Consider the following 115,009-nt stretch of genomic DNA (forward strand, 5'->3'; position numbering starts at 1 on the left):
GCCCTTGAGGGGGAGAGAGTGGCTGGCCGCGACCTCGGCGCTTTTCCTGCGACGCTGGTGACTGGCGGAATCGTCGATGAGAGCGCCCCTCTCCCCGTCACTATACGGGGAGAGGATGCCGGCAGGCAGGTGAGGGGCGGCGCCAAGGGACGAGAATTATGAATAATGGCTATGACGCAGTGGAATCAGGTCAAATCTCGGCAAGATCACCCAGCGACTGTATCAGCGGCTGAATTTCGTTTTCATAATTCTTCCAGCGCTTGACGGACGATTTGTAGATCGGCTGACGGACCTGCCAGCGGCTGGGCGTGTTGACCGAACCATCCCTGTCGAAAAAGCGCAGGCAGGCATCATCCCAAGGCAGCCCAAGATAATCTATGAGGCGGCGCGACTGCGCTTCCTGGTCCTCAACCAGCGTCTCGTAGCGATTTTCGAAGATAAGGCCCGGAAAAACCTTGTTCCAATGCCGCATCAGGCGGTCGTATTCGCGGTAGTACAGACCCAGTGTTTTCAGATCGGTGTTGTAGCTGTGTCCCTCGCTGAAATTGAGGACAAAGCAGGAGACGCAATTGTCGATGGCATCACGGCGGCAATGAATGATGCGCGCGTTGGGGAAAAGAAGGCCGATAAGGCCGATCATTTCAAAATTGTGAGGCATCTTGTCCACCACACGTAGCGCGGCAGGCGCCCTCTCGCTCAGATAGGACAGATGCTCATCGGCCAGGGTTCTGGACAGGTCTTTCGTGATCGACATGACCGGCTGTTTCAAATTTCCAGCCGACGAGGTCTTGAGGCCGATCGCATTCGCGACCCGCCTTAGTTTGCTAAGCTCCCCCGCTCCATGAACATCGGGATGGCTGGCGCAGATCTGTTCGGTAAGCGTCGTTCCCGAGCGAGGCATGCCAACCACGAATACAGGCACTTCGGAAGGATTTCCATAGCCGGCCCTGGCCGCCAGAAAGTCCGGCGTGAAGGTTTCAATCAGCGAGTCGATCCAGCGACGATACAAGTCGATATCGAACTTGTAGCCGGAGGCCTGTTTCGCCTTGTTGAAATGGTCGAATGCCTCTTCATAGCGCTTGAGGTCGTTCAGCACCTTGCCGGCGGCGTAATGGAGTTGCTGCGCGCCTTCCGAATCAAGCTTGGGATTGCCGAGTTCATGAAGGATGGATTGGAGTTCCTCGGGCTCTTCTGTAAACTTTCGCGTCTGTACGAGGTCGTTGTAGGCGCTTGGCACATTGATGCGACGTTCGATTGCTTCCTTCAGATAGACGGCGGCTTCCTCCATGCGCCCCAGGCCGCTCAGGGCACCGGCCATTCCGGCCCGCACCTTGGGATGATCGCTGTTGATTTTCAACGCCTTCTCGAAGAGCGGCAAAGCCATGTCGGGTTTGTCAAACTCGGTGTATACGCGCCCCAATGCACAGAGTGCTTCGACAAGGCCGGGCTGCAGCTCCAAGGCATACTGCATATGCTTGATTGCCGGCGAATATTCGCTGACCTTCACATAGGCCTCGCCCAGGCTGAGGTGGTAGTAGGGGTTTTTAGGGTCCTCGCCGACCGCCCGTGCGAAATATCGCAATGCCATCTCGTCATCGTAACCCAGGCACACAGTCCCCAAGATGTACAGAGCGAGCGGATGGTTCGGCGTGCGCGCCAGAACCCGAAGGCACAGGTCCTGAGCCTCGTCGAGCCGCTTGGCCTGCTGATGGGTATATGCCTGTTTCAGCAGCGCGTCGTCGGCCTGCGCACGCGATTGAGCGTTTGCTTTCTGCAGGTTCAACATCGGCTTCAGTATCGGCCCCTTCGCTTTCGGCGCGGGCGCGGGTTTGATGTGCTTTGACCAAGCAGGCGGGAGTCGATTGTTCATGATCTCTCGCTAGCAAAAAGAGCTGCAGGAATCCAGCATGCCGGTTGCGGCCAAGCTTGCGTGGTCAACGGTGCCGCGCTAGCAAGAAGGCCCTTTTCGAACGAGCCCCTTTTTCGAACGAGCATTGCCATGCGTCAGCGCCCTCCCCTCACGCCACTCATCGGCGCGCTTCCCTCGACGGTGCCGTTTGTCGGCCCGGAGGCGCAGGAGCGTGACCGCGGCCGGCCGTTTCGCGCCCGCATCGGCGCCAATGAGAGCAGCTTCGGCCCCTCGCCGCGCGTCATCGCCCGCATGGAGGCTGTCGCCCGCGACATGTGGATGTATTGCGATCCCGACAATTTCGATTTGAAAGTGGCTGTAGCCGCCCATCTCGGCCTGTCGGCCGAGAATGTCGTGGTCGGCGAAGGCATAGACGGGCTGCTCAGCCTGGTGGCGCGCATGTATGTGGCGCCAGGCGACGCGGTGGTGACCTCGCTCGGCGCCTATCCGACCTTCAACTTCCATATTGCCGGCGTCGGCGGCCGGCTGGTTGCGGTCCCTTACGAGAACGACCGGGAAAACCTGGACGGGCTGCTGGCGGCGATCGCCAAGGACAAGGCGCCGCTGGTCTACCTGTCCAACCCCGACAACCCGATGGGAAGCTGGTGGGAGGCGGACGATCTCATCCGCTTCATCGAAGCGCTGCCCGACACCACCATGCTGGTGCTCGACGAGGCCTATGGCGAGTTGGGGCCGGCCTCGGCGCTGCCGCCAATCGATATTTCCAGGCCGAACGTCATCCGTATGCGCACCTTCTCGAAGGCATACGGGCTGGCCGGCATACGCTGCGGCTATGCGGTGGCCGAGGCCCAGGTGATCCGCGATTTCGAGAAGATCCGCAACCATTACGGCGTCAGCCGCATGGCGCAGATCGCCGGGGTCGAAGCGCTGGCCGATCAAACTTATCTGCAGAGCGTGGTGGAGCGGGTCGCCGCCGGCCGCCAGCGCATCGCCGAGATTGCCGAGGCGAACGGGCTGAAGCCGCTGCCCTCGGCGACCAATTTCGTCACCATCGACTGCTGCAGCGACGGCGCCTTCGCGCTGAAAGTGCTGCAGGCGCTTTTGTCGCGCGACGTGTTCATCCGCAAGCCGATGGCGCCACGTCTCGACCGCTGCATAAGAGTCAGCGTCGGCCTCGACCATGAGCTCGACATTTTCGCCGAAGAGCTGCCGGGGGCGCTGGCGGCAGCGCGAGGGAACTGAGGATCGCGACGCCGCGTTCCATCATTTCGGCAACGCCACCATTTCCTCCACCTTCCCGCCGAGCAGGCGCATGACCTTTCTCAGCGCGTGCGAAAGTTCGGCGGCTTCGTCACCGGCAAGACCGGCGGTCAAGCGGCCGAGGTCACGATCGGCCGCCGCCTGAAGTCCGGCCAGCGCAGCGTTTCCCCGTGCGGTCAGGGACAGGATGCGCTGATGCCGATCGCCCGGATCAGGGCGTATCTCAGTCAGGCCCGCGGCGGCGAATTTTCTGAGTATCCGCGAGAGGTAGGCGGGGGGAAGCTTAAGTTCGGCGGCCATCGCGGACGCCACCGGCCCGATATCGAGATGGAACGCCCGCGCAAGGAAGCCAGCTTCGCCACCGGGATCGGCGGTAATGATACCGGGTAGATTGCCAAGTTCGAACAGCACCCGCGCTTCGGTCAGCGTATAGGCGCTCTGCGTCAAGGTCTCGTCGAGCAGTCCGACCAGGCTGGTGTAAAACCTGTTGAAGCGGCGGATGTCCGCGATCATGGCATTCCGTTCATCTGGCATCCAGGCTTCCTCTCGCAGGAAATTTTTTGCGCCATCTGATTACCATCAACATTTTAATTGACTGAGTCAATTATCTACAGGGAGCCGCCAATACAGTGGAATAACACCTCCCTTGAATTAATTGAACGTTTGTTTTATTATGCACACTTGATGAGGGGAACTATGGCGCGCACGACCGGTTCCGATGGAGAAAAGACCGAGGCGGCTGTCCGCGAGGCGGCGGCCAGCCTGATCGCGCGCTACGGCTATGAAGCGATGTCGATGCGCCGGCTCGCAGCCGAGGTCGGCGTCCAGGCCGCGGCGCTCTATCGCTATTTTCCGACCAAGGAAGACCTGCTGTTCACGCTGATGCGCGAGCACATGGAAGGACTGACCGCAGCGTGGGAAACGGCACGTCCCACTACCGCCGACCCGGAGGCGCGGCTCGCCGCCTATGTCCGAAACCACATTGCCTTCCATATCGAGCGCCGCCATTCCACCCATGCCTCGAACATGGAATTGCGCAGCCTGTCGCACGACCGGCTGACGCGGATCCTGCGCATGCGCACAGCCTATGAGAAAGAATTGCGCGCCATCTTGCGCGACGGCGCAGAGGCGGGCGTCTTCAGCATCGAAGACACCGGGCTGACCGCCATGGCGCTGATCCAGATGATGACCGGCGTCATCGTCTGGTTCCGGCCGGGCGAGCGGCTGTCGGTCGCTGAAGTCACGGCGACATATCTTTCAATGACAATGCGGCTCGTCGGCGCGAAGATCGACGGCACGGAGGAACGTCATGTACACGCACACGCTCAACTTCGGGCTTGACGAAGACATCGAGGCGCTGCGCGACCTGGTGCGGCGCTTCGCACAGGACAGGATCGCGCCGATCGCCGCCGATATCGACCGCTCGAACGAATTCCCGTCGCATCTGTGGGCCGAGATGGGGGCGCTCGGCCTGCTCGGCATCACCGCCGATCCCGACTTCGGCGGCAGCGGCATGGGCTATCTCGCCCATGTCGTGGCGGTGGAGGAGATTTCCCGCGCCTCTGCCTCGGTCGGCCTCTCCTACGGCGCCCATTCCAACCTTTGCGTCAACCAGATCAACCGCTGGGCAAAGCCGGCGCAGAAGGAGAAATACCTGCCTGCGCTGTGCTCGGGCGAAAAAGTCGGGGCACTGGCGATGTCTGAATCCGGCGCCGGCTCCGACATCGTGTCGCTTCGGCTGCGCGCCGAAAAGCGCAACGACCGTTATGTGCTCAACGGCACCAAGATGTGGATCACCAACGGGCCGGACGCCGAGACGCTGGTCGTCTATGCCAAGACCGATCCGGAGCGCCACTCGCGCGGTATAACCGCCTTCATCGTCGAGAAGGCTTTTGCCGGCTTTTCGGTGGCGCAGAAGCTCGACAAGCTCGGCATGCGCGGCTCAAACACCGGCGAGCTGGTGTTCGAGAATGTCGAAGTGCCGTTCGACAATGTGCTGCATGAGGAAGGACGCGGCGTCGAAGTCTTGATGTCGGGCCTCGACTATGAGCGCACGGTGCTCGCCGGCGGGCCGATCGGGCTGATGGCGGCATGCCTCGACGTGGCGATCCCTTATGTGCACGAACGCAAACAGTTCGGCCAGCCAATCGGCGAGTTCCAGCTGGTGCAAGGCAAACTGGCCGACATGTATACGGTGATGAGTGCGGCGCGTGCCTATGTCTATGCCGTCGCGGCCGCTTGCGACCGCGGCCAGACCACACGCAAGGACGCCGCCGGCTGCGTGCTGTTTGCCGCCGAGAAGGCGACGCAGATGGCGCTCGACGCCATCCAACTGCTCGGCGGCAATGGCTATATCAACGACTATCCGACCGGCCGCCTTTTGCGCGACGCCAAGCTCTACGAGATCGGCGCCGGCACCAGCGAAATTCGCCGCTGGCTGATCGGGCGGGAAATCATGGCGGAGAACCTCTAGTGGCAATCGTGCAGAGATTGCCAGAATAGGCAATATCTGCCATATTTTGGAAGTATGTCATATTTTTTAGGCAAGGCAGATCATGGCGAGCGGGACGAGAAAGACTGGGTTTGGCGAAAACCCGCGGGCTCAGTTCGATGCCGGCGCTCGGAAGACCCCGCTTCGGGTTCCGGCAAAACGCGAGCGCGTCAAACTTGGCGAAGGCGGACGCTTCGTTATTCCCGCTGCGATGCGCGAGGAAATGGGCGTGAGGCCTGGCGAGGATTTGATCCTTCATGTCGAGAACGGCGAGTTGCGGGTCAGGTCGTGGCTTCAAAACCTGAGGCGCGTTCAGGCGGAATTGTCGGCGTTGAAAAAGCCAGGCGAAAGCGTCGTCGACGAATTTCTCAAGGAGCGGCGGGAGGAACAGCTCCGAAGCGACAAGCGCCTGGACCGACTTCACGCCGAAGGCACGACGACGAGAAAGCGGGCGAAATGAAACCCTACGTCATGGACAGTTCGGCGGCGCTTGCGATCCTGCTCAACGAGAAGGGCACCGACATCGCCCTGGAATTCGCACCGGATGCGCAATGCAGCTCGGTCAACGCGGCCGAAATCATCGCCAAGCTGATCGACAGGGGACGCAGCATGGAGGAGGCAGCCGATGATCTCGCGAGCCTCGGCATGCCGGTCGCCGTTTTCGACGAAGCGATGGGCATCGCCGCCGGGCAGCTTCGCGAACTGACGCGGCATCGCGGCCTGTCGCTGGGCGACCGGGCCTGCCTGGCGCTGGCAATTCGCGAAAATGCCGTTGCCGTCACCGCTGATCGCGATTGGGGCGACCTGGACGTCGGCTGCAAGATCGAACTGATCCGGTAACACCATGCCAATCCTCGCCTCTCAAATATCCCCCTCCTCCGACGCTTTCCGCGCCAATGCCGAGCGGATGCGAGTGCTGGTGGCCGACATTGCGGAGAAGGCTGCCACCGTCGAGCGCGGCGGCTCGGACGAAGCGCGCGAGCGGCATGTTTCGCGCGGCAAGCTGTTGCCGCGCGAGCGCCTGGCGCAATTACTTGACACCGGCTCGCCCTTTCTCGAGATCGGCCAGTTCGCGGCGTGGTCGATGTATGGCGAGGAGATTTCCTCGGCCGGTCTCATCGCCGGCATCGGTCGCGTCGAAGGCACCGAGGTCATGGTCGTCGTCAACGACGCCACGGTGAAGGGCGGCACCTACTATCCGCTGACCGTGAAGAAGCATCTGCGGGCGCAGGAGATTGCGCTGCAGAACAATCTGCCTTGCGTCTATCTGGTCGATAGCGGCGGCGCCAATCTGCCCAACCAGGACGAGGTGTTTCCCGATCGTGAGCATTTCGGCCGCATCTTCTATAACCAGGCCAACATGTCGGCTGCAGGCATTCCGCAGATCGCCTGCGTCATGGGTTCGTGCACGGCAGGCGGCGCCTATGTGCCGGCAATGTCGGACGAAACGATCATGGTGCGCAACCAGGCGACCATCTTCCTCGGCGGCCCGCCGCTGGTAAAGGCGGCCACCGGCGAAGATGTCAGCGCGGAGGAACTGGGTGGCGCCGACGTGCACACGCGGCTTTCCGGCGTCGCCGACCACTATGCGCTGGACGACGAGCATGCGCTGGCCATTTGCCGGCGCATCATCAGGAACCTGAATCGAAACAAGACGGCAAGCCTGAAGCTTCGGAAATCGATTCCGCCGCTTCATCCTGCGGACGATCTCTACGGCGTCGTGCCGACGGATCTGCGACAGCCCTATGACGTGCGCGAGGTGATTGCGCGTGTCGTCGACGGATCCGAGTTCGACGAGTTCAAGCAGAATTACGGCACCACGCTGGTCACCGGCTTTGCCCATCTCCACGGCATGCCGGTGGGCATCATCGCCAACAATGGCGTGCTGTTTTCGGAAAGCGCGCTGAAGGGCGCGCATTTCATAGAATTGTGCTGCCAGCGCCAGATCCCGCTGATTTTCCTGCAGAACATCACCGGCTTCATGGTCGGGCGCAAATATGAGGCAGGTGGTATCGCCAAGGATGGCGCCAAGCTGGTGATGGCGGTCGCGACGGCGCGCGTGCCGAAAGTGACCATGATCATCGGCGGCTCGTTCGGCGCCGGCAATTACGGCATGTGCGGACGCGCCTATTCGCCGCGCTTCCTGTGGATGTGGCCGAACGCCCGCATTTCGGTGATGGGCGGCGAGCAGGCGGCAACCGTGCTTGCCGTGGTCAAGCGCGAGGGCATTGAACGCAAGGGCGGCGAGTGGAGCGCGGAAGAAGAGGCGAAATTCAAAAAGCCGATCCTGATGAAATACGAGCACGAGGGCCACCCGCTCTATTCCTCCGCTCGCCTCTGGGATGACGGCATCATCGACCCGGCCAGGACGCGCGAGGTGCTGGCGCTTAGCCTCTCGGCGGCGCTCAACGCCGAGATCGAGGAGACAAAGTTCGGCGTGTTCAGGATGTGACGATGAGCGAAATCCACACCCTTCAGAGTCATTTTCAATCATCGAACTGGCCACTCGCAAGATTTGCGGCTATTGCTCTTTGCAAATACCAATGGGGATTGGGCAAAGATGAGACTGCAACTCTTTCAGAAAACAACTGCATCGATACTTGCAGTGTTACTTATATTAGCTGCCCCTGGCATCAGCGCCGCGGAATCTCTGGCGGGGAACAAAGGCGACATCCGCTTCCACCCGACTTTGCCAGGAAGCCCGAAGGATCCGTGTACCAAGGCGTACAACGCTTATGTAGCGGCCAGCGGCCATTCAGCCTATGCCACGACCTTCTACTCGCGGGTCGTCGACCTCTACATCATTTGTGGCGCGCGGATGAACGCACCGTCGCAAAAGGCGGCGGAAGAATTGGCGCTGCAGAACTGTCAGTCCGGATTGAGAAAGTGGAAGGTCAAGGTCGCAAGCGGCGGCTGTCAGATCGCGCTTTCCAAATAGGCCGCCTGGCTGGCTGGCGCCGCCCGCGGCAAATCCGGGAGGCTGCATGTTCGGCAAGATCCTGATCGCCAATCGCGGCGAAATCGCTTGCCGCGTCATCCGCACAGCGCGCAAGCTGGGAGTGCGCACGGTCGCCGTCTATTCGGATGCCGACGCGAAATCGCTGCATGTCGAGATGGCCGACGAGGCGGTGCATATCGGCGCCTCGCCGGTCGGCGAAAGTTATCTGCGCGGCGACAAGATCATCGCGGCAGCGAAAGCGACGGGCGCCGAAGCCATCCATCCCGGCTACGGCTTTCTGTCGGAGAACCCTGACTTCGTCGATCAGGTGACGGCGGCAGGCCTCGTCTTCATCGGGCCGTCGGCCGCCTCGATTCGCGCCATGGGGCTGAAGGACGCCGCCAAACGGCTGATGGAGAAGGCCGGCGTGCCGGTCGTGCCGGGCTACCATGGCGAAGCGCAGGAGATCGTGCTGCTCGCCTCAAAGGCGCGCGAGATCGGTTATCCCGTCCTGATCAAGGCGCGCGCCGGCGGTGGTGGCAAGGGCATGCGGCGGGTCGAACATCCCGACGATTTTTCGGAGGCGCTATCGGGCGCCCGACGCGAAGCAAAGGCCGCTTTCGGCGACGACCGCGTCCTGGTGGAAAAATATGTCGACAAGCCGCGCCACATCGAGGTGCAGGTGTTCGGCGATATCTTCGGCAATGTCGTGCATCTCTACGAGCGCGACTGCTCGGCGCAGCGCCGCCACCAGAAGGTAATCGAGGAAGCGCCAGCGCCCGGCATGACGCCGGCGTTGCGCAAGGCGATGACCGAGGCAGCGGTGAAGGCAGCCAAGGCGATCCACTATAGTGGCGCCGGCACCATCGAGTTCATCGTCGATGCATCGCAAGGGCTGAAGGCAGACCGCTTCTGGTTCATGGAAATGAACACCCGCCTGCAGGTCGAGCACCCGGTCACCGAAATGGTCACCGGCATCGATCTGGTCGAGTGGCAGCTTAAGGTGGCGTCCGGCGAAAAGCTGCCGAAGACGCAAAGCGAGATCCAGCTCTCCGGCCACGCCTTCGAGGCGCGCCTCTATGCCGAGGATCCGGCAAAGGGCTTCTTGCCGGCGACGGGCACGCTGCATCATCTGAAATTTCCAGTCTACGCCCTCGAGGGCGCCAGCATGCGCATCGAGACCGGCGTGCGGGCTGGCGATGCCATCTCACCCTTCTACGATCCGATGATCGCCAAGCTGGTCGTTCACGGCAAGGACCGGCAAGCGGCGCTCGAGGCGCTGGGAGCCGCACTTTCGCAAACCGAGATCGCCGGCTCGACCGTCAACACCGCCTTTCTCGCGGCTCTTGCGACTGATGCGGATTTTGCCGCCGGCGATGTCGATACCGGCCTGATCGGCCGACACCAGCAGAAGTTGACCGCGGTTCCGCCACCGAGCGCCGAGATCATTGCCGCGGCAGCCCTTGCGGCGTCCGGTGCAGGGGCTCTGGTGCCGTCCGACGACCCATGGTCGGTGCTTGCCGGCTATGCGCACTTCCATAGCGGCGCGCGGCGTACGCGGTTGCGTTATGGCGACGATGATATTCTCGCACGTGTTTGGGTGCGGCCGGACGGGCGGTTCCAGGTGGCGCTGGACCCACCTTATGACGGCGCCAATTCGCATGACCTGCCCGCCGCCCCTCGCCTCGCCCTCTGGCCCGGTCACGTCACGGTCTTTTCGGGCGCCATAGGCTACAGTTTCGTCGTGCCGGATCCGCTGGCAAGGGCTGAGGAAGCCGCGGCCGCTTCCGGCAGCCTGCGAGCGCCGATGCCCGGCCTGGTCAAGCTGGTGCGCGCGGCCAAGGGCGATGCCGTCATCAAGGGCCAGCCGCTGCTGATCCTGGAAGCGATGAAGATGGAGCACATGATTTCCGCGCCCCATGACGGCGTGATCGCCGAGATCACGGCAGAGGGCGCGCAGGTCACCGACGGGACCGTGCTCGTGCGTTTTGCCGAGCAAGTTCACGACTGAGTTGCAGGCCGCGATCTTCGGGCAAGGCGCAGGCCAACAACGCGTGCCCGAAATGAGAATGGCCGGGGCAAGTCCGGCCACTCTTAATTGCCACGTGGGCAACGTCAGGGATTACGGCTGGATCGGCGCGTATTTGCCGTCGTGCCACTGGTTGATGTCGTAGCTGGCGTTCTTCAGGTCGCCCTTCTCGTCGAAGGTGACCGAACCGACCACGGTGCTGATCGGCTGACCATTCTTCAGCGCCTCGGCGACCTTGGCAGGATCGTCGCTGCCGGCGCGCTTGATGCCCTCGGCGAAGGCCTGGATCACGGCGTAGGAGAACAGGGTGAAGCCCTCCGGCACGAAGCCGCCGGCCTTGATCTTCTCGATGGCCTCCTTGGCTTCGGGTTTTGCCTGCGGATCCGAGGGGAAGACGAACATGGTGCCTTCGCCGGCCGGACCGGCAACCTGCCAGAACTCCGGCGACGCGATCGAATCCGGCATGATCAGCTGGAACTTGAGGTTCTGTTCCGCCGACTGGCGCAGGATGAGGCCGGCCTCGGGATGATAGCCGCCGAAATAGACCACATCCGCCTTCAGGTCCTTCAGCTTGGTGACGAGGGCCGCATAGTCCTTCTCGCCGGCGTTGATGCCTTCATACATGACTTCCTTGAGGCCGCCGGCGTTCATCGTTGCCTTGACGGCATCGGCCACGCCCTGTCCGTAGGCGCTCTTGTCATGCAGGATGACGACGTTCTTTCCGGCATATTTCTTGGCGATCCACGGGCCGATGAAGGCGCCCTGGGCATCGTCGCGCGTATAGAGGCGCATAATCGTCGGCCAGCCTGCAGTTGCCGCCGCGTCGGTCAGCACAGGGTTCGACGAAGCCGGGCTCATCATCAGCGCACCGGCCTCGGCGTAGACCGCGGAGGCAGGGATGCTCGAACCGGAGCAGGCATGGCCGTCGATGAACTTGACGCCGTCGGCGATGATGCGGTTGGCGACCGAAACCGCCTGTTTCGGATCGCATTGGTCATCCTCGATGTCGAGCTTGATCTGGCGGCCATCGATGCCACCGGCCGCGTTGATTGCGTCGGCGGCGGCTTGCGCGCCCTGCTTGAACTGGTCACCGATGGTGGCAAGCTGACCGGTCATCGGTCCTACCACCGAAAAGGTGATGTCGTCGGCGAAGGCGACCGGCGCGCTCATCATCAGGCCGGCTATGGCCGCGCTCAAAATATTCAATTTTTTCATGGTAATACAACTCCTCCACTCTCGCGCGGCCATCCCGGCAGCGCCTCTTCCTGAGTGGCGGGAGAATTTCATCGTTCATTGGGCCTGTCTAGGCGCATCGACGGCACTCGATTGGGCCTGCAACGCTTATGTTTGACCTGAAACCGGTTTCCACTTTTGGGATCATGGTCTGAAACGCAAAAGCCGCGCCGGCCTTGTTCCGGCCGGTCGCGGCTTTGTCGATCGAGCCGAGCGCTCCCGCATCCGAAAACCCGCTCGCCTTCCCTGTATGTAGCGAAGCTGACCGCTTTCGGTCGCTGCGTTCTTGCTTTCGTTGTCCAGCCGTCTTGTGCGGCCTTTCTCTTGTCGGTCCGGCCGTCTAGCGCGGCCTTGACCTGGAGCATCCCTGTCGGTGTTCTCTGTGCCTGAAACTCAGTGCATCGTCATCCATTCGCGGGCTTCACGCAGGGCCCTGGCGATCTCGACCTTCGACATCGCCGCCGACAATTCCGATCGCAGTTCCGCGGCGCGGACCGAGCCCTTGATAGCAGCGATGTTGAACCATTTGTGGGCGGCAACGACGTCGGTCTCGCAATCGCGGCCGGTCGCATACATCATCCCCAGTTCGAAAAGAATGTCGGCCTGGGCAGTTGCCCCCATGGCGCCGAAGCCGGCTTCAAGCATTTCAAAACGTGCCATTTCAATCCCCTGTTCTGGCCCCTGTCAGGCTCCCGAGAGCTGCCTCCGTTCGTCCCTCGGTATCTCTGTCGATAACCCTTGGGGTGGCCGCTCTTTCGATGCTTTCGAGAATGAAGCGCAGCCTTGAATCCGTCGTTAAATGGCGTGCTTAATTTGAGGAAAACAAAGCTAAAACAAGAGGTAAACGCCGAAATTCGTTAAGGATACAAAGCCAGCAATCGCGGGGATTCCGGGCAAATTTGACGAAAATTTGCGAGGCGCGGATCAACACTCCGCTAACCACGGGAGACAAAGGCAACACGCCGATCGTTTCATATCTTCGCTGGCAAGACCGGTTTGGTGCATCGAGAAAAAGCTCGAGTCTTCCGCAGCGGCACCGCTTTTGTTTTGCCGGGAGGTGGATTAGCTTACGTTTGCGTAAGAGGCAGACCGGCGGGGCGGAACACCCGGCCGGGTGCGCAAAGGGAGGACAGATATGTTTCGAAAAGCAAGCCTGGCCCTCGCGGCCACATTAGTCATGGCCGGCGCGGCGTGGGCCGATCCGATCGAAGGCGACTGGAAAACGCAGGCCGGCGCGACCGCCGCCATCTCCGGCGGCGGAGGAGGATTCTCCATCAAGCTGAAGTCGGGCAAATTTGCCGGCAAGCACATCGGTTCGCTCAAGGCGTCCGGCGCCAACAAATATGCGGGCAGCATAACCGATCCGGAAACCGACAAGACCTACGCCGGCAAGGGCTCGCTTTCCGGCACCTCGCTCAAGATGAGCGGTTGCGTTCTCGGTGGACTGATCTGCAAGAGCCAGACCTGGCACAAGCTCTGATCCTTCGCATTTGAAAGACATGACGACGGGGCCTTTGCAGGCCCCGTTTTCGTTTCATCGGCGATCTGCATCGCCTGACGCATCGGAGCTCGAACCGATGCGCGCCCCACGTCAATCAATTTGAACCGCAGATGAACGCCGGCATCAGAGCCGGTTCAGTCACATCAGGGCATTTTCATGCGTGTTGAAGGAGACACCACGCAAATGCTCGCTCGCCGCTTCACCATCGTCTGCCTGTTGCTCAGCCTGTTCGGCATGTTGTTCGCCATCCTCGTTGCGGAGGCAGGCCGTTCGGCCCGCTCCTGGGACCAGGCCAATTCCTGCCGGTTCGGTTGCGTGAACCATTTTCGCCCCTGAACCGACAAAGACCTCGAGAGACAAAAAGCAAAAGCCATGAACCGCATCGTCGCCAACGCCCTGAAAACCCTTCGGCTCCTGCCGCGGGCGGCGCTTATCCTGACGGTGCTTTCGGCGCCGGTTCTGGCGGTGCCGACGATGCGTGCCGATGCCGGCTCGACGATCGAAGCGCCGGCAATGAAGAAGAACGGCGTCGGCTTTGTTTTGCTGGTCAGCCTGCGGCGCGGTTAGAATAACCGACTGTTGTCGAAACCATTCGGAAGAAAAACCACGCTTTGGCCGCGTTCTGGCCAACACCCCCTCCCAACCGCATGGCCAAGCCTCTATATTGGGTCATGGAAAAGCGAATCTATCCCCAAGCCATCGAATCGGTCGTCATGCCGGAACCTTTTGGCCGGCAGAGCTTCAACGATGCCAAAAAGGCCGTCGCCGCCTTGCAGGTGCTTTACGACCGCAACACCAGATTCCTGCGCGATTCATTCACGGCACTCGCCGCGGGCGGCGACAACAACAAGCGATACCGGGCCTTTTATCCAGAGATCGGCGTCACCACGAGTTCGTTCACCCAGATCGACTCGCGCCAGGCCTATGGCCACATGCCGACGCCGGGGCATTTCTCGACGACCATCACCCAGCCCGCGCTTTTCGAAAACTATCTCACCGAACAGCTTCGCCTGATCATGCGCAATCACGGCGTTCCGGTCACCGTTTCGGAATCGACGACGCCCATTCCGCTGCATTTCGCCTTCCTGGAAGGCACCCATGTCGACGGCGCGGCGGCCGAGCGCATCAGACGGCCGATCCGCGACCTGTTCGACGTGCCGGATCTCGACGGCACCGACGACCAGATCGCCAACGGCACGTTCGAAGTGGCGTTCGGTGAAACACGACCGCTGGCGCCGTTCACAGCGCAACGCATCGACTATTCGCTGCACCGGCTGTCCCACTACACCGCGACCACGCCGCAGCATTTCCAGAACTTCGTGCTGTTCACCAACTACCAGTTCTATATCGATGAATTCGTCGCCCGCGCCCGCGACCTGATGGCGAAGGGCGGCGACGGATATGTCGAATTCGTTGAACCGGGCAATGTCGTCACCAAGGCCGGACAAGGCGCGCCCAGCGAAGGTGTGGCGGCGCCGCGCCTGCCGCAGATGCCGGCCTATCATTTGAAGAAGCCGAACCATGGCGGCATCACCATGGTCAATATCGGCGTAGGCCCCTCCAACGCCAAGACCATCACCGACCATATCGCTGTGCTGAGGCCGCATGCCTGGCTGATGCTCGGCCATTGCGCCGGCCTGCGCAACACCCAGGCGCTGGGCGACTATGTGCTGGCGCATGCCTATGTCAGGGAAGACCATGTCCTCGACGACGATCTGCCGGTATGGGTGCCGATCCCGCCGCTGGCCGAAATCCAGGTGGCGCTGCAGGAGGCGGTCGCCGAGGTCACCGGGCTTTCCGGCTACGATCTCAAGCGCATCATGCGCACTGGCACGGTCGCTACCATCGACAACCGCAACTGGGAACTGCGCGACCAGCGCGGGCCGGTGCAGCGGCTGTCGCAGTCGCGGGCGATCGCACTCGACATGGAATCGGCGACGATCGCGGCCAACGGGTTCCGCTTCAGGGTGCCCTACGGCACGCTGCTTTGCGTTTCCGACAAGCCCCTGCATGGCGAACTGAAGCTGCCCGGCATGGCGACCGAATTCTACAAGCGGCAAGTGGCGCAGCACCTGACCATCGGCATCAGGGCGATGGAAAAGCTGGCGGAGATGCCGATGGAACGGCTGCATTCACGCAAGCTCAGAAGCTTTTCGGAGACGGCGTTCCAATAGGCGGTGGACATTTCGTCATCTTGATTGGGCCGCATTTCTACCGATAAGCAAAGCGGATGGCACGCGGTCGGAACATGATAATTTCGACGATATTCCTGGCAATGCTCGCCCTCTCGGCCGCGTTGGTGGCCGGGTTTTTCGGAACGCTGCATCCGGCTTTCGATTCCTTCGCGCATTTTCGCGTCCACCTTGCCGTGCTGATGGCGCTGTGCGCGTTGCCGCTGCTTGCCACTTCGTTTCGCTTGCAGGCGGCCGCAGCGCTGGTCTTTGCCGTGGCTGCCTACGCCACCACGTCGTTGCCCTTGCCGCGCCTGTGGCCGGTCCAGGCAGCCTACGAAGCCAAGCCTGGCGACCAGGCGGTCTACCCCGGTGATCAGGCCGTCTACCGCCTGCTGCAGATGAATTTGCGCTTCGACAATCCGACGCCGAAGAAGGTGCTGTCGCTGATCGGCCGGACCAATCCCGACGTGATCACTCTCGACGAAGTGTCGGAGATGTGGACGACCGAGCTTGGCTATATCACCAGCGCCTATCCCTACCGGATCCTGTGCCCCTACCCCAATGGCGTGTTCGGTGTGGCGCTGCTCTCCCGACGGCCGTTTGCCGCCGGCACCAAACCCTTTTGCGAGCGGCGGGGCGCCATGGCCATCGCCACCGTCGATTTCGGCGGCATCGGCGTCGATGTCGCCGCCATCCATCTCAGCTGGCCATGGCCGCGTGAGCAACCGTGGCAGATCGGCGAATTGGCCGAGCCGCTGGCTTCGCTTGGCGAAACCGCGATCATGGCGGGCGACTGCAACGCCGCTCCATGGAGCGCGGCCGTCAGGCGCGTCGCTTCGCTCGGTAAGCTGACTGTGATGCCGTCGGCCGGACCTAGCTGGATCTATCGGAAACTGCCGGATTTCCTGCGGCGCTACGCCGGGCTGCCGATCGACCAGGTGTTCAGCAAGGGCGGGGTGATGATCCATTCGGCATCGAGGCTGGAAGACAACGGCTCGGACCATCTTCCCGTCATGGTGGAATTCTCGCTGCGACCGGAAGAGAAGAAGCCGGTCGATGAGGATGAGACGGCACTCGCGGCAATCGGTCAGCCAGTCAGGCCGCGCGGCTAACGCCTGCGCATAAGAGCATCGACCAGGTGCTCGACATGGCCGCCGTCGCGATGTTCGCGGGCGTCGAAGTCGTTCTGCTTCGCCTCGTATTCGGCATAGATGGCCTTGATCCGGCGTCTCGCCTCATGATGTGTCCTGGTGCAAAACCAGTTGTCGGCGAATTCCAGGCCCGTGATCGACTTCTCGGTGGCCTGCATCATCTTTCTCGCGATGCGGCCATGCGTGTGCTCATGGGCAAGCACGCCGGCGAAAAACCGCTTCCAGCGCTTCTGCAGCGCCGGCGTGGCGGCCGAGACCATCCGGGGGAAGGTGTAGGTCAGATCGAGCGTTCCATCGGCCTGCCGCACACGGCAGACACCGCCGTCCCTGCTGACGTCGAGATCCCAGTCGACGGTATAGGCGGTCAGCGCGATGGCGTGCGTCGTCAAGCCATGCTTCGGCCCCTTGCGGTCCATGGCCACGACCAGGCTCGCGCCCGTGGCCCCCGCTATGTCGTAGGTCCGGGTCTCGACCAGCAGCTTGGTGCCGGCCGATGCCGCCGGCGCGAAGCCGCATAAGGCGCCGATCGCCGCAAGGCACGTCAGAACCGCCAGGCGCATGGTCATCTCTCCGTATCGAGAGGTTAGGGAAACACAGGCACGCCGCTGTTTCAACGGCTCCGGCGCCGACTACATGCCTTGATAGACCGGTCCCTCTCCGCCTTGTGGCGGCACCCAGTTGATATTCTGGTTCGGATCCTTGATGTCGCAGGTCTTGCAGTGGACGCAGTTCTGCGCGTTGATGACGAAGCGCACATCCTTGGCCGCGGGGTCGGCGGCAGCGTTGCCGTCCTTGTCGACCCATTCGTAGACGCCTGCCGGGCAGTAGCGTGTCGAAGGCCCGGCAAAGACGTCATGCTCGGAGCGCTTTTGCAGCTCCATGTCGGCGACCAGCAGGTGGACAGGCTCGTTTTCCTCGTGATTGGTGTTGGACAGGAACACGGAAGACAGGCGGTCGAAGGTCAGCACGCCGTCGGGCTTGGGATAGGCGATCTTCTTATGCTTGGCGGCCGGCTCAAGCGTCGCATAATCGGCCTTGCCGTGCTTCAGCGTGCCGAAGGGCGAGAAGCCGAACAGCGTGTTCAGCCACATGTCGAGGCCACCGATACCGACGCCGACGATGGTGCCGAAGCGCGACCACAGCGGCTTGACGTTGCGCACCTTCTTCAGATCCTTGCCGATGTCGGTCGCCCGCCATGCGGCCTCGTAAGATGCCAGTTCGTCATTGGCGCGGCCGGCGGCAATCGCGTCACTGACATGCTCGGCCGCCAGCATTCCGGACAGCACGGCATTGTGCGAGCCCTTGATGCGCGGCACGTTGACGAAGCCGGCAGCACAGCCCATCAGCGCACCGCCAGGGAAGGACAGTTTCGGCACCGACTGCCAGCCACCCTCGGTGATGGCGCGGGCGCCGTAGCCCAGCCGCTTGGCGCCCGCGAAGGTGCTAGCGATCGCCGGATGGGTCTTGAAGCGCTGGAATTCCTCGAAGGGCGACAGATAGGGGTTCTTGTAATTGAGGTGAAGGACAAAACCGACCGCCACCTGGTTGTCTTCCAGATGATAGAGGAAAGAGCCGCCGCCGGTCTTCATATCGAGCGGCCAGCCGAAGGAATGCTGCACCAGGCCTGGCCGGTGGTTCTCCGGCTTGACCTGCCACAATTCCTTGAGGCCGATGCCGTATTTGCCGGGCTCGCGGCCCTCGGCAAGGTTGTATCTGGCGATCAATTGCTTGGCCAGCGAGCCGCGCGCACCCTCGCCGATCAGCACATATTTTCCCATCAGCGCCATACCCGGGGCGAAGCCTGGACCGTGCGTGCCATCCTTCTCGACGCCCATGTCGCCGGTGACGACGCCGGTGACCGCGCCCTCGTCATTGTAGAGCAGGCCGGCGGCGGCAAAGCCCGGATAGATCTCGACACCCAGCGCCTCGGCCTTGGTCGCCAGCCAGCGGCAGACATTGCCGAGCGAGACGATGTAGTTGCCGTGATTGTTCATCAGTGGCGGCATCAGGATGTTGGGCAGGCGGAATGAACCGGCAGGCCCGAGGACCAGGAAATGATCCGCCGTCACCGGCGTCTTGAAGGGGTGGCCCTCTTCCTCGCGCCAGCCCGGCAACAGGCGATCGATGCCGATCGGATCGACGACGGCGCCGGACAGGATGTGGGCGCCGACTTCGCCGCCCTTTTCCAAGACGACGACGGAAAGCTCCGGATTGACCTGCTTGAGCCGGATCGCGGCCGCGAGGCCGGCTGGGCCGGCGCCGACGATGACCACGTCGAATTCCATGCTTTCGCGTTCGATATCGCTCATCAACCCCTCACTGGCTTGCCGCGCTTCCCGCATTCTGCTGGCTTAGTCGCTGCATAGCGCATCAATTAGCGACGGGAAACCGGCGCTGGCGTGACAAAGCCGATTTCGACAAAAAGTCGCGGCTGGCGGAGAAGAACCTTCTTTCTCAACTTTTTTCAATTGTTCGACGGCTTGCTTATCGGCAATACTTGCCGCCATGCGCATTCCTGAGCCATTCGGCTTCTCATCGACGCGCTTTCATTCTCCGCCCGGCCGGATTTGCCGGGCGCTCCTTTTGGCTCTTCCACTGGCCTTAGCCAATGCACATGCGGACGAGCAAAAGGTGTGGGCGGCCGGCGCCTATTCCTTTTCCGATGAGCTTGGCGGCTTCCGCATCACCGGGACTTCCGGCGTCGGAACCAAGGACGACCCGATTGTCATCACCGAGGAGATGAATTCAGCGACGCCGGTGACGCTGACCATCCGCACGACGAAGCCGATCCAACCGTTCGGCACCGCCGGCGAATTCGCCAATGGCCTCATGTATATGCGCATAGACGTGCTCAACAACAGCGGTCAGGCCTGGGTCGAATTCCAGTTCGAGCTGCAGGAGATCCTCGACCAGCCGAGCGTGTTCGGCGACGGTCTGTCATTCGACCAGCGCAACAAGACGCCCGATAACATTGTGTCGAGCAGCTTCGCCGATTTCGACCGCGATTTCGAACCTTATGACAGGCTGCTGTTCAAGAACGGCAAGATCGACCCGCTGAAGACAGGCCGCTTCGAATTCCTGATCACCGACTACACGCCGCGCTGGACGTTCTATCTGGTTCAGGATCCGCGCATACCGACGGGCTAAAGAACTTGGTCATCAGGAGCCGCGGCAATCGCCAATGTTGCAAATTGGCGCCGCGCGGACGATGGTGGCGCCATGACTGCCGCCTCCCCCAACAACCCAATCGATATCGCCGATCTCTTGGCTTTCTACGCTAGCGCCGGCGTCGACGACGCGCTCGAGGACGAGCCGGTGAATCGGTTGGCCGAGGCGGTCCAGAAGCCATCGGAGCGCGCGCCCGTGGCAGCCACGCCCGCCCGCGAAAGCGCGCCGCCGCCGCCAGAACCGTCGCGCCCCGACATGAGCCGATTGCCGGACGCGCCGCCAGCGCGCGCGCCGTCGGCCTCCGCAACGGTGCCCGACGAGGCGCAAGCCGCACTTGCACGGCAACTGGCGGCGACCGCGGCAAGCCTCGACGAGCTTCGCCAGCACATGGCGGCGTTCGACGGCTGCAACCTCAAATTCACCGCCAAGAACATGGTGTTCGCCGACGGCAATCCCAATGCCGCAGTGATGCTGGTGGGCGAAGCGCCCGGCCGCGACGAGGACATAGAAGGGCTGCCGTTCGTCGGCCGCTCCGGCCGGCTGCTCGACCGGATGTTGGCGGCGATCGGCCTCGACCGGACCTCGGCCTATATCGCCAATGTCATCCCCTGGCGGCCGCCGGGCAACCGAACGCCGACGCCGCATGAGACCGAGATCTGCCGGCCGTTCATCGAGAGGCAGATCGAGCTGGTCAATCCGAAAGTTCTGGTCAATCTCGGCGGCCCCTCGGCGAAAACCTTGCTCAACACGACCGAAGGCATATTGCGGCTGCGCGGCAATTGGCGCGTCCACATGACGGCTTCGGGGACGGCTATTCCCGCCATGCCGACCCTGCATCCGGCCTATCTCCTGAGAACCCCGGCGCACAAGAAACTGGCGTGGCGGGATTTTCTTGAGGTGAAGGCGAAATTGCGGGCGCTGGGTTGAGGGCTGCACCCATAACCTCGCAAGTAATTGAAATACACCTCCCACCGCCTTACTCATCCTATCATGACAACAGCCCAGATTTCTGCCGGCAGCCTCATCCGCGAATGGCGTACGCGCCGTCGCATGAGCCAGCTTGACCTCGCCATGGAGGCCGAGATCTCGCAGCGGCATCTGAGCTTCGTTGAAAGCGGCCGCGCGGCGCCGTCGCGCGACATGGTGCTGCATCTGGCCGAACAACTGTCGATCCCGCTCAGGCAGCGCAACCAGTTGCTGCTGGCCGCGGGCTTTGCCCCAAGCTTCAGCGAGCGGCCGCTGACCGACGCCACGCTGGCGCCGGCGATGGCAGCCGTCGAGATCGTGCTCAGGGGGCACGAGCCCTTCCCGGCGCTTGCTGTCGACCGGCACTGGAACCTGGTCTCGGCGAATGCCGCCATCGGCCCATTCCTTGCCGATGTAACCGAGGCTTCGCTGCTGACGCCGCCGGTCAATGTGCTTCGGCTCAGCCTGCATCCGGGTGGCGTCGCGCCGCGCATCGTCAATCTGGCGGAATGGCGCGCGCATCTTCTCGACCGGCTGAAACACCAGAACGACGCCAGCGGCGACCCGGTGCTGGTCGAGCTGGAGCGCGAGCTGCGGACCTACCCCTCCGGCCTGAAAAGCGGCCGGCCCGCGCCGGTCGAGCCGAACGCGATCGTGCATCCGCTGCGGCTTGCCCATGGGGGCGCCGTGCTGTCGTTGATCAGCACAATCACCGTCTTCGGCACGCCGCTCGACGTGACGCTGTCGGAACTGGCGATCGAATCCTTTTTCCCCGCCGACGAGCAGACACGTTCGGTGCTGGTGCGGTTGGCGAAAGAGCGGGCGCAGTCGTCCTGATCAGCCCGGAGGCGGAGCGGCCTTGCGGGTGCGGGTGCGCTCCAGCCCGAGCTGGCGCTCACGCCAGATGATGAAGATACCGGCGGCGACGACGATCACGCCGCCGACGAGCATGTGAACCGTGGGAACGTCACCGAAGACCAGATAGCCGACGATGACCCCCAGGATCATCGATGTGTATTCGAAGGGCGCGACAACCGAAGCCTCGGCATGGCGATAGGCCGCCGTCATCAGGATCTGGGCGAGCCCGCCACAAAAGCCCGATGCAATCAACAGGCCAGCCTGCATCGGCGTCAGCGCCTGCCAGCCGAAGGGCAGCGTCATCAGCGCCATGACGCTTGCCGTCGTCGAGAACCACAGCACGATGGTCGCGGTCCTTTCCGTCTGTACGAGGTTGCGCACCAGCAGGATGGCATTGGCCGAAATCGCCGCGGCAACAAGGGCGGCGATGACGCCAAGCACTTCCTGATCGCCGAGTGCGGCCCCGGAACGCAGCAGCGTCAGTTCCGGCCATGAGATGATCAGCACGCCAACCAGGCCGACGGCAACCGCGCTCCAGCGGTAGACACGGATGGTTTCGCCAAGGAAGATCGAACTGAACACCACGACCAGCAGCGGCTGCGCGTAGTTCAGCGTGATTGCCTCGGGCAGCGGCAGCCGCGTCAGCGCGAAAAAGCCAAGCCCCATGGCACAGACGCCGACGACGCCGCGCGCAATATGGTTGAGCGGACGCTTTGTCGAAAAGGCGGTGCCGAGTTTGCCTTTGAAGGCGAGGAAGGCGATGATCGGAAAGATGGCGAAGAAGGAGCGGAAGAAGGCGATCTGCCCGACCGGCAGCTCCCCCGCTGCCTTGATGCAGGACGACATACCGACGAAGACAGCCACCGACACGATCTTGAGCATGATGCCGGTGAGCGTGGAGTGCCCGCTGGGATGATCATCGGAGCGTGTGGCTTCCACACCCGGCCTGGGTGTCACTTCGCTTCTACTTCCTGGATCAAAGCGGCATCCTCGCGACGCAGCAAGAGGCGCCCATGCCGAACTTCGGTGTGACGACAGTCATGAATGCCTCGCGATATAGATGATTGGGAAATGAGTGCCTGAAATAGACACTGCCGCAGTTTTGTCGAGAGGCCGTTTCGTGTAAAGAGCGCCGACTTCAAATTTCTTGGACCAGCGGACCCATCCGCCGCTGCGGGAATGAACAGGAAACCCCAGGGAATGCGCACCGATACCGGCCAGGTCTTCAAGCTCGAAGACTATCGCCCCAACGACTATCTCATCCCGGAAACCAGCCTGACTTTCCGCCTTTCGCCAGAATCAACGCGCGTCACCGCCGTGCTGACGATCGAACGCCGCGACGGTGTAGCGGTGTCAGCGCCATTGGTGCTGGACGGCGACGGGCTGACGCTCCTGCGCATCGCCATCGACGGCCGCGAACTCGCGCCGGCGGATTTCCTAGCGACGCCGGATCTTTTGACGATCGTCAAGCCGCCGGCGACGGCGCGCTTCCAACTGTTGCTCGAAACCGAGCTGGCGCCGGCGCGCAACGAGGCGCTGATGGGGCTCTATCGCTCCAGCAACGTCTATTGCACGCAATGCGAGGCCGAGGGTTTCCGCCGCATCACCTATTTCCTCGACCGACCCGATATCCTGTCCATCTACACGGTGCGCATCGAGGCGCGGCACAATGAGGCGCCGCTGCTTCTGTCCAACGGCAATCCGGCGGGCAGCGGCGATCTTGCCGAGGGCTGGCACTATGCGGTCTGGCACGACCCCTTCCCCAAGCCGTCCTACCTCTTTGCGCTGGTGGCGGGCGCTCTCGGCAAACTCGCCGACAGTTTCACCACCATGTCCGGCCGCAAGGTCGAGCTCGGCATTTATGTCGAGCCAGGCAAGGAGCAGCTTGCCGGTTACGCCATGGATGCCCTGAAGAGGTCGATGCGATGGGACGAGGAGGCATTCGGCCGCGAATACGACCTCGACGTCTTCAACATCGTCGCCGTGTCCGATTTCAACATGGGAGCGATGGAAAACAAGGGCCTCAACATCTTCAACGACAAATATGTGCTGGCCGACCAGGAGACCGCGACGGACGCCGATTTCGCGAATATCGAGGCGATCATCGCGCATGAGTATTTCCACAATTGGACAGGCAACAGAATCACTTGCCGCGACTGGTTCCAGCTCTGTCTGAAGGAAGGGCTGACGGTTTTCCGCGACCATGAATTCTCCGCCGACCAGCGTTCACGGGCGGTGAAGCGCATCGCCGAGGTGCGCACGCTGCGCGCGCATCAGTTTCCCGAGGATCAGGGACCACTCGCGCATCCGGTGCGGCCGCGCCGCTACCGCGAGATCAATAATTTCTACACGGCGACCGTCTACGAAAAGGGCTCGGAAGTGGTGCGCATGATCCGCACCATCGTCGGCGCCGAGACGTTCCGAGCTGGCATGGACCTCTATTTTGAGCGCCATGACGGTCAGGCGGCGACGATCGAGGACTTCATCAAGGTGTTCGAGGACGTCTCCGGCCGCGACCTGTCGCAGTTTTCGCTCTGGTACCATCAGGCGGGCACGCCGAACCTGACCATCAGTTCAGCGCACAATCCGGCATCGGGCGAATTCACGCTCGAGATCGAGCAGTCGGTGCCGCCGACACCGTCGGAGAGCCGCAAGCGGCTGATGCATATTCCGCTCGCCTTCGGACTCGTTGGCGCCGACGGCAAGCCGGTTGCCTGGCGCGATGTCGAAGGCGCCAGTGTCGAGGACGGCGTCATCCATATCCGCAAGCGCCGGCATATGGTGCGCTTTTCCGGCGTTGCCGAACGCCCGGCGCTGTCGCTCAACCGCGGCTTCTCGGCGCCGGTGACGCTCTCGGTCGAACAGAAGGCCGACGACCAGTTCTTCCTGGCCGGCCACGACAGCGACGCATTCTCGCGTTGGCAGGCGTTCAACACGCTCTTGACCGATGCGCTGATTGCAGCCTTCCGGCAGATCCTTGGCGGCGAGCAGCCGGCTTTCACCGCGCGATTAACCGGGCTTGCCGGCAAGATCGCCGGCGACGAGACGCTGGAGCCAGCCTACCGTGCGCTGGCGCTGGCGCTGCCCGGCGAGGCCGACATTGCTCGCGACCTCGGCAGGAACATCGATCCCGACGCCATCTTCGAGGGCCGCCAGGCACTGGCTATCGCGATCGCCGCGGCCAACCGGGAAATGTTTGCCGGCCTTTACGATCGCCTGGCCGACAAGGATGCGTTCAGCCCGGATGCGGCGAGCGCCGGACGGCGGGCACTGCGCAACATCCTGCTCGACTATCTCTCGCTGCTGCCGGAGGGTGCTGCGCTTGCCGCCCGGCATTTCGAGTCGGCGACCAACATGACGGACCGTGCCGCCGCGCTGACCGTGCTTGCGCTCCGCCACAGCGGTTCGCCCGAGGCGGTCAAGGCGCTGGCCGACTTCGAAGCGAAATACGCGAGCGATGCGCTGGTGATGGACAAATGGTTCCAGATACAGGCCAGCGTGCCGGGTCCGCGAACCGTCGAGGCGGTGCGCGCGCTGACCAGCCATCCGGCTTTCTCGATAGCCAATCCGAACCGGGTGCGTTCGCTCATCGGCACGTTTTCCAGCGCCAACCAGACCGGCTTCCATAGTGCCGACGGCGAAGGCTACCGGTTTTTCGCCGAGACGGTCCTGCAGGTCGAAAAGCGCAACCCGCAGGTGGCCGCCAGACTGGCGACGGCGCTCAGATCATGGCGCTCGCTCGAACCTGGCCGCCAGGCCAAGGCAAGGGAAGCGCTGCTTTCGATCGCCAATGCCGAGAACCTGTCGGCTGATCTGCGCGATATCGTCGAGCGGACGCTGGCGTAAGGTATGTTGATATTCAGGTGATGCCGGACTGCGGACGGCGGTTTCCTGCGCTTCCGTACTTTAAGTACGCTCCGCTCCGGTCCTCGGAAGCCACCATTCTCGGCGCGGCCTGACCTGAATCTCAACACACCTTGGAAGGTTGCCGCCAGCGTTGGGCGGGAAAGTCCATTATTTTAGTCGATTTTTAATCTTTTTTCGCCGCGCCTCTGGACAAGGCGAATCACCTTTGATTCTTTACTGACGATTCGGAAGTGCGGCGTAGCCGGATCGTCAAGCGGCATAGGCAAAATCGGGGAGTGCCATTTATGGCGAAGGCGGACGCGTGGGGCGCGCCCGGAGGGACGGCTTTTGAGCGGCGTGAGGCGAGACGCGACGGTCTCGCCGGCAATGCGCGGCTCATCGCCGAACCCGCCTACCGGCGGCTGCTGGCGGCCGAGCCGTTTCTGCGCCGATCGATACCGGCCCTCATCATCATTTTCCTGATCGTCATCGCGGCGCTGCGCTTCCTGTCGCTGATGAACGAACGCGACGAAGTCGAGCGCGACGCCAGGGCGGTGCTGGCGCTCGCGGCTGGCCAGATGGCCAGCGCAATCTCGGCCGACCCCAATGCCGCGTCAGGAGCCGCCCAGGATCTGCTGGAGAACACCAGCCGGCAGGGCGCCATGGGCCGGAGCCACGTGCTTGCGATCACCGACGGCGCCTTCAAGATCATCGCCGTGTCGCCGCTCACGACGGGCTGGCAGGGGCGCTCGCTCGACAGCCTGGTGCTTGGCGGCCAGCCGCTGTTCATGTTCGGCGATCGCGCAGGCGTGATGGAGGTCAGCATCGGCGGACAGGACTGGTTCGCGGCGGTGAGCCTGGCAACCAACAGGAAGAATGCCGCGGCCGTGCTGGTGCCACAGGAGGCGGTCTTCGACACATGGCGCAAGACCGTCTCCCTCAACGTGACACTGTTCGTGCTCACCGCCGGCGTGCTGATCATCATCCTCTATGCGTATTTCGGCCAGGCGGCGCGGGCGCAAGCCGCCGACCGCATCTATCTCGAAGCGCATCAGCGCATCGACATGGCGCTGGTGCGCGGCCGCTGCGGCCTGTGGGACTGGGACATGGTGCGCGGCAAGATGTACTGGTCGCGCTCGATGTACGACATGCTGGGCTACGAGCCCTGCGACACAATGCTGTCGTTCGGCGAGGTCGACGAGATTATCCACCCCGAGGATGGCGACCTGTTCGAGCTCGCCAACCGCATCGTCGGGCGCGAGATCGATCATATCGACCAGGTGTTCCGTATGCGCCATGCCGACGGACAGTGGGTGTGGATGCGCGCAAGGGCGCAGGTCATCGATCCGGAGGCGCCGGAGATCCAGCTGATCGGCATCGCCGTCGACGTCACCGAGCAGCGGCATCTGGCGCTGCGCTCGGAGGCCGCCGACCTGCGCCTTCGGACCGCCATCGAGAATATCAACGAATCCTTCGTGCTCTGGGATTCGGCCCAGCGGCTGATCATGTGCAATTCCAAATACCAGCAGGACAACGGCCTGTCGGATCGCGATGTGATGCCGGGCGCCTCGCGCGCCATTCTCGAAGATCGCATGCTGGCCTACGCCTCGGAGCGGCGGCTAGCCAACACCAGCGGGGCGCAAGGCGGCGCGACCTTCGAGCGGCAACTCGCCGACGGCCGCTGGCTGCAGGTCAACGAACTCAGGACCAGGGACGGCGGTATCGTCTCGGTCGGCTCCGACATCACCCAGATCAAGCTGCATCAGGAGAAGCTGGTCGACAGCGAGCGCCGGCTGATGGCGACCATCCACGATCTCAGCCTCGCCCGCAGGGCCGAGGAAGAACGGTCGCGCGAACTGGTCGAGCTCAATCGCAAATACATGAAGGAAACCGAGCGCGCCGAGGCGGCGAACCGGGCCAAGTCCGAATTCCTGGCCAACATGTCACACGAATTGCGCACGCCGCTCAACGCCATCATCGGCTTTTCCGAGCTGATGGAACAGGGCCTGTTCGGGCCGCTCGGTTCGTCGCGCTACGAGGAATATGCCACCGACATCAACGGCAGCGGCAAGTATCTGCTGGGCGTCATCAACGACATACTCGACATGTCGAAGATCGAGGCCGGCCAGTTCTCGATGGACCGGGAGGAAATCGACCTCTGCCCGCTGATCCGGGAGACCGTACGCGTCGTCTCGCTGCAGGCGGCGGAAAAGTCGATTTCCGTCGAAACACGCATCCCCGATTCGCTGACGCTCTTCGCCGACCGCCGGGCGATCAAGCAGATCGTCATCAACCTTTTGTCGAATGCGGTGAAGTTCACCGGCCAGGGCGGCCGCATCGCGGTGAGAGCCCGCAACATGTCGGGCGCGCTGGTGCTGACGATCGAAGACAATGGCTGCGGTATCCCGAAGGAGGCCTTGAGCAAACTCGGGCGGCCGTTCGAACAGGTGCAGAACCAGTTTTCCAAGAGCCATACCGGCTCCGGTCTTGGCCTCGCCATCTCGCGCTCGCTGGCCGAGCTTCAGGGCGGCGCCTTGAAAATCCGCTCCACCGAGGGTGTCGGCACGATCGTATCGGTGCGCATTCCCGTCAAGAAGGCGACGCAGGCGGTCAAGGCTGCCGCATGAGATGAACCCGTGTCTCCGGCGGCGCGCGCCGCCGGAGTTCATGTGACTACATTTTACTGCATGCTGTCGTTGCCACCACCCCATTTGCGGTGACCGCCCTTCGGCAATTCGCTCTTCTCGATCTTGCCGTCATTGTTACGGTCGAGCATGGCAAAGACCTTCTTCTCGCGACCGGTGATATCAGCGGTCGTCAGCGTGCCGTCACCCTTAGTGTCGTAGCGGGCGATGATACGCTTGGCCATCCGCTCGAAGCGCGCCTTCTCGAGTGCGTCGGCGAGCTGGGCGACGGTCAGCTTGCCGCCATTGTCGGCGACCATCTTCTTCAGTCGTGCGTTCATGGCATCGGAAAACTGGTCGAAGGTGATGGTGCCGTCCTGATCCTTCATCGCCTTGTTGAGGCGCAGCACCATGCCCTCGCGCATTTTGGCACTGGCATTGTTTTCGGCATAGGCCGTGGTGCCGACGGCGCCGGCCAAGGCTACGAAGGCAAGGGCAAGTTTGGTTGACTTTCTCATGGTCTTCTCCTGTTGCATCGTCACCCCCGATGCGATCCGAACTACCTTCGGGCTTCTGCCGTCACGGTCGTTTGGCACGAAGCAAAAGGTCAAAGTCCTTTCTGACCTTTTGCGACGTCCCTTTGAGATGTGCTTCCAGCACACCGAAATCCGGCAGGTCGGTGACCGCCAGCAGCAGATCCGAAAGCCCCGGCGGCACGTCATCGCGTTCGAACACGCCGGTGAGGCAGAGCCTGATCATCTGGGTCAGCGCCAAATAGAGAGCATAGGCATCGCAGAGTTCCTGCCTGACCTGGGTCTCGGCGAAATCCGGTGCCAGGCGAGACAGGATTTCGGCTGTCCCGGTGGCCCTGCGGCCGGCTTCAACCTGCCCTGTGATCACCGCCACCTGCGCGATGAACTCGAGATCGATAAGCCCGCCCGGGACCAGCTTGATGTCCCAGAGATCGCGCGCCGGCTTCTCCTTTTCGATCATCGCGCGCATCTCGGACGCTTCGGCCATCACCTTGGCGGCATCGCGCGGCAGGGCCAGCACCGCCGTCACGTCCCGCTCGACCTCGGCGCAGAGCGCCTGATCGCCGCCGATGGCGCGGGCCCTGGCCAGCGCCATGTGCTCCCAGGTCCAGGCGTCCTGGCGCTGATACTTCTTGAAGGCGTCGACATGGGTGGCCACTGGCCCCTTGTTGCCGGAGGGGCGCAGGCGAAGGTCGAGCTCGTAGAGAACGCCCTCGGCTGTCGGCGCCGACACGGCCGATATCAGCCGCTGCGTCATCCTGGAGTAGTAGTGGGAAGGCGCCAGCGGCTTGTCGCCGTCGGACTCTTCGGCTTCAGCATCGTGATCGTAGAGCAGGATGAGGTCGACATCGGAGCCGGCCGTCAATTCGCGGCTGCCGAGCTTACCCATCCCGAGCAGCGCAACGGTGCCACCGGCGATGCGGCCGTGGCGCTGTGCGAACTCGGCGATCACCGCCTGCAAAGCCGCATCGATGGTGAGATCGGCGAGATCGGAAAAGGCGCGGCCAGCACGGGCCGGGTCGATCGAACCGGCCAGCAGCCGCACCCCGATCAGGAATTTCTGCTCCGACGCGAAGATGCGCAAGCGGTCGAGCACGTCCTCAAAGGCCCGGTCGCCTTCTATAAAAGCAGCGAGACGCGCCGACAGATAGGCGCGGTCCGGCAATTCGGTCAGCAGCGCCGGATCGAGCAGGCCGTCGAAGACATGCGGCCGGCGGGTGATGATCGCGGCTAGCCGGGGTGCCGCGCCCATGATCGTCGCCATCAATTTGAGCAGGGCGGGATTGGACTGGAGCAGCGAGAAGAGCTGGATGCCGGCAGGCAGGCCGGCGAGAAACTCGTCGAAGCGAATGACCGCCTCGTCGGCCCGGCGGGTCTGGCCGAATGCCTTGAGCAGGGCCGGAGTCAATTCTGTCAGCCGCTCGCGCGCCTCGGCCGACTGGGTGACGCGGTAGCGGCCGAAATGCCAGCCGCGAATGACGCGGCAAATGTCGCTCGGCCGCTGGAAGCCGAGGCCGCTCAAGGTCTGCAGCGTGTCGGGATCGTCGACATCGCCGGTAAAGACCAGATTGCCGACGCCGGCCGAAAGCTCGGGCGCGGTTTCGAAAAGCGCGGCGTAGTGGCGTTCGACCTGGTGCAGCGCGGCGCGGAACGCCACGGCAAAACCTGCCGCATCGGCAAAACCCAGCATATGGGCAATGCGATCCAGTCCCTCGTCGTCTTCCGGCAGCGTGTGGGTCTGCTCGTCGGCGACCATCTGGATGGCGTGCTCGACGCGGCGCAGGAACCAGTATTGGCTGGTGAGCGTGTCGCGGGCGTCGGCGGTGATCCAGCCGCGTGCCGCTAGCTGGCCGAGCATCGGCACGGTCTCGCGGCCGCGCAGATCGGGAAAGCGGCCGCCGGCGATGAGCTGCTGGGTCTGGACGAAGAACTCGATCTCGCGAATGCCGCCGCGGCCGAGCTTGACGTTGTGGCCTTTGACCGCGATCTCGCCATGGCCCTTATGGGCATGGATCTGCCGCTTGATCGAATGGACGTCGGCGATCGCCGCATAGTCCATGTATTTGCGCCAGACATAGGGCTGCAATTCCCTGAGGAACGCGTCGCCAGCCGCGATATCGCCGGCCAACGGACGCGCCTTGATCATGGCGGCGCGCTCCCAGTTCTGGCCGCGTGCCTCGTAGTAGCGAAGTGCCGCCTCAACCGGGATCGCCAGCGGCGTCGAGCCGGGGTCGGGGCGCAGCCTGAGATCGGTGCGGAAGACATAGCCGTGCTCGGTGCGGTCCTGCAGGATGCGGACGAGCCGGCGGGTCAGGCGCGAAAACAGCTCCGTCGCGTCGAGTGGATCGATGACGCCAGGCGCTTCCGGGTCGAAGAAGACGACGAGATCGATGTCGGACGAGAAGTTCAACTCATGCGCGCCGAGCTTGCCCATGCCGAGCAGGATCCAGCCCGATTGCCGCGAAGGGTCTTCCGGGTCGGCCAGCTTGAGCTTGCCTTGCCCATGCGCATCGCGAAGCAGGTAGTCGACCGCGGCACGGGTGCAGGCGTCGGCAAGGTCGCTGAGACGCCGCACCGTGACGGCTGTTTCAGCCTCGCCAGCGAGATCGGCCAGCGCGATCAGGACATGCGCTTGCGCTTTCCATAGCCGAAGCTGCATCATCAGGCTGCTTTCGGAAACGGCTTGCGCACGCGCGGCCTTGGCGATCGCGGCGCCGATCGATGCCAGCCGGACCTCGACCGTCTCATCGAAAAGCGTATCGAGAACCTCAGGACGCCGGCGCACCACATCGCGCAGGAACGGCGACAGGTCGAACACCGCAGCAAGGAAATCCTGGACAGCGCCCGTTCCGGCGAGGAATTTCGCCAGCCGGGCAAACCCCTCTTCCTGGGCGGCTGAAGCGATCTCCGACAACTCCCGCCTGGCGCGGCTTGGATCCAGCGGAACAAGCCTGGCCGCCGGCTGCAAAAGCCAGTTGGCCCCGGCCCGTTTCGCAACCGCCCTCGCCGCCATCAGTGCTCCTCCCGTCCGGGAAAACTCATGACAACCGACAATCCGGGATTTGCCGGCAGAAGATCAAGCCGTCCGTTGTGGAACGTCATGATCGCCTTGGCGAGGCTAAGGCCAAGACCAGACCCGGGCTGCGAGCGGCTTTTTTCCAACCGCACGAAACGCTCGGTCACCCGTGCGCGATCGGCGTCGTCGGGAATGCCCTGGCCATTGTCGGAGACAGTAAGCCGGATTTCGCCGCCAACCCGTTCCAGCGTCACGCGCACGCCGGGCTTGCCGGTCGAATCGGTCGAATATTTGATCGCGTTGTCGACGATGTTCGACAGCGCCTGGCCGATCAGCTCGCGATTGCCGTCGACGGCAAAACTGCCTTCGACCGAACTCTCCAGCGTCACGCCGGCCTCTTCCGCCACCGGTTCGTAGAGCTCGACGACGTCGCGCACGGCGGCCGCCAGATCGACCCGGCTGGTGCTTTCCGAGGAATAGCCTGCCTCCAGCCTTGAGATCATCAGGATGGCGTTGAAGGTCTTTATCAGCTGGTCGGACTCGATAATGGTCCCTTCCAGCGCCTGCCGGTAGTCGGTGGTCCTGTGCTTGCCGGAAAGCGTCGCCTCGGCACGGTTGCGTAGCCGGGTCAGCGGCGTCTTCAGATCGTGGGCGATGTTGTCGGAGACCTGCTTCAGACCCTCGTTGAGCGTGGCGATCCTGGCCAGCATGGAATTGAGGTTCTCGGAGAGCCGGTCGAACTCGTCGCCGGCGCCGGTAACCGGCAGCCGGCCGGAAAGATCGCCGCCCATGATGCGGCGGCTTGCCTCCGATACACTGTCGATGCGCTTCAGCGCCGCCCGGCCGACAAAGAACCAGATCAGCAGCCCGCCAAGCCCCATCATGCCCAGCGCTAGCATCAGGGCGCGGCGAATGACGGCGCGGAACCGTTCCGGCTCGCCGAGGTCGCGGCCGACAAGCATGATCATCTGGTTGGGCAGGCGCAGCACAAGCGCAATGGCGTTGTGGCCCTTTTCGCCCTGCGCCTGCACTTCATTCTCGCCGGACTGCTGGTCGGAGACCGGGCTGCGCTGCCGCTCGAGCTCGCCCTCGCCGAACCGCCGATAGGAGAACGGTTCCTTCGTCCAGCCTTCGGTCTCGATCACGCCCGGCTCCAGGCTCTGCACGTTGCCGGTCAGGATCTGGCCATTGGTGTCGGCGATCAGATAGAGGTTGGCGCCGGGCTGGCGTGAGCGAGCCTCGACTACGCGCACCAGCACCGGCAGACCACCGCGCTGATAGGCCCGCGCGAGGCCGAGCACCTCGTCGTTGATGGTGTCTTGCGTCTGCGCGGTCAGCATGCGCGCCGACAGCGAGGTCATATAGAAGACGAGCAGCACGGCGCAAAGCGCGAAAAGCAGGAGATAAAGCGCCGAAAGCCGCGCCGCCGTCGTCTTCATGATGGCCGGCAGGGACAATGCCATAAGGCCCTACCCGCTCTTCAGCATGTAGCCGGCGCCGCGAACCGTATGCAGGATCGGCTTGTCGAAGCCCTTCTCGATCTTGCCGCGCAACCGCGAGACATGAACGTCGATGACGTTGGTCTGCGGATCGAAATGATAGTCCCAGACATTTTCGAGCAGCATGGTGCGCGTCACTACCTGACCGGCATGGCGCATCAGATATTCGAGCAGGCGGAACTCGCGCGGCTGCAGGGTGATCTCACGCGACGCGCGCCGAACCGAATGGGAAAGCCTGTCGAGTTCGAGATCGCCGACCCGATAGACGGTTTCGGCTTCCCTGGAACTGGCGCGACGGTTCAGCACTTCGACGCGGGCGAGCAGTTCGGAGAAGGCGTAGGGCTTGGTCAGATAGTCGTCGCCGCCGGCGCGCAGGCCGGTGACGCGGTCGTCGACCTCGCCAAGCGCCGACAGGATCAGCACCGGCGTCGTGTTGCCCCTGGAACGTAATCCAGCGATGACCGAGAGGCCGTCGCGGCGCGGCATCATGCGATCGATGACCATCACGTCATAGTCGCCGGCATCGGCGAGAGCGAAGCCGGTTTCGCCGTCACCCGCCACATGCGCGGTATGCCCGGCCTCGGCAAAGGCCTTCTGGAGGTAATCCGCGGCCTCGCGGTCATCTTCTATGACAAGAATCTTCATAGAGCCGTTATACGCGATTTCGCTGGAAGATTGAGTGGCCGGCATATGCATCGTGGCCTTCACCTTGGCGTATCGCAAACAAAGTGATTCAAGGATACGCGATAAGTCTTTGTTTTAGTGCGTCGTTGCCCCAACCCGCTACCCAGCCTCGGGTCAAACTCGTTTGGGCGACATGTTTGGATTACGCGGCAGCGGGCGATAGGAGCCCGCTGCCGCTGGAGCAAAACACGACGACTGACTAACGTGTTCAGGCTCCATGCTTTCCCATGCGAAGGCTCGGGGGTGTTTGAAAACCACCGCATTGGAAAAGTCTGATACATCAGCCCTTGGCTACAGGCAGCGCGACGAAGCGATTGGTGTCGTCGCGGGTGATCTGCATCAGCACCGCCTTGCGGCCGGACTTCACCGCATCGGCCATCGCCTTGGCGACGTCGTCGGTGCCGTTCACCTCAGTCGAATTGACCGAGGTGATGACGTCGCCGGGCTGGATGCCGCGATCGGCGGCATCGCTGTCGGGGTCGACATCGGTCACAACGAGGCCCTTGCCATTGTCCGACTTGGTAACGGTGAGGCCGAGATCGGCCAGCGTGTCGGGCTTTGCCGGAGCGGCAGGCTGCTGCTGGTCGGCCGAGGCCTGCTTGTCGCTCGAGGGCAATTTGCCGAGGTCGACCTTGAGCGTCTCGCTCTTGCCATCACGCCAGACCGTTACGTCGACGGACTTGCCGGGCGAATAGGCCCCGATGAGACGAGCCAGTTCCTTCGGCGAAGCGACATCCTTGCCGTCGACCTGGGTGATGACATCGCCTGACGTGATGCCGGCCTTCTTGCCTGGACCATCGTCCTGGGCGCTGGAAACAAGCGCCCCCTTCTCGGACTTCAGCCCGAGCGATTCGGCGATGTCCGTCGTGACCGGCTGGATCTCGACGCCGAGCCAGCCGCGCTGGACGGAACCGTTCTTCATCAGATCCTCTACGACCGTTTTGGCGGTCGAGGCAGGAATGTCGAAGGCGATGCCGACGCTGCCGCCCGACGGCGAGAAGATCGCGGTGTTGATGCCGACGACCTGGCCATTGAGGTTGAAGGTCGGGCCGCCGGAATTGCCGCGGTTGACCGAGGCGTCGATCTGGAGGAAATCATCATAGGGACCGGCGCCGATATCGCGGCCACGGGCCGAGACAATGCCGGCGGTGACGGTGCCGCCGAGGCCGAAGGGATTGCCGACCGCCACGACCCAGTCGCCGACGCGAACCTTGGAATCATCGGCGAAGTCGACATAGGTGAACTTGCCGACGCCATCGACCTTGAGCACGGCGAGATCGGTACGTGGGTCGGTGCCGATCAGCTTGGCGTCAAGTTCCTTGCCGTCATTCATTACCACGGTAAAGGCCGAGCCTTCTTCGACGACATGGTTGTTGGTGACGAGATAGCCGTCATCGGAGATGAAGAAGCCGGAGCCTTGCGCAACCGGGCGCGGCTGGTCGTTGTTGTGGTCGCGACGCCCGAAACGGCGATGACCCTGGTCCTGGCCATTCTGATCGCCAAAGCCACGGAACTCCTTGAAGAAGCGGCGCAGTTGCGGATTGTCGGGGAGATTGTTGAAGCCGTCCGGATCGTCGGACTGGTCGGAGCCGTCATCGGCCGCCGGCTCGATCCTGGCCTTGACTTTGACGCTGACAACCGCGGGAGAAACACGCTCGACAATATCGGCGAAGCCAGGCACCTGCGGTGCCTCGACACGCACGGCGTCAGCCAGGACCGGCACCGTCCCGGTGGCGACGGCAGCAAAGCCGATCGCGCCGGCAATGGCGACAGAAGCGGCGGCGGCCATCAGACGTTTGCGAGTGCGGGGATATGAATTGGGGGCAATATTCATGGTTCTCGTATCCTCTTTGAAGGGATGCGCTCAGGTGAGCATCCTCAGGCAAGGAGAAATAGAGGGGCGCACATTACGGCGCCATTTCCAGTGCATGAAACTTTCGTAATGTTTGCGGAGAAGCCGGTTCCGCTTTCAGTCCCGCCGCAAGATCTTATCCAGCGCCGCCTGTTCCTCGGGAGTCAATGCAGCGGTTGCTGTCGAACGGCGCGATCGGGCGGTCAGCACGATGAAGAACCCGCCGGCCAGGAGCAGAAGGATCGGCGTACCCCAGAGCAAGCCATTGCGCAGGTTGAAGCGCGGCTTCAAAAGCACGAACTCGCCGTAGCGCGAAACGATATAGTCCATCACCTGCTGGTCGGTGTCGCCGGCGACCAGACGCTGGCGCACCAGGACACGCAGGTCTCGGGCAAGGTCGGCATCGGATTCGTCGATCGACTGGTTCTGGCAGACCATACAGCGCAGCCCCTCGGAAAGCGCGCGCGCCCTCGCCTCGAGCGCCGGATCTGGCAGTACCTCGTCGGGCTTCACTGCGAAGGCGCCGCCGGCAAACAACAGCGACAAGAGCAGCACCAGCGAGGCGAGCGAGAATCTGGTCATGGCAGGCCCGCGGAAGGCACGGCGCCTGTCGGCTTGCGACGCCGCGACGGCGCGCCGACGCGCAGGCGGCGGTCCATGAGCGACATCGCCGCGCCCGCCATCATCACCAGGCCGCCACCCCAGATCAGCGTCACCAGCGGCTTCCACCACAGACGCACCACGACGGAGCCGTCGGTCGCCTCGTCGCCAAGCGAGAGGTAAAGCTGGCTGAACCCGATCGTCTTGATGCCGGACTCGGTCGTCGTCATCTGGCGCACCGGATAGAAGCGCTTGGCCGAAGTGATTTCGCTGATGGTGCTGCCGTCGGCGCCAAGCAGGGCGAAGCGGCCGCGGTCCTCGCTGTAATTAGGCCCTTGAGCCGGATAGAGCCCTTCGAAACGCAGCGTATGGCCGGACAGTTCGATGGTCTCGCCGGCACGCATCGACAGGATCTTCTCGGCGCCGAAGCTGAGCGTGCCGACAATGCCGAGCAGCGTCAGGCCGAGGCCGAGATGGGCGAGCGCGGTGCCGAAGACGGAGCGCGGCAGGCCGGCGAAACGTCGCAGCATGATGGCGGGCGCTACGCTGCCCGCGCCGGATTTGACCGCAAGATCAGTGAGCGCGCCGCAGACCAGCCAGACGGCGAGGCCGACGCCAAGTGCTGCGAACACCGAGGCGCCATCGACGAACAGCGCCGTCACCAGCACAGCGGCAAGCGCCAGGGCAAAGGCCGCCATCAGGCGCTGTGCCGCGGCAAAAACGTCGCCGCGCTTCCAGGCCAGCAGCGGCCCGAACGGCACGATCGCCAGCAGCGGCAGCATCAGCGGACCGAAAGTCAGGTCGAAGAACGGCGCACCGACCGAGATCTTGTCGCCCGTAACGGCTTCGAGCGCCAGCGGGTAAAGCGTGCCGACCAGCACGGTGGCGGTGGCGGTGGTCAAGAACAGATTGTTGAGGACCAGCGCGCCTTCGCGCGAGATTGGGTGGAAAAGACCGCCGGCCGTCAGCCGCGAGGAGCGCAAGGCAAACAGCGCCAGCGAGCCGCCGATGAACAGCGTCAGGATGCAGAGGATGAAGACTCCGCGCGTCGGGTCGGTGGCGAAGGCGTGCACCGATGTCAGCACGCCGGATCGCACCAGGAAGGTGCCGAGCAGCGACAGCGAGAAGGTCAGGATCGCTAGCAGCAGCGTCCAGATCTTCAACGCCGAGCGCTTCTCCATGACGATCGCCGAATGCAAGAGCGCCGTGCCCGCCAGCCACGGCATGAAGGAGGCGTTCTCGACCGGATCCCAGAACCAGAAGCCACCCCAGCCGAGCTCGTAATAGGCCCAGTAGGAGCCCATGGCGATGCCGCCGGTGAGGAACATCCAGGCGACCAGCGTCCATGGCCGCACCCAGCGCGCCCAGGAGGCGTCGATGCGGCCCTCGATGAGGGCGGCGACCGAGAAGGAAAAGCAGATGGAGAAACCGACATAGCCGAGATAGAGCAGCGGCGGATGGACGGCGAGGCCGAGATCCTGCAGGATCGGGTTGAGATCGCGGCCTTCGATCGGCGCCGGATTGAGCCTGGCGAACGGATTGGACGTGGTCAGGATGAAGAGGAAGAAGGTGGCGCCGATCGCACCCTGCACGGCCAGCACATTGGCCCGCAGCGTCGCCGGAAGATTGCCGCCGAAGACGGCGACGAGCGCCCCGAAGAAGGTCAGGATGAGCACCCAGAGCAGCATCGAGCCTTCATGATTGCCCCAGGTTCCGGTGATCTTGTAGATCAGCGGCTGCAGCGAATGCGAGTTCTCCCAGACGCTCGCCACCGAAAAATCGGAGCTTGCATAGGCTGTCGCAAGTGCGGCGAAGGAGAATGCGGTCAAGGCAAAGCCGGTCACGGCGACAGGACCGCCGACGGCCATCATCCTGGGGTTGCCGGTACGCGCGCCAAACAGCGGCACCAGCGTCTGCACCAGGGCCAGCGCAAAGGACAGAACCAGGGCGAAATGTCCGGTTTCAACCATCGCGGCGCCTTTCTGGTTTTGTTGCAGGTTCTCGCCGGAAAACCGGAGGACACTTTTTCGGAACCTGCTTACTCACTCTTGCTCTCCTGCCACACGCCCTTGGCCTTGAGGCCGTCGGCTACCTCCTTGGGCATATAGCTCTCGTCGTGCTTGGCCAGCACGCTGTCGGCGACAAAGACGCCGTCCGGGCCGAAACTGCCTTCAGTGATGACGCCCTGCTGCTCGCGGAAAAGGTCAGGCAGGATACCGGTATACATGACCTTGACCGACTTCTGCGTATCGGTCACCGAAAAAGCGACCGTGGCGCCCTGCCCGCGCTGGATGGTGCCTTTCTCGACCAGCCCGCCCAGCCTGATGCGCTGGCCCGGCTGCACACTGGCGGCGGTCAGGTCGGCGGGCATGTAGAAATAGGAGGCCTTCTGGCCGAGCGCATAGAAGGTCAGCCCGGTGGCCGCGCCGAGAAAGGCCAGGCCAGCGACGATCACCGACAATCTCTTCTGCTTGCGCGTCATCGTCTACTCCGTCGCCGTCAGGCCGAGCGAGGTGGCAAAGGCGGTGAATTTCCTGGCTTCCTCACTATCGGGGCCAAAGACGGCGATACCGCGATTAAGCGCATCGCGCGCCTGGTCGGCCTTGCCCAGCACAACATAGGAACGAACGAGTTGCATCCACCCCTCCGCGTTGCGCGGATCTTGCCGCAGTTTCTCGTCGAGGCCTGCAACCATGGTCTCGATCATCGCTTGCCTGTCCTGCGGCGACATGGACGATGCGGCGTCGACCTCCCCGGCATCCGGGCCCTTCGCGGGCTCGCCCGCGGCGACGGGTTTGTTCGCGGATTCGGCCAGCGCCTGCTCGACGGCGCCACGCCATAGCGAATCTTGCGGCAACGTGCCGAGCATTTTCTGCCAGGCGGCCACCGCTTCGGGGACGCGGCCCTCCTGCGCCAGGCCCATGGCAAGATAGAAGTTCGCCTTTGGATTGGCCGGATCGAGCTTCAAGGCTGCCTCGAACGCATCCTGCGCCTCGGCCGAAACGATGCCGCCGGCCGCATTGGCGATCGCCTCGCCGAGACCGGCCTGGCGAGCGGCGCTCTCGCCATCGAGGCGAATGGCGTTGCGATAGGCGCCGACCGCGTCGGGGAACCTCTGCATGCGCAGATAGATCGGCGCCAGCACATCCCAGCCCCTGCCATCGGACGGATTGGCGGCAAGATGGGCTTCGGCGCGCGCCACCAGTTCGTCCACCGAGCTGTCGGCGGGATTCTTGGCCAGGCGTGCGCTGAGCGGCTGCGACGGCAGGTCGGGCGAACCGAGCTCGCTGTAGAACCCCCAACTGATCAGCGGAACCGCCAGGACCGCAACCGTAGCGACCAGCCGCGTCGTCGTTGACGGTCCGACTGCCTTGGCGGCCGGATCTGCATTGCCCAGGCGAAGGATGCGGCGGGCGATTTCGGCGCGCGCCTCCTCGGCCTCGGCCGGCTGGATCAGGCCGCGCGCCGCGTCGCGGTCGAGTTCGGACAGTTGGTCGCGATAGACTTCAAGGTCATGGTCGCCGGCGGCGGACGCGCCCTTCGAGCCGCCGGCCAGCGGCAGCAGCACCGCCAGGCTTGCGCCCAGCGTGAGAATGGCGGCTATGACCCAGAAAAGCATGGTTCTTCCAATAGCGGCAGAGCCTTGTGCTGCCAACACAGGTGCACTGCGACGCTTTGACGACCGCAGCGCTGCATGTCCTTGATCGATATCAACCGAAGCGGCCGATCGGAACAATTGAGCTCAGGTCAGCGGTGTCCAACTGCCATCGGCGTTGCGGCAGGCGGTGCCCCGCGCGGTGGCGCCGGCGGTGCCGGTAAACACCGTATGGGTGTATTGCCGGCAATCCTGCGAACCGACGCGATAGGGCTGAGCAGCGACGACCTCGCCCGAGCGGCCCGAACTGTCGCCTTTCCATGTCACCTTCTGGCCGCTCGCGGTGTATTCGAGCGCCTTGTATTCGGCTTCCAGCGCCTTGCGCTTGTCCGCATCGCCGAGCCCCGAGCCGATCGATCCGCCGACGAGGCCGCCGCCCATGGCGGAAATGATCGTCGTCGTCACCTTGCCGCCGCCTGGCGGCAGTGAGGCCGGCTGCGGCGCAACCGTGACGTCCGGGCCTTTACCCAACGTCGTGCAGCCGGAAACGGCGAGCAGTGCGGAAACGAGCGCGACGCGAATCTTCATGCCAACAACCGGTTTTCTCGAGTTAGAGCTGGGTCGCGCCTTCGGGAGGTCGGCGTGGCCATAGTGTTGATGTTTGTCGGAAATTTGGCCATCGTCCGCGATCTCGGGATCAATCGACATGCCGCCATGGCATGTATCGTCCATCGACGTCGACCATTATTGAAGGCTCCGCAATCGAACCACCGCCTTCAACCCGCCCATGCCAGACCGTTCCAGCGCCAGAGCGCCTCCATATTCGTTGATCAGGTCGGCGACAATGGCAAGCCCGAGCCCTGTCCCCGGCTTTGTCTCGTCGAGACGCCGCCCGCGCTTCAGCACCTCGCGCGCCTTGTCCTCGGGAATGCCCGGGCCGTCATCCTCGATGCTGATCTCGAACAGATTGGCAAGACCTTCCTTGCCGGCGCCACCCTTGCCCGAGATTGGCGAAACCGACACGGCGACGGCGCCTTTTGCCCATTTCATCGCATTGTCGAGAAGATTGCCGAGCAATTCCTCCAGATCCTCACGTTCGCCGGCAAAGATAATATCGGTTGCCGGCAATGAAAGCGAGAGATCGGTCCGCGGGTTGAGTTTTTGCAGCACACGCACCATGCGCTGGACCAGCGGCGCCACCGGTGTGCGATAGACGACGCTGTCGCGTTGCGCGGCAACGCGGGCACGCTGCAAATAGTGGTCGACCTGCTTCTGCATGGAAGCGGCCTGCTCGGCGATGAGCTGACCCTGGGCGCCGCCAAGCGCCCGCCCCTCGTTGATGAGCACCGCCAGCGGCGTCTTCAGCGAATGGGCGAGGTTGCCGACCTGCGTGCGCGAACGCTCGACGATGCGCTTGTTGTTTTCGATGAGCGCATTGGTCTCGTTGGCAAGCGGTTCGATCTCTGCCGGGAAGTGGCCGTCGAGCCTTTGGGCCGTGCCCTCGCGCACCATGGCAAGCGCGTTGCGGACCCGGCGCAAGGGCTGCAGGCCGAGCAGGATGGCGATCGCGTTGATGGCGATCATGCCGACGCCGAACAGGGAAAGATAAGTAAGCAGGCGGCGCTGGAAGCTGGCAATCTCCTGGTCGAGCTCAGTCTGGTTGCCCATGACGCGGAAGCGCGCGGCGCGGTTTTTCGCGTCGAGGACGAACTCGCTCTCGAACACTTCCAGCTCCTCGCCATCGATGCCTTCCGTGGCGTAGCTGCGCTGGAAGCTGGAATTGAAAGGAACCTCGGCGACGCTCGGCGACGGGATCGTCTTGGTCATCGAGGATGAATGAAGATCACCGTGCACGCCTTCCGATGCGGGCTCCACCGACCAGTACCAGCCCGAATTCGGCTCCGAGAATCGCAGATCGCCAAGGTCGGGGGCGCCGGTCAGCGAACCGCCTTCGGACACGCCGACGGAACCGATCAGATTGAACAGATGCGCCGAAAGCAGGCTGTCGAAGCCACGCTCGCTCGCCTGGCGGTAGAGCGTGGTGATGAGGGTGAAGATGACGATCAGGGTGAGGATCGCCCAGATCGTGGAAAAGGCGATCACCCGGAACGCCAGCGATCGCGGCCACAACCGCAGCGAAAGCGGCGACCTTATGGTTTGCTGGGTAGGCAGCGGTTCCGCCTTATGCCTCCGGCTCACGCATGCGGTAGCCCATGCCGCGAACGGTTTCGATCATGTCGATGCCCATCTTCTTGCGAAGCCGCCCGACAAAGACCTCGATTGTGTTGGAATCGCGGTCGAAATCCTGGTCGTAGAGATGCTCGACCAGCTCCGTGCGGGACACGACCTCGCCCATATGATGCATCAGATAGGCAAGCAGGCGGAATTCGTGCGACGTCAGCTTTAGCGGCACGCCGTTGACATCGGCCTTGGACGCCTTGGTGTCGAGACGCAGCGGCCCGCAGGTCAATTCCGACGACGCATGGCCGGCCGCGCGCCGGATCAAGGCCCGGACCCTGGCCAGCACCTCCTCGATGTGGAACGGCTTGGTGACATAGTCGTCGGCGCCGGCGTCGATGCCGGATACCTTGTCGCTCCAGCGGTCGCGCGCCGTCAGGATAAGGACCGGCATCTTGCGGCCGCCGCGGCGCCAGCGCTCGACCACGCTGATGCCGTCCATCTGCGGCAGGCCGATGTCGAGAACCACTGCGTCATAAGGCTCGGTGTCACCGAGAAAATGACCCTCCTCGCCGTCGAAAGCCTTGTCGACGACATAGCCGGCATCAGCCAACGCGTCCGAAATCTGCCGGTTGAGATCCTTGTCATCTTCGACGACGAGTACGCGCATGCGGGGATCGTTACCTGTTGAAGCGTTGGCCTGTTGCCGGTGTCAGATATAGGCCGATTCCAGCGGCCTGGGAAACGCCAGCCTTTTTGAAATGGAAGAGGGTCAGTTCAGCGGAACCACGATTTCGGAGCGGCGCGGGCGCTGCCCGTCCTTGCCCGGGACCAGCACGACGATGACGCAGACCGCCTGGCCACCGCGCGTCGACTGCGAGGCCTTGGCCAGCGTGCCGCCATTCTGCTGTGCAACCTGCTGGCCGATCGCGTAGCAGTCGGAAGCGGCGAGGATGATCGGTGAAGCCTGCTCAGGCACGGCCACCGGCAGCGCCGTCGCCTGCGACGCGAACAGACCGGTCGCAGCAAGCGCCAGTATCGCGGTTTTGAGGTGGGAGCGAAGCGTTTTCATGGTCGGTGTTGTAACGCATCGGTGCTGAACGTGAAATGAACGGTGAACGCCCGAAAAACCATGCCCGCAACACCCCTGAAACGCGAGACAACCGACTTGAGACCCCCAACCCGGTGAAGTCAGCGAAAGGCCAGTCTAGACTCTGTTTCACCGATATTGAAAGTGCCTCAGGCGTTTTCCTGCGTGATGGCGCGAAAGCGCAGCAGTCCATGATGGACCGCCAGATCCTCGTCAAAGCGGGCTTCTGCAAATTCCAGGGACAGCCGTGTCTGGCCATGCGGGCCAATGGCCAGCGCAGCATCCGCAAGACGCGCCTCGATCCTGTCCATGATGTTACGCGTTTCGGCGTCGCCATGGGCTTTCGACCAGACGTGCAGCGTGACAAGCTGATCGGCGTCGTTGTCGGCACCAGTGTCCCAGTCAAAAGCGCTGGTATGGCCGCAAGTCACGTAGGGAAAGGCGACGTTGCCGGTCGCCTGCTCGACAAGGCCGGCGCCGCCCAGCAGCGCCGATAGCGATGCGTCGCTTCTCAATCTCTGGAACAGGGCCTGCTGCAAATCGCCGGGCGCCGTCATCTGTCATCCCCTCGCCGGTCGCGCTTTGACAGGCTTTGCGCCCGCGACGCTTCCTGCTTCCAACCTAACCGCGTTGAGCTTCCCGCGCCAGATCGTCCGACCATCATATGGCCGCCTTCAGCGCGCCAGGGACGCCTTTGTAGTGGCCCGCCTGTTTTTATTTGGCATGCAAGGAGTTTGAAGAAGCGTGCTATGGAAGTCCCTGGTTTCTCCGGACATTCGAGGTCGTTTTCGTGCGCGAACCATCGCTGCTGCCTGTTTTTGGAAAGCTTGGGATCAAGCCATCGGTTCCGATTTCAGCGAGACCGATTGTGGCGAAGAGCATGAACGGCATGTTGGCAGGCATGCGGAAGTTTCTATCTCTGCACGGAGGCATGGCCTTGAAACTGTCCGTGGTAATCTGGACAGTCGCTGTTCTGGCGGCAGTGTTCTTCGTCATGCAGACCTGACGGCATCGACATCTGTCGGCAGGGTGCGGCAGTCAAAGGGCGTCAGAATGGCAAACCGTTATGCATTGCGTATGGAGCAGCCCGACAGCTGGACCATCTTTGACGTCTTCACTGGCCAGCCTGCCGAACTCAAGCACCAAATCATGGTCGGCATGAACACGCGCGATGCTGACGCAATGGTCGATCGGCTTAACAGCCGGGACGTCAGGCGGCGGGCAAAGGTAGATCGCAAGCCCTGAGGCACGCCTGCTCCGCCGGCACATTTGGATCGGGATGGATCTGGCGCGTCGGCCCCGAACGCAAGGACATTCGGGATTTAGCGAAAATCGGCTGCGGTCAGCACATAGATGCTCTTACGGGTGCGCGCATAGGCGTTCCTGGCTACATCATGGATCGAACTGGACGCCGTGTCGAAGGCAGCGAGATAGCCGGCTTCGTCGGCGGCCGTTCCCGGCTGCATCTTCGACATGGCGTCGGCGGCGATAGAGAAGGAAATCTGGAACATGCCGTCATGGCCGACGAAGCGGATACGCTTGCCCGCCTCATCATAACTGCGGCTGCGATTGGGGAATGTCAGGCTCATGATTTCACCTCCGGCGTAGAAGCCTTCTTTGCTGCCCGCTTTTTCTTCGGCGTCGGGTTCAGGGCCTCCGCGGCACGGTCGGCCTCTTCCTTGGCCAGCCGCAGCGCCCGCAGCCTTGCCGTCTTGATGACCCTGGCCTTTGCCTCGGAAACATATTCGGCCGTCGCCTGGTTTCGCTCCGCAGTTTTCTTCTGCTTCTCCATGAACCGCGCTTCGGCTTTCTCCATGATATTCTGGCCAGATTCCGCCATCGATAAAATCTCCTTATTGGTCGAGATGATGAAAGTGGGTTTCTCGTTTAAGATAGGGACTCGCAATGAAAAATTCAATTTCCGGGTTATTTTTGATTTATCGCCGACCTTAAAATGAAAAAGTAGAATAATACTTTTAAATATTTCCCGCAGTCCCGGGAATATTTTTTGGCACTCCTATCAATCGAGTGCCAACGGGCCTATAGAAAAGGGGGCGGCCGCCTAAGCCGGCCCCAGAAAGAGTTCCCATGAAATTCCGGCCACTCCATGATCGCGTCGTCATTCGGCGCGCCGAAAGCGACACCAAATCCAAGGGCGGCATCATCATTCCCGACAATGCCAAGGAAAAGCCGCAGGAAGGCGAAGTGATCGCCGTCGGTCCGGGCGCTCGTGACGAAAGCGGCGCGCTGATCGCGCTCGACGTCAAGGCCGGCGACCTCATCCTATTCGGCAAATGGTCGGGAACCGAGGTCAAAATAGACGGCGAGGACCTTCTGATCATGAAGGAGGCCGACATTATGGGCATCATCGACAAGACCATCGCTACCAAGAAGGCCGCCTGATCGGGCGGGGAACCGCCAACAGCTTTCGATGCCTTAAGCGACCAGCCGATTGCCCAAACGAAGCGGCCGATTCCACCAACGAACGGGATGAAAAATCATGTCTGCCAAGGAAATCAAATTTTCCACCGACGCGCGTGACCGCATGCTGCGCGGCGTCGAGATCCTCAACAACGCCGTCAAGGTGACGCTCGGCCCCAAGGGCCGCAATGTCATCATCGACAAGGCCTATGGCGCGCCGCGCATCACCAAGGACGGGGTGACCGTGGCCAAGGAAATCGAGCTTTCCGACAAGTTCGAGAACATGGGCGCCCAGATGGTGCGCGAAGTGGCCTCCAAAACCAACGACCTTGCAGGCGACGGCACCACCACCGCCACGGTGCTGGCCGCTTCGATCCTGCGCGAGGGCGCCAAATTCGTTGCCGCCGGCATGAACCCGATGGACCTCAAGCGCGGCATCGACCTTGCCGTCGCCGCCGTTGTCAAGGAGATCCAGGCGCGCGCGAAGAAGGTCAAATCCTCCGATGAAATCGCGCAGGTTGGCACCATTGCCGCCAATGGCGACGTCACCGTCGGCGCCATGATCGCCAAGGCGATGGACAAGGTCGGTAATGACGGCGTCATCACCGTCGAGGAAGCCAAGACCGCTGACACCGAACTCGACGTCGTCAAGGGCATGCAGTTCGACCGCGGATATCTCTCGCCCTATTTCGTCACCAATGCCGAGAAGATGCGCGTCGAGCTGGAGGACCCTTATGTCCTCATCCATGAAAAGAAGCTCGGCAATCTGCAGGCGATGCTGCCGATCCTCGAAGCCGTGGTGCAAAGCGGCAAGCCGCTGGTGATCATCTCCGAGGACGTCGAAGGCGAAGCGCTGGCGACGCTGGTCGTCAACAAATTGCGCGGCGGCCTCAAGGTCGCGGCCGTCAAGGCGCCGGGCTTCGGCGACCGCCGCAAGGCCATGCTGGAAGACATCGCCGTGCTTACCGCCGGCCAGATGATTTCCGAGGACCTCGGCATCAAGCTGGAAAACATCACCCTCGACATGCTCGGCCGCGCCAAGCGCGTGCTGATCGAAAAAGACACGACCACGATCATCGACGGCGCCGGCGAGAAGGCAACCGTCCAGGCGCGCGTCACACAGATCAAGGGGCAGATCGAGGAGACCACCTCCGACTACGACAAGGAGAAGCTGCAGGAGCGGCTGGCAAAGCTCGCCGGCGGCGTTGCGGTCATTCGCGTCGGCGGCGCCACCGAGTCTGAAGTCAAGGAAAAGAAGGACCGCATCGACGACGCGCTGAATGCCACGCGTGCCGCAGTCGAAGAGGGCATCGTTCCGGGCGGCGGCGTCGCCTTGCTGCGCGCCAAGGCCGTGCTGAAAGGGCTGACCGGAGCCAATGCCGATGTGACGGCAGGCATTTCGATCGTGTCGAGAGCACTCGAAGCGCCGATCCGCCAGATCGCCGAGAACTCCGGCGTTGAGGGTTCGATCGTCGTCGGCAGGCTCACCGACAGCAAGGATCACAACCAGGGCTTCGACGCCCAGAACGAAACCTATGTCGACATGATCAAGGCCGGCATCGTCGACCCAGCAAAGGTGGTGCGGACAGCACTGCAGGATGCTGGTTCGATCGCGGCATTGCTGATCACTGCGGAAGCCATGATCACCGACATTCCCGCCAAGGATGCCGCGTCTGCGGCCGGCGGCGGCATGGGCTACTGACTATCGCCTAGACAAGCCTGCAGCGCCCCCGCCGAATGGCCGGGCGACCGATCCCAACATCAACCAGGAAGGAACCGTTCCGTGGCCACACAAAGCAGCAAGCCATCTCTCGCGCGTCGATGGGAAGATTACCAGCCGGCCAAATCCACGCTTTTGTGGGCATGTGCGGCAACCGTCGTGGCCACGCTGATCATCGGTTTCAACTGGGGTGGCTGGATGACCGGTGGCACCTCACGCGCGCTGGCGACAACTGCCGGCGAGGTGGCGCGCGGCGAACTGGCCTCGGCAGTCTGCGTCGATCGCTTCAACGCAGCGCCCGATGCGGCCGCCAAGCTTGCTGAGTTCAAGGCCCTGACCGACAGCTACAAGAAGCGACAGTTCGTTGAGACAGGCGGCTGGGCGACCATGCCCGGAAAAACCTCTCCCGACAGGCTGGGTGCACAAAGCTGCGCGGTCGCTCTCGCCGCCTGACATCTTGTTTCTGAGAGAACCGAACTCTTCGCGAGATCGTGAAAAACAGCCGCCGGGGCATCTTCCCCGGCGCGCGGCCGTCGGCAAGGAGATCGATCCATGATTGCATTCGTTCCGAAGCCAAATGCTGTGGCGAAGACCAAAGTGGCAGAGGAAAGCCGCTTCGATCGCATTCGCAGACTTGCCGATAAGCATAGGAAAGCTGACACCGGCACGATACGCCGCGACCCGCAGAAGACCAGCGACAAACGCCCTATGTGACGCCCGCGTGCCGCCTCAAGACACCGGTGCCGCACCGCCCTCTTCGGTACGCCGCGCTATGAATTCGTCGAGAACGCCTGACATGGCGGCGGCCGAAGCCGGCGGCCGAAAGTCGGCGAGCAGCCGTTTCCAGATGCCGGTGGCGCGCTCCGTGGCGGTTCTTGACCCGGCCTGCGTCCAATTGCCGAAATTGGACCAGTCGGCGACCAGCGGCTCGTAGAAGGCGGTGCGGTAGCGTGCCATAGTGTGTCCGGCCGAGAAGAAATGCCCGCCGGGCTGCACTTCGGCGATCGCCTCGAAGCCGATCGCGGCCTCGTCGCCGGGCGTCGCCACGCAGAGTTCGGCGATGGTCTGCAACGCCTCGATATCGGTGATCAACTTCTCGAAGGATACGCTCAGGCCGCCTTCGAGCCAGCCGGCGGCATGGATGCAGACGGTGGCGCCGGCAAGCACCGAACCCCACAAAGCGAACTGCGTTTCGTGGGCCGCCTGCGCGTCCGAGATGTTGGCGGCGCTGCCGCCGCCGGACCGCCAGGGAAGGCCGGTGAAGCGGGCAAGCTGGCCGGCGCCGAGCGTTGCCTTGACATGCTCCGGCGTGCCGAAGGCCGGCGCACCCGACTTCATGTCGACATTGGAGGAGAAGGAGCCGTAGACGACCGGCGCACCCGGCCGCACGATCTGGGCGAGCGCCAGTCCGGCCAGCGCCTCGGCATGCTGCAAGGTCAGCGCGCCGGCGACGGTGATCGGCGCCATGGCGCCGGCCAGGCAGAAGGGCGTGATGATAGACACCTGCCCTGCCCTGGCGAAATCGATGATGCCTTGCGCCATCGGAATATCGAGCTGGCGCGGCGAGTTGGTGTTGATGACGGTGTAGCAATGGGCGCCGCTCAAGAATTCGTCCTCCGACAGGCCGCGCGCCAGCCTGATCATGGCAAAACCGTCCTCGACCTGCGGCGTGCCGCGGGCGAAGACGAAGGGGACCTTGTCCGACAGCGTTAGTTGCGCCCGGTTGACGGCGTAGTGGCGGAAGCGGTTGTCGACATCCTGCGGCTCGATGCAAGGCCCCAGCATGTGCAGAACGTCGAAGTGCTGCACCAGCCGGATGAAGTCCTCGAATGCGGCAAGCGTTCCCGGCCGCCGGCCGTGTTCGAGATCGGTGACGTTGGGCGCGCCGCAGCCGGCCAGGAACGTCATCGTACCAAGCTCGAGCGCGATATCGCGCGAGCGGTCGCCGGCGCGTGTCGTGATCGACTTCGGCGCCGAGGTAAGTGCGGCCGCGACGATATCGCGGCCGATGCGCACCATCTGGCTGTCCTCGTCGACCAGCGCGCCGGCACTGGCATAGGCTGCACGCGCCTGCGGCAGCAACACCTTGATGCCGAGCTCTTCGAGCACCCGCAGCGCCGTGTCGTGGATGGCGACGACCTGATCTTCGGAAAAGACCGGCTGCGGCAGGAAGGGATTCTTCAGCGAGCGATAGTCGGGCCGCCGGCTGGATTCGCTGCCGGCCTCGCCAGTGCGTCCGCGCCGGCGCTCGCGCCTGATATCACGTGCGGCTTCATCGACCATCGCAGAACCTCCTCATTGCCGCATCGCCTTGCCCAAGGGATCGTAGGGAGAGGCCGCAATGATCCGTGCCGGCCGCTCCACGCCGACGATGTGCACAGATAAGGCAGTGCCCTCCCCGGCGAAATCGCGGTCGACCAGCGCCAGCGCGAGGCTCTTGCCGACCGAATAGCCATAGCCGCCCGAGGTGACGAAGCCAATGCGCCGGCCCTTGTGCCAGACCGGCTCGAAGCCGCTGGCATCGGCATCGACGGCGTCGACCTCAAGCGTCACGACGCACCGTGTGGTGACGCCCTCGCGCTCCTTCAATGCAGCCTCGCGGCCGATGAAGCCGTCCTTGCCGAAGGCGATGAAACGATCGAGGCCGGTCTGGCCTGGCGTATAACCCTGGGTGAATTCGCGCGACCAGATGCCGAAGCTCTTTTCCAGCCTAAGCACATTCAACGCATAGAAGCCGATCTCGGCAAGGCCGATATCCTCGCCGGCGGCAAGCAGCGTTTCGCGCAAGGTGGCATGCATACTGGCCGGGCAGTTGATCTCGAAGCCGAGCTCGCCGGCAATCGACAGACGCGCGACACGCGCACGCGCCATGCCGATGTCGAATTCGCCGCAGGCCATGAACGGCAAGGCGTCAGCCGAAATATCCTGATGCGTGGTGCGTGCAAGAACCGCCCGCGCATTCGGTCCAGTGACGAGGAAGCCGGACATTGCGTCGGAGATATCGGTGACGCTCACGCCTTCCGCCGCATGGGCCTCGAACCAGCGCATGTGGAATTCCCTGAGATAGTAGGAGCCCATGATCCAGTAGTCGCCGCCACCCCAGTTGAAGACGGTCAGATCGCCCTTCAGCCGGCCATCATGGCCGAGCATCGGCGCGAGCTTCGCCTGCCCCGGCTTCGGCAGCCTGCAGGCCAGCAGCCGGTCGAGCCAAGCCTCGGCGCCCGGACCCGAGACGGCATAGCGCGAAAAGGCCGATGTATCGACGAGGCCGGCGGCGCGCCGGACCTGCAGCACCTCGTCGCCGACGATGTCGAAGGCGTTGGAGCGCTTCAGCGTGGTGTTTTCGCGAAAGCCCATCGGCGCGAAATAGGCGGGGATTTCCAACCCCCACGACGCGGTCCATTCGCATCCGGCCGCCGTCATGCCGTCATAGGCGCCGGGGCGTTTCAGCGGCCGCCCGGCGGGTAGGCGCTCATTGGGAAAGGTCATGACGAAGCGGCGTGCGTAGAACTGGCGCGTCGTCTGCTTGAGATAACAGCGGTTGGCGGCAAAGGCGCCATAGCGGGCAATGTCCATGCCGAAAATGTCGGCCTGCGGTTCGCCATGGATCATCCATTCGGCCAGCGATTTACCGACGCCGCCGCCCTGGCTGAAACCGGCCATGACGCCGCAGGCGACCCAGTAGTTCCTGACGCCGCGCACCGGCCCGACGATCGGGTTGCCGTCCGGTGTGAAGGTGAAGGCGCCGTTGACCCATTTGCGGATGCCGGCGGTGGCAAGGCAGGGAAAGCGCTCATAGGCCCTGGAGAGCTCCGGACTGATGCGCTCGATGTCTTCCGGGATCAGCTCGATGCCGTAGTCCCACGGCGCTCCATCCATGTTCCAGTGCTTTGGGTTCTGCTCATAGAGGCCGATCAGGACGCCCTTGCGCTCCTGGCGCAGATAGGCAAAGCCGTCGAGATCGACGGCAAGGCCAAGCTCCCTGTCGAGCGCCGCGACCTCCGGAATGTCCTCGGTGACGAAATAGTGGTGCTCCATCGGTGTCACCGGCAGGTCGACGCCGACCATTCGGCCGAGCTGCTTTGCCCAGAGGCCGCCGGCATTGACGACATGCTCGGCAACGATCGTGCCCTGCTCGGTGATGACGTCCCAGCCGCCATCGGCGCGCGGCTTAAGGTCGAGGACACGGTTGCGCAGGATGACATCGGCGCCGCGCTTTTTCGCCGCTCCGGCATAGGCGTGCGTCGTGCCGTAAGGGTCGAGATGGCCTTCGTTGGAATCATAGAGACCGCCCAGCACATCGCTGACATCGACGATCGGGCAGATCGCCTTGATCTCCTCGGGCGTCACCAGCCGGGCGGTCTCGATGCCGACCGACTGGAACACCGCCCAGGCCGATTTCAGCCACTCCCAGCGAGCGGGGTCGCTGGCCATGTTGACGCCGCCGGTCATGTGCAGGCCGGCATTCTGGCCGGATTCGGCCTCGATCTCGCGATAGAGCTTGATCGTATAGTCCTGCAACGCCGCGACATTGGGATCGGCATTGAGCGCATGGAATCCGGCCGCCGCGTGCCAGGTGGAGCCGGCCGTCAGTTCGGCACGCTCGATCAGCGCGACGTCGGTCCAGCCGAACCGCGCCAGGTGGTAGAGCACCGAGGCGCCAACCACGCCACCCCCGATGACGACTGCACGATAGTGCGACTTCACGGCTTCCTCCGGGCTGCTCGACCTCGGCACCATATATGTACTGTACATATGTGTCTAGAGTGTAGACATAGATGTCCAGTCGGCTTGCGCGTCGTTACCCGTCATGCCAAGTGTGGGTGCATGATCGTGATCGCTCCACAGGACGAGCCGGCGCCCGGCAACATCAAGGTAACGCGCTGGGACTGGATCAATCTTGCGCTGCAGACGCTGATTTCCGATGGCGTCGAAAGCGTGCGCGTGCTGCCGCTCGGCCAGAAGCTCGGCGTGTCGCGATCGAGCTTCTACTGGTATTTCCAGAGCCGCCAGGATCTGCTCGACCAGTTGCTCGCCCATTGGCACGAGACCAACACCAAGGCGATCGTCGAACGCGCAAGGCGACCGGCCAAAAGCATCATCATGGGCGTCTTGAACGTGTTCGAATGCTGGGCCGACGAGCGGCTGTTCGATCCCAGGCTCGACTTCGCCATCCGCGAATGGGCGCGGCGTTCCGACGACGTGCGCCGGGCGATCGACAAAGCCGACGACGATCGGCTGAGCGCCATCCGCGACATGTATCGCCGGCATGGCTATGACGAGGAAGACGCCTTCATCCGTGCCCGGGTGCTCTATTACATGCAGATAGGCTACTACATGCTCGACCTTAGGGAACCCGTCGAGGCACGGGTCAGTCATCTGGCCGCCTACCTGCGCAGTTTCACCGGCCAGGAGCCTGAAGAGGCCGACGTGGCGCATTTCATGCGCTTTATGGCGGCACGGTGACGTCGGAAGCGTGCGCGCTTGCAACAAGCGCGCCCTTTTCGATCAACAGACCTCGCGCATGAGCCTGCCTTACCCTTGTGAGCAGCGCTAAAATGGACGCATAGTCGCGGGCAGTGCGCCGCCCTGAAATTGCCCGCTTGCGGTTCTCAAGGTCGCGCTGGGGGGGTGGATTTCCGGAATGACCAATCCTTTGGAGCCACGCAAGAGAAGAGGCCCGATCGCCGCCAGGCTGCTCGCGATCGATGCGTGGCTCGATTCCTCGCTCTACGAGATCGGCTTCAAGGCGCGCCAGTTCTGGGAAGCGGCCACCATTTTTTTCCGGCGTTTTCGCGTCACCGGCTGGCGCCGCGGCACCATCGAATTCTTGAGCGAAGGCTTCACGCTCGGCGCCGGCGGCATCGTCGTCATGCTGGCGCTCGCCTTGCCGGCTTTCCAGGAAACGGCAGGCGACTGGCGTGCCCAGGGCGACTTTGCCGTCACCTTCCTCGACCGCTACGGCAACGAGATCGGCCAGCGCGGCATCATCCAGCGCGATTCGGTGCCGGTCGACGAGATGCCCGACCAGGTCATCAAGGCAGTGCTGGCCACCGAGGACCGGCGTTTCTTCGATCACCACGGCATCGACGTGCTCGGCCTTTCCCGCGCCATTTTCGAGAATGTGCGGGCCAATTCGGTCGTCCAGGGTGGTTCGAGCATCACCCAGCAGCTCGCCAAGAATCTGTTCCTGACCAACGAACGGACGCTGGAGCGCAAGATCAAGGAGGCCTTCCTGTCGCTGTGGCTCGAGGCCAATCTGTCGAAGAAGGAAATCCTCCAGCTCTATCTCGACCGCGCCTATATGGGCGGCGGCACATTCGGCATCGAGGCGGCGGCCGATTTCTATTTCGGCAAGAGCGTCAAGGACCTCAACCTCGCCGAGGCGGCGATGCTGGCCGGCCTGTTCAAGGCGCCGACAAAATACGCGCCGCATATCAACCTGCCGGCGGCCCGCGCGCGGGCCAATGTGGTGTTGTCCAACCTGGTCGATGCCGGCTTCATGAGCGAAGGCCAGGTGCTGCAGGCAAGGCTGCATCCGGCCGAAATCGTCGACCGCGGCGAGCAGAAGAGCCCGGACTATTATCTCGACTGGGCCTTCGACGAGGTCAAGAAGATCGCCAAGCCTGGCCAGCATTCGCTGGTCGCCCACACCACTTTCGACGCCAACATCCAGAAGGCGGCAGAAGAATCGATGGAGTTCCACCTCCGTCAATTCGGCAAGGAGTACAACGTCACCGAAGGCGCCATGGTGGTCATCGAGACCAATGGCGCGGTCAGGGCGATCGTCGGCGGCCGCGATTATGGCGCCAGCCAGTTCAACCGCGCCACCAGGGCGCTGCGCCAGACCGGCTCGTCGTTCAAACCCTATGTCTATGCGACGGCCATGGAACACGGCTTCACGCCGAACTCGGTCGTTTCCGGCGGACCGATCTCCTGGGGTGGCTGGTCGCCTCACAATTACAATGGCGGATCCGCAGGCAATGTCACGCTGATGACGGCGATCGCCAAATCGATCAACACGGTGCCGGTGCGGTTGGCCAAGGACCATCTCGGTATCAAGCCGATCAAGGCAATGGCCGAAGCGATGGGCGTCGAATCGCCGCTCGAATCGCACAAGACCATGGTGCTCGGCACATCCGGCATGACCGTGATGGACCAGGCGACAGGCTACAGCGTGTTCGCGCAGAACGGCTTTGTCGGCTCCCGCCACGGCATCTCACAGCTCGTCACCCGTACCGGCGAGGTGGTCTACGACTTCGCCAAGGACGCGCCGCCGCCGCACCGTGTGCTGTCCGAACAGGCGCTCAAATACATGAACACCATGCTGGCGGCGGTGCCGGTGATGGGCACGGCGCGGCGCGCGGCCCTTCCCAACATCGTTTCCGCGGGCAAGACCGGCACCACCCAGGCCTACCGCGATGCCTGGTATGTCGGCTTCACCGGCAATTACACCGCTGCTGTGTGGATGGGCAATGACGATTTCTCTCCTACCAGGAACATGACCGGCGGCTCGTTGCCGGCCATGGTGTGGCAACGCCTGATGGTCTACGCGCACCAGAATATCGACCTCAAGCCGATCCCCGGTCTCGAACACCCCTTCGTCGACGAAGAGGTCGCGGCCAAGGCCGTGGAGGCGGAGAAGAAAAACGCCGAGAAGGCAGCGGCTGACGCCGCCGCCGAGCGGCCGCCAGTGCTGTCCAGCCAGACCACGCAGACGCTGCGGGACATGACCAGGCTGTTCCAGTCGGCGCCTGTCCTCCAGCCCCCCGCGGCGCCGGAGACCCTGTCGGCGCTTTGACCTGCCGCTAGCTCAGCGTCGGGATCTGCGTCGCGGCAATCTGACGGCCACGCTTGCCATGGCCCCCTGCCCCGCGATATCCCGAGCAGCGCTTCTGCTTTCTCATCCGCGGCTCTTCATGCTCAAGAACGCCTTGCTCACGCTGCTTTCGCTTGCCATAGCCATCGGCGGCGGTGGCGCCAGCGTCTGGTATGCCCTGAAGACGCAGGATGGCGTCGGGGCAATCAGGATCGGCCAATGGACGGCGTTCCCCGATATCGGCACGCCGGCGGCGGACCCTTATTCGAAGGCTCGCGTGGCGCGCGAAGGCGTGCTGGCGCTCGGGCGAGCTGAGGGGTTGTCCTTCATCGCCGAGCGCGATTCCGGCGGCGAACAGCTCATGCGCCAATGCGCCTACAAGATCGAAGGCGGATTTCCCACGGCGCGGTTCTGGACCCTCTACGCCGCCAATCAATCACTCGGCGTCGTTGAGACCGGCAGGCCAAGGCTTGCAGCACTTCAGTCCTACCAGGTCCTGCGGCAGCCCGACAATTCGGTGATCATCTCCGTCGGCAGCCGCCCAGCGCCGGGCAATTGGCTGCTGACCGAGGGCACTGGGCGGATGTATTTCGTGCTGACATTCTACGACACACCCATCGCCAGCAGCACGGGTCTGTCTGACGTCACGCTGCCGCGGATCCTCAAGGTTGGCTGCAATGCGTAAGCTGTTGCACGCCATCCTGCTCGGCCTGCTTGGCGCCGGCATCGTGCATATCATCGTCCTGCTGCTTGTACCGGAGTTTTCCGAACGCGGGGCCTGGTCGCGGCTGGCCATGGCCTCGGACCTCTACAAGATGACCAGGCTGGACGCGGAGGCCGGCGGCGCTCCGGTGGTGAAGTCAGTCGATCCGCTGTTTTATGCGGCTGCCTGCAGGTTCGACCTGACCGACGGCATGGTGAGGATCACGGCGCCGGGAAACGTGCCGTTCTGGTCCGTGTCCGTCTATGACCGCCGTGGCCACAATGTCTATTCCTTCAACGATCACAGCGCGACGGCGGGGCTGCTCGACAGCGTGGTGCTGACGCCCGCGCAGATGATCGAGGTGCGCAAGGATCTTCCCGAGGAATTGCAAGGAGCGATCTTCGTCGAAGCACCCATCGACGAAGGCATATTCGTCATCCGCGCCTTTGTGCCCGACGACAGCTGGAAGCCAACCGTGTCGCGGTTTCTCGATCAAGGTTCCTGTGAGCTGCAGGACTTTTAAAGCTGATCCCGAAACTCAGTGGTGCGGAACAGGCAGCGTCCCCGACGAGCTTGGCATCGTGGCCGACGAGCCTGGCTTGTCTGGATCGACGCCCGGCCTCGCCTCGCCCGTCAGTGGCCGCTGTTCATAGCGGACCCCTGGAAAGATGATCACCGCCGCCGGTGTGCCGGTGTTTCGAACTGCTCGATTGGTTGCCGCCGTTCGCGGCACGAAAGACAGTACCATGCCCATGGTTCGTGCATTCCTCTCGGTTGCCCCGGAGCATAACGCAACGCCTCCAACTCTGATTAAGGATGGCAGTAGGTTAACGGAACGCTAACGGATCGTCGCTAACTTGATCTTTGTTCTTGTCAAAGGCGAAACCGACACAGTCCCGGTTGAGCATGGCCAGATCGTGTCGAGTGTCGGGCGTATCCTCCGTGTCATCTTCGGACTTCAGGCAAATCGTTATACGGACCGAATCGGGAAAGGCCGAAAGGCTGTTCCGCGCGGCGGTGTCGGCATTCTGTTCGCTCACCCGTCCTTCGCGCCGGGAGATCGCGCAACTCGAAGACCTGACGATGCCGCTTTTCAACAACGTGTCGGTCGAGTCACGCCGCTACGTCGCCGCAGCACTTTCCGAATGCGAATATGCGCCTGCCGCACTGGTCAGGCGGCTCTGCGAGGAACCGGTCGATATCGCCGCACCGCTGCTTATCCGCTCGCGCGCTGTCAGCGACGTCGACCTCATCGCGCTCATCGGGCGTCACGGGCTTCCGCATGCGCGCGCCATCGCGCGCCGCAAGAATCTGAACCCGACCATCGCCCAGCTGATCAGGGTGCTCGAAAAGCCGACGCTGGTGCGCGTGCAGCAGCCCGACGCCGTCACTGATGCGACGGAGCGCGCCGAAATCGCTGCTGCCGTCCCTGATAGAAAGCCGCTACCCGGCGCCAGCGCCGAAAATGCGCGACGCCGGTTGCGGTCGATGATGCGCGCCGATGCGGAGAGCGGCGGTGTGGCCGTCAATCCGTTCGTCGGCGCGCAGACCTATGTCAAACTGCGCGAGACGGCGCTGACCGGCAACGCGGCATTCTTCCAGACCGCGTTAGCCGATGCGCTCGACATCGACTTCTCGATGGCCCGGTCGCTTACCGCAAACCAGAACTATACGTCGCTGCTGGCCGCCTTGCGCGCCCTTGACCTCAGCGAGGACAAGGCGTTCCTGATCGCGGCCGCGATCTATCCCACCGCGTTTCCGCATCCGCAGGCGATCCGCATCTTCCTCGATCGTTACCGGTTGCTGAATCGCGACGCAGCACTGGACAAGGTGCGCAACTGGAAAGCTGAGACCTTGTCGAGGGTGGTTCGCGGCATCGTGCGCGCCGCCGCGAACGCCGATACGCGCATTGCGCAAGACAGCGACAATGGTCCCGCCGTCGCCAGCCTCAAGGCATCTTGACGGCAATAAGCTCCTCGACCGTAACGGCGCCGGCCTCGATCTCCACCACCCAGATATCGGGATCGAATTTTTTCTCCCTCTCCAGCCTTGCGTCGAGTGCGGCGGCATCGTCGCCGGCGCCGAGCGGGCTAAAGAAACGGTCGTCGGGCTTGGCCGAATCGTAGCTCGTCTGCGGCGCCGGCCCGAACAGCGCAAGCTCGCCCAGCCTGCCCCGCGCCAGCACAAAGACAGCGCCCGCCTCGGTCGCGCCACGCTTGACCACGGCGGCAAAGCCGCCGGCGCCGAAAACCCGGCGCAGAAGGGCCGACACCCACAGATCGGTGGTTACGCGCATGGCAGGATTCCGGACAACATGCGACGCTCCTTACAGCATCGGTCCGGAAACCGAAATTGGTCTATGCTCGCCAAGGTGTGTTGAGATTCAGATCAGGCCAAGTCGGAGTCGAAGACGGGCGCGAAGCGACCAAACCAGGTGGGGATCCGAGAACCGGAGTGGAGCATGCTTTTGGGTAAGTGCACACCGGCCTACGCCGGCCGTAGCCTTCACAGCCACGACCGCTCATCAGTGCTTCGGACGGCGAAGGCCGGAAGCGCAGCAGGCCGCCATTTGCAGGCCGGCCTCACCTGAATATCGGCACACCCTGGGGTCAGTTGGTCAGGCCAATCTGGCGCATCTTGACGTAGACGACCTCGTCGGGTTCGCCGGTTTCCGGCAGTCCGAACAGCGACTGAAATTCCTTGATCGCGGCCTTTGTGCGGGCGCCGACCACGCCATCGAGTTGCATGTCGTCATTGCCGAATGCTTTCAGCCCGGCCTGGATCTTGATGATGCGGGCATCGGGCGCCGGCGCCGCCGCACCTGCCGGCGCCGACGCCGGAATGGCGATGGCGGCTGTCTGGTCCGGGCGGGGGGCCGGATGCGGCACCGCCGTCGAGGCGGTTGGCGTGGCGCCCAGTTGATCGAGCAGGACGCTGTCGATCTCACCGGAAGCGTTGAGCCCGACCTTCTGCTGATAGGCCTGGATGGCCTTGCGCGTGTTGGGGCCGGTAATGCCGTCAACCGTACCGGAATAGAAGTCGAGGTCCTTCAATATGCCCTGGACCTGTTCGACGACCGGATCGCTCTTGACCGGCGCCGAGGCCGGGCCGGGCCGCACGATGTTGATGGTGGTTTCGGGCTCGTCGGTGTCGGCGCGAGGAAAGGCCTCGATGCTCCTGGTGGCGAAAAACGCGCCGGCATGCGGAAAGGGCTGATACCACAGGGCGTTCGCCGAGACATAGAACAGCGTCACCAGAAAGGCGGTCGAGCCGCCGACCAGAACCGGATTGCGCGAGATCATGCTGCCAACCGCGACCGCGCCGCCCTGAAGGGCGTTGCCGCGGCGCCTGACCGCCTTAGGCCGTTTTGCGGAGCGAGCCATTCCTGTCCCCTTCCCCCTTCGTCCTGGCCGCGGGCATCGGCAGCACGCCGGGCTTGTCGGTAGAACGTCCCTTTGGTCCCTTCACCGGCAGGCTGATCGTGACCGTGGTGCCCTGGCCTGGCATGCTCTCGATCGACATGGTGCCGTCGTGAAGCGCCACCAGGCCCTTGACCAGCGACAGGCCGAGGCCGGTTCCCTCGAAGCGGCGGGTGTAATCGTTCTGGATCTGCATGAACGGCTTGCCGAGATTTTCGAAATCTTCCTCCGCAATTCCAATGCCGGTATCCCTGACCCAGAAATGCAGCCGCGAGCCGATGCGCTTGGCGCCGACGACGACATCGCCGCCATCGGGCGTGAACTTGATGGCGTTGGAGACGAGATTGATGAGGATCTGCTGCACGGCGCGACGATCGGCATTTATCTCGCCCGCATCCGGCGCGATCTGCGTTTGCAGGTCGATGTTCTTTGCCTCGGCCTGCAGCCGCATCATCGACTGGCACATTTCGACCGCTTCCACGAAACGGAACGGTTCCGGCTCGGTCGCATAGGCGCCCGACTCGATCCTCGAGACGTCGAGTATTGAGGTGACGACGGCAAGCAAATGCTGGCCGGACTCCCTGACAAGGCCGACATATTCCTTCTGGCGGGGATCCTTGAAGCCGCCGAACATTTCGTGCAGCAGCATGTCGGAAAAACCGATGATGGCATTGAGCGGCGTGCGAAGCTCGTGGCTGACGACCGCCAGGAACCGCCCCTTCGCCACTTCGGCGGAAGCCGCCGCCTCGTTCGCGGCGGCAAGGTCTTCGCGCAATGCGGCTACTTCGCCATTCTCGCGCAGGACGAGCGTGAAGACGTCCTGCTGTTTTTCCAGCCGCGCCAGCTCAAGGGCAAACGGCCGGTAATTGTCTGCCGTCGCGCCACCGCCGTCCTGCGGCAGCCTGACCCGAAGATCGAGCCGGCGCGCCAACGCGCCATCGCGCATGTCGGCCAGCGCGCTGAGGTATGCCACACGATCGGAGAGATGAATCCGGTCGAACAGGCCGGTGCCGAACAGCAGTTCCGGTTGAAGCTTCAGGAGCGTGCGCGCCTTGGCCGACGCATCCTGAACCTCGCCATGCCTGCCGACCCTCAAGACGACGGCGTCGATGATGTTCTCGAGCCGATCGTCGACCGCCGGATCAAGCCGCGCGCCGGCCGGATTGCCAAGTGCCGCCAGGCGAGGAGCAAGCGTGAACGCCCAGGCCAACGGCAGCAGCCAGTGCCAGGCGGCAATCTGCGTGGGATTGAGCGGCAAGACAGAGCCGGCAAAATATTGCAGAAGGACGGCTGCGAGCGCGGCTATGCCCCCCCATAGCGCCGCGCGCCGCGAGCCCACAATCCACCAGGCCTCGAACGGCAACGCCAGGGCGAGCAGAGCGACCGGCGAGGCCAGGCCTCCCGCAGCGGCAATGACACCGGCCACAGCGAGACCGCCCATCGCCAGGGCTGCCCGGCCGGCAAGCGCCATCTTGCCCGTCGCCGCCACCAGCAAAGCGGCAAACCAGCAAAGGCCAAAACTAGCGAAGATCGCAGCCACGGTCACGGCCGCGCCCATGCCGGAGGTGACCAGCGTGACCGCAGCGCCGGCGGCAAAGAACGGAGCGGCCAGCATGACGCCGATGAAGCGGCGCTGGCGCAGGCGATCGTTCTGCTCAAGGATGGATGGATGAACCATACGCTCGCAACCGGCCGCCATCGCGCCGGGCAACTCAACGTATCTGGCCCCGATTGAACTCAACGCACTTGCACCCGGTCGTGAACTGTCCTGCTTCGCAGGTCGCTTTTATTGATCTGAAACTCGCATCCAGCGTTTAAGGAATGGATAAGGCGGTGCCGACCAATGCCCGGCATGCGACAAATATTGGGAGGCCGGCGGCGGAAACCCGGGGCGATTGCAGCCATAGTAAACGGAGGGTTATCCGAGAAGGCTGCGGTTGCGCGCCGGACAATCGGCGCCAGCGCGCAGCCTTCCCAACAAAAGTTCTTTAAAAACAAATAGCTAGATGGTTACTTTTTACTTAAGAAGATAAACAGGGATTTGAAGCAAATCCATTACAAAACGCTTCGTTTCGAATTTGCCTAAAATTTGAGGAAAATTTTCACTGACCGAGCAAGCCGTCCTTTGTGCGCATGTGCCACGATCATGCCCATAAAAGAGGTCATGCCGCACGAAGGCATGATCCGGGTCACGGATGAGGGCAGTCCCTATGAGCTTTCTGATAAGAATGGCTTTCTGGTTTTCGCTGGTGCTTCTGGCGTTGCCGTTGAGTGTCGGAACTGACGACGCTGGTCACCAGGCTGTCGGCCCTCTCCAGGCTCTGTTTGCGGCCCGCGAAGCGGTCGGCGACATTGCCGGCATATGCGAACGCAAGCCCGACGTCTGCGAGACCGGCAAGTCGGCGATGCAGACGATCACCGCCCGCGCCAAGGAGACCGCCAAGATCGCGGCCGCCATGCTGGACGACAAGCAGACCGAGGGGCAGACCGACGGGCAGACCGGCGGCAAGCCAACGACAGGGCTCGACACTACTGTCGCGACCGGCAGCGTGGCGGAGACCATCGTCCTGCCGGCGACAGTCGACATACCGGTCAGAATGCAGACGACAAACTAAAGCGCGTCGCGTTCGACCGGCCTCATGCGACGCGCTTTAGATTCTTGTTTTTATGCATGTCGTTACCGCAAAACCGCTGCACACTTTTGCGCGACATGCACTAAGACAGTTCGCCGCCTTCTTGGCGACACCGCAGGCGCGTCCGACCTCTCGACGCCTGCGGTGTTTTTCCTCTTTTTTCGTGACGCGGCGGCGCCGGGTGACTATATCTTGGGGTGATGACCACGACGATCCAGACGATACGCGACGACTTCTCCCTGCTCGATGAGTGGGAAGACCGCTATCGCTATGTGATCGAATTGGGCGAAGCGCTGCCGCCGTTCCCCGACGCCGACCGCAACCCCACCAACAAGGTGCCCGGCTGCGTCAGCCAGGTGTGGTTGACCACCGAACAAGGACCGGGCGCCGACCCGGTTATCACCTTCCAGGGCGATTCGGACGCCCATATCGTGCGCGGCCTTGTTGCCATCATGCTGGCACTGTTTTCGGGGCGACCCGCCAGCGAGATCCGGAACACGGATGCCGAAGCCACTTTGAAGGCGCTCGGCCTCGACGAACACCTGTCGCCGCAGCGCGCCAATGGTCTTCGTTCGATGGTCAAGCGCATCAAGCGCGATGCCGAGGCAGCCTTGAAGCAGACCGCCTGATCACTCCAAAAAGCAAACGGCGCCCGAGGGCGCCGTCGACTGTCGTATCCAGGCTGCAGGGAGAGAGCCGGCTTCAGCGCCCTTTGCGCTTGCGGCCGAGACCCATCTTCTTGGCGAGTTGGGAGCGGGCAGCGGCGTAGTTCGGAGCAACCATCGGATAGCTTGCGTCCAAATTCCACTTTTCGCGATACTCGTCCGGCGTCAGACCGTAATGGGTCATCAAATGACGCTTCAGCGATTTGAACTTCTTGCCGTCCTCAAGGCAGACGATGTAGTCGTCATGGACGGAGCGTTTCGGGTTTACAGCCGGCTTCTGCTTGTCGGCAGGAGGCTGTTCGCTGGCACCGCCCACGCGCCCGAGAGCGGCATGGACATCAGCGATAAGGTTCGGCAGTTCGCCGACCGGCACTGGATTGTTGCTGACATAGGCGGCCACCACATCGGCGGTCAATTCGATCAGCGCATCACTGTTTCTGGAAGGTGTTTCGACAATATCCATGGTCTTCATGGCCCCAACGAGTGTTGTTTCTGTCTACGCCCTTTTTTGAAAGGTCGGGCATCGCGCGAACTTTTTTGCAGGAAAGAGCCTCTACGATTCGCGTCGCGGCATCTTAATGGGCCTGTAGACCAAGTAAGTCAATTCGCTTGTGGCGCTATATTCGTTGTTGTTGATCAAATAGTCCGCGATCAGCTTCAATCTTTCGTGCTGCGTGTAGCTTTGGGTATTTCTCTGGTCAGACCAGCGGCCGTTGACGCGACGTAAGGCCGTCTTTACATCCGTAATGTGCGTCGAAGAAGGCCCAATGCTTGGCTATGCTTGATCCTGACACATGGCTATCTGGTTGTTTCCCAAATCAACAAAACCACAGGTTGCGATGTGCTTGCTGCACATTAGCAAACCAGAAATCAGCGCTGCCGCCGGCACGGATCCGTCAATGGGGAGCGATGTACTTTCCATAAACCCAGCCGGTGACGAAATTGCCGCTTTGAGCCGGATCGTGCCAGACTTCGCACCAGCGATAGCGTACCTTTTCCACCTGCTGCGAGGCCGGTTGATTAGCGATATCGAGCAGGTTGACGCCGCCGGTGCATCTGCCGGTCATCTGCAGAACGGTGCCGTTGGGATAGGCGGCCTGCTTCTGCGATGACCCCGAGGGATATTTGCGCACATTGAGCGTGTCGCCAGACGGCACGTTGGTCACTTGCCAAGCTGCGAACACGGTTGCATGAGATTGGCCGGCATGGGCCAGAACAGTCAAAGCGACGGCGAGAGCCGCAGCGGTGCGAACATAGTATTTCATCATCGTCCTCTCCTCGGCTCATCTTCTCGAGCCCGACATCACAATGCATCACGACCCTTGAACCCGCGCTGATCGGCGTGTTCATTCGCCATTCAAGTAACTTCCACAGTGAGACTCAATGACCAAAACCTCAGCATTTCCGACCGCCAGCCCGCCACAGCCAGAGAAGCGGCCGGTGTTCGACGTCCATCATGGAGTGACCCGGACGGACGATTATGCCTGGCTGAGAGCCGATAATTGGCAAGAGATGTTCAGGGATCCATCCCTGCTCGACAGCCATATCCGCGCTCAACTGGAAGCCGAGAACGCCTATCAGGCGGCGCTGATGGCCGACACTGCCCGGCTGCAGAAGCAGCTTTTCGGGGAAATGAAGGGTCGCATCAAGGAAGACGATTCGTCCGTGCCGATGAAGGACGGGCCTTATGCCTACGGGTCGTCCTTCAAGCTCGGCGGCGAGCAGCCGCGCTATTTCCGCATGCCACGCGATGGCGGCGACGAGCAGATCCTGCTCGACGGCGACGCGGAAGCCGAGGGCAAAGCCTATTTCCGCATCGGCGGCGTCGACCATTCGGCCGATCACCAAAAGCTCTTGTGGGCGTTCGACGACAAGGGCTCCGAATTCTTCACGCTTCGCGTGCGCGACCTCGCCAGCGGCAACGAGCTGACCGACCAGATCGCGGATACGGGCGGCGGCGGGGTGTGGGATGCCGGCGATGACGGATTTTTCTACACCCGCCTCGATTCCAACCACCGCCCCTCCAAGGTGCTGTTCCACGCTCTCGGTGACAAGCCTGAAAACGACCGGCTGATCTATGAGGAAACCGACCCCGGCTTCTTCATGAATGTCGGCGGCACCCGCTCCAACGAATGGATCATGATCGGCATCAACGATCATGAGACCTCGGAATACCGCATTATGCGCGCCGACGAGCCGCTGGCCGAACCGAAGCTGGTTTGCCCGCGCGAGACCGGCCTGCAATACGACCTCGAGGAAGGCGGCGACATCTTCTTCATCCTGACCAATGCCGACGGCGCCAAGGATTTCAAGATCATGACGGCGGCGGCCGGCGATCCGGTGCGCGCCAACTGGCAGGAACTGGTGCCGCACGAAGCGGGCCGGCTGATCCTCTCGGTGATCGGCTTCAGGGATCATATGGTCAGGCTCGAGCGCAAGGAGGGCCTGCCGCGCATCGTCATTCGCGACCGCAAGAGCGGCGAGGAACACCTCATCTCGCTCGACGAGGAAGCCTTCTCGCTCGGCCTGTCGGGATCTTATGAATACGACACCGAGATCATGCGCTTTTCCTATTCGTCGATGACAACGCCGGCGCAGGTTTTCGACTACAACATGCGCACCCGAGAGCGCGTGCTGCTGAAGACCCAGGAAGTCCCGTCCGGACACGACCCGGACCACTATGTCACCCGGCGGCTGATGGCGCCCGCCAGCGACGGCGAGCTGGTGCCGATCTCGCTCATCCATCACCGCGATACGCCGCTCAACGGATCGGCACCTTGCCTGCTCTACGGCTATGGCTCCTACGGCATCACGGTGCCGGCCTCGTTCAACACCAACTGCCTTTCGCTGGTCGACCGCGGTTTTGTCTACGCGATCGCCCATGTCCGCGGCGGCAAGGACAAGGGCTACGGCTGGTACGACGACGGCAAGCGGGCGCACAAGATGAATACGTTCACGGATTTCATCGCTGTCGCGCATCATCTCGTCACCGAGCGCTACACGGCGCACGACCGCATCGTCGCGCAAGGCGGCTCGGCCGGCGGCATGCTGATGGGGGCGATCGCCAACATGGCGCCGGAATGCTTCGGCGGCATCGTCGCCGAGGTTCCGTTCGTCGACGTGCTCACCACCATGCTCGACGCGACCTTGCCGCTGACACCGCCGGAATGGCCAGAATGGGGCAATCCGATCGCTTCGCAAGAGGATTACCACACGATCGCCGCCTACTCGCCCTATGACAATGTCGGCGCGCTCGACTATCCGCCGATCCTGGCGCTGGCCGGCCTTACCGATCCGCGCGTCACCTATTGGGAGCCGGCCAAATGGGTGGCGCGGCTGCGCGAGCGCAAGAGCGGCGACAATCCGGTGCTGTTCAAGATCAACATGGATTCCGGCCATGCCGGCGCCTCCGGCCGTTTTTCGCGGCTGGAGGAGATCGCCTATACATATGCCTTTGCGCTGAAGGTTGCAGGCAAGGCCGACCTTGCCGCACACGAAGTTTTGAGCTGATTTTCCGCTCGCAATTGCAACAGCCGCGCGCTACCCAGTGCGCGGCTTTTTTCCAGCCGCAAACCACCCGGTCACGCCAAGGTTCCGCCATGCTGCTCGTCGACGTCTATCTCGACAAATCGCCCATCCAAGGCATCGGCGTTTTCGCCAAGAACCATATTCCCCGAGGCACGCTGGTGTGGAAGCTCGACCCCAGATACGACCGCCGCATCGAGGTCGAGACCTACGAGCGCGAAACCGGGCCGGTCAAAGCCTATCTCGACCGCTACTCCTATCCCGATCGCCGCGACCCCAACTACATCGTCTTCGAAGCCGACGATGCGCGCTATATGAACCACGACGATGATCCGAATTGCGACGTGTCCTCGCCGGAGGAGACATATGCGTTGCGCGACATCGCGGCCGGCGAGGAATTGACCTGCGACTACAATCATTTCTTCGAAACCGGTTTCGATTTCCTGGGCGATCGCCACCCGTAGATCGGGAACGTGGAATGCAGCGCGGGCAGGATTGACAACACCGGACCTTCAGCGCACCTTCCAGGCAGGTGGATACGACCTGCTGCTTGCACCCTCCGGGGTAAGGTGAATGTATCGAGCCACTTCAGGCTCCCTTTGCCCGAACGAACGGGTCAGTAACGCAAGCCCTGACGTCTTCCGTTCTTCGAAGCAAAGGATCATTCCATGCGCGATTTCCGCGATGCAAAAGCCATGGCGCAAACGCTGTCCGAAGCGCTGAGCGCCAAATCCATTTCCCTGTCCCACAGCGAAAGCCTCGAGCTCATTGCCAGGATCCTCGGCCTCCGCGACTGGAACGTGTTGGCTGCGAGGATTCAGGCGAGCCAACCAGTCGGTGCCAGGCCCGGAAACCCGGCGCCCGAGGCCAGCCCGCCCCCCTCCTCCGGCGCGGATCTGCCGATTTTTCCAATGCGGGATTTCGTGCTCTTTCCGCAAATGACGGTGCCGGTCTTCGTGGGCCGCGACAAAACGCGGCGCGCGGTGGAGCACGCGGTGGCAGGCGACCGCCGCGTTCTTGTGGTCGCCCAGAGGCGGGCGACCGACGATGATCCCGGCAACCTTGATTCTCTCTATCCGGTGGGTGTCACGGCAAGCGTGATAAACTGCCAGACGCAGGTGGATGGGGTTCTCAAGGTCTCCGTCTCCGGCCTCCAGCGAGCCGCGATCCTTCGCCTGGTCAACGCCGACTTTCTGACGGCGGAGGTCGCGCCGGTCGAAGAGCAGCGTGGCCAATCGGCGGAGGCGGAAGCACGTTCGAGCGCGGTTCTCGAAACATATCAGAGCTACGCCAACATCGATTTTTCCTCGATCCAAAGAAGGCCCAAGGCACGGCTCGGCCTGCCCTCCATCGGCGATCCCGGCGTCCTAGCCGATACGCTCGCGCCGCTGCTGTCGATCAGTATTGAACAGAAGCAGCAACTTCTGGAAACCGGTGATGTCGTCGCCCGGCTCGAAAAAATCCTCGACCTGATGAAGGCCGGCCGGCCTGAGAAAAGGCCAGCGCCAACCGGCTGACGGGTGCTAGTTCGCCGGCTTGCGCGCGGGATAGCCGTTGGGGTGCGGCGGGACGGCCTTCAGATAGGCCGCGATCGCCGCGCGGTCGTCCGGCGTCAGCTCGGCCATGTTTCTCTGCACGTCGACCATGGCGCCGCCAACGGAATCGAAATCCGGCGTGAAGCCGGTTTCGAGATAGTTGGCGATGTCGGCCTGCGACCACTCGCCGATGCCGCCTTCGCCCGGGGTGATGTTCGGTACGATGCCCTTGCCTTCGGCGGCAGTGGCTCCGGCCAGCCATTCGCTCTTCGTAGTGCCGCCGGTAAAGTCCCGCGGCGTGTGGCATTCGCCGCAATGGCCCGGTCCTTCGACGAGATAGCGGCCGGCCAACACCGGCTCCGGCGTGCCGTCGGGGAAAGCAATCACCGGCTGATCGCTCAGATAGAGCCGTTTCCACAGCCCGATGCCGCGACGGATGTTGAACGGGAAGCCCAGCGAATTGGCGGGCGCCTTGCCGGCCACCGCCGGAAGCGTCTTCAGGAAGGCGTAGAGATCGGCAATGTCGGCCGGCTTCATGCGGGCATAGGATGCGTAGGGAAACGCCGGATAGAAATGCTCGCCACTCGGCGAGACACCCTTCAGCATGGCGTTGGCGAGGTCTTCGACCGACCATGCGCCAATGCCGTCCTTGGCATCCTGCGAAATATTCGGCGGCACGAAGGTGCCGAACGGCGTCTTGAGTTCGAGACCGCCAACCAGCTGAAGGCGGGCATCGCCCTGCGAGCCCGGCTTGGAATGGCATGACGTGCAGCCGCCGGCATAAAAGATGCGCTTGCCCTTGGCGGCATCGCCGGGACCGAGTTTCGCCAGCGTTTCAGCATCGAGCCTGACCGGGGCCGACAGGAAGCACGCGGCAACCGCGCCGACGCCACCCAGAACGAGAGCAGCGCCGACGAGCTTCTTCAGCAAGCGCATCGCCCGCGATCAGCCCTTCTTTATCCGGTAGCTCTGATGACAAGTGCCGCAATTGGAAGCGATTGTTCCAAACTGCGCCTTCAGGCTGTCGACATCAGCGGGTGCAGCAGCAACCGCAGCCTTGACGTCAGCGAGGTACTTTTGTTCGGCCGTCTTGAAGCCAGCCATGTCTTCCCAGATCTTGGGGGCAGCCGTGGTGTCTCCGGTATCGCTGCCCGCCGGGAAAAGCGTTTCGACGTCGGTATCGAATTTCTCGGCATTGGCCTGAAGCGCCTGCAACTGCGTCAGCACCGCCGCAGCATCGTAGGGCTCCTCGCCCTTGACCACTTTCGACAATCCGCCAACGATCTTTCCGCGGTCCTTCATCAGAGCCTGCCGATCCAGTATCGGGTCGGCAAGAGCCGCCGAGCCGGCAAAGGCGAGCATAGAGATGGCGATAACAAGCTTTCTCATTCAATTGGCTCCATGTTGAGGCACCCCAGGACAAAACGCTAACGGCAAGGATGGCTTAATAATTCCAGAACTTCGCCTCACGGTTGCGTGAATCTTGCGATCTCGAGCTTCAAAAGAAAAAAGCCCCGGTCGTGCCGGGGCTTGTCTGCAAAGTGGATCAGGCCTTTTCGTAAAGCTCCAGGACGTGGTCCCAGTTGATGAGACTGTCGACGAAGGCTTCGAGATATTTCGGCCGGGCGTTGCGATAGTCTATGTAGTAGGAATGTTCCCAGACATCGACGCCAAGGATCGGCGTCGCGCCATGGACGAGCGGGTTCTCGCCATTTGGCGTCTTCGAGATCGCCAGCTTGCCGTCCTTGACCGAAACCCAGGCCCAGCCCGAACCGAACTGGGTGGTGCCGGCGGCGATGAAGTCCGCCTTGAACTTGTCGTAGCCGCCCAGGTCGCTATCGACGGCCTTCTGCAGGGCGCCCGGCAATTTGTTGCCGCCGCCGCCCTTCTTCATCCATTTCCAGAAATGGATGTGGTTGTAGTGCTGGGCGGCATTGTTGAAGAGCCCGGCGTTCTTGCCGAAGGATTGTTTGACGACTTCCTCGACCGACAGGTCGCCCATGCCGGCCTCCGCGGCCAGCTTGTTGCCGTTGTCGACATAGGCCTTGTGGTGCTTGTCGTGGTGATACTCCAGCGTCTCCTTCGACATGTAAGGCTGCAAGGCCTCGTAGTCATAGGGCAGAGCGGGCAATTCGAAAGCCATGGATAATACTCCCTCGTGGAAAGAACCCGGTGTCGATACCGGACTAAGATAGGGCTGGATTGAGCTGGAACAACTCCGGAATGAAGCGCCGGTTCCCTTTCTAGGCGGGTTCCGGAAAAGTGTCACATGGTTTTGCGCAAGGACCCTGCGTCAAAACAACGGGCGGGCACGCAAAACGATAGCGGGTCAGCCGGCGGACGTCGAATGCGCCCAATCCCAATAGAGTTCACGCGCCTTCTTGGCCACCGGACCGGGCTGGAGATTGCGATCCTCGATGCGGATGACCGGCACGACTTTCGAATGGTTGCCGGTCGAGAAAATCTCGTCGGCCTCGAGGAAATCGCGCACCGACAGCATCTTTTCAGTGGTCTTGAACCCGTACTCGCTGAGCAGCGTCATCGTGCGCGAGCGGGTGATACCGGACAGGAAGGTGCCGTTCGGCGCCGGCGTCTGCACGTGGCCGTCCTTGACCAGGAAAATATTCGAGGTCCCGGTCTCGGCGACATTGCCCAGCATGTCGAGCACCAGCGCATTGTCGAAACCGCGCATCTTGGCCTCGAGGATGGCCCGGCCATTATTGGGGTAAAGACAGCCCGCCTTGGCATTGGTCGGCATGGTTTCGATGGTCGGCCGCCGGAACGGCGAGACGGTGAGCGAAAAGCCCGTCGGCGAGATCATCGGCGATTCGTAGAGGCAAAGGCAGAAGCGGGTCGAAGCCGGATCGGCTGGTACCCCCATGTAGCCGCCATGCTCGGCCCAGTACATCGGCCTGATATAGACCGCCGTCTTGCCGTCGAATTTCTTCAGCCCGTCCCAGGTCAGCCCGACGATCTTTTCGGTGCTCATGGACGGCTTGAGGCCGAGCGCGATCGCCGATGCATTCACCCTCGCGGCGTGGCGGTCGAGGTCGGGGGCGACACCTTCGAACCAGCGAGCGCCATCGAACACGCTGGTGCCGAGCCACATGGCATGGCTGCGCGGGCCTAGAATGGCGACATTGCCTTCATACCAGTCGCCGTCGACATACGTCCATGTCGCGGATTGCGCCGCAGTCGCCAGTGTCATTGCTTGGTTCCGTTTCGGTGCTTGTGGCCGGCCATGGAAGAGGCTTTGGCGGCTGTCGTCAACCGGCATAAGCGAGATTTGTTGAGGCCAGCGGTCCCCGGACCAATCGACCTCGGCGTCAAGTATGGCTGCAATCCGCTGGCTTCAATTTGATCCCTGACTGCAATCGGTGCTTGCACCTTGTGCTGGCGCGCCGCAAAACTGTCGCCATGCATTATGCGGCTTACGTTTTCGACGCCTATGGCACGTTGTTCGACGTGCATGCGGCCGTGCGTCGTCATGCCGACCAAATCGGACCCGATGGCCAGCTTCTGTCGGACATCTGGCGCGCCAAGCAGTTGGAGTATTCCTGGGTGCGAACGCTGATGGGCGCCTATGCCGACTTCTGGCAGCTCACCGAACAGGCGCTCGATTTCGCCTTGCGCAAGGTTCCATCGGCGGACAACGGGCTGAAGACGAAACTGCTGGAAGCCTATTGGCGACTGGACTGCTATCCGGAAGTGCCGGCCGTGCTGAAGGCGCTCAAGGCGTCGGGCGCAAGACTGGCGATCCTGTCCAACGGCTCGCCCGAAATGCTGGAAGCGGCAGTCAAGTCCGCCGCGCTCGACCAGGTCCTGGACGACATCTATTCCGTCGATGCCGTCAAGCGCTTCAAGACCGACCCGTCGGTCTACGACATGGTCACGACGAACTGGCGCCTCTATCCCGGTGCTGTGTCGTTCCAGTCGTCCAACCGATGGGACGTCGCCGGCGCCACCAAATTCGGTTTCAGGACCGTGTGGATCAACCGTGCCAACCAGCCCGAGGAATACCGGGACTTTCCGCCGGCGCTGATCCTGCCCTCGCTCGAAGGCTTGCTGACAGGCGGCTGATGCTCGACATGTGGCCGCAGTGCAACAGGGACGGCGCGGTCACAGCTTTGCCTTTGTTTGTCCACCGTCAGGCCAGATTCGGAACCGCCTATCGCGCCGGGCATTGGTGGAGCTGACGCCATGCCAATCAACGCGTATTCACGCTTTGTTTCGATTTGAGACTTAATAAAGGCAACCATGTTCACAACCGACATCGAATCCTATCGCCTGAGCCGCCGCGGCTTTCTGAACGCCGCAGCGCTTGGCGCCGCCTCGATTGCGGTTTCCGCCTGCGCCACCGTGGGGCAGCGGCAGCCGGTAGAGCCTCCGCCGCCGGCCTATGTCGAGCCACCGCTGCTCGACTACGCAACAATGTATGCTCCAGTGAGCGATGGCGGATTCGACCTGCCGGGCATACCATACGAGAAAATCGACGAGCAGTTCCTGCGCCAGATCGTTCCCGATCCGACCGGCCAGCAGCCCGGCACCATCGTCGTCGATACGGTCGGCCACCACCTCTATCTCGTGCGTCCGGGTGGGCAGGCCATCCGCTACGGCGTCGGGCTCGGCCGCGCCGGGTTCGAATGGTCCGGCGACGCCGTCGTCCAGTGGAAGCAGAAATGGCCGAAATGGACCCCGCCGGAAGAAATGATCGCCAGGCAGCCGGAACTGGCAAAATACAGCGCCGACAATGGCGGCATGCCTGGCGGGCTGAAGAACCCGCTTGGGGCGCGGGCGCTCTATCTGTTCCAGGGCAACCAGGACACGCTCTACCGCCTGCACGGCTCGCCGGAGTGGAACTCGATCGGCAAATCGGTGTCTTCGGGCTGCGTTCGCCTGATAAACCAGGACATCATCGATCTCTACGACCGCACGCCCTCGAAGACGCCGGTCATCGTTAGCGCCGGTGTCGGCCAGCAGATGGTGGCGACGCCAAACCGGAAGGCCATTCCGATCGACTCCGGCGTGCCGGAAGGCTCGATCCTGCTTGGCCCGGTAAGGGCGATTACCGACCAGGTTTTCTGAGCGGGTTGGAGCCGAACGAGAACTTCCTCACTCCGGCTGGTTTTCGGTTGGTAGTGGCGCGAGCTATCGGGCTTTGCCGTGCCGTGTGGCGGCCCGGCGCGACGCCCACAATCGGCGTGCCTACGGCAGATTCGCGCCGATCTCGGACGTTGAGATCAGCGTCGCCTGCCGCACTCCACGCTATTGCAAGACGTTCAAATTTGAGCTTCCGCACTCATGCTTTGTCGAGAGTATCTCCGTAAGTTTCAGCCGTTCTGAATCGCCTTCGGCGACGATGACGACAAAATAGGAGAACTCAATGGCTCGCAATCACGTTGAACGTCTTGGAGAGTTCAGGGACATCCTGGTCGCGACTCGACGCGAAGGAGTCCGTAACGTGCACCATACTCGCGACGCAATGCGGGCAAGTGGCTTCCAGATTGGGGACAGCGAGGGCTCCAGCTACGGAGCGGAGCTGAAGGTGCTCCAAGAGGAAATTGAGGCAGTCGATCGCGCCATCGAAGACGAGAAGCGGTTGGCCTTGGCCCTCGAGAGCGCGGCTCAATCCCGCCGACCGACTAAACCGAGAATCGTGAAGGGAACATAGGGGGCAGGTACAGCCCTTAGCGCCCGTCGCATCGAATCGCCTGCGTTATGGCGTCGGCGCCCTGACAGCGGTCGTCTCCCGGTCAACTTCGGTCGTTCACCATGCACCGCGACGGCAGTTCATGGCGCAACGCGACATTCGCACGACGCTCTCACCGCCCCCTCGACAAACTCCCCAAAATCCCCCGCACGATCGCGCGGCCCACGGATGATCCGACGGAGCGGACCACCGATTTGATCGCCGCCTCCGCCACCGTCTGGCGATTGGAGGGTCTTGGCGCCGATGTGCGCCTGCCACCGGTGGTCTGGGGCGCGGGGCTGTCATTGCCGAAGCCCGGAATGGTCCAGCGTGACCGGCCTGCCTCCTGCTGCTGCGCCTCGGCCTCCTGAGCTTCCTGGGCTTTTTTCTGCAGCATCTCGAAGGCCGATTGGCGATCGACGACCTGATCGTACTGTCCCGTAACCGGGCTCTCGGCGATCAGCTTGCGGCGCTCGTCGGGCGTGATCGGGCCAAGGCGCGACGATGGCGGGCGAATCAGCGTCCGCTGGACCATGGATGGCGCACCCTTGGCTTCCAGCGTCGAGACCAGCGCCTCGCCGGTGCCAAGCTGGGTGATCACGGTCGCAGAGTTGAAGTCGGGATTGGGCCTGAACGTGTCGGCGGCCGTCTTCACCGCCTTCTGTTCCCGCGGCGTATAGGCGCGCAGTGCGTGCTGCACCCGGTTGCCGAGCTGGGCCAGAACGGTTTCGGGGACATCGAGCGGATTTTGGGTGACGAAATAGACGCCGACGCCCTTCGAGCGGATCAGGCGGACCACCTGCTCAACCCGGTCGATCAACACCTTAGGCGCATCATCGAACAAAAGGTGCGCCTCGTCGAAGAAGAAGACCAGCTTCGGCTTGTCGGGATCGCCGACTTCGGGGAGTTCCTCGAACAGTTCCGACATCAGCCACAACAGGAATGTCGCATAGAGCCGGGGATTCATCATCAGCTTGTCGGCGGCCAGCACGCTGATGGCGCCGCGCCCATCGCGGGTGGTGCGCATGATGTCGGCGATCCGCAACGCCGGCTCGCCGAAGAAGTTCGCCGCGCCTTGGCTCTCAAGGACCAGCAAGGAGCGCTGGATCGCGCCGACCGAAGGCTTGGTGACATTGCCATAGCGAGCCCCGATTTCCTGGGCGCGATCGGCGATATTGGCAAGAAGCGCCTGCAGGTCCTTCAGATCCAGCAGCAACAGGCCTTCCTCGTCGGCAATGCGGAAGGCGATGTTCATGATGCCTTCCTGCGCCTCGGAGAGGTTCATCAGGCGTGACAGGAGCAGCGGCCCCATTTCCGATATGGTGGCGCGGATCGGATGGCCCTGCTCACCGAACAGATCCCAGAAGATGACCGGAAATTCCTGGAATTCATAAGGATCGAGCTTGACCTGCTTGGCGCGCTTGACCAGAAAATCCTGTGCCGTGCCCATCATGGCGATGCCCGACAGGTCGCCCTTGATGTCGGCGCAGAAGACCGGCACGCCGGCATTGGAGAAACTTTCCGCCAGTATCTGCAAGGTGACGGTCTTGCCGGTACCGGTCGCGCCGGTGACCATGCCATGGCGATTGCCATATTGCAGCAGCAGGCGTTCGGGGCGCTGGTAGCTGTCGTCGGGCTTGCGGCTGGCCCCGATGAAGATGCTTGTGTCGTCAGCCATGTGTCCGGTCTCCGCAAAGCTCAAAAATGTTCAAAGCCCTGAATATGATAAAGTAACGGGCCCTGCCGCAGGTATAATGACGCCATTGGGCAGCCACAATGCCCATGGTCGAAATTGGATTTTTGAAGCTTGCGGATTTTGTGCATGTTTGGCAATCGGTTAACGGTTCACCGTCACAGGGAGCATGTCGCATTGTGATATGGGAACGGGAACCGTAGACTGAGCTTCCAGGCCGACACACACGGCCGAAAAGACGCGGCCAACAAGACGAGGAGAGCGGATGGGCGCCGGTGCCTTGATCCACGATGCCGAACTTCCGAACGCCGAGCGGCAGCGATGGCTGGCGCTGGTGGAAAAGGCGCTCGCCGGCGGATCCTTCGAGGAAAAGCTCGTCTCCCATACGGACGATGCCATCCGCATCGAGCCACTCTACGATCGCGCCGCGGCGGCGGAGCCTCTCGTGCGGGCAAACCCCAGATCGCCATGGATCGTCAGCCAGCGTGTCGACGATCCGGATATCGACCGCGCCAGAAGCCAGGCGCTGGAGGACGTCGCTCAGGGTGCGACCGGATTGTCGCTGGTTTTCGAAGGCGCGCCGAATGCATTCGGCTATGGCCTGCCGAGGACGGCCGAGGCGCTGGAGGCCGTGCTCGACGGCGTGCCGCTCAACCGCGTCCAGGTCCGCATCGACGCCCATCCCTGGAGCCGCGCCGTGGCCGACTGGCTGGTGGCGTTCCTGAGCAAGCGCCGGTCCGACCCGGCCAAGCTCAATCTGTCCTTCGGCATCGATCCGGCGGCGATCTTTGCCGGAACCGGACGACTGCGTATGTCGATCGAGGCCTTGAAGGCGTCGATGCCGCAATCGCTGGCGCATTTTTTCTCGATGGGCGTGCCGGGTGTTCTGCTGGAAGCGGATGGACGCGTCTTCCACAATGCCGGCGCCACCGAGGCGCAGGAACTGGGCACGATGATGGCCTCGGCGGTCTCCTATCTCAGAATGTTCGAGGAGGCCCGCCAGCCGCTCGTCTATGCAGCGCCTCATATCGGCTTTGCGCTGAGCGTCGACCAGGACCAGTTCGTGTCGATGGCAAAGATCAGGGCGCTGCGCAGGCTGTGGGCGCGTGTTCAGGAGGCCTGCTCGATCCCTGCCTCCACGGCCAATATCCATGCCGAAACGTCCTTCCGCATGATGACGACGATGGACCCGGAGACGAACATCCTGCGCACCGCGATTGCCGGTTTTGCGGCAGCCGCCGGCGGCGCGGATTCGATCTCCATCCTGCCGCACACGATCACGCATGGCTTGCCGGCGGGCTTTGCCCGCCGCGTCGCCCGCAACGCACAACTGATCATGGCCAATGAAAGCCATATCGATCATGTCGCCGACCCTGCCTGCGGTTCGGGCGCCGTCGAGGCGCTCACTACGGACCTCTGTGAAGCGGCCTGGGAAGAATTCCAGCGGATCGAGGCGGAAGGCGGCGTGCTGTCCAGCCTCCAGCAAGGGCACATCCAGAGGCGCGTCCAAGCAGCCTCGGCGCGCCGCAACGCTGCCTATCAGGCGGGCGAACGCGCAATCATCGGCACGACGCTTTACCCGTCCAGTAGCGAACGTGCGGTCGAAACGCTGGCGGCCGAGAGGCGGCAAGCGTTGAGCGAAAGCGTGGCGGTCTGCGAGCCGCTGCATCCGATCCAGATCGACCAGGCGATCGGAGCAGCGTCATGATCCCGGACTTCAGCAAGGTCGGCTGGTCGGCGCCGCGCCGCGCACCGATCGAGATCAAAGGCCAGCGGCTGACGCCGGAAGGCCTGAGCGTCAAGCACCTGTACAACCAGGGCGATCTCAAGGGACTGCCTAACCTTGACACCTATCCGGGCCTGCCGCCCTTCGTGCGCGGCCCCTACCCCACCATGTATGTCCAACAGCCCTGGACGGTCCGGCAATATGCCGGCTTCTCGACAGCGGAGGAATCGAACGCCTTCTACCGGCGCAACCTTGCCGCCGGCCAGAAGGGGCTGTCGATCGCCTTCGATCTGGCCACGCATCGCGGCTACGACAGCGACCATCCGCGCGTCGCCGGCGATGTCGGCATGGCCGGCGTCGCCATCGATTCCATCCTCGACATGCGCCAACTCTTCGACGGCATCCCGCTCGACGAGATGACGGTTTCGATGACGATGAACGGCGCGGTGCTGCCGATCATGGCGCTCTATATCGTGGCTGCCGAGGAGCAAGGCGTTGCGCAGAAGGATCTCGCAGGCACCATTCAGAACGACATTCTGAAAGAGTTCATGGTGCGCAACACCTACATCTATCCGCCCAAGCCTTCGATGCGTATCGTGTCGGACATTTTTTCCTACACGTCCCGGCACATGCCGAAATTCAATTCGATCTCGATCTCCGGCTACCACATGCAGGAGGCAGGAGCGACGGCCGACCTCGAGCTCGCCTACACGATCGCCGACGGCATCGAATATGCCCGCGCCGGCGTCGCGGCCGGTCTCGATATCGACCGTTTCGCACCGCGGCTTTCCTTCTTCTGGGCGATCGGCATGAACTTCTTCATGGAAGTGGCCAAGCTCAGGGCGGCGCGGCTCTTGTGGTCGAGCCTGATGCTGAAGAACTTCCTGCCGAAGGACGAGCGCTCGCTGTCGCTGCGCACCCATTGCCAGACGTCGGGCTGGTCGCTGACGGCGCAGGATCCCTATAACAACATAACCCGCACCATGATCGAAGCGATGGCCGCGACCCAAGGCCATACGCAATCGCTGCACACCAACTCCTTCGACGAGGCGATGGCGCTGCCGACCGACCATTCGGCTCGCATCGCCCGCAACACGCAGCTCATCCTGCAGAAGGAATCCGGTACGACCCGCATCATCGACCCGTGGGGCGGCTCGGCCTATGTCGAGCGGCTGACGCACGATCTGGCGGCGCGCGCACTCGCCCACATCGAGGAGGTCGAAAGCCTTGGCGGCATGGCCGCGGCAACCGAAAAGGGCATCCCGAAGCTGCGCATCGAAGAGGCGGCCGCCCGCACCCAGGCGCGCATCGATTCCGGCGAGCAGATCCTGGTCGGCGTCAACGCGCATCGGCCAGAGACGGACATCGAGGTCGACGTGCTGAAAATCGACAATGCCGAAGTCAAAGCCCGGCAATTGTCGAAGCTGCAAAGGCTGAAAGGCACGCGCGACGTCGGCGCGGTCGAGAGTGCGCTGGATGCGCTGAGCCGTGCCGCCAAGAGCGGCGAAAACCTGCTCGAATTTGCTGTCCGCGCGGCGCGCGCCAACGCCACGGTCGGAGAGATTTCACTGGCGCTGGAAAAGGTGTTCGGCCGTCATGTCGCTTCGGTGCAGACGATCTCAGGCGTCTATCGCAAGGCGCTTGGCGACAATCCGGTGGTCGACCGGCTGCAGGACAAGATCGTGGCGTTCGAGGAGAAGTCCGGTGGCAAACCGCGCATTCTCGTCGCCAAGATGGGACAGGACGGCCACGATCGCGGCCAGAAGGTCATTGCCACGGCCTTTGCCGACCTCGGCTTCGATGTCACTGTCGGAGCGATGTTCCAGACGCCGGAAGAGATCGCGAAACTCGCGGTCGAGCATGACGTGCACATTGTCGGCGCCTCCTCGCTGGCGGCGGGACATCTGACGCTCATTCCCGAGCTCAAGGCCGCACTGAAGAAGCTCGGCCGCGACGACATGTTGATCGTCGCCGGCGGCGTCATCCCGCCACAGGATTACGACGCGGTGCTGCAAGCGGGGGCCGCGGAAATCTTTCCGCCGGGCACCGTCATTCCCGAAGCGGCGGACCGGCTGATGGACCGGCTGATGGCCGCGCAGTAAGGTTGCTGCATCGCTAAAAAGTACTAAGTGAAGTATACAACCAAGTCGCAGTGGTCGTGAAAACGATTATTCACAAACTCGACGATGGATCAGAGGCCCTAATCTTGCCACGGGAGCTGCTCGACGGGTTGAATCTGCAAGTGGGCGATCAGTTCCAAATCATCGAAACTGATGACGGCATCATCCTGAGGCCTGTACGGAACACCTTCGAACGGCAGATGACTGCCGCTCGCGATGTAATGGACAAATACGAAATCGGACTGCAAAAGCTCGCAAAATAGCCAGCTGCAATTCAGCCTTGCGAGAGCTTGACGATTTCCCACTCCTTGCCGTTGACAACAGCCACGTCACCAACCTTCTTGCCGAACAAGGCCATGGCCATCGGCGAGACATGGGAGATGCTGCCCTTGGCCGGGTCGGCCTCGTCCTCACCAACGATCTTCCAGTGGACCTTCCTGCCGTCATCGCCTTCCAGCGTGACGCCCATGCCGAAACGGACGAGGTCGCTGCCCGGTTCCGGCATGGAAAGCTCGGCGCTTTCACGCCGCGCGGTCCAGTAGCGCAGGTCTCGCGACACGACAGCGATGCGCTCGCGGTCGGCCCGCCTCTCGGCCTTTGCCAATATGTCGCGCAATTCGGCCAGATTTTCCTCGATCTGCGCCAGGCCGCGCTCCGTCACCAGATTGCGGTGCGTGCTGATCGGCCGCTCGCCGATGCCGGCGATGGCGTTTTCGCTGTCTTCCTCGCGTGTGAAAGCCCTGCTCATCTGTCGAACTTAGGCGCGTAACCGCGACTCCACAAGCCATTGCCGGCAAGCCTCCGGGCTTGGCACGATTCCTGCGACATGGGGCAGAACTCCAGGAATCTGTGCCGATGTTGAACAGACGAAAGTTTCTCACGGGAACCGCCGGCTTTGCCGTTCTGGGTCTATCGCTCGGCAAGGCGGCCGCGACTACCCTGACCGGCATCGAGAATGCCTCGATGCGCGGTTCGATCAACGCTGTCGACCTGGGCGTGCAGCCCGGCGCGCTTGACGACCAGAGCAAGGCCTTCGCCAAGTTGCTGCGTCAGAGCAACGATCGCGACATGCCAGTGTTCCTTCCACCCGGTACCTATGTGGTGTCAAACCTTTCGCTGCCCAGTCGCGTCAGGCTTACCGGCGTGCCTGGCGCATCGCGGATCGTTTATGGCGGCAACGGCCATCTCTTCATGGCCGAACAGGCCGACCACATCGAACTCAGCGGGCTGGTGTTCGACGGCAGCAACCGCTGGATGGGCGACTATGCGCAAGGCCTTCTCGATCTTCGCCGCGTCGGCCATCTTGTCGTCGACAATTGCCAGATATCAGGTAGCGGCAAGCACGGCCTGTCGCTCGAACACGTCCGCGGCCGCGTCGAACGCTTGGACATATCGGGCGCAGCCGACGCCGGCATCTATTCGGTCGAGGCCGGCGGCCTCGGGATCTCAGGCAACACAGTCTCCGACTGCGGCAATGGCGGCATCCTCGTGCATCGCTGGCAAGCGGCCGAGGACGGCACCATCGTCAGCGGCAATCGCGTCGAACGCATCCAGGCGCGCAACGGCGGAACCGGCCAGAACGGCAACGGCATCAATGCCTTCCGTGCAGGCAACGTCGTCATCTCGGGCAACATCGTCTCGGACTGCGCGTTTTCGGCGATCCGCGCCAACAGCGCCAGCAATCTGCAGATGACCGGCAACACTTGCTCGCGGTCGGGGGAAACGGCGCTCTATTCCGAGTTCTCCTTCGAAGGCGCGATCATCGGCAACAACATCGTCGACGGCGCCGCCAACGGCATCTCAATCGTCAATTTCAACGAAGGCGGCCGCATGGGGGTGTGCCAGGGCAACATCGTGCGCAACCTCTCGACGTCTGGCCCCTACCCTGCCGACCCACCCGGCTTCGGCGTCGGCATCAGCGTCGAAGCCGACACTACAGTGTCGGGCAATGTCATCGAAAACGCGCCGCTTTACGGCATGCAGATCGGCTGGGGACCGTATATGCGCAATGTGGTCGCGACGGGAAACATCATCCGCAAGGCCGGAACCGGCATCGTCGTCAGCGTGGTCGAGGGCGCCGGTACGGCCGTCATCTCCGACAACGTCATCGATGGCACGCAGAACGGCGCGATCGTCGGCCAGCGCTGGGCCGAGCCGGTGACCGGCGATCTCGCCTCGTCAGGCAATGCCGGCTATGCGCATCTGACCGTCGAGCGCAACCACATCAGTTGAATGCAGCCGTGGGCCGGAGCGAACCAACCTTGGCGCCAACCCGGCTTTCGATGGGAGCGTTTGCCAGTTCGATCAGCTTCGCCGCTAAGACCTCGTCCGCATGCAGTAGTTTGGCAAGGATGGCGGCAACGATGGCTTCGGCCGCCCGGCCAGCGCCATCATCGCATTTGAGCGCGATGCCGAGCCCAAGTTCCGGAATTGCCGCACAGTGAACGCCTTCGGCGCCGCCTTTCGCAAAAATCCGCCCGGGTGCAGCTTCCATCAGCACCAAGTCAGCCCGGCCAGTGCCGGCGACAAAGAATGGTTCCGCCGTGCAGGCGGAAAGCAGGCGCTTTGCGGCCCCAGCGCGCAGTGACGTAAAACCGGTCCCCGTGGCCATGCGGGCGAAACCGAGGGCGAAGCTTCTGAGCGGCACCGCGTAGGTCGGGATCGAGCAGCCATCGGTCGCCCGCTCGTTAGCGCCGTGGGCAGCGCCCGTTACCGCCTGCATCGCGTCGCGCACCATCTCCTGCAAGGCGTGATCCGCCCTGACATAGCCGCCATGCGCAATGCCGGAATGGACGCAGGTGCAGAGGAAGCCGGAATGCTTGCCGGAGCAGTTGTTGTGCAACGCGTTCGGCAAATCACCGGCGCGGGCGAGCGCAATTTCCGCCTGATGGTTCGATGGCCAATGCGCGCCGCATTCCAGCGCCGTTTTGTCCAACCCTGCCCTGGCCAGCATGGACCGCGCCAGTTCGACATGCGCCGGCTCGCCTGAATGGGAGGCACAGGCAAGCGCCAGTTCGCGGTTGCCGAAGCCATAGGCATCGGCAGCGCCGCTTTCGACCAGCGGCAGCGCCTGGATCGCCTTGACCGCCGAGCGCGGGAACACCGGGCGCGAGGTGTCGCCGATTTCCAGGAACGGCTTGCCATCGGCATCGAACACCGCGACGGCGCCGCGATGAGCGCTCTCGACAATCGCGCCGCGCAGAACCTCGACCAGAACCGGATTTGTCATGGATCCCCCCGTAAATGCGGGCGGTTTATCTGATCCGGTCGAGAATGGAAACGTAGTTGGCGACCGCGGCGCCACCCATGTTGAAGATGCCGCCGAGTTTTGCGCCGGGCACCTGGATGCCGCCGGCCTCGCCGACCAGTTGCATGGCGCTCAGCACATGCATCGACACGCCGGTGGCGCCGATCGGGTGACCCTTGGCCTTCAGCCCGCCGGACGGATTGACCGGCAGGCGGCCGTCCTTCGCCGTCTCGCCGCTGATGGCGAGCTTCGCCCCCTCACCCGGCTTGGCCAGGCCCATCGCCTCATACTCGATCAGTTCGGCAATGGTGAAGCAGTCATGCGTTTCGACGAAGGAGAGGTCGTCGAGCGTCACGCCAGCCTGCTTCAGCGCCTGGTTCCAGGCGTGCTCGCAGCCCTCGAAGGCGAGGATGTCGCGCTTCGACATCGGCAGGAAATCCTGGACATGCTGGTTGGCGCGGAAGGCGACGGCACGGCGCATCTTCAGCGCCGTCGCGGTGTCGGTAAGGATCAAGGCGGCGGCACCATCCGAAACCAGCGAGCAGTCGGTGCGCTTCAGGGGACCGGCAACGAAGGGGTTCTTTTCGCTTTCGTGGCGGCAGAACTCATAGCTGAAATCCTTGCGCATCTGCGCGTAGGGATTGTCGACGCCGTTCCTGTGGTTCTTGGCGGCGATCATCGCCAGCGCATCCGACTGATCGCCATAGCGCTGGAAATAGCCTTGAGCGATCTTGCCGAAGACGCCGGCGAAGCCCGCCGGTGTGTCGCCATCCTCAGGCAGATAGGAAGCCTTGAGCAGGTTCTTGCCGATCTCGGGACCGGGCGTCGTCGTCATCTGCTCGGCGCCGACCACCAGGACGATGCGGGCGGCATTGGCGTCGATGGCGCGGATGCCTTGCCTGACCGCCGCCGAACCGGTGGCGCAAGCGTTCTCGACCCGTGTCGCCGGCTTGAAGCGCAGCCTGTCGTCTGCCTGGAGAACCAGGCTGGCGGTGAAATCCTGGGCGGAAAAGCCGGCGTTGAAGTGGCCGAGCACGATCTCGTCGACGTCGTCCGGGCCGATGCCGGCATGGTCGAGCGCGTCGGTTGCCACTTTGACGATCAGGCCCTCCAGCGTCTCGCCTTCGAGCTTGCCGAAGCGCGAATGCGCCCAGCCGACGATGCATGCTGTCATGGCGATCTCCGTTCTCGGCGCCGGTTGCTCACGATGTCCTGACGCACCCTTTATATTGTTCAAGTATGAACCGATTTCCAGATCCAGTGAAGAGCCAGAACATACAATTGATCGATCTCCATTGGCACAGCCTCACAGTATGAAATTTCGGTCGGATTTTTATTGATTGATCCGTCAATAAAAAATAACTTTGGCCAAGAGGCCGGAACAACAATGCCGAAAGTCGGAATGGAACCATTGCGCCGCAAGGCGCTTATCGACGCGACGATCTCGGCGATCGGCGAGCGCGGTTCGCTTGACGTGACCATGTCGGAAATCGCCGGCCGCGCCGGCGTCTCCTCGGCCCTTGCCCATCATTATTTCGGCGCCAAGGACGAGCTGTTGCTGGCGACGATGCGGCACATATTGGCCGAACTGACCACCGATACGCGGCGCGCCCTTCACTCCGCCAGCCTTCCTCGTGAACGTGTTTCGGCAGTGGTCGCTGTCAATTTCTCCGACGCCCAGTTCCAGCCGGAAATCATCGCCGCGTGGCTCGCCTTCTATGTCGAGGCGCAGAAATCGGCGGCGCTGCGCCGGCTGCTCAAGGTCTATGCGCGGCGCTTGCACTCGAACCTGATGAGCGGGCTGACCGGGATACTGCCCAGAAGCGAGGCCGATCGCGTCGCCGAGGCGACGGCGGCGCTGATCGACGGGCTCTATATCAGGCGTGCGCTGAAGGACGGCGTGCCTGGCGCAGCGACGGCGATCGCGCTGGTCGAGGACTATCTCGAAACGAAACTCAGCGGACGGCAGACGCAGTGACACGCAAGAAACCCAATTTCCTGATCGTCATGGTCGATCAGCTCAACGGCACGCTGTTCCCGGATGGACCGGCGGAGTTCCTGCATGTGCCGCATCTCAAGGCGCTGGCCGCCCGCTCGGCGCGCTTTGCCAACAACTACGCTGCCTCGCCGCTTTGTGCGCCGGGCCGAGCCTCGTTCATGAGCGGGCAGTTGCCGTCGCGCACCGGGGTCTACGACAATGCCGCTGAATTCGTCTCGTCGATCCCGACCTTCGCCCATCATCTGCGCGCCGCCGGCTACTACACCTGCCTGTCGGGCAAGATGCATTTCGTCGGACCGGACCAGCTGCACGGTTTCGAAGAGCGGCTGACCACCGATATCTATCCCGCCGATTTCGGCTGGACACCCGATTACCGCAAGCCAGGCGAGCGTATCGACTGGTGGTACCACAATCTGGGCTCGGTGACCGGCGCCGGCGTCGCCGAGACCACCAACCAGATGGAGTATGACGACGAGGTCGTGTTCCTGGCCTCGCAGAAGCTCTATCAGCTTTCGCGCGAGCAGGACGACGCGGACCATCGGCCCTGGTGCCTCACCGTTTCGCTGTCGCACCCGCACGATCCCTATGTCGCGCGCAAGCAGTATTGGGATCTCTACGAACATTGCCAGGCGCTGGATCCGGAAACCGGGTTCATCGCGCATGACGAACAGGACGTGCATTCGCAGCGCCTGTACCACGCCAGCGACTATCCCTCGTTCGAGATCACGCCTGAGCAGGTGCGACGTTCGCGGCGCGGCTATTTCGCCAACATCTCCTATGTCGACGACAAGCTCGGCGAGCTGCTGGACGTTCTCAAACGCACGCGCATGCTGGAAGACACCGTCATCCTGTTCTGCTCGGACCATGGCGACATGCTCGGCGAACGCGGCCTATGGTTCAAGATGAGCTTCTTCGAAGGCTCGGTGCGGGTGCCGCTGATGATCGCCGGCAAGGACGTGCCGGCCGGCCTGATCAAGGCGCCAGTCTCCAATCTCGACGTAACGCCAACGCTTTGCGACCTCGCCGGTATCGACATGAGCGCGATCGCGCCGTGGACCGACGGCCAGTCGCTGCTGCCGCTTGCCAAGGGCGGGCAGCGCACCACACCGGTGTTGATCGAATATGCCGCCGAAGGCTCCTACGCACCCTTGGTGGCGATCCGCGACGGCAAATACAAATTCGTCCATTGCGAGCTCGACCCGCCGCAGCTGTTCGATCTCGAAGCCGATCCGCTTGAGCGAAACAATCTGGCCGACGACCCTGCCCATGCGACCCTGGTGGCGGCATTCATGGACAAGGTCAGGGCGCGCTGGGACATGGCCGGCTTCGACGCCGCCGTGCGCGAGAGCCAGGCCCGCCGCTGGGTCGTCTACCCGGCGCTGCGCAACGGCGCCTATTACCCCTGGGATTTCCAGCCGCTGCAAAAGGCGTCGGAGCGCTACATGCGCAACCACATGAACCTCGACAATCTCGAAGAGAGCAAAAGGTATCCGCGCGGCGAATGATGACAAATCTTGTCCCCTCCCTCGATCATCTCAGGCAGGCCTATGCCGTCACCGCCAAGGCGACGCAGGTCACTCCATTGCTGGAGTCGGCGGCTCTTGCCCGCGAAACGGGTGCGGCCCGTGTCTTCGTCAAGCCGGAGTCGCTGCAATGGGCCGGCTCTTTCAAGGTACGCGGCGCCTATTGGCGGCTGAAGCGGCTGTCGCCTGATGAAGCGAGGAAAGGCGTCGTCGCCTACTCCTCCGGCAATTTCGCGCAAGGGCTGGCCGCCGCCGGCCAGGCGCTGGGCATTCCGGTCACGATCGTCATGCCGATCGACGCGCCGACCGCCAAGCGCGAGGCAACGGCAGGCTACGGCGCGCGCGTCGTGCTGACCGACCATGGCGAGCGCGCGCGTGAGGAAGTTGCGGCCGCCAAGGCACGCGAGATCGCCGAGACCGAGGGGTTCGCGCTGCTGCATCCGTTCGACGATCCGGAGATCGTCGCCGGCCAGGCGGGCGCCGGATTGGAAGCGCTCGATCAGCTAGCGGCCAAGGACGCGCAAGCCGACCTGCTGTTCTGCGCGGTCGGTGGCGGCGGGCTGATCGGTGGCGTTTCGCTGGCCTTCCACTATCTGTCGCCGGCGACCGAGATCATCGGTGTCGAACCCGAAGGCTTCAACGGCATGGGTTCATCGCTGGCGCATGGCGCCATCGAAACCATGCCGATCGGGCCGAAATCGATCTGCGACGGGCTGATGGCGCGCAAGCCCGGCGACGCGCCGTTCGCGGCGGTCAAGGCTGCCGGCGTTCGCGGCATCACCGTCGACGATCAATCGGTGCGCGGTGCGATGCGGATCGCCTTCGAGCGGATGAAGCTGGTGCTCGAACCGTCGGGCGCGGCGTCGCTCGCCGCGTTGCTCGGCGGCAAGGTGGATGTGGCCGGCAAGACCGTGCTCGTGGTGGCGACCGGCGGCAATGTCTCGCTCGCCGATTTTATGGCCCATATGAACCATGCTTGAAGCGGATTTCGTCATCATCGGCTCCGGCTCGGCCGGCTCGGCCATGGCCTACCGCCTGTCGGAGGACGGCAAGCATTCGGTGATCGTCATCGAATTCGGCGGTAGCGATATCGGGCCGCTGATCCAGATGCCGTCGGCGCTGTCGATCCCGCTCAACATGAGCCTCTACGACTGGGGCTTTGCCAGCGAACCGGAGCCGCATCTGGGCGGCCGTGTGCTGGCGACGCCGCGCGGCAAGGTCATCGGCGGCTCGTCCTCGATCAACGGCATGGTCTATGTGCGCGGCCATGCGCGCGACTTCGACCATTGGGCCGAAGAGGGAGCGACCGGCTGGGGCTTTGCCGACGTGCTGCCCTATTTCAAGCGGATGGAGGACTCGGAGGGCGGCGAGGATGGCTGGCGCGGCAAAAGCGGCCCGCTGCACGTGCAGCGCGGTTCGAGAACCAATCCACTTTATGGCGCTTTCGTCGAGGCAGGCCGCCAGGCCGGTTTCGAGCTGACCGACGACTATAATGGCGCGAAGCAGGAAGGGTTCGGGCCGATGGAGCAGACCATCCACGGCGGCCGCCGCTGGTCGGCGGCGAGTGCCTATTTGAAGCCCGCGCTCAGACGCAAAAATGTCAACCTCGTCAAGGGTTTCGCGCGACGCGTGATTATCGAGAATCAACGTGCCACCGGGGTAGAGATCGAAGCCCGAGGGCAGGTCCAGATCGTCAAGGCGCGTCGCGAAGTGATCATTGCCGCGTCTTCGATCAATTCACCCAAGATCCTGATGCTGTCCGGCATCGGCCCGGCCGCGCATCTCAGGGAAAATGGCATCCAGGTCGTGGCCGACCGGCCAGGCGTCGGCCGCAATCTGCAGGATCATATGGAGCTCTACATCCAGCAGGAATCGACCAAGCCGATCACGCTGAACTCGGTGCTGAACCCGTTTTCCAAGGCGCTGATCGGCGCGCAGTGGCTGTTCTTCAAGACCGGCCTTGGCGCAACCAACCATTTTGAGGCAGCGGCCTTCGTGCGCTCACAGGCCGGCGTCGACTACCCCGATATCCAGTACCACTTTATCCCGGCGGCGGTCCGCTATGACGGCAAGGCGGCGGCCAAGGCACATGGTTTCCAGGCGCATGTCGGGCCGATGCGGTCGAAGTCGCGCGGCTCGGTGACGCTGCGCTCGCCCGATCCACGATCGAAGCCGTTGATCCGCTTCAACTACATGTCGCATCCGGACGACTGGACGGAGTTCCGCCACTGTGTCCGGCTGACGCGCGAGATCTTCGGCCAGAAGGCGTTCGATGCCTATCGCGGCAAGGAAATCTCGCCGGGGTCGCATGTCCAGTCGGACGACGATCTCGACGCCTTCATCAGGGATCACGCCGAAAGCGCCTATCATCCCTGCGGTACCTGCAAGATGGGTCGCACGGATGATCCGATGAGCGTCGTCGATCCGGAATGCCGCGTCATCGGCGTCGACGGGCTGCGGGTCGCCGACTCCTCGGTCTTCCCGCGCGTGACCAACGGCAATCTCAACGCGCCGTCGATCATGACCGGCGAGAAGGCCGCCGACCACATCCTTGGCCGCACGCCGCTGGCGCCGTCCAACCAGGAGCCATGGATCAATCCACGCTGGCAGGCGTCGGACAGATAGGCCATTGTCGGGCGGGCTGCCCCGCCCGAGACGATTGGAGAACTCCCATGCGCGCCCAGCCAACGGCATCGCACTATGTCAACGGCCGCTACATCGAAGACGAAGGCGGCGCGCGGCTGCCGGTCATCTATCCGGCGACCGGCGAGACCATCGCGGTGCTGCATTCGGCGACGCCAAACGTGCTGGAGCTCGCCATCGAGGCCGCGCGTGCCGCGCAACCGGCCTGGACGCGGCTGAAGCCGGTCGAGCGCGGGCGCATCCTGCGGCGCGCAGCCGATATCTTGCGGGCGCGCAATGCCGATCTCGCCCGTATCGAGACGCTCGATACCGGCAAGGCGATCCAGGAGACGCTGGTGGCGGACGCGCCTTCGGCGGCCGATTGCCTCGAATATTTCGGCGGCGCCGTCGCGTCCTATAATGGCGAGGCCGTCGATCTCGGCGGACCCTTTGCCTATACCAGGCGCGAGGCGCTTGGCGTCTGCGTCGGCATCGGCGCCTGGAACTACCCGATCCAGATCGCCGGTTGGAAATCCGCACCCGCACTCGCCATGGGCAACGCCATGGTGTTCAAGCCGTCGGAGAACACGCCTCTGTCGGCGCTAGCGCTAGCCGAAATCTACAGCGAGGCCGGTCTGCCCGATGGGCTGTTCAACGTGGTGCAAGGCTATGGCGATATCGGCGCCGGGCTGGTCGAGCACAATGTCGTCGCCAAGGTCTCGGTGACCGGCTCGGTGCCGACTGGCCGCAAGGTGCTGTCGCTCGCCGGCTCGAAGATGAAGCACGCCACCATGGAACTCGGCGGCAAGTCGCCGCTGATCATCTTCGACGACGCCGATCTCGAAAACGCTATTGGCGGCGCCATGCTCGGCAATTTCTATTCGACCGGCCAGATCTGTTCCAACGGCACGCGGGTCTTCGTGCAAAAAGGCATCCACGACCGCTTCGTCGAACGGCTCGTCGAGCGGACGAAGAATATCCGCATCGGCGATCCGCTCGACCCGGAAACGCAGATGGGACCACTGGTCAACAAGGCGCAGCACGAGAAGGTCGTCGGCTATATCGCGGCGGGCAAGCAGGATGGAGCCACGCTCGCCTGCGGCGGCAACGTGCCATCGCTGCAAGGTTTCCAGGGCGGCTTCTTCGTCGAGCCGACGGTCTTCACCGGCGTTACCGACACCATGCGCATCGCACGCGAGGAGATTTTCGGGCCTGTCATGAGCGTGCTGAAATTCGACGGCGAGGATGAAGTGATAGAGCGCGCCAACGACACCGAATTCGGCCTCGCCGCCGGCGTCTTCACGCGCGACCTGCCGCGCGCCCACCGCGTCATCGCCGAGCTGCAGGCCGGCACCTGCTGGATCAACGCCTACAATCTGACGCCGGTCGAGATCCCCTTCGGCGGCTTCAAGCAGTCGGGCATCGGGCGGGAAAACTCGCTTGCCGCACTGGCGCTCTATTCGCAGTTGAAGTCGGTCTATGTCGAAACCGGCGACGTGGCGAGCCCTTACTGAGGCTCTCGCCCCTGCTTGTCAGCTGCCGAAATCCGCTCGGACGCAAGCTCGATGAATGCCTTGACGAGGGGCGAAAGATGCCGGCTGCTCGGGTACAGGACATGCAGGCCGCCGGCCGGCGTCGTGTAGTCCCGGAGAACGCGGCTCAACTGTCCCCCATTGATGAGGGCCTCGGCTATGTTGTGCGGCAATTGGGCGATGCCGAAGTCCGCGAGCGCCGCAGCAACGACCGCCTGCATTTCGTTAGCGGCGAAGCGCCCGGCCACGGTGACCGTTTCCTGGCCGTGTGGCCCGTCCAGCACCCAGTGAGCGCCTGAGGTCGAAGGGCCCGCGATCACGCAGTGATGACGAACGAGGTCCGCCGGCGCATCTGGTACTCCGTGGCGAGCGAGATAGTGCGGGCTGGCGCAGAGCAGCCGGTGCGTGGAGCCAAGCTTGCGGGCGATCAGCGTCGAATCCTGAAGGACGCCGGTGCGGAAAGCGAGATCTATACCGTCCTCGACCAGATTGAGCTTGTCGTCGGTCAGCCGCAGTTCGACATTGGCTTTCGGATACATCGCCAGAAAGTCGACCACAGTCCGGGTCAGAAAATAACCGCCGAATCCGACAGGCGCCGAAATACGAATGGTACCCGATGGCTCTACTCTGGCTTCGGCGAGGCGCAGATTTGCCTCTTCGATTGTCCGCAGCGCCTGGCTGCTTTGTTCGTAGTAGAGACGCCCGGCATCCGTCATATTGAGGCTGCGCGTCGAGCGCTGCAGCAGGCGGACCCCAACCTCGCGTTCAAGTGCGGCAACGCGCCGACTGACTGTCGTCTTGGGCATGGCAAGCAGCCGCGCGGCAGCGGTGAAGCTGCCGGCTTCGACGACGCGAGCGAACACGACGATATCGTTGAGATCGAGCATTGTATCCAATTTTGGGACAAAGTTTTCCAATTATAGGCAATTATGCATCAATGTGACAGACCCTAATTCTGCTCCACCCGAAAAAGAAGGAGCAGACACATGACCACCAAACGAAGCGTTCTGGTTACCGGCGGCACTGGCCAACAAGGCGGTGCCGTCGCGCGCGCCCTGCTGACGAGGGGACATCGCGTCAGGGCTTTGACCCGCAGGCCGGACAGCGAGGCCGCGCGGCAGCTGGCGTCGGCGGGTGCCGAGGTCGTGGCCGGCGATCTCGGCGATACGGCCTCCGTTGTGAAGGCCGCCAAAGACGTCGACACCATGTTCTTGATGGGCAACAGCTACGAGGCCGGATTGGAAGAAGAGACCCGCCAGGGGATTCTGGCCGCCGATGCAGCCAAGGCTGCCGGCATCGGACATCTGATCTATTCGTCCGTTGCCGATGCCAACAAGAAAACCGGCATCCCGCATTTCGAAAGCAAATATCTCGTCGAAAACCATGTTGCCGGGCTCGGCATCCCCTACACCATCAGTGCGCCGGTCGCTTTCATGGAGAACATCGTCGCGCCGTGGTCGATCGGCGCGCTCAGCCAAGGCACGTATGCCTTTGCAATGCCTGCCAAACGGGTCCTCCAACTGGTCACCCTGTTAGACATCGGTGCCTTCGTTGCCGCCCTGGTCGAGCGGCGCGAGCGCGTGTTCGGCAAGCGCTTCGATTTCGCCGGGGACGAACTGTCCGGCGAAGACCAGGCGAAGATTCTTTCGCAGGCCATCGGCCGCCCGATCAACTATCAGGAAATTCCGATAGCGGTGGCCCGCCAGCAAAACGAGGACGCGGCGTTGATGTTCGAGTGGTTCGACCGCATCGGCTACGACGTCGATATCGCGGCCTTGCACCGAGATTTCCCGGAGGTCGGCTGGCACAGTTTTGCTGACTGGGCGCGAGAGTTCGACTGGAGCGTTCTTGGGCCGGCATCTTAAGCCCGCCTGAGTTACCGTTGTGAAGTCCGGCGAGAGCGGATCAGCGACAAGCTGGCTCCGCTCTCTGCAGGGCTTCTCTCCACGATGCGATGAGGCCCTGAAACCTAAAAAGTCTGATTATAAGCACCGACTTCCGGACTGCGGCGCAGCACGGCATCGACGGCATCGAACATCTGCCGGCGCCGCTCTGATGACACCGGGCTCTCGACCACGACGACAAGCTCCGGCTTGTTCGAGGACGCCCGCACCAGGCCCCAGGTGCCATCCTCGGCAACGACGCGAACGCCGTTGACGGTGATCAGGTCGGCGATTTTCTGCCCGGCAAACGCTTCGCCATCCTGTTTCATCGCCTGGAAGTCGGAAACGACCCGCTCGACGACGCCGTATTTCACCGCGTCGGCGCAATGCGGCGACATGGTCGGCGTGCCGAAGGTCAGCGGCAGATCGCGATAGAGGTCGGCCATGCTGCTTGTCGGGCTGCGGTCCAGCATCTCGCATATGGCGATGGCGGTGATGAGGCCATCGTCATAGCCGCGCCCGATCGGCGGGTTGAAGAAGAAATGGCCGGATTTCTCGAAACCGGCGATGGCGCCGAGCTCAGCCACCCGCCGCTTGATGTAGGAGTGGCCGGTTTTCCAATAGTCGGTGATGGCGCCATCGGCGCGCAAGGCGGCGTCGGTGTTGAACAGGCCAGTCGACTTGACGTCGACGACGAAGGTCGAGCCCGGATAAAGGCGTGCAATGTCACGCGCGAGCATGACGCCGACCTTGTCGGCGAAGATTTCGTTGCCTTCATTGTCGACCACGCCGCAGCGGTCGCCGTCGCCGTCGAAGCCAAGTCCGACATCGGCTCCCGTCTCCAAGACCTTGTCGCGGATCGCGTGCAGCATCTGCATGTCTTCGGGGTTAGGATTGTAATGTGGAAACGTATGATCGAGTTCGACGTCGAGTGGGATCACCTCGCAGCCGATCCGCGCCAGCGCCTCGGGTGCAAAGGCGCCGGCGGTGCCATTGCCGCAAGCGGCGACCACCTTGAGCTTTCGCGAGATGCGCTTGTCCCGGGTCAGATCGTCGAGATAGGTCTTGCGGAAATCGGGAACGAAGTCGTAGGAGCCGCCGCCGACAAGATCGAAGTCGCCGGCAAGCACGATCGCCTTCAATGCGCTCATCTCCTCCGGGCCGAAGGTCAAGGGCCGCGCCGCGCCCATCTTGACGCCGGTCCAGCCATTCTCGTTGTGCGAGGCTGTGACCATGGCGACGGACGGCGTGTCGAGCGCGAACTGGGCGAAATAGGCCATCGGCGACAGCGCCAGACCGATATCCTTGACGCGGGCGCCGGCGGCCATCAGGCCGGAAACCAGCGCCAGCTTGATGGCGAGCGAATAGGAGCGGAAATCATGCCCGGTGACGATATCGGGTCCCGGGCCCATGCGCCGGATCAGCGTGCCGAGCCCCATGCCGAGCGCCTGGACACCGATCAGGTTGAGCTCCGGCGGCTCAGCCGAGGCCGGATGACCGAACCACCAGCGCGCATCGTACTCGCGAAAGCCGGACGGCTTGATCAGCGCCGATGTTTCGAACTCGAAGGTGTTGGGACGGGATTCACTAACAATCTTCAGGGGCAAGACGGCAAAACTCCAAGTGGCTGGAAATCACGGAGGCAGTATGGGCGGATCGCCTACAAGGCAAGCGTTTAAGCCGTGTTTATCCAGCAGGAAACTGAAACCTGTATGACGTTGCCGCAAAAGCCGACGAAATGCGACGGCGGTGTCGGCATTGGCGCTTGCAGGAACGAAGTGCGGCGGCTATAAGCCCGCGGTCTGGTCACGGAGTGTAGCGCAGCCTGGTAGCGCACCTCGTTCGGGACGAGGGGGTCGCAGGTTCAAATCCTGCCACTCCGACCAGAAAATAATTAATAGGTTCAATAAGTTATATTTCCCGCTTACCAGGCGGTCGAAGCGAGCGGGCCTGGCTTCAGCGAGCGACGGTCGAGCGAGGCCCAACCAGCCATAGACCGCTCATGAATCACGTTACCGCTGCCACGGTAATGACGGGCGGCGTTTCGAGTTGGTCCGCGACCTGCGGCCAGCGTTCTGCGAAAAATCCATAGGCTGTCTTTATGTCGACGCCGACCGGCAGTTCCGGGCATTCGTTCTCGCCATTCGTTCCCCAGTTGACCCAGCCCGACTGGCGACGCTGGACGATCTGGAAGGCGCCGGAGGGCTGTGAGGTCCACCAGATCATGGCCCGGCCCGACTCCTCGTGATATTCGACAGTCTTGTTGGCGGGGCCAGCGAAGATCGTTTCGTGCGGGACAGCCGAGACATCGACGGGCCGTCCGTAGATGAACCATGCACGCTCGGGCAGATCGGCTTTCACATGTGAGACGGCGCGGACCTTCGCCAGTCGCTTACGCAGTTCGTCCTCACCCAGCACCTTTTCCCAGGCGCAGAACAGCCGCCAATATAGATCCCAGTGCGCGGATTCGATGTCGGCCAGTTGCGCCCGGAATTCTTCCAGCTTGGGGCCGCCAGCGGTCGAGGTGGCGACCGTGTCGGCGACCATGGCCACGAGCTCTCCGGCATAGGGGTCGCCGACCCGGTAGCGCGTGCCGCCATAGGCCGCAAAACGATCGAAGACCAGCCTGCCCTGCCCGCCCTCGAACTCGTCGCCGACGGTGATCTTGTTGGTTACCGAGCGGCCGTTGATGACGGTCTGGAAGTCGTCGACAAGATAGCGGCGCTGGAAGAAAGGGGTGTTGTGGGTGAAACGCCAATCTATGGCGAAGCTCTTGCCTTTCAGTTCGAAAAGCAGTCCGTCGGGAATGGTGCCGTGCATGCGGTAGTGATGCAGGACGGGGCCGCGCTCCACCACCTCAATGCGCACGATCGAGTGCTCGGGCGGATTGATCAGCCCGTTCTCGGGCGTGAAGAACGGCCCGTAAAAGCCGCCGATTGCGTTGTTACCGGACGGCAGCAGCTCAAAGCCGTCGGCCGTCGAACGGAAGTGACGGATGCCCCATTTCGACGAACCAAGCCCCTGCGCCGTGCCCGAGCAGAGTTCGAGGTCGAAGGCGCCGGTGACCAACCGCACGAAGCAATCCGGTTCTCGGCCGGGCAACTCGCCGATCCGCTGCCCGTCGGCGAGCGAGCCTTCGTCGCACGGGCAATCCAGCGTCAGGCGCGCCGTGCCCGTGAAGCTGATGGTCGCGATGAAGGTAGTCCGACCATTGCCGGAGCCGGCCGCGAGACGCTGGCAGAGCACGCGCTTGCCGTCTTCCCTCACCGCCCACCATAGTGGCTCTACGAGATCGCCCTCCACAGCAAAAGTGATCGGCTCGTATGTCCGCGCGCCCTCAAGCGGATCAACAATGGTGACGGTCTGGCGCATCGGGAAATCTCCGGAACGATGAAGGGCAGCGTTGGTCGTCCGTCGCCGGCGCAAGTCTGGGGCGACGCCGAATTCACGTCTTCGGTGAATCGGCTCCTCGCGCCTTGGCGGCGGCTCGGAACAGGAACGGCCTTTGCTTGAGACTGTCGATGGCGACCGCAAGGATGATGACGGCGCCCTTGATGAGGAGCTGGGTGAAAAACGGAACATTCAGCAGGATCAGGCCGGTGCCGAGCACGCCAAGGATGACCGAGCCGATCAGCGTGCCGACGATGCGGCCACGTCCGCCAGCCAGGCTGGTGCCGCCGAGGACCACCGCGGCGATGGCGTCGAGTTCGTAGCCGGTTCCCGCCGTCGGCTGGGCCGAGATGACGCGCGCGGCGAAGATGACGCCGGCCAGTCCGGCGCAAATGCCGGCGATAACGTAGACGGATGTGGTGACGCGGTTGACGCGCACGCCTGCCAGCCGTGCCGCCTGGGCATTGCCGCCGACAGCATAGACATGCCGGCCATACCGTGTCCGTTCCAGGATGAACCAGGCGACGAGATAGACGACCAGCATCACAAGCACAGGGATGGGCACCCCGCTGAGATAGCCGTTGCCGACATCGCGGAAGTTGAGATCGCTGGAGACGATGGGCTGGCCTTCGGTGATGGTATAGGCAAGGCCACGCAGGAAGGTCATCGTCCCCAGCGTGACAATGAAGGGCGCGAGCGCCAGATAGGCGGTCAAGGCGCCGTTGACCAGGCCGCAGGCGGCGCCCACGGCCATTCCCGCCAGTATCGCCGCGGGCGCAGGCCAGCCGCCGATGGCCGCCACCACGGCAACCACGCCGCTGACCGCGACGATCGAACCGACCGACAGGTCAATGCCACCCGTGAGGATGACGAAGGTGAGCCCGGCCGCGAGGATCGCGTTGACGGAGATCGAGCGCGCGATGTTGAGCAGATTGTCGACACGGTTGAAGTTCGGCGCGATCACGGACATCAGGATAACCAGTGCGACGAGCACCATGAGGATGCCGACACGGTCCCACCATTTGGCGAAGTCGAAGGGCTCCCTTGCAGGCTGTTCCGTCAAGCGTACCGACGGAAGGTCTTCGTCCTTGCTCAATGTCTTGCTCCATTCTCTTGCGCGCCGTCGGCGGGCGCCGTGCCCGTGGCGTGGAACATCACCTCTTCCTCGGTCGCGTCCGCCGAATCCATTTCATGGACGATGCGTCCGGCCCGCATCACGAGAAGCCGGTCGCTGATGCCGATCGCCTCGGGCAGGTCGGAAGAAATCACCAGCACCGCCTTGCCAGCCCTGGCGAGTTCGTCGATCAGTTCGTAGATCTCGCGCTTGGCGCCGATATCGACACCCCGGGTCGGCTCGTCGAGGATCAGGACCCTGGAATCGCGCAACAGCCAGCGCGCGAGAGCGGCCTTCTGCTGGTTACCGCCCGACAACGCCCTGACCGGAAGCCCAAGTGCGTTCAGCCTCAGATGCAGGCGCTGCATCTGTCGGGTGACGGCGGTGCGTACCTGACCGCTGCGCACCACGCCCGCCGTCACGAAACGGTCGAGCGAGCTGAGGGCGATGTTGTCCTCGACCGAATGATCCAGGAAAAGTGCCTGGTCCTTGCGGTCTTCCGGCACCATACCCATTCCCTGGGCGATGGCCGCGGAGGGATCTGCCGGTCGACTTTCGCGGCTATCGACGAGAACCCGCCCGGTGCTGCGCCGGTCGGCGCCGAACAACAGGCGGCCAACCTCCGTGCGGCCCGATCCGATCAGCCCCGCCATGCACACGACCTCGCCTGCGCGGACCGTGAAATCCACCGGTCCGGCGCCATCACCGGCAAGCCCCGATACATCGAGCACCACCTCGCCCGGCTGGCGCGGTGCGTGGCGGTAAAGATCGGCAATCGGACGGCCTACCATCATGCGCACGACGTCCGACGGGCTGATGTCGCCCATTGCACCGGTGCCGACATAGGTTCCGTCGCGGAACACGGTGACGCGGTCGGCGAGCTGCCACACCTCTTCCATGCGATGGGAAATGTAGATGAGCCCGACGCCGGCCGATCGCATCTGGCCAATGATCCTGTAGAGCTGCTGCGCCTCGGCGCGCGATAGCGCCGCGGTTGGCTCGTCAAGCACCAGCACGCGCGCATCCTCGCTCACAGCGCGCGCGATCTCGACCATCTGCTGCATGCCGACGCTCAGCGAGCCGAGCGGCCGGTTCGGATCTATGCCGGCGTTGATACGGGCGAGCTTTGCCCGCGCCTCGGCCACCATGCGGCGCCGGTCGAGCACACCAAGCCGCGTGCGCGGCTCATGCCCGAGCGCCAGGTTTTCGGCGACCGTCATCGCCGGCACGGTGTTGAGCTCCTGATGGATGATCGCGATGCCATGCGTGCGCGCATCTCGCGGCGAGCGGACATCGATCTCGCGGCCGTCGATCAGGATAGTGCCGGCGTCACGCTGCACATTGCCGGCCAGGATCTTCATCAATGTGGACTTGCCCGCCCCGTTTTCGCCCATCAGCGCGTGGACCTCGCCGGAGCGCAGGTCAAAATGGACGCCGTTCAGCGCCAGCGTGGCGCCGAAGCGCTTGGTCACGCCTTCCAGTCTCAGAAGAGGTTGGTCTGCCATGTCCGCCATCGCCGTCGGTCGATGCGGGAACGGGCGATCACCCGTTCCCGCAACGACGCGATACTTTTGACCCTTACCAGCCCGGATATTCGCCGACGTTGCCGCGCGTAACCAGGACGCTGGGGATCAGGACCGTCGTCTCCTTGGGAGGATTGCCAGCTACGATGTCCTGGGCGATCTTGACCGCCTGCTGCACCATTTCGCCCGGGTTCTGGGTGGCGGTGCCGATGAAGGGAGACCCCTCGCGCTTCAGTTCGGCGACCGCTTCCGGGCTGCCGTCGACGCCCGTCACCTTGATGGTGGCGGACTTGCCGGCCTGCTCGACCGCAAGAACGGCTCCCAGGGCAGAGGGATCGTTCATCCCGAAGATACCAGTCACGTCGGGATGCGCGGTCAGCATGTCGGTGGTGACCGCCAGGCCCGAGGCACGGTCGTTCTTCGAGGCCTGCTGGCCGACGATCTTGATATCAGGATATTTGGCCGCAACTGTCTTGCAGCCATTGATGCGGTCGATGATCGTCTGGATCGGTGTGCCGTCGACGAGCAGGACCTCGCCCTTGCCGCCCATCTGCTGGAAGAGATAGTCGCACGACTTCTCCCCGGCCTGCACGGCATTGGTCATGACGACGGCATCGGCACCCTTGGCAGGTGTGTCGACGGCGATGACGATGATCCCCGCCTGCTTGGCGCGCGCGATCGCCGGCTCAATGCCCGCCTCATCGACGGCGGAAATAACGATGAGGTTGACGCCCTGCTGGATGAAGGCGTCGATCTGCGTGTTCTGGTTACCCAGGTCGAGCTGGGCATCCTGCGTGTTCACGCTGGCGCCGATCTCGGCGGCTGCCTTCTTGCCGCCCTTGTCCATGGCCGAGAAAAACGGATTGGACATGTCCTGCACCATCAGGCCGATCTTTTCGATCTTCTTGGGAATGGCCGACTGGGCATTCGCGCCCGGCACGAGGGCCAGTGCAAGCAAGGTAATCGCCGATGCGGCTATCGGCAAACGTGTGAGATGTGCGAGTTTCATTTGCTTTGTCTCCTCCAACTAACATGACCAGCTCGGACGTTGTTACGGCGCTGGCTGGAAAGCGCCTTGAGAGCCGCGGCTGTAAGGCGCGGGTTGGTGGCCGGACGATCGTCATCCGGTCAATTCGAATGGCACGGACACCCGTTGAGAGAGCACCGCTCATGGCGTCACCTTCGGGATGCCCGGCTGATGGGCATGGCCGCAGCCGCAGGACTTGCGAATGACGAGTTCGGCAGCAACCTGCTGCTGATATTCTGGGCGGTAGAGCGGCGACTTCGACTGCCCCTGCTTTTCGGCTTCCGCCTGGGCCTCGATGATGCCGGCCAGCGTCTGGGCGGCTCGGCGTCCGATCTCTTCGCTTCGCTCGTTGAGAACCGTCAACGGCGGATCGAGCAGCGGTGCCCAGGCGAACTCGTCGTATCCCACCACGGCGATATCGGCGGGGATTGTGATGCTGCGCTCGCGCAGCAGTTTGAGCGCGCCGAGCAGCAAAGGGTTGTTGCCCGCGATCAGGACATGCGGCAGGCGACCGGCGCGATCAAGATAGGCGGCAAGCGTTGAATGGGCGGAGACTGCATCGTTCTCGCTCTCAAGCACGACCAGTTCCGCTCCATGGCGGCGCGCCGCCTCGACGAGACCGCGCTCACGGTCGAAGCGGGTCGACCATTTGGCCGGATAGACAAGCAGGAGCCAGTCCTTGTAACCGTGGTCGGCGAGATGCTGCCCGACGACCAGACTGGCGTTGTAGTTGTCGGTGGTGACGCTCGGAAAATTCTTGGCGTTTTCGGGCGGAGAGGAGTCGACGAAGACCACCGGGATGTCCCAGGAGGCGAGCAGCTCGGCGTTTTCCGGGCGAAGCGTCAGCGTCGAGATCACGCCGGCCATACGCGATTCGATCAACCGCTGGACCATCCGGTCCTCCAGCCGCTCGTCATAGGCGCCGTCCACCGCCACGTCGCCGACCACAACGGTCCAGTTGGACGGACGCAGCGCCTGCTGAATGCCCGACATCAAGTCGAGATAGTAGGAGTTCGACGTGCTGGCGGTGATCACCGCGACGGAGTCGCGATTGGCGCGGCGTAGCTCCTGCGCGGCGCGGTTGGGTATGTACCCCAATTCGCGCGCGGTCTTGAGCACCCGCTGGCGACTCTCCTCCGACACGCCCACGGCCCCGCTCAGTGCCTGAGACACGGTAAACATCGAAAGACCGACAGCGCGGCTGACATCGCGCATGGTGGATCTGCCCAAAGGGCTCTCCCAAGGCTTCATAATCGTTTAGGTAAGTAACATAAACGATTATGATGGCCCAAGCAAGGCATTCTGCCACTTCGAACCATAAAACAGCGACTTAGCTGCGTTTGTTCTCGAAACGATTCAAAGCAGAGCGCTCATCGACAGGCCAATGCCGTCGCTCAAAAGGGCACCCCTCGGGTCAAGCCGGGCCTGACCCGAGGGGTGCGCAGCGGTTTGGGTAATCGAACGGGACGCGCTTATGCGCTCAGGCGAAAGCGCGTGACGTCGATGGCCGCGGCCATCAGCGTCTGCGTGTAGGCGGCCTGCGGATCGCTGAAGATCGCCTCGGTCGGCCCCTCCTCGACGATCTTGCCCTGCTTCATGACGATGATGTAGTCGGCCATGGCGCGCACGACGGCGAGATCGTGGCTGATGAAGAGATAGGACAATTCGTGGTCGGCCTGCAGCTTGCGCAGCAGCTCGACGATCTGCTTCTGCACCGAGCGGTCGAGCGCCGACGTCGGCTCGTCCAGCACCACCACCTTTGGCTTGAGGATCATGGCGCGCGCAATGGCGATGCGCTGGCGCTGGCCGCCGGAGAATTCGTGCGGATAGCGATTGCGCGCATTCGGATCGAGCCCGACCTCGCGCAAGGCCTCGACCGCGCGCTGATCGCGCTGCTTGCCCGACAGTGCCGGCTCGTGCACCAGAAGCCCTTCGGTGATGACCTGGCCGACGGTCATGCGCGGCGACAATGAGCCGAACGGATCCTGGAAGACGAGCTGCAATTCGCGCCGCAGCGGCCGCATCGCCTGGCGGTCGGCACTGGAAATGTCGCGGTCGCCGAGGCGGATCACGCCGTCGCTCGGCAGGAGCCGCAGCAAGGCCCGGCCGAGCGTCGATTTTCCCGAACCGGATTCGCCGACGATGCCGATGGTCTGGTTCCGCTTCAGCCGGATCGAAATGCGGTCGACCGCGTGCAGCAGTAGCGGCTCTCCGGCAAGGAAGCCACCGCCGATCTTGAAGGTCACTTCGACATTCCTGCCTTCGAGCAGGACAGGCGCGTTCGGCGGCGGTGGCGCCTTGGTGCCGGTCGGCTCGGCGGCCAGCAGCATCTTGGTATAGGCGTGCTGAGGATTGGCGAAGATCGCTTCGGCCTCGCCCTCCTCGACGACCTCGCCGTAACGCATGACATAGACCCGGTCGGCAAAACGGCGGACGATGCCGAGATCATGGGTGATGAAGACGATCGCCATGCCGAGCTTGCGCTGGAGTTCGGCCAGAAGCATTAGAATCTGCGCCTGGATCGTCACATCGAGCGCCGTCGTCGGCTCGTCAGCGATCAGGATATCCGGGTCGTTGGCCAAGGCCATGGCGATCATGACGCGCTGGCGCTGGCCGCCCGACATTTCGTGCGGGTAGGATTTCATCCGCCGCTCGGGATCGGGAATATGGACCAGCCGCAGCAGCTTGAGCGCCTCTTCGCGCGCCTCGGCCGCATTCAGCCCGCGGTGCCGGCGGATCGGCTCGATCAGCTGATTGCCGATCGAATAGAGCGGATCGAGCGAAGTCATCGGCTCCTGGAAGATCATGCTGATCTTGCGGCCGCGGACCTTGTTCAATTCGGATTTGCTCAGGGTCAAAAGGTTGCGGCCGCGATAGTCGACAGAGCCTGAAGCCTCGCCGTTCGAGGCCAGCAGGCTCATCGCCGCCATCATCGTCTGGCTCTTGCCGGATCCGGATTCGCCGACCACGGCAACGGTTTCGCCTGATTTGACGTGGATGTTGATGCCCTTGACGGCCTCGACCGCGCCGTCGAGCGTGCGAAAGCGGACGCGAAGGTCCTTGACGCTGAGGATCGTTTCGGAAGCAGCCATCTCAGCGGTCCTTGGGGTCGAGCGCGTCGCGCAGGCCGTCGCCGACGAAGTTCAGCGCGAACAGAGTCGAGACGAGGAAGAAGGCCGGGAACAGAAGCAACCAGTTGGCGCTGCCGATGTTCTTGGCGCCGACCGAGATCAGCACGCCCCAACTGGTCATCGGCTCCTGGATGCCGAGCCCGAGGAAGGACAGGAAGCTTTCCAGGATGATGACCTGCGGCACCAGCAGCGTCATGTAGATCACCACCGGCCCGAGCAGGTTGGGTATGACGTGGCGGATCAGGATGCCGCGCTGGCCGACGCCCAGGGCTTCGGCCGCCTGCACATATTCCTGGCGCCGGATCGAGAGCGCCTGGCCACGCACGATGCGCGCCATGTCGAGCCACAGCACCGCGCCGACGGCCAAGAACATCAGCACGAAGTTCCTGCCGAAGAACACCACCAGCATGATGACGAAGAAGATGAAGGGCAGCGAATAGAGCACGTCGACGATGCGCATCATCACCTCGTCGACCCTGCCGCCGGCAAAGCCCGCCGCAGCGCCATACACGACACCGATGACAACCGCCACGACGCCGGCAAGCAGGCCGATGGCCAGCGAGATGCGCCCGGCCATCAGCGTACGCGAGAGCAGATCGCGGCCGGTGTTGTCGGTACCGAACAGGAAATACTGCTGTTTGATCGAGGCGCTCATCGTCACTTCGAGACCGCTGGACGACTTGCTCTCGATCTTGGTGTCGTCGAAGGCATCGGAACGGTCAAGATAGCGGATGTTGCGGTCGTCGATCGGCTTGGTCGACACAACGGTGACGATGACGCGGCTGCCGTCCTGCTTCCACTCCTTGATGTCGACGCGCATGCGCTTGATCGCGTCCGTGAGCGCCGTCTCGATCATATCGGCCTTTGGATAGGCACTGAAGCTCGGCGGCGTGCGCACATAGTCAGCGTAGATGGTGGTGTACTGATGCGGCACGAACCAGGGGCCGAAGACGCTGATGGCCGCGATGAATGCAAGATAGTAGAGGCTGAACATGGAGGCGCGATTGGCCTTGAGGCGCGCCCATGCGTCGCCCCAGAGCGAGCGGCCGACGACGGCCGGAGCGATCGCTGCGATATCAGTCATAGCGCACCCTCGGATCGACGACCGCATACATAACGTCGACGATCAGGTTGAAGACGATGGTGAAGAGAGCGATCACCACCACCGTTCCCATGACCAGCGTGTAGTCGCGGTTGAGCGCGGCATCGACGAAATAGCGGCCGACGCCTGGAATGGAAAAGATCGTCTCGACGATGACCGAGCCGGTCAGCAGTGCCGCGGCTGCGGGGCCGGTGAAAGAGACGATAGGCAGTATGGCGCCGCGCAATGCGTGCTTGACCACCACCGACCAGTCGGAGAGGCCGAGCGCGCGGGCCGTGCGGATATGATGGGACCGCAGCGATTCGATCATGGAGCCGCGCATCAGGCGGGCGACGATAGCGATCTGCGGCAAGGCAAGCGTCAGCACCGGGCCGACCTTGTTGATGAAGGCGCCGTCGCCCCAGCCACCGATCGGCAGCAGCTTCCAGGTCAGCCCGAACAGGAGCTGGATCACGGGCGCGATCACGAAAGTTGGAATGGTGCTGCCGGCGGTCGCCAGCGCAATCACCGTATAGTCGCCAAGCTTGTTCTGGTTGAGCGCGGCAACGGTGCCGAGCATGCTGCCAATCAGCAAGGCGAGCAGCAGCGCCGAGGCGCCGAGTTGAACCGAGATGGGCAGGCCCTTGGCAAACAGTTCAGTGACGGTGAAATCCGGCATGTTGTAGCTCGGACCGAAATTGCCGCGCAGAAGGTTGCCGAGATAATGGACATATTGCAGCCAGAGCGGATCGCTGAGGCCGAACTGGGCTTCCAGATTAGCTTTGATTTCGGGGCTCAAGCCCCGCTCCTGATTAAACGGGCCGCCCGGTGCGACTCGTATCAGGAAGAACGCCATGGTCACGATGACGAATAGCGTCGGAATGGCGGTCAGAAGCCGCCGGAATACATAACGCAGCATCGGCGCCCCGCTTCGGCCAGAGCGACATGCGTCCATACGAACGCATTGCCATGCTCCGGCGCCAAATCTTCGCACCGGGCTTGCCGAAAATCGAGCACGACTTTCGGACCGATGCGATGACCGACCGGCCGCCGCGCCCAGATAAGGCGCGGCGGTCCAGTCAAGGATGATTCAGTCCTTGGAGACGAAGCGGGACGGATGGATGTCCATCACATTGTCATCGAAGCCATGCAGCTTCGAGGAAACGATATCGTGGAAGCTGTAGTAGAGAAGCGGAATGTTGCCGACGTCATCGACAAGGATGCGCTCGGCCTCAGTGAGGTCTTTCATGCGCTCTTCTGGCTTGCCGCCGGCAGCCGCGGCCTTGTCCATGGCCGCTTCATATGCCGGGCTGACATAGTTCGAATAGTTATTGCCGCTGGCCTTGCGTGTGATGCCGAGGAAGGTCTCGGGATCCTTGTAGTCGGCGATCCAGGCGGCACGCGCCACGTCGTAGTTGCCCTTCTGCTCAAGGAAGGAATAGTGGGTCTTGGTGTCGGTATTGAGCAGCGTGACCTCGACGCCAAGTGGCTTCAACTGCTCCTGGATGGCGACCGCGGTGTTCTTGTGGTTCTCCGAGGTGTTGTAGCGGATCTCCATCTTCAGCGGATGCTCGGGCGTATAGCCGAGTTTCTCGAGGATTTTCTTGGCTTCGTCCTCGCGGTCGATCTGCGGCATGTCGGCGTATTTGGCCATTGCCGGCGTGTAGCCCTCGATGCCCGGAGGCACCATCGAATAGCCAGGCAGCATCGAGTTCTGCCAGACTTTCTCCGCCAGGAAGTCGCGGTCGATCGCCATCGAGATCGCGTTGCGCAGCTCGGGATTATCCCACGGCGCCTTGTCGGTCTTGATCGCATAGTAGTAGGTGCCGAGATACGGTCCGACGCGGACCTGATCGCCGAACTTGGCCTTGAGGTCAGCGAGCTGTTCGGTCGGCAGGTCGCCGTAGCTGTCGAGTTCGCCGGCCTCGAAGCGCTTCATCGCCGATGAGCGGTCTTCGGTCGGGATATAGTTCACGACGTCCATCTTGACGCTCGCGGCGTCCCAGAATTTCGGATTCTTGACCAGCTTCATGTGGTCGTTGGGAATCCACTCGGCCAGCGTATAGGCACCGTTCGAAACGAGATTGCCCGCCTTGATCCAGTCGGCGCCGAGCTTTTCGATCGAGGCCTTGTTGACCGGATAGGTTGCCTGGTGGGTCAGCATCTCCAGGAAGTATGGCGTCGGCGCCTTCAGCGTCACTTCCAGCGTGTTGGCGTCGATTGCCTTCACGCCCATATCCTCGGGCTTGCCTTTCTTGGTGTTGACTTCCTCGGCGTTCTTCACGGGATAGAGCATGGAAGCGTATTCGGCGGCGGTCGCCGGATCCTCCAGCCGATGGAAGGAGTAGACGAAATCGTCCGCCGTCACAGGGCTGCCATCCGACCACAAACCGTCCTTGCGCAGCTTGAAGGTGTAGACGGTGCCGTCGTCGGATACGGTCCAGCTTTCGGCGGCGCCCGGAATGAGGTTCGTCTTCTGATCGTGCATGACCAGTCCCTGGAACAGGTCGCGTATGATATCGGCTTCGTAGACGGTCGAGGTCTTGTGCGGATCGACAGTCTCCGCCTCGGCGGCGCTGCCTCGGTTATAGACGGTCTCGGCGAAAGCCGGCGTGTAGAACGTGCCGGCCGTCAAAGCCATCGTCGTAGCGAACACTGTCGCCTTCAGCATATTTTTCAGCATGGAGTTCTCCCTGCAGAGGCGGCCTCGCAGTCACGCCTCTTGAGTGTTGACGCCCCGAGAACCGATCGATGGCCTCTTTGAGCGTGCCGACGGTTCCCTTTCCGGCGGCTTGGTGGCAAGACACTAGACAGACGAGAATCTTATTTCAACCGAGTCCTGATTGACGCTAAGTGAGCACCCCGCGCTAAAACAGCAACATCTAAAGCTGAAGCGGATTTTCAACTTGGCGCATCTTCAAGTTGCTCCGTCTTTTTTCTGTCTTTGCAATTGGGCCTGGCATGCTCCACGTTATGCTCCGGAACACGAAACTTCGCGCTTCACCGTGCCGTTTCCAAGCCGACGCCTCGGGGACATCGGCGATCGAGGTTGCCATGCTGCGCCGCTGTTTATCCTGCTTCTGCAGGGTCAGCCCAGCCGTCCGAGGAAACTGCCGAGCGGCGGCAGCGACAGTTGGCCGTCCTGCAAGACAATATCGGCAACGTCCGGATCTATCGCCCGCATGGCACCCAGGTCCGGCGGCGATCGCCAGTTTGCCGGCTCACCGGCAAAATTGAAGACACAGACCAGCCTCTCGCCATCACGCTCCCGAGTGAAGGCCAGCACGTCGTCCTCGGCATCGAGAAACCGGATCGAACCGCTGATCAGGGCCGGATGGCGCTTGCGCAAGGCCAGCACCGAACGGTAGGCCGACAGCACCGAGTGATCCTTGCCGTTCTGCACATCGACCGCGCGGCTGCGATGCCCCGCCGGAACCGGAAGCCACGGCCTGCCCTGGGAAAAACCGGCATTGTCGGCGCCGGCCTCCCAGACCATCGGCGTGCGGCAGCCATCCCTGCCCTTGACCCCCGGCCAGAAGCGGATGCCGACCGGATCGCGCAAATCCTCGAAGGCCAGTTCAGCCTCTTCCAGCCCGAGTTCCTCACCCTGGTAGAGACAGATCGATCCGCGCAGGCAGGACAGCAGCGCGATCGAGAATTTCGCCACGCTGTCGGCATCGCCCCCGGGCCTTGTCCAGCGCGTCACATGGCGCACGACATCGTGGTTGGAAAACGCCCAGCAGACCCAGCCGTCAGCGACGGCGGCCTCGAACGCCTCGACGCAGCCGCGCACATGCGCGGCCGAGAATTGTGGCCCGAGCAGGTCGAAAGTGTAGCACATGTTGAGCTTGTCGCCGCCGGAGGTATAGGCGGCGAGCGTTTGCAGCGAGCGGGTTTCGTCACCGACCTCGCCGACGGCGGCGCGGCCTTCATACTCATCGAGCAGCGCGCGGAACCGCCTGAGGAAAGCCAGGTTTTCCGGCTGCGTCTTGTCGAACAGATGCTCCTGATAGAGATAGGTGTTGGTTTCAGCGTTGGTGCCGGCGACACTTGACGCCAAGGGGGGATTGCTGCGCAGCCAACGGTCATGGACATAGTAGTTGACCGTATCCAGCCGGAAGCCGTCGACACCTCGCTCCAGCCAGAACCGCACCGTGTCCAGAAGTGCATCCTGGACCTCGGAATTGTGGAAATTCAGGTCCGGCTGCGAGGCCAGGAAATTGTGCATGTAGTATTGCCGGCGGGTCGAGTCCCACTCCCAGGCCGGGCCGCCGAACACCGACAGCCAGTTGTTGGGCGCGTTGCCGTCGGGCTTCGTATCGGCCCAGACATACCAATCGGCCTTGGGATTGTCGCGGCTGGCGCGGCTTTCGACGAACCAGTCATGCTTGTCGGACGAATGCGAGAGCACCTGGTCGATGATGATCTTCAGGCCGAGCCGGTGGGCTTCGGCAACCAGCGCATCGAAATCCTCGATGCTGCCAAACATCGGATCGACCGCGCAGTAATCCGACACGTCGTAGCCCATGTCGGCCATCGGCGACTTGAAGAAGGGCGACAGCCAGACGGCGTCGACGCCAAGCGAAGCGACATGTGCCAGCCTCGACGTGATGCCCTTGAGATCGCCGCTGCCGTCGCCACTCGTATCCTGGAAGGAGCGCGGATAAATCTGGTAGATGATGCAGCCGCGCCACCATTCGGTCTTCTCATCGGCCATCACGCACCCCTCCCAGCACTGGCCGTGGCGGCCCTGCGCTCGATCATAAAGTTCACACTGCGGCCGGACAGCGGCCGCGCAAAACCGATCGTCTGCGTTTCGATCGCCGGGCGCCACTCGAACCCTTCCCTCGCCGGCAAGGTGAAGACACATTGGCGGCGGTCGCCGTTGACCAGGACGGCAAGGCGGCTGCCGCCGTCATCGCCGAGCAGCATGACCAGTCGATGTCGCGAGGGATCGTTCCAGTCGGCTTCGCCAAGCGGCGCGCCGGTCTCGGTCAGCCAGGCGACGTCGGGACTTTCCGACGCATCTGCCGCCTTCCCGGTCAGAAAATGCGTGTCCGAGAGCGCCGGTACGGCGCGGCGCAGCGCGGCGAGCAGCACTGTGCATTCTTCCAGCGCCCGATCGCGTCCAGCCCAATCGAGCCAGGTGATCGCGTTGTCCTGCGCATAGGCATTGTTGTTGCCCTCCTGCGTACGGCCGAATTCGTCGCCCGCCGTCAGCATGATGGTGCCGCGCGAGGCAAACAGCGTGGCCAACAGCGCGCATTGGTCATCGAAGCGCGCCTTGGCGACAGCCTCGTCTGATGTGGCGCCCTCGACGCCGTTGTTCCATGACAGGTTCTCGCTGTGGCCGTCCCGGTTCTGCTCGCCATTGGCCTCATTGTGCTTGTGCTCATAGGCGACGATGTCGGCCAGCGTCATGCCGTCATGCGCGGCGATGAAATTGACGGAGCGGCTTGTCCGCCGCCCTGCCCTGCCGAATACATCGGATGAGCCGGCAAGCCTTGTCGCCAGCGCGCCGACCATGCCTTGGTCGCCGCGCCAGAAACGTCTGATATCGTCGCGATATTTGTCGTTCCATTCGAGGAAGGGTGGCGGGAAATTGCCGAGCTGATAGCCGTCCGGCCCGATGTCCCAGGGCTCGGCGATCAGCACCCGGTCGCCAAGAGCCGGATCGTCCCGGATAGCCCTGAGCAACGGCGCATCGGCATCGAAAATCCCTTCGACACGGCCCAGAATGGGCGCCAGATCGAAACGGAAGCCGTCGACGCCGGCATGGCTGACAAAATGGCGAAGCGTGTCGAGGACCATTTCCTGAACAACCGGATGGTCGCAAGCAACCGTGTTGCCGGTTCCGGTGTCGTTGGCCAGCCCGCCGTCCGGCGCGTGCCGGTAATAGGCGTGGTTGTCGAGGCCGCGCAGCGACAGCGTCGGCCCCAGCCTGTCGCTTTCGCCGGTATGATTGAACACGAGGTCGAGAATGGTGCCGATGCCGGCGTCGCGCAGCATGGCGACCGTCTGCCACAACTCCGCCAGACCGCCGGGCGCAAGGCGCGGATCGAGCGCCATGAAGGTGACGGGATTGTAGCCCCAGGCATTGCGCAGCCCGAGCGGCGGCAAATGCCGCTCGTCGATCGAGGCCGTCACCGGCATGAGTTCGACGGCGGAGACGCCAAGCCTTTTCAGATGCTCGACAATCAACGGATGGGCGAGCGCTGCAATCGTGCCGCGCTGTTTCTCGGGGATGTCCGGATGCAGCATGGTGAAGGCGCGCACCGGCACTTCATAGATCAGGCCGCCGGGCTGGAAGAGCGGCGGCGGAGCCGGCAGCGGTTTCGCTGAAGCGCCAGCAATCGCCTTCGGCATCAGCGAAGCGGTGTCGGCGCCCTCGCCCCGACGCGCGGCGAGCCTGCCGTCATAGGCATAGGGCCTGTCGACCTCCAGGGCATAGGGATCGACGAGCAGCTTGTCGGGATCGAACCAGAAGCCGCGCTCGGGCGCGTAGTCGCCATCGGCGCGCAAGCCATAGCGCGTGCCGGCGGCAAGGCCGGAGACGAAAAGCCCATGAACGCCGTCGCCTTCCGGCCGGAGTTCCAGCCGGTCGAGTTCGCGGCTTCTTTGATCGTCGAAGATCGAGACCCAGATGCGCCGAGCCGACGACGACCATACGGCAAAGCGAATGCCGTCTTTGGTGATGGTTGCGCCGAGCTGGCTCATGCGCACTCACAGCTGCATAGGCGTTGGCAGGTTGGCTTCCCCTTCTCCCCTCGTGGGAGAAGGTGTCGCCGAAGGCGACGGATGAGGGGTGCTCCAGCTTGGCACCCACAGCACTCCGTCCAACACCCCTCATCCGTCTCGGCGCTACGCGCCGATCCACCTTCTCCCACAAGGGGAGAAGGAAAGGCGCGCCGCGCCAGCCTCAAGTAATCACGCTCGGCTTGTTGCGGCCGGTGCGGCTCTTGATGTCGGCAATATCGTCGGCTGCCGCAATCAGATCGGCGAGCGCGACTTGCGTGTCGAGATCGTGCCTCGACTTGTCCGGCTCGTAGCGCTCGATATAGACGCGGATCGTCGCGCCAGAGGTGCCGGTGCCGGAAAGACGGAAGACGACGCGCGACCCACCTTCGAAGAGCACCCTGATGCCCTGGTTCTTGCTTACCGAACCATCGACCGGGTCATGGTAGGCGAAGTCGTCGGCGCTGGCGATTGTCATGCCGCGGACGCTGGTGCCCGGCAGCGAGCCAAGCTTGGCGCGCAGTTCGTCAACCAGAGCGTTGGCACGCTCGGTCTCGACTTCTTCATAATCGTGGCGCGAATAGTAGTTGCGGCCGTAGGTCGCCCAGTGCTCGGTGACAACCTGCTTGGCGCTTTCGCCGCGCACCGCCAGGATGTTGAGCCACAACAACACGGCCCAAAGTCCGTCTTTTTCGCGCACATGGTTGGAGCCGGTGCCGGCACTTTCCTCGCCGCAGATCGTCGCCATGTCGGCATCGAGCAGATTGCCAAAGAATTTCCAGCCGGTCGGCGTCTCGTAGATGCCGACGCCGAGTTTTTCGGCGACGCGGTCGGCGGCACCGCTGGTCGGCATCGAACGGGCGATGCCTTTGAGACCTTGCTTGTAGCCGGGCGCCAGATGGGCGTTGGCGGCAAGCATCGCCACCGAATCCGACGGGGTGACGAAGATGCCCTTGCCGATGATCAGATTGCGGTCGCCGTCGCCGTCGGAAGCAGCGCCAAAGTCCGGCGCGTCCGGTCCCATCATCTCGTCATAGAGGTGCTTGGCATGGACCAGATTGGGATCGGGGTGATGGCCGCCGAAATCCGGCAACGGCTTGAAATTGCGGCAGGTGCCGTTGGGCGCGCCAAGCCGCCGCTCGAGGATCTCCTTGGCGTAGGGGCCGGTGACCGCATGCATGGCGTCGAAGCGCATGCGGAAGCCGTATTTGAAATTGGCGCGAATGGCGTCGAAATCGAACAGGCTTTCCATCAACTCGGCATAGTCGGTGACCGGATCAATGATCTCGACCGTCATGCCGCCTGCTTCGACCGTGCCGATCTTGTCGATGTCGATCGGCCCGATATCGGCGATCTTGAAGCTCGCGATCGCCTTGGTCTTTTCGAAGATCGCGTCGGTCAGCTTTTCCGGCGCCGGGCCGCCATTGCCGGCATTGTACTTGATGCCGAAATCCTCATGCGGGCCGCCTGGATTGTGGCTGGCCGACAGGATGATGCCGCCGAAGGTCTTGTATTTTCGGATGACGTGCGAAGCCGCCGGAGTCGACAATATGCCGCCCTGCCCAACCATCACCTTGCCGAACCCGTTGGCCGCCGCCATGGCGATGGCCTTCTGGATGACCTCGCGGTTGTAGAAGCGGCCGTCGCCGCCGATCACCAGGGTCTTGCCCTTGAAGCCTTCGAGAGCGTCGAAGATCGACTGGATGAAGTTCTCGGCATAGTGCTCCTGCTGGAACACCGGCACCTTCTTGCGCAGCCCGGAGGTGCCGGGCTTCTGGTCGGGATAGGGTTTGGTGGCGACGGTGCGTATCATGCGTCAGGCAGCCCTTTTCGAAAGCAGCAAGCGGTAGAGTTCAACGTATTTTTCGGCGCTCTTGTCCCACGACACATCGGCCTTCATGCCTTGTTGTTGCATCGAGGTCCAGACGGTCGGGTTGGCATGCGCCTCAACGAGGCGGCGGATGGCGTGCAGGAGTGCGCCGCCATTGTTGGGTGCGAACTGGAATCCGGTCGCGACGCCAGCCGAGACGGCGGCCTCGTTGGCGTCGATGACGGTGTCCGCTAGGCCGCCGGTACGTGCGACGACGGGCACGCAGCCGTAGCGCAGGCCGTAAAGCTGCGTCAGCCCGCAAGGCTCGAAGCGCGAGGGGATGACAATGGCGTCGCAACCGCCCTGCATGGTGTGGGAGAGGCCTTCGTCCCAGCCGATGACGACGCCGACACGGCCGCGATGACGAGCGGCCGCGGCGAGCATCGCGCCTTCGAGGCCGGCGTCGCCGGATCCGAGGATGGCAAGGCGTGCACCCGCCGCGACAATGCCGTCGACGACGGCCGCCAATATGTCCATGCCCTTCTGCCAGGTCAGCCGGCTGATGACGCAAACGATCGGACTGTCGTCGCGGTCAAGGCTGAAACGATCCTCGACGGCGGCCCTGTTGGGCGTTCGCGCCTTCAATGTCCTGGCTGTGTAGGTGGAGACCAGATGCTTGTCGGTTTCCGGGTTCCAGATGTCGGTGTCGATACCGTTGACGATGCCGTGGAGATCGGTGGAGCGCATATTGATCAGGCCGTCGAGGCCCATGCCGAATTCCGGCAGGCGGATTTCCTGCGCATAGGTCGGGCTGACCGTGGTGATCGCCCAGGCAGCCTGCAGGCCGGCTTTGAGGAAACCGACACCGCCATAATATTCGACGCCGTCGAGCGCCATGGCCACCGCCGGCAGGCCAAGCTCGCCGAAGATGCCGGCGCCGAACTGGCCCTGGAAGGCAAGGTTGTGGACGGTGATCATCGACGGCGTACCGACCGCCTTGCCGTAGCGCATATAGGCCAGCGTCATCGCCGACTGCCAGTCATGGGCATGGACGATGTCAGGCCGGTAGCCGGAGATGGCGCCGCCGGCGATGTCGCCGCCAACCTGGCTCAGTGCCGCGAAACGCCGCCAATTGTCCGGCCAGTCGGCGCCGGTCGCGTTGCCGTAGGGGCCGCCGGGGCGGTCGAACAGATGCGGCGCGTCGAGCACGAAAAGATTGAGCCCGGCGATCTCGACGGCATGGACCGAAGCCTTGCCGCCTTGCAGCAGCGGATATTGGTGAACGGCCTTCTTTTTCTTGAAGGCATCCATCACCTGGGGATAGCCGGGGATAAGCGTGCGCATGGTCACGCCCTTGCCGGCCAGCGCAACCGGCAAGGCGCCAGTCACGTCGGCAAGCCCGCCTGTCTTGATCAGGGGGAATATTTCGGGCGTGACCGACAGAACCTGCATGCGACTACAACCCCAGCCTGTCGACCATATCCTGCGTGACGAGGCAGATGCCCTTTTCAGAAACACGGAAACGCTTGGCGTCGAGAACCGGATCCTCGCCGACGACGAGGCCCTCCGGTATCCTTACGCCATGGTCGATGACCACGCGCTTCAACTTTGCGTTCCGGCCGACATGACAGTCGGGCAGCATGACGACTTCTTCCAGCGTCGAATAGGAATTGATCCGCGCGCCGGTGAAGATCAAGCTTCTTTTCAGCGAAGCTCCCGAGACGATGCAGTCGCCAGAGACCAGCGAGGACACCGCGGAGCCGCGGCGGCCATCCTCGTCATGCACGAACTTTGCCGGCGGCTTCAGCTCGGCATAGGTCCAGATCGGCCAGTCGCGGTCGTAGAGGTCGAGTTCCGGCGTGATGTCGGTAAGGTCGATATTGGCCTCCCAATAGGCGTCGACGGTTCCGACGTCGCGCCAATAAGCCTCGTTCTCGGCGGTCGAGCGCACGCAAGATTTGGCGAAGCGATGGGCAATCGCCTTTCCGTGCTCGACGATATAGGGGATGATGTCCTTGCCGAAGTCGCGGCTTGAGCCGGGTTCTGCCGCATCGCGGCGCAACTGGTCCATCAGGAACTTTGTCTTGAAGACATAGATGCCCATCGAGGCCAGCGCAAACTCCGGTTTGTCGGGAATGCCGGGCGGGTCGGCAGGCTTTTCGACGAAGGCAATGATGTTGTCCTTGGCATCGACATGCATGACGCCGAAGCCGGTCGCCTCCATGCGCGGCACTTCGAGGCAGCCGACGGTGACGTCGGCGCCGGCGTCGACATGCTGGCGAAGCATCAGCTCGTAGTCCATCTTGTAGATGTGGTCGCCGGCAAGGATGACCATGTATTCGGGGCCGTAGGCCTCGATGATGTCGATGTTCTGGTAGACGGCATCCGCGGTGCCTTCATACCATTGCGTTTCCGAAACGCGCTGGCTCGCCGGCAGGATGTCGAAGCTCTCGTTGCGCTCGGGGCGCAGGAAGTTCCAGCCGCGCTGCAAATGGCGGATCAGCGAATGCGCCTTGTACTGGGTGGCGACGCCGAGGCGGCGAATGCCTGAGTTGAGCGCATTGGAGAGCGCGAAATCGATGATGCGCGTCTTGCCGCCGAAATAGACCGCTGGCTTGGCGCGCCGGTCGGTCAATTCCCTGAGGCGGCTGCCGCGCCCGCCGGCCAGCACATAGGCCATGGCATCGCGTGCCAGCGGCTGGGTCCGTTTTATCTCTGCCATTTTTACCCTCCCAGTTTACCCAGTCCGGAAATAACTCAGTCCGGAGCAAATTCGAGCATGATCGTCGACAGCGGCGGCAAAAGCATCGTTGCCGATATGCTTCCTGCCTCCGCCCGCGCCTCGATGAGGCCGCCATTGCCCTTGCCGGAACCGCCATAATCGGCAGCGTCCGTGTTGATGATCTCGCGCCATTTGCCGGCCTGCGGCAGCGGCACGCGGTAATTGTCGCGCGGGACCGGCGTGAAGTTGGAGATGACGGCAACCGGATTGCCGCCCGGCGCGCTGCGCAGCCAGGCAAACACCGAGTTCGCGCTGTCGTCGACGATCAGCCAGGAAAAGCCCTCCGGCTCGCAGTCGCGCGCATGCAGGGCCGGGCGCGAGCGGTAGAGATAGTTGAGATCGCGCACCGTCTGCCAGACGCCGCGATGCAGCCGGAAATCGAGCAGGTTCCAGTCGAGCGCACGCGCCTCGCTCCATTCGCGGCGCTGGGCGAACTCCTGTCCCATGAACAAGAGCTTCTTGCCGGGATAACCCCACATGAAGGCGTAGTAGGCGCGCAATGTCGCGAATTTCTGCCAATCGTCGCCCGCCATCTTGCCAAGCAGCGTGCCCTTGCCGTGCACGACTTCGTCATGGGAGAGCGGCAGCACGAAATTCTCGGAGAAGGCGTAGACCAGGCCGAAGGTGATGTCATTGTGGTGGTGCTTACGGAAGATCGGCTCCTTGGAGAAATACTCCAGCGTGTCGTGCATGAAGCCCATGTTCCACTTGAAGCCGAAGCCCAGCCCGCCTTCATGCACCGGCTGCGAGACCTTGGGCCAGGAGGTCGATTCCTCAGCGATCGTC

103 protein-coding genes and 1 tRNA gene (1 of these 104 cut by a window edge) are annotated in these 115,009 nt (G+C 62.9%); 47 read left to right on the top strand and 57 right to left on the bottom strand.

What is annotated here, in order from left to right:
- Positions 1-190: 190 nt before the first annotated feature.
- On the bottom strand, positions 191-1,870 hold the full coding sequence (locus C9427_RS14700; protein ID WP_107649872.1) for a tetratricopeptide repeat-containing sulfotransferase family protein: 1,680 nt from the start codon (positions 1,868-1,870) through the stop codon (positions 191-193).
- A 129-nt stretch (positions 1,871-1,999) separates the two neighbouring features.
- Here C9427_RS14700 and C9427_RS14705 point away from each other — a divergent pair, with 129 nt between their 5' ends.
- Positions 2,000-3,112 carry a pyridoxal phosphate-dependent aminotransferase gene (locus C9427_RS14705; RefSeq protein WP_107649873.1) on the top strand — a complete coding sequence of 371 codons (1,113 nt, stop codon included), beginning with the start codon at positions 2,000-2,002 and terminating at the stop codon, positions 3,110-3,112.
- A gap of 21 nt (positions 3,113-3,133) precedes the next feature.
- On the opposite strand, the gene C9427_RS14710 is transcribed toward C9427_RS14705, so the two are convergent.
- Positions 3,134-3,643, bottom strand: coding sequence for a MarR family winged helix-turn-helix transcriptional regulator (locus C9427_RS14710; protein ID WP_245437078.1), 510 nt, complete (start codon positions 3,641-3,643; stop codon positions 3,134-3,136).
- A gap of 183 nt (positions 3,644-3,826) precedes the next feature.
- On the opposite strand from C9427_RS14710, the gene C9427_RS14715 reads away from it, so the two are divergent.
- From C9427_RS14715 to C9427_RS14745, 7 genes are all read left to right on the top strand, one after another.
- Positions 3,827-4,471, top strand: coding sequence for a TetR/AcrR family transcriptional regulator (locus C9427_RS14715; protein WP_107649875.1), 645 nt, complete (start codon positions 3,827-3,829; stop codon positions 4,469-4,471).
- Positions 4,440-5,603 carry an isovaleryl-CoA dehydrogenase gene (locus C9427_RS14720; RefSeq protein WP_107649876.1) on the top strand — a complete coding sequence of 388 codons (1,164 nt, stop codon included), beginning with the start codon at positions 4,440-4,442 and terminating at the stop codon, positions 5,601-5,603. Before C9427_RS14715 ends, C9427_RS14720 begins: the two co-directional genes overlap by 32 nt.
- Positions 5,604-5,844: 241 nt before the next feature.
- Positions 5,845-6,081 carry an AbrB/MazE/SpoVT family DNA-binding domain-containing protein gene (locus tag C9427_RS34780; RefSeq protein WP_245437088.1) on the top strand — a complete coding sequence of 79 codons (237 nt, stop codon included), beginning with the start codon at positions 5,845-5,847 and terminating at the stop codon, positions 6,079-6,081.
- Entirely contained in the window at positions 6,078-6,461 is a 384-nt protein-coding gene (locus tag C9427_RS14730; RefSeq protein WP_107649878.1) for a type II toxin-antitoxin system VapC family toxin, read from the top strand. The genes C9427_RS34780 and C9427_RS14730 overlap by 4 nt, the downstream gene beginning before the upstream one ends.
- 4 nt (positions 6,462-6,465) lie before the next feature.
- Positions 6,466-8,073, top strand: a complete 1,608-nt coding sequence (locus C9427_RS14735; protein WP_107649879.1) for a carboxyl transferase domain-containing protein — start codon at positions 6,466-6,468, stop codon at positions 8,071-8,073.
- A 108-nt stretch (positions 8,074-8,181) separates the two neighbouring features.
- Positions 8,182-8,559, top strand: a complete 378-nt coding sequence (locus tag C9427_RS14740; protein WP_107650152.1) for a hypothetical protein — start codon at positions 8,182-8,184, stop codon at positions 8,557-8,559.
- Between the two features lie 46 nt (positions 8,560-8,605).
- Positions 8,606-10,570 carry an acetyl/propionyl/methylcrotonyl-CoA carboxylase subunit alpha gene (locus C9427_RS14745; RefSeq protein ID WP_107649880.1) on the top strand — a complete coding sequence of 655 codons (1,965 nt, stop codon included), beginning with the start codon at positions 8,606-8,608 and terminating at the stop codon, positions 10,568-10,570.
- Between the two features lie 111 nt (positions 10,571-10,681).
- On the opposite strand, the gene C9427_RS14750 is transcribed toward C9427_RS14745, so the two are convergent.
- Both C9427_RS14750 and C9427_RS14755 read right to left on the bottom strand, forming a co-directional pair.
- Entirely contained in the window at positions 10,682-11,803 is a 1,122-nt protein-coding gene (locus tag C9427_RS14750; protein ID WP_107649881.1) for an ABC transporter substrate-binding protein, read from the bottom strand.
- Positions 11,804-12,214: 411 nt separating this feature from the next.
- Complete coding sequence (locus C9427_RS14755) at positions 12,215-12,481, bottom strand: SEL1-like repeat protein (protein ID WP_006331108.1); 267 nt, start codon at positions 12,479-12,481, stop codon at positions 12,215-12,217.
- Between the two features lie 475 nt (positions 12,482-12,956).
- On the opposite strand from C9427_RS14755, the gene C9427_RS14760 reads away from it, so the two are divergent.
- The 5 genes from C9427_RS14760 to C9427_RS14775 all read left to right on the top strand — a co-directional run bounded on the left by C9427_RS14760 (position 12,957) and on the right by C9427_RS14775 (position 16,608).
- Positions 12,957-13,301 carry a DUF2147 domain-containing protein gene (locus C9427_RS14760; RefSeq protein ID WP_107649882.1) on the top strand — a complete coding sequence of 115 codons (345 nt, stop codon included), beginning with the start codon at positions 12,957-12,959 and terminating at the stop codon, positions 13,299-13,301.
- Positions 13,302-13,478: 177 nt separating this feature from the next.
- On the top strand, positions 13,479-13,658 hold the full coding sequence (locus C9427_RS33815) for a hypothetical protein (RefSeq protein ID WP_146172546.1): 180 nt from the start codon (positions 13,479-13,481) through the stop codon (positions 13,656-13,658).
- 36 nt (positions 13,659-13,694) lie between these two features.
- Positions 13,695-13,889, top strand: coding sequence for a hypothetical protein (locus tag C9427_RS14765; protein ID WP_008874855.1), 195 nt, complete (start codon positions 13,695-13,697; stop codon positions 13,887-13,889).
- A gap of 146 nt (positions 13,890-14,035) precedes the next feature.
- A complete protein-coding gene (locus C9427_RS14770; RefSeq protein WP_483428067.1) occupies positions 14,036-15,496 on the top strand; it encodes an AMP nucleosidase in 1,461 nt (486 codons plus the stop codon).
- 101 nt (positions 15,497-15,597) lie between these two features.
- A complete protein-coding gene (locus C9427_RS14775) occupies positions 15,598-16,608 on the top strand; it encodes an endonuclease/exonuclease/phosphatase family protein (RefSeq protein ID WP_245437079.1) in 1,011 nt (336 codons plus the stop codon).
- Here C9427_RS14775 and C9427_RS14780 read toward each other — a convergent pair.
- The 3 genes from C9427_RS14780 to C9427_RS34090 form a co-directional block, all read right to left on the bottom strand.
- Entirely contained in the window at positions 16,605-17,207 is a 603-nt protein-coding gene (locus tag C9427_RS14780; protein ID WP_107650154.1) for a DUF922 domain-containing protein, read from the bottom strand. The genes C9427_RS14775 and C9427_RS14780 overlap by 4 nt on opposite strands.
- Positions 17,208-17,276: 69 nt before the next feature.
- Positions 17,277-18,956, bottom strand: a complete 1,680-nt coding sequence (locus tag C9427_RS14785; RefSeq protein ID WP_107649884.1) for an electron transfer flavoprotein-ubiquinone oxidoreductase — start codon at positions 18,954-18,956, stop codon at positions 17,277-17,279.
- A gap of 42 nt (positions 18,957-18,998) precedes the next feature.
- Entirely contained in the window at positions 18,999-19,154 is a 156-nt protein-coding gene (locus C9427_RS34090; protein ID WP_165779912.1) for a hypothetical protein, read from the bottom strand.
- Here C9427_RS34090 and C9427_RS14790 point away from each other — a divergent pair.
- The 3 genes from C9427_RS14790 (at position 19,153) to C9427_RS14800 (ending at position 21,618) form a co-directional block, all read left to right on the top strand.
- A complete protein-coding gene (locus tag C9427_RS14790; protein WP_097577384.1) occupies positions 19,153-19,794 on the top strand; it encodes a hypothetical protein in 642 nt (213 codons plus the stop codon). The two genes, C9427_RS34090 and C9427_RS14790, sit on opposite strands and share 2 nt — an antisense overlap.
- Positions 19,795-19,866: 72 nt before the next feature.
- On the top strand, positions 19,867-20,742 hold the full coding sequence (locus C9427_RS14795) for a uracil-DNA glycosylase (protein ID WP_107649885.1): 876 nt from the start codon (positions 19,867-19,869) through the stop codon (positions 20,740-20,742).
- A gap of 63 nt (positions 20,743-20,805) precedes the next feature.
- A complete protein-coding gene (locus tag C9427_RS14800) occupies positions 20,806-21,618 on the top strand; it encodes a helix-turn-helix domain-containing protein (protein WP_107649886.1) in 813 nt (270 codons plus the stop codon).
- On the opposite strand, the gene C9427_RS14805 is transcribed toward C9427_RS14800, so the two are convergent.
- On the bottom strand, positions 21,619-22,596 hold the full coding sequence (locus C9427_RS14805; RefSeq protein WP_107649887.1) for a DMT family transporter: 978 nt from the start codon (positions 22,594-22,596) through the stop codon (positions 21,619-21,621). It lies immediately after the preceding gene.
- Positions 22,597-22,839: 243 nt separating this feature from the next.
- Here C9427_RS14805 and pepN point away from each other — a divergent pair, with 243 nt between their 5' ends.
- Both pepN and C9427_RS14815 read left to right on the top strand, forming a co-directional pair.
- Positions 22,840-25,485: an aminopeptidase N gene (gene pepN / locus C9427_RS14810; protein ID WP_107650155.1), complete on the top strand. Its 2,646-nt coding sequence runs from the start codon at positions 22,840-22,842 to the stop codon at positions 25,483-25,485.
- A gap of 305 nt (positions 25,486-25,790) precedes the next feature.
- Complete coding sequence (locus C9427_RS14815; RefSeq protein ID WP_107649888.1) at positions 25,791-28,112, top strand: PAS domain-containing sensor histidine kinase; 2,322 nt, start codon at positions 25,791-25,793, stop codon at positions 28,110-28,112.
- A 53-nt stretch (positions 28,113-28,165) separates the two neighbouring features.
- Here C9427_RS14815 and C9427_RS14820 read toward each other — a convergent pair whose 3' ends face one another.
- The 14 genes from C9427_RS14820 to C9427_RS14885 all read right to left on the bottom strand — a co-directional run bounded on the left by C9427_RS14820 (position 28,166) and on the right by C9427_RS14885 (position 43,713).
- Entirely contained in the window at positions 28,166-28,627 is a 462-nt protein-coding gene (locus C9427_RS14820) for an EF-hand domain-containing protein (RefSeq protein WP_107650156.1), read from the bottom strand.
- 61 nt (positions 28,628-28,688) lie between these two features.
- Positions 28,689-31,655 carry a bifunctional [glutamine synthetase] adenylyltransferase/[glutamine synthetase]-adenylyl-L-tyrosine phosphorylase gene (locus C9427_RS14825; protein WP_107649889.1) on the bottom strand — a complete coding sequence of 989 codons (2,967 nt, stop codon included), beginning with the start codon at positions 31,653-31,655 and terminating at the stop codon, positions 28,689-28,691.
- The gene (locus C9427_RS14830) at positions 31,655-33,121 is read right to left on the bottom strand and encodes a sensor histidine kinase (RefSeq protein ID WP_107649890.1); all 1,467 of its coding nucleotides are present in this window, start codon (positions 33,119-33,121) and stop codon (positions 31,655-31,657) included. The genes C9427_RS14825 and C9427_RS14830 overlap by 1 nt, the downstream gene beginning before the upstream one ends.
- Before the next feature lie 6 nt (positions 33,122-33,127).
- The gene (locus tag C9427_RS14835) at positions 33,128-33,802 is read right to left on the bottom strand and encodes a response regulator transcription factor (RefSeq protein ID WP_165779684.1); all 675 of its coding nucleotides are present in this window, start codon (positions 33,800-33,802) and stop codon (positions 33,128-33,130) included.
- Positions 33,803-34,121: 319 nt separating this feature from the next.
- Positions 34,122-35,675: a Do family serine endopeptidase gene (locus tag C9427_RS14840; protein ID WP_107649891.1), complete on the bottom strand. Its 1,554-nt coding sequence runs from the start codon at positions 35,673-35,675 to the stop codon at positions 34,122-34,124.
- 135 nt (positions 35,676-35,810) lie between these two features.
- Positions 35,811-36,275, bottom strand: coding sequence for a cytochrome c-type biogenesis protein (locus C9427_RS14845; RefSeq protein ID WP_107649892.1), 465 nt, complete (start codon positions 36,273-36,275; stop codon positions 35,811-35,813).
- Entirely contained in the window at positions 36,272-38,263 is a 1,992-nt protein-coding gene (locus C9427_RS14850; RefSeq protein ID WP_107649893.1) for a heme lyase CcmF/NrfE family subunit, read from the bottom strand. The genes C9427_RS14845 and C9427_RS14850 overlap by 4 nt, the downstream gene beginning before the upstream one ends.
- A gap of 68 nt (positions 38,264-38,331) precedes the next feature.
- Entirely contained in the window at positions 38,332-38,775 is a 444-nt protein-coding gene (gene ccmE, locus C9427_RS14855; protein WP_107649894.1) for a cytochrome c maturation protein CcmE, read from the bottom strand.
- Between the two features lie 3 nt (positions 38,776-38,778).
- The gene (ccmI, locus tag C9427_RS14860; protein WP_107649895.1) at positions 38,779-39,912 is read right to left on the bottom strand and encodes a c-type cytochrome biogenesis protein CcmI; all 1,134 of its coding nucleotides are present in this window, start codon (positions 39,910-39,912) and stop codon (positions 38,779-38,781) included.
- 123 nt (positions 39,913-40,035) lie between these two features.
- Positions 40,036-40,476, bottom strand: coding sequence for a hypothetical protein (locus tag C9427_RS14865; protein WP_107650157.1), 441 nt, complete (start codon positions 40,474-40,476; stop codon positions 40,036-40,038).
- Positions 40,477-40,632: 156 nt separating this feature from the next.
- Positions 40,633-42,087: an ATP-binding protein gene (locus C9427_RS14870; protein ID WP_107649896.1), complete on the bottom strand. Its 1,455-nt coding sequence runs from the start codon at positions 42,085-42,087 to the stop codon at positions 40,633-40,635.
- Positions 42,071-42,736 carry a response regulator transcription factor gene (locus C9427_RS14875; protein ID WP_097574085.1) on the bottom strand — a complete coding sequence of 222 codons (666 nt, stop codon included), beginning with the start codon at positions 42,734-42,736 and terminating at the stop codon, positions 42,071-42,073. Before C9427_RS14875 ends, C9427_RS14870 begins: the two co-directional genes overlap by 17 nt.
- A 102-nt stretch (positions 42,737-42,838) precedes the next feature.
- The gene (locus tag C9427_RS14880) at positions 42,839-43,138 is read right to left on the bottom strand and encodes a hypothetical protein (protein WP_107649897.1); all 300 of its coding nucleotides are present in this window, start codon (positions 43,136-43,138) and stop codon (positions 42,839-42,841) included.
- A 167-nt stretch (positions 43,139-43,305) separates the two neighbouring features.
- The gene (locus tag C9427_RS14885) at positions 43,306-43,713 is read right to left on the bottom strand and encodes a DUF3168 domain-containing protein (protein WP_107649898.1); all 408 of its coding nucleotides are present in this window, start codon (positions 43,711-43,713) and stop codon (positions 43,306-43,308) included.
- 187 nt (positions 43,714-43,900) lie between these two features.
- On the opposite strand from C9427_RS14885, the gene C9427_RS34785 reads away from it, so the two are divergent.
- On the top strand, positions 43,901-44,401 hold the full coding sequence (locus C9427_RS34785; RefSeq protein ID WP_245437080.1) for a hypothetical protein: 501 nt from the start codon (positions 43,901-43,903) through the stop codon (positions 44,399-44,401).
- 77 nt (positions 44,402-44,478) lie between these two features.
- Here the strand turns inward: C9427_RS34785 and C9427_RS14900 are convergent, their stop codons facing one another.
- Together C9427_RS14900 and C9427_RS14905 are read right to left on the bottom strand one after the other, a co-directional pair.
- Entirely contained in the window at positions 44,479-44,745 is a 267-nt protein-coding gene (locus tag C9427_RS14900; RefSeq protein WP_107649900.1) for a DUF1488 family protein, read from the bottom strand.
- On the bottom strand, positions 44,742-44,996 hold the full coding sequence (locus C9427_RS14905; protein WP_107649901.1) for a hypothetical protein: 255 nt from the start codon (positions 44,994-44,996) through the stop codon (positions 44,742-44,744). Before C9427_RS14905 ends, C9427_RS14900 begins: the two co-directional genes overlap by 4 nt.
- A 248-nt stretch (positions 44,997-45,244) precedes the next feature.
- Between C9427_RS14905 and C9427_RS14910 the strand changes: the two genes are divergently transcribed.
- The 4 genes from C9427_RS14910 to C9427_RS34095 all read left to right on the top strand — a co-directional run bounded on the left by C9427_RS14910 (position 45,245) and on the right by C9427_RS34095 (position 48,011).
- Entirely contained in the window at positions 45,245-45,559 is a 315-nt protein-coding gene (locus tag C9427_RS14910; RefSeq protein ID WP_107649902.1) for a co-chaperone GroES, read from the top strand.
- Positions 45,560-45,656: 97 nt separating this feature from the next.
- Positions 45,657-47,279 carry a chaperonin GroEL gene (gene groL, locus C9427_RS14915; RefSeq protein WP_107649903.1) on the top strand — a complete coding sequence of 541 codons (1,623 nt, stop codon included), beginning with the start codon at positions 45,657-45,659 and terminating at the stop codon, positions 47,277-47,279.
- Positions 47,280-47,360: 81 nt separating this feature from the next.
- Positions 47,361-47,750, top strand: coding sequence for a hypothetical protein (locus C9427_RS14920; protein WP_107649904.1), 390 nt, complete (start codon positions 47,361-47,363; stop codon positions 47,748-47,750).
- Positions 47,751-47,849: 99 nt separating this feature from the next.
- The gene (locus tag C9427_RS34095) at positions 47,850-48,011 is read left to right on the top strand and encodes a hypothetical protein (RefSeq protein ID WP_167434357.1); all 162 of its coding nucleotides are present in this window, start codon (positions 47,850-47,852) and stop codon (positions 48,009-48,011) included.
- Positions 48,012-48,026: 15 nt separating this feature from the next.
- Here the strand turns inward: C9427_RS34095 and C9427_RS14925 are convergent, their stop codons facing one another.
- Together C9427_RS14925 and C9427_RS14930 are read right to left on the bottom strand one after the other, a co-directional pair.
- Positions 48,027-49,580: a trimethylamine methyltransferase family protein gene (locus C9427_RS14925; protein ID WP_107649905.1), complete on the bottom strand. Its 1,554-nt coding sequence runs from the start codon at positions 49,578-49,580 to the stop codon at positions 48,027-48,029.
- A 12-nt stretch (positions 49,581-49,592) separates the two neighbouring features.
- Complete coding sequence (locus C9427_RS14930) at positions 49,593-52,004, bottom strand: GcvT family protein (protein WP_107650159.1); 2,412 nt, start codon at positions 52,002-52,004, stop codon at positions 49,593-49,595.
- Between the two features lie 120 nt (positions 52,005-52,124).
- Between C9427_RS14930 and C9427_RS14935 the strand changes: the two genes are divergently transcribed.
- From C9427_RS14935 to C9427_RS14950, 4 genes are all read left to right on the top strand, one after another.
- Complete coding sequence (locus tag C9427_RS14935; protein WP_107649906.1) at positions 52,125-52,763, top strand: TetR/AcrR family transcriptional regulator; 639 nt, start codon at positions 52,125-52,127, stop codon at positions 52,761-52,763.
- Between the two features lie 178 nt (positions 52,764-52,941).
- Positions 52,942-55,098 carry a transglycosylase domain-containing protein gene (locus C9427_RS14940; protein ID WP_107649907.1) on the top strand — a complete coding sequence of 719 codons (2,157 nt, stop codon included), beginning with the start codon at positions 52,942-52,944 and terminating at the stop codon, positions 55,096-55,098.
- A gap of 118 nt (positions 55,099-55,216) precedes the next feature.
- A complete protein-coding gene (locus C9427_RS14945; RefSeq protein ID WP_107649908.1) occupies positions 55,217-55,801 on the top strand; it encodes a DUF1214 domain-containing protein in 585 nt (194 codons plus the stop codon).
- Positions 55,794-56,342: a DUF1254 domain-containing protein gene (locus tag C9427_RS14950; RefSeq protein WP_107649909.1), complete on the top strand. Its 549-nt coding sequence runs from the start codon at positions 55,794-55,796 to the stop codon at positions 56,340-56,342. Before C9427_RS14945 ends, C9427_RS14950 begins: the two co-directional genes overlap by 8 nt.
- A 304-nt stretch (positions 56,343-56,646) precedes the next feature.
- On the opposite strand, the gene C9427_RS34100 is transcribed toward C9427_RS14950, so the two are convergent.
- Complete coding sequence (locus tag C9427_RS34100; RefSeq protein ID WP_165779683.1) at positions 56,647-56,859, bottom strand: hypothetical protein; 213 nt, start codon at positions 56,857-56,859, stop codon at positions 56,647-56,649.
- Between C9427_RS34100 and C9427_RS14960 the strand changes: the two genes are divergently transcribed.
- Positions 56,762-57,781: a hypothetical protein gene (locus C9427_RS14960; RefSeq protein WP_107649911.1), complete on the top strand. Its 1,020-nt coding sequence runs from the start codon at positions 56,762-56,764 to the stop codon at positions 57,779-57,781. The two genes, C9427_RS34100 and C9427_RS14960, sit on opposite strands and share 98 nt — an antisense overlap.
- Here C9427_RS14960 and C9427_RS14965 read toward each other — a convergent pair.
- The 3 genes from C9427_RS14965 to C9427_RS14975 all read right to left on the bottom strand — a co-directional run bounded on the left by C9427_RS14965 (position 57,768) and on the right by C9427_RS14975 (position 60,916).
- Positions 57,768-58,115, bottom strand: coding sequence for a DUF1491 family protein (locus C9427_RS14965; protein WP_107649912.1), 348 nt, complete (start codon positions 58,113-58,115; stop codon positions 57,768-57,770). The genes C9427_RS14960 and C9427_RS14965 overlap by 14 nt on opposite strands.
- 313 nt (positions 58,116-58,428) lie before the next feature.
- A complete protein-coding gene (locus tag C9427_RS14970) occupies positions 58,429-59,202 on the bottom strand; it encodes a peptidoglycan-binding domain-containing protein (protein WP_107649913.1) in 774 nt (257 codons plus the stop codon).
- On the bottom strand, positions 59,177-60,916 hold the full coding sequence (locus C9427_RS14975) for an ATP-binding protein (RefSeq protein ID WP_107649914.1): 1,740 nt from the start codon (positions 60,914-60,916) through the stop codon (positions 59,177-59,179). Before C9427_RS14975 ends, C9427_RS14970 begins: the two co-directional genes overlap by 26 nt.
- Before the next feature lie 532 nt (positions 60,917-61,448).
- Between C9427_RS14975 and C9427_RS14980 the strand changes: the two genes are divergently transcribed.
- Positions 61,449-61,853, top strand: a complete 405-nt coding sequence (locus C9427_RS14980; RefSeq protein ID WP_107649915.1) for a DUF5330 domain-containing protein — start codon at positions 61,449-61,451, stop codon at positions 61,851-61,853.
- Between the two features lie 218 nt (positions 61,854-62,071).
- Positions 62,072-62,500: a SufE family protein gene (locus C9427_RS14985; RefSeq protein WP_107650160.1), complete on the top strand. Its 429-nt coding sequence runs from the start codon at positions 62,072-62,074 to the stop codon at positions 62,498-62,500.
- A 73-nt stretch (positions 62,501-62,573) separates the two neighbouring features.
- Here C9427_RS14985 and C9427_RS14990 read toward each other — a convergent pair whose 3' ends face one another.
- Positions 62,574-62,999 (bottom strand): Ros/MucR family transcriptional regulator, encoded by a 426-nt coding sequence (locus C9427_RS14990; RefSeq protein WP_023673680.1) that lies wholly within the window; start codon positions 62,997-62,999, stop codon positions 62,574-62,576.
- 433 nt (positions 63,000-63,432) lie between these two features.
- Positions 63,433-63,804, bottom strand: a complete 372-nt coding sequence (locus tag C9427_RS14995) for an SH3 domain-containing protein (RefSeq protein ID WP_425351648.1) — start codon at positions 63,802-63,804, stop codon at positions 63,433-63,435.
- 115 nt (positions 63,805-63,919) lie between these two features.
- On the opposite strand from C9427_RS14995, the gene C9427_RS15000 reads away from it, so the two are divergent.
- The 3 genes from C9427_RS15000 (at position 63,920) to C9427_RS15010 (ending at position 67,578) form a co-directional block, all read left to right on the top strand.
- Positions 63,920-66,046 carry a S9 family peptidase gene (locus C9427_RS15000; RefSeq protein ID WP_107649916.1) on the top strand — a complete coding sequence of 709 codons (2,127 nt, stop codon included), beginning with the start codon at positions 63,920-63,922 and terminating at the stop codon, positions 66,044-66,046.
- An 89-nt stretch (positions 66,047-66,135) separates the two neighbouring features.
- On the top strand, positions 66,136-66,525 hold the full coding sequence (locus C9427_RS15005) for an SET domain-containing protein (RefSeq protein WP_107649917.1): 390 nt from the start codon (positions 66,136-66,138) through the stop codon (positions 66,523-66,525).
- 204 nt (positions 66,526-66,729) lie between these two features.
- Positions 66,730-67,578 carry an LON peptidase substrate-binding domain-containing protein gene (locus C9427_RS15010; RefSeq protein WP_107649918.1) on the top strand — a complete coding sequence of 283 codons (849 nt, stop codon included), beginning with the start codon at positions 66,730-66,732 and terminating at the stop codon, positions 67,576-67,578.
- Positions 67,579-67,584: 6 nt separating this feature from the next.
- Here the strand turns inward: C9427_RS15010 and C9427_RS15015 are convergent, their stop codons facing one another.
- The 4 genes from C9427_RS15015 to C9427_RS15030 all read right to left on the bottom strand — a co-directional run bounded on the left by C9427_RS15015 (position 67,585) and on the right by C9427_RS15030 (position 70,804).
- Positions 67,585-68,532: a cytochrome c gene (locus C9427_RS15015; protein ID WP_107649919.1), complete on the bottom strand. Its 948-nt coding sequence runs from the start codon at positions 68,530-68,532 to the stop codon at positions 67,585-67,587.
- Positions 68,533-68,541: 9 nt separating this feature from the next.
- Positions 68,542-68,985, bottom strand: coding sequence for a c-type cytochrome (locus C9427_RS15020; protein WP_107649920.1), 444 nt, complete (start codon positions 68,983-68,985; stop codon positions 68,542-68,544).
- Between the two features lie 157 nt (positions 68,986-69,142).
- Positions 69,143-69,739 carry a superoxide dismutase gene (locus C9427_RS15025; RefSeq protein ID WP_006330956.1) on the bottom strand — a complete coding sequence of 199 codons (597 nt, stop codon included), beginning with the start codon at positions 69,737-69,739 and terminating at the stop codon, positions 69,143-69,145.
- Between the two features lie 186 nt (positions 69,740-69,925).
- Entirely contained in the window at positions 69,926-70,804 is an 879-nt protein-coding gene (locus C9427_RS15030; protein WP_107650162.1) for a branched-chain amino acid aminotransferase, read from the bottom strand.
- Between the two features lie 209 nt (positions 70,805-71,013).
- Here C9427_RS15030 and C9427_RS15035 point away from each other — a divergent pair, with 209 nt between their 5' ends.
- The 3 genes from C9427_RS15035 to C9427_RS15045 all read left to right on the top strand — a co-directional run bounded on the left by C9427_RS15035 (position 71,014) and on the right by C9427_RS15045 (position 73,267).
- Entirely contained in the window at positions 71,014-71,676 is a 663-nt protein-coding gene (locus C9427_RS15035; RefSeq protein WP_107650163.1) for a haloacid dehalogenase type II, read from the top strand.
- A gap of 177 nt (positions 71,677-71,853) precedes the next feature.
- Positions 71,854-72,681, top strand: coding sequence for a L,D-transpeptidase (locus C9427_RS15040; protein ID WP_107649921.1), 828 nt, complete (start codon positions 71,854-71,856; stop codon positions 72,679-72,681).
- 298 nt (positions 72,682-72,979) lie between these two features.
- Entirely contained in the window at positions 72,980-73,267 is a 288-nt protein-coding gene (locus C9427_RS15045) for a hypothetical protein (RefSeq protein ID WP_097574063.1), read from the top strand.
- A 151-nt stretch (positions 73,268-73,418) separates the two neighbouring features.
- Here the strand turns inward: C9427_RS15045 and C9427_RS15050 are convergent, their stop codons facing one another.
- The gene (locus C9427_RS15050; protein ID WP_107649922.1) at positions 73,419-74,963 is read right to left on the bottom strand and encodes a helicase HerA-like C-terminal domain-containing protein; all 1,545 of its coding nucleotides are present in this window, start codon (positions 74,961-74,963) and stop codon (positions 73,419-73,421) included.
- Between the two features lie 280 nt (positions 74,964-75,243).
- Here C9427_RS15050 and C9427_RS15055 point away from each other — a divergent pair, with 280 nt between their 5' ends.
- The 3 genes from C9427_RS15055 to C9427_RS15065 are packed head-to-tail and all read left to right on the top strand — an operon-like array spanning position 75,244 to position 79,087.
- Entirely contained in the window at positions 75,244-76,686 is a 1,443-nt protein-coding gene (locus tag C9427_RS15055) for a methylmalonyl-CoA mutase subunit beta (protein WP_107649923.1), read from the top strand.
- Positions 76,683-78,806 (top strand): methylmalonyl-CoA mutase, encoded by a 2,124-nt coding sequence (gene scpA, locus C9427_RS15060; RefSeq protein WP_107649924.1) that lies wholly within the window; start codon positions 76,683-76,685, stop codon positions 78,804-78,806. Before C9427_RS15055 ends, scpA begins: the two co-directional genes overlap by 4 nt.
- A 56-nt stretch (positions 78,807-78,862) precedes the next feature.
- Positions 78,863-79,087 (top strand): AbrB/MazE/SpoVT family DNA-binding domain-containing protein, encoded by a 225-nt coding sequence (locus C9427_RS15065; RefSeq protein WP_107650164.1) that lies wholly within the window; start codon positions 78,863-78,865, stop codon positions 79,085-79,087.
- Positions 79,088-79,098: 11 nt separating this feature from the next.
- Here the strand turns inward: C9427_RS15065 and greA are convergent, their stop codons facing one another.
- Positions 79,099-79,572, bottom strand: a complete 474-nt coding sequence (gene greA / locus C9427_RS15070; RefSeq protein WP_107649925.1) for a transcription elongation factor GreA — start codon at positions 79,570-79,572, stop codon at positions 79,099-79,101.
- A 107-nt stretch (positions 79,573-79,679) separates the two neighbouring features.
- Between greA and C9427_RS15075 the strand changes: the two genes are divergently transcribed.
- Entirely contained in the window at positions 79,680-81,056 is a 1,377-nt protein-coding gene (locus tag C9427_RS15075) for a TIGR03808 family TAT-translocated repetitive protein (RefSeq protein WP_107649926.1), read from the top strand.
- On the opposite strand, the gene C9427_RS15080 is transcribed toward C9427_RS15075, so the two are convergent.
- Together C9427_RS15080 and C9427_RS15085 are read right to left on the bottom strand one after the other, a co-directional pair.
- On the bottom strand, positions 81,049-82,053 hold the full coding sequence (locus C9427_RS15080) for an asparaginase (RefSeq protein WP_107649927.1): 1,005 nt from the start codon (positions 82,051-82,053) through the stop codon (positions 81,049-81,051). The genes C9427_RS15075 and C9427_RS15080 overlap by 8 nt on opposite strands.
- 25 nt (positions 82,054-82,078) lie before the next feature.
- Positions 82,079-83,245 (bottom strand): acetyl-CoA acetyltransferase, encoded by a 1,167-nt coding sequence (locus C9427_RS15085; RefSeq protein WP_107649928.1) that lies wholly within the window; start codon positions 83,243-83,245, stop codon positions 82,079-82,081.
- Positions 83,246-83,458: 213 nt separating this feature from the next.
- Here C9427_RS15085 and betI point away from each other — a divergent pair, with 213 nt between their 5' ends.
- The 5 genes from betI to betB are packed head-to-tail and all read left to right on the top strand — an operon-like array spanning position 83,459 to position 89,729.
- Positions 83,459-84,049: a choline-binding transcriptional repressor BetI gene (betI, locus tag C9427_RS15090; protein WP_107649929.1), complete on the top strand. Its 591-nt coding sequence runs from the start codon at positions 83,459-83,461 to the stop codon at positions 84,047-84,049.
- Complete coding sequence (betC, locus tag C9427_RS15095; protein WP_107649930.1) at positions 84,046-85,575, top strand: choline-sulfatase; 1,530 nt, start codon at positions 84,046-84,048, stop codon at positions 85,573-85,575. Before betI ends, betC begins: the two co-directional genes overlap by 4 nt.
- Positions 85,572-86,573 (top strand): threonine/serine dehydratase family protein, encoded by a 1,002-nt coding sequence (locus tag C9427_RS15100; protein ID WP_107649931.1) that lies wholly within the window; start codon positions 85,572-85,574, stop codon positions 86,571-86,573. The genes betC and C9427_RS15100 overlap by 4 nt, the downstream gene beginning before the upstream one ends.
- Positions 86,566-88,218, top strand: a complete 1,653-nt coding sequence (gene betA, locus C9427_RS15105) for a choline dehydrogenase (protein WP_107649932.1) — start codon at positions 86,566-86,568, stop codon at positions 88,216-88,218. Before C9427_RS15100 ends, betA begins: the two co-directional genes overlap by 8 nt.
- A 47-nt stretch (positions 88,219-88,265) precedes the next feature.
- Positions 88,266-89,729 (top strand): betaine-aldehyde dehydrogenase, encoded by a 1,464-nt coding sequence (gene betB, locus C9427_RS15110; RefSeq protein ID WP_107649933.1) that lies wholly within the window; start codon positions 88,266-88,268, stop codon positions 89,727-89,729.
- Here the strand turns inward: betB and C9427_RS15115 are convergent.
- A complete protein-coding gene (locus C9427_RS15115; RefSeq protein WP_107649934.1) occupies positions 89,723-90,634 on the bottom strand; it encodes a LysR family transcriptional regulator in 912 nt (303 codons plus the stop codon). The two genes, betB and C9427_RS15115, sit on opposite strands and share 7 nt — an antisense overlap.
- A gap of 99 nt (positions 90,635-90,733) precedes the next feature.
- Here C9427_RS15115 and C9427_RS15120 point away from each other — a divergent pair, with 99 nt between their 5' ends.
- Complete coding sequence (locus C9427_RS15120; protein ID WP_107649935.1) at positions 90,734-91,612, top strand: NmrA/HSCARG family protein; 879 nt, start codon at positions 90,734-90,736, stop codon at positions 91,610-91,612.
- 104 nt (positions 91,613-91,716) lie between these two features.
- Here the strand turns inward: C9427_RS15120 and C9427_RS15125 are convergent, their stop codons facing one another.
- Complete coding sequence (locus C9427_RS15125; protein ID WP_107649936.1) at positions 91,717-93,237, bottom strand: phosphomannomutase/phosphoglucomutase; 1,521 nt, start codon at positions 93,235-93,237, stop codon at positions 91,717-91,719.
- 202 nt (positions 93,238-93,439) lie between these two features.
- Here C9427_RS15125 and C9427_RS15130 point away from each other — a divergent pair.
- A tRNA-Pro gene (locus C9427_RS15130) sits at positions 93,440-93,516 on the top strand.
- A 121-nt stretch (positions 93,517-93,637) separates the two neighbouring features.
- On the opposite strand, the gene C9427_RS15135 is transcribed toward C9427_RS15130, so the two are convergent.
- From C9427_RS15135 to glgB, 15 genes are all read right to left on the bottom strand, one after another.
- The gene (locus C9427_RS15135; RefSeq protein WP_107649937.1) at positions 93,638-95,002 is read right to left on the bottom strand and encodes a hypothetical protein; all 1,365 of its coding nucleotides are present in this window, start codon (positions 95,000-95,002) and stop codon (positions 93,638-93,640) included.
- A gap of 73 nt (positions 95,003-95,075) precedes the next feature.
- The gene (locus C9427_RS15140) at positions 95,076-96,116 is read right to left on the bottom strand and encodes an ABC transporter permease (RefSeq protein ID WP_208636369.1); all 1,041 of its coding nucleotides are present in this window, start codon (positions 96,114-96,116) and stop codon (positions 95,076-95,078) included.
- Positions 96,113-97,639, bottom strand: a complete 1,527-nt coding sequence (locus tag C9427_RS15145) for a sugar ABC transporter ATP-binding protein (protein WP_208636370.1) — start codon at positions 97,637-97,639, stop codon at positions 96,113-96,115. Before C9427_RS15145 ends, C9427_RS15140 begins: the two co-directional genes overlap by 4 nt.
- 73 nt (positions 97,640-97,712) lie before the next feature.
- Positions 97,713-98,666 carry an ABC transporter substrate-binding protein gene (locus C9427_RS15150; protein WP_107649939.1) on the bottom strand — a complete coding sequence of 318 codons (954 nt, stop codon included), beginning with the start codon at positions 98,664-98,666 and terminating at the stop codon, positions 97,713-97,715.
- Positions 98,667-98,825: 159 nt separating this feature from the next.
- Entirely contained in the window at positions 98,826-99,899 is a 1,074-nt protein-coding gene (locus C9427_RS15155; protein ID WP_208636371.1) for a LacI family DNA-binding transcriptional regulator, read from the bottom strand.
- A gap of 257 nt (positions 99,900-100,156) precedes the next feature.
- A complete protein-coding gene (locus tag C9427_RS15160; protein WP_107649941.1) occupies positions 100,157-101,776 on the bottom strand; it encodes an ABC transporter ATP-binding protein in 1,620 nt (539 codons plus the stop codon).
- Position 101,777: 1 nt separating this feature from the next.
- Complete coding sequence (locus C9427_RS15165; protein WP_107649942.1) at positions 101,778-102,899, bottom strand: ABC transporter permease; 1,122 nt, start codon at positions 102,897-102,899, stop codon at positions 101,778-101,780.
- Positions 102,892-103,815 carry an ABC transporter permease subunit gene (locus C9427_RS15170; RefSeq protein WP_107649943.1) on the bottom strand — a complete coding sequence of 308 codons (924 nt, stop codon included), beginning with the start codon at positions 103,813-103,815 and terminating at the stop codon, positions 102,892-102,894. Before C9427_RS15170 ends, C9427_RS15165 begins: the two co-directional genes overlap by 8 nt.
- 171 nt (positions 103,816-103,986) lie before the next feature.
- Positions 103,987-105,579 (bottom strand): peptide ABC transporter substrate-binding protein, encoded by a 1,593-nt coding sequence (locus tag C9427_RS15175; RefSeq protein WP_107649944.1) that lies wholly within the window; start codon positions 105,577-105,579, stop codon positions 103,987-103,989.
- 405 nt (positions 105,580-105,984) lie between these two features.
- A complete protein-coding gene (gene bglA, locus C9427_RS15180) occupies positions 105,985-107,613 on the bottom strand; it encodes a beta-galactosidase BglA (protein ID WP_167434358.1) in 1,629 nt (542 codons plus the stop codon).
- A complete protein-coding gene (glgX, locus tag C9427_RS15185) occupies positions 107,613-109,613 on the bottom strand; it encodes a glycogen debranching protein GlgX (RefSeq protein WP_107649946.1) in 2,001 nt (666 codons plus the stop codon). Before glgX ends, bglA begins: the two co-directional genes overlap by 1 nt.
- A gap of 202 nt (positions 109,614-109,815) precedes the next feature.
- Positions 109,816-111,444, bottom strand: a complete 1,629-nt coding sequence (locus C9427_RS15190; protein WP_107649947.1) for an alpha-D-glucose phosphate-specific phosphoglucomutase — start codon at positions 111,442-111,444, stop codon at positions 109,816-109,818.
- 3 nt (positions 111,445-111,447) lie between these two features.
- Entirely contained in the window at positions 111,448-112,893 is a 1,446-nt protein-coding gene (gene glgA / locus C9427_RS15195) for a glycogen synthase GlgA (protein ID WP_107649948.1), read from the bottom strand.
- A gap of 4 nt (positions 112,894-112,897) precedes the next feature.
- Positions 112,898-114,163 (bottom strand): glucose-1-phosphate adenylyltransferase, encoded by a 1,266-nt coding sequence (gene glgC / locus C9427_RS15200; protein ID WP_107649949.1) that lies wholly within the window; start codon positions 114,161-114,163, stop codon positions 112,898-112,900.
- A 35-nt stretch (positions 114,164-114,198) separates the two neighbouring features.
- Positions 114,199-115,009: the 3' end of a 1,4-alpha-glucan branching protein GlgB gene (gene glgB, locus C9427_RS15205; protein ID WP_107649950.1), read on the bottom strand. It continues 1,403 nt past the right edge of the window; 811 of the gene's 2,214 nt are visible here — the last part of the coding sequence; its start codon lies off the right edge, out of view — the gene reads right to left on this strand; the stop codon is at positions 114,199-114,201.

Source organism: Mesorhizobium helmanticense, from assembly GCF_003034915.1.
In the GTDB taxonomy this organism is placed as follows: Bacteria; Pseudomonadota; Alphaproteobacteria; order Rhizobiales; family Rhizobiaceae; genus Mesorhizobium; species Mesorhizobium helmanticense.

Bases quoted from the DNA above. Each gene is read 5' to 3' on its own strand.
- C9427_RS14700 (WP_107649872.1), bottom strand. From the start codon at position 1,870: ATGAACAATCGACTCCCGCCTGCTTGGTCAAAGCACATCAAACCCGCG.
- C9427_RS14705 (WP_107649873.1), top strand. From the start codon at position 2,000: ATGCGTCAGCGCCCTCCCCTCACGCCACTCATCGGCGCGCTTCCCTCG.
- C9427_RS14710 (WP_245437078.1), bottom strand. From the start codon at position 3,643: ATGATCGCGGACATCCGCCGCTTCAACAGGTTTTACACCAGCCTGGTC.
- C9427_RS14715 (WP_107649875.1), top strand. From the start codon at position 3,827: ATGGCGCGCACGACCGGTTCCGATGGAGAAAAGACCGAGGCGGCTGTC.
- C9427_RS14720 (WP_107649876.1), top strand. From the start codon at position 4,440: ATGTACACGCACACGCTCAACTTCGGGCTTGACGAAGACATCGAGGCG.
- C9427_RS34780 (WP_245437088.1), top strand. From the start codon at position 5,845: ATGGGCGTGAGGCCTGGCGAGGATTTGATCCTTCATGTCGAGAACGGC.
- C9427_RS14730 (WP_107649878.1), top strand. From the start codon at position 6,078: ATGAAACCCTACGTCATGGACAGTTCGGCGGCGCTTGCGATCCTGCTC.
- C9427_RS14735 (WP_107649879.1), top strand. From the start codon at position 6,466: ATGCCAATCCTCGCCTCTCAAATATCCCCCTCCTCCGACGCTTTCCGC.
- C9427_RS14740 (WP_107650152.1), top strand. From the start codon at position 8,182: ATGAGACTGCAACTCTTTCAGAAAACAACTGCATCGATACTTGCAGTG.
- C9427_RS14745 (WP_107649880.1), top strand. From the start codon at position 8,606: ATGTTCGGCAAGATCCTGATCGCCAATCGCGGCGAAATCGCTTGCCGC.
- C9427_RS14750 (WP_107649881.1), bottom strand. From the start codon at position 11,803: ATGAAAAAATTGAATATTTTGAGCGCGGCCATAGCCGGCCTGATGATG.
- C9427_RS14755 (WP_006331108.1), bottom strand. From the start codon at position 12,481: ATGGCACGTTTTGAAATGCTTGAAGCCGGCTTCGGCGCCATGGGGGCA.
- C9427_RS14760 (WP_107649882.1), top strand. From the start codon at position 12,957: ATGTTTCGAAAAGCAAGCCTGGCCCTCGCGGCCACATTAGTCATGGCC.
- C9427_RS33815 (WP_146172546.1), top strand. From the start codon at position 13,479: ATGCGTGTTGAAGGAGACACCACGCAAATGCTCGCTCGCCGCTTCACC.
- C9427_RS14765 (WP_008874855.1), top strand. From the start codon at position 13,695: ATGAACCGCATCGTCGCCAACGCCCTGAAAACCCTTCGGCTCCTGCCG.
- C9427_RS14770 (WP_483428067.1), top strand. From the start codon at position 14,036: ATGCCGGAACCTTTTGGCCGGCAGAGCTTCAACGATGCCAAAAAGGCC.
- C9427_RS14775 (WP_245437079.1), top strand. From the start codon at position 15,598: ATGCTCGCCCTCTCGGCCGCGTTGGTGGCCGGGTTTTTCGGAACGCTG.
- C9427_RS14780 (WP_107650154.1), bottom strand. From the start codon at position 17,207: ATGCGCCTGGCGGTTCTGACGTGCCTTGCGGCGATCGGCGCCTTATGC.
- C9427_RS14785 (WP_107649884.1), bottom strand. From the start codon at position 18,956: ATGAGCGATATCGAACGCGAAAGCATGGAATTCGACGTGGTCATCGTC.
- C9427_RS14790 (WP_097577384.1), top strand. From the start codon at position 19,153: ATGCGCATTCCTGAGCCATTCGGCTTCTCATCGACGCGCTTTCATTCT.
- C9427_RS34090 (WP_165779912.1), bottom strand. From the start codon at position 19,154: ATGGCGGCAAGTATTGCCGATAAGCAAGCCGTCGAACAATTGAAAAAA.
- C9427_RS14795 (WP_107649885.1), top strand. From the start codon at position 19,867: ATGACTGCCGCCTCCCCCAACAACCCAATCGATATCGCCGATCTCTTG.
- C9427_RS14800 (WP_107649886.1), top strand. From the start codon at position 20,806: ATGACAACAGCCCAGATTTCTGCCGGCAGCCTCATCCGCGAATGGCGT.
- pepN (WP_107650155.1), top strand. From the start codon at position 22,840: ATGCGCACCGATACCGGCCAGGTCTTCAAGCTCGAAGACTATCGCCCC.
- C9427_RS14815 (WP_107649888.1), top strand. From the start codon at position 25,791: ATGGCGAAGGCGGACGCGTGGGGCGCGCCCGGAGGGACGGCTTTTGAG.
- C9427_RS14820 (WP_107650156.1), bottom strand. From the start codon at position 28,627: ATGAGAAAGTCAACCAAACTTGCCCTTGCCTTCGTAGCCTTGGCCGGC.
- C9427_RS14825 (WP_107649889.1), bottom strand. From the start codon at position 31,655: ATGGCGGCGAGGGCGGTTGCGAAACGGGCCGGGGCCAACTGGCTTTTG.
- C9427_RS14830 (WP_107649890.1), bottom strand. From the start codon at position 33,121: ATGGCATTGTCCCTGCCGGCCATCATGAAGACGACGGCGGCGCGGCTT.
- C9427_RS14835 (WP_165779684.1), bottom strand. From the start codon at position 33,802: ATGAAGATTCTTGTCATAGAAGATGACCGCGAGGCCGCGGATTACCTC.
- C9427_RS14840 (WP_107649891.1), bottom strand. From the start codon at position 35,675: ATGAATATTGCCCCCAATTCATATCCCCGCACTCGCAAACGTCTGATG.
- C9427_RS14845 (WP_107649892.1), bottom strand. From the start codon at position 36,275: ATGACCAGATTCTCGCTCGCCTCGCTGGTGCTGCTCTTGTCGCTGTTG.
- C9427_RS14850 (WP_107649893.1), bottom strand. From the start codon at position 38,263: ATGGTTGAAACCGGACATTTCGCCCTGGTTCTGTCCTTTGCGCTGGCC.
- ccmE (WP_107649894.1), bottom strand. From the start codon at position 38,775: ATGACGCGCAAGCAGAAGAGATTGTCGGTGATCGTCGCTGGCCTGGCC.
- ccmI (WP_107649895.1), bottom strand. From the start codon at position 39,912: ATGCTTTTCTGGGTCATAGCCGCCATTCTCACGCTGGGCGCAAGCCTG.
- C9427_RS14865 (WP_107650157.1), bottom strand. From the start codon at position 40,476: ATGAAGATTCGCGTCGCGCTCGTTTCCGCACTGCTCGCCGTTTCCGGC.
- C9427_RS14875 (WP_097574085.1), bottom strand. From the start codon at position 42,736: ATGCGCGTACTCGTCGTCGAAGATGACAAGGATCTCAACCGGCAGATT.
- C9427_RS14880 (WP_107649897.1), bottom strand. From the start codon at position 43,138: ATGAAAACGCTTCGCTCCCACCTCAAAACCGCGATACTGGCGCTTGCT.
- C9427_RS14885 (WP_107649898.1), bottom strand. From the start codon at position 43,713: ATGACGGCGCCCGGCGATTTGCAGCAGGCCCTGTTCCAGAGATTGAGA.
- C9427_RS14900 (WP_107649900.1), bottom strand. From the start codon at position 44,745: ATGAGCCTGACATTCCCCAATCGCAGCCGCAGTTATGATGAGGCGGGC.
- C9427_RS14905 (WP_107649901.1), bottom strand. From the start codon at position 44,996: ATGGCGGAATCTGGCCAGAATATCATGGAGAAAGCCGAAGCGCGGTTC.
- C9427_RS14910 (WP_107649902.1), top strand. From the start codon at position 45,245: ATGAAATTCCGGCCACTCCATGATCGCGTCGTCATTCGGCGCGCCGAA.
- groL (WP_107649903.1), top strand. From the start codon at position 45,657: ATGTCTGCCAAGGAAATCAAATTTTCCACCGACGCGCGTGACCGCATG.
- C9427_RS34095 (WP_167434357.1), top strand. From the start codon at position 47,850: ATGATTGCATTCGTTCCGAAGCCAAATGCTGTGGCGAAGACCAAAGTG.
- C9427_RS14925 (WP_107649905.1), bottom strand. From the start codon at position 49,580: ATGGTCGATGAAGCCGCACGTGATATCAGGCGCGAGCGCCGGCGCGGA.
- C9427_RS14935 (WP_107649906.1), top strand. From the start codon at position 52,125: ATGATCGTGATCGCTCCACAGGACGAGCCGGCGCCCGGCAACATCAAG.
- C9427_RS14940 (WP_107649907.1), top strand. From the start codon at position 52,942: ATGACCAATCCTTTGGAGCCACGCAAGAGAAGAGGCCCGATCGCCGCC.
- C9427_RS14945 (WP_107649908.1), top strand. From the start codon at position 55,217: ATGCTCAAGAACGCCTTGCTCACGCTGCTTTCGCTTGCCATAGCCATC.
- C9427_RS14950 (WP_107649909.1), top strand. From the start codon at position 55,794: ATGCGTAAGCTGTTGCACGCCATCCTGCTCGGCCTGCTTGGCGCCGGC.
- C9427_RS14965 (WP_107649912.1), bottom strand. From the start codon at position 58,115: ATGCGCGTAACCACCGATCTGTGGGTGTCGGCCCTTCTGCGCCGGGTT.
- C9427_RS14970 (WP_107649913.1), bottom strand. From the start codon at position 59,202: ATGGCTCGCTCCGCAAAACGGCCTAAGGCGGTCAGGCGCCGCGGCAAC.
- C9427_RS14975 (WP_107649914.1), bottom strand. From the start codon at position 60,916: ATGGTTCATCCATCCATCCTTGAGCAGAACGATCGCCTGCGCCAGCGC.
- C9427_RS14980 (WP_107649915.1), top strand. From the start codon at position 61,449: ATGAGCTTTCTGATAAGAATGGCTTTCTGGTTTTCGCTGGTGCTTCTG.
- C9427_RS14985 (WP_107650160.1), top strand. From the start codon at position 62,072: ATGACCACGACGATCCAGACGATACGCGACGACTTCTCCCTGCTCGAT.
- C9427_RS14990 (WP_023673680.1), bottom strand. From the start codon at position 62,999: ATGGATATTGTCGAAACACCTTCCAGAAACAGTGATGCGCTGATCGAA.
- C9427_RS14995 (WP_425351648.1), bottom strand. From the start codon at position 63,804: ATGATGAAATACTATGTTCGCACCGCTGCGGCTCTCGCCGTCGCTTTG.
- C9427_RS15000 (WP_107649916.1), top strand. From the start codon at position 63,920: ATGACCAAAACCTCAGCATTTCCGACCGCCAGCCCGCCACAGCCAGAG.
- C9427_RS15005 (WP_107649917.1), top strand. From the start codon at position 66,136: ATGCTGCTCGTCGACGTCTATCTCGACAAATCGCCCATCCAAGGCATC.
- C9427_RS15010 (WP_107649918.1), top strand. From the start codon at position 66,730: ATGCGCGATTTCCGCGATGCAAAAGCCATGGCGCAAACGCTGTCCGAA.
- C9427_RS15015 (WP_107649919.1), bottom strand. From the start codon at position 68,532: ATGCGCTTGCTGAAGAAGCTCGTCGGCGCTGCTCTCGTTCTGGGTGGC.
- C9427_RS15020 (WP_107649920.1), bottom strand. From the start codon at position 68,985: ATGAGAAAGCTTGTTATCGCCATCTCTATGCTCGCCTTTGCCGGCTCG.
- C9427_RS15025 (WP_006330956.1), bottom strand. From the start codon at position 69,739: ATGGCTTTCGAATTGCCCGCTCTGCCCTATGACTACGAGGCCTTGCAG.
- C9427_RS15030 (WP_107650162.1), bottom strand. From the start codon at position 70,804: ATGACACTGGCGACTGCGGCGCAATCCGCGACATGGACGTATGTCGAC.
- C9427_RS15035 (WP_107650163.1), top strand. From the start codon at position 71,014: ATGCATTATGCGGCTTACGTTTTCGACGCCTATGGCACGTTGTTCGAC.
- C9427_RS15040 (WP_107649921.1), top strand. From the start codon at position 71,854: ATGTTCACAACCGACATCGAATCCTATCGCCTGAGCCGCCGCGGCTTT.
- C9427_RS15045 (WP_097574063.1), top strand. From the start codon at position 72,980: ATGGCTCGCAATCACGTTGAACGTCTTGGAGAGTTCAGGGACATCCTG.
- C9427_RS15050 (WP_107649922.1), bottom strand. From the start codon at position 74,963: ATGGCTGACGACACAAGCATCTTCATCGGGGCCAGCCGCAAGCCCGAC.
- C9427_RS15055 (WP_107649923.1), top strand. From the start codon at position 75,244: ATGGGCGCCGGTGCCTTGATCCACGATGCCGAACTTCCGAACGCCGAG.
- scpA (WP_107649924.1), top strand. From the start codon at position 76,683: ATGATCCCGGACTTCAGCAAGGTCGGCTGGTCGGCGCCGCGCCGCGCA.
- greA (WP_107649925.1), bottom strand. From the start codon at position 79,572: ATGAGCAGGGCTTTCACACGCGAGGAAGACAGCGAAAACGCCATCGCC.
- C9427_RS15075 (WP_107649926.1), top strand. From the start codon at position 79,680: ATGTTGAACAGACGAAAGTTTCTCACGGGAACCGCCGGCTTTGCCGTT.
- C9427_RS15080 (WP_107649927.1), bottom strand. From the start codon at position 82,053: ATGACAAATCCGGTTCTGGTCGAGGTTCTGCGCGGCGCGATTGTCGAG.
- C9427_RS15085 (WP_107649928.1), bottom strand. From the start codon at position 83,245: ATGACAGCATGCATCGTCGGCTGGGCGCATTCGCGCTTCGGCAAGCTC.
- betI (WP_107649929.1), top strand. From the start codon at position 83,459: ATGCCGAAAGTCGGAATGGAACCATTGCGCCGCAAGGCGCTTATCGAC.
- C9427_RS15100 (WP_107649931.1), top strand. From the start codon at position 85,572: ATGATGACAAATCTTGTCCCCTCCCTCGATCATCTCAGGCAGGCCTAT.
- betA (WP_107649932.1), top strand. From the start codon at position 86,566: ATGCTTGAAGCGGATTTCGTCATCATCGGCTCCGGCTCGGCCGGCTCG.
- betB (WP_107649933.1), top strand. From the start codon at position 88,266: ATGCGCGCCCAGCCAACGGCATCGCACTATGTCAACGGCCGCTACATC.
- C9427_RS15115 (WP_107649934.1), bottom strand. From the start codon at position 90,634: ATGCTCGATCTCAACGATATCGTCGTGTTCGCTCGCGTCGTCGAAGCC.
- C9427_RS15120 (WP_107649935.1), top strand. From the start codon at position 90,734: ATGACCACCAAACGAAGCGTTCTGGTTACCGGCGGCACTGGCCAACAA.
- C9427_RS15135 (WP_107649937.1), bottom strand. From the start codon at position 95,002: ATGCGCCAGACCGTCACCATTGTTGATCCGCTTGAGGGCGCGCGGACA.
- C9427_RS15145 (WP_208636370.1), bottom strand. From the start codon at position 97,639: ATGGCAGACCAACCTCTTCTGAGACTGGAAGGCGTGACCAAGCGCTTC.
- C9427_RS15150 (WP_107649939.1), bottom strand. From the start codon at position 98,666: ATGAAACTCGCACATCTCACACGTTTGCCGATAGCCGCATCGGCGATT.
- C9427_RS15155 (WP_208636371.1), bottom strand. From the start codon at position 99,899: ATGCGCGATGTCAGCCGCGCTGTCGGTCTTTCGATGTTTACCGTGTCT.
- C9427_RS15160 (WP_107649941.1), bottom strand. From the start codon at position 101,776: ATGGCTGCTTCCGAAACGATCCTCAGCGTCAAGGACCTTCGCGTCCGC.
- C9427_RS15165 (WP_107649942.1), bottom strand. From the start codon at position 102,899: ATGACTGATATCGCAGCGATCGCTCCGGCCGTCGTCGGCCGCTCGCTC.
- C9427_RS15170 (WP_107649943.1), bottom strand. From the start codon at position 103,815: ATGCTGCGTTATGTATTCCGGCGGCTTCTGACCGCCATTCCGACGCTA.
- C9427_RS15175 (WP_107649944.1), bottom strand. From the start codon at position 105,579: ATGCTGAAAAATATGCTGAAGGCGACAGTGTTCGCTACGACGATGGCT.
- bglA (WP_167434358.1), bottom strand. From the start codon at position 107,613: ATGGCCGATGAGAAGACCGAATGGTGGCGCGGCTGCATCATCTACCAG.
- glgX (WP_107649946.1), bottom strand. From the start codon at position 109,613: ATGAGCCAGCTCGGCGCAACCATCACCAAAGACGGCATTCGCTTTGCC.
- C9427_RS15190 (WP_107649947.1), bottom strand. From the start codon at position 111,444: ATGATACGCACCGTCGCCACCAAACCCTATCCCGACCAGAAGCCCGGC.
- glgA (WP_107649948.1), bottom strand. From the start codon at position 112,893: ATGCAGGTTCTGTCGGTCACGCCCGAAATATTCCCCCTGATCAAGACA.
- glgC (WP_107649949.1), bottom strand. From the start codon at position 114,163: ATGGCAGAGATAAAACGGACCCAGCCGCTGGCACGCGATGCCATGGCC.